Annotated in this window: 117 protein-coding genes, 5 tRNA genes and 1 pseudogene (1 of these 123 running past the window's edge); 61 read left to right on the plus strand and 62 right to left on the minus strand. The window is 38.8% G+C overall.

What is annotated here, in order from left to right; all coding sequences use genetic code 11:
- Both L0951_RS09440 and L0951_RS09445 read right to left on the minus strand, forming a co-directional pair.
- Nucleotides 1-3506 (minus strand): hypothetical protein (locus L0951_RS09440; protein ID WP_234110990.1); only part of this gene is annotated, 3506 nt, incomplete at its 3' end.
- A gap of 221 nt (nt 3507-3727) precedes the next feature.
- On the minus strand, nt 3728-4924 hold the full coding sequence (locus tag L0951_RS09445; protein ID WP_234110991.1) for an exo-beta-N-acetylmuramidase NamZ domain-containing protein: 1197 nt from the start codon (nt 4922-4924) through the stop codon (nt 3728-3730).
- Between the two features lie 4 nt (nt 4925-4928).
- Between L0951_RS09445 and L0951_RS09450 the strand changes: the two genes are divergently transcribed.
- Complete coding sequence (locus L0951_RS09450) at nt 4929-6158, plus strand: ABC transporter permease (RefSeq protein ID WP_234110992.1); 1230 nt, start codon at nt 4929-4931, stop codon at nt 6156-6158.
- Between the two features lie 58 nt (nt 6159-6216).
- Nucleotides 6217-7197 carry a PLP-dependent cysteine synthase family protein gene (locus L0951_RS09455; protein WP_234110993.1) on the plus strand — a complete coding sequence of 327 codons (981 nt, stop codon included), beginning with the start codon at nt 6217-6219 and terminating at the stop codon, nt 7195-7197.
- Between the two features lie 7 nt (nt 7198-7204).
- Here L0951_RS09455 and L0951_RS09460 read toward each other — a convergent pair whose 3' ends face one another.
- The 5 genes from L0951_RS09460 to L0951_RS09480 all read right to left on the minus strand — a co-directional run bounded on the left by L0951_RS09460 (nt 7205) and on the right by L0951_RS09480 (nt 13295).
- Nucleotides 7205-8518 (minus strand): glycosyl transferase family 1, encoded by a 1314-nt coding sequence (locus L0951_RS09460; protein ID WP_234110994.1) that lies wholly within the window; start codon nt 8516-8518, stop codon nt 7205-7207.
- A 75-nt stretch (nt 8519-8593) separates the two neighbouring features.
- Entirely contained in the window at nt 8594-11167 is a 2574-nt protein-coding gene (locus tag L0951_RS09465) for a YfhO family protein (RefSeq protein ID WP_234110995.1), read from the minus strand.
- 128 nt (nt 11168-11295) lie between these two features.
- Nucleotides 11296-11514, minus strand: a complete 219-nt coding sequence (locus L0951_RS09470; protein ID WP_234110996.1) for a hypothetical protein — start codon at nt 11512-11514, stop codon at nt 11296-11298.
- 27 nt (nt 11515-11541) lie between these two features.
- Nucleotides 11542-12597, minus strand: a complete 1056-nt coding sequence (locus tag L0951_RS09475; protein ID WP_234110997.1) for a DUF6263 family protein — start codon at nt 12595-12597, stop codon at nt 11542-11544.
- 179 nt (nt 12598-12776) lie between these two features.
- On the minus strand, nt 12777-13295 hold the full coding sequence (locus tag L0951_RS09480; protein ID WP_234110998.1) for an SRPBCC family protein: 519 nt from the start codon (nt 13293-13295) through the stop codon (nt 12777-12779).
- 152 nt (nt 13296-13447) lie between these two features.
- Between L0951_RS09480 and L0951_RS09485 the strand changes: the two genes are divergently transcribed.
- Nucleotides 13448-15487: a M3 family metallopeptidase gene (locus tag L0951_RS09485; protein ID WP_234110999.1), complete on the plus strand. Its 2040-nt coding sequence runs from the start codon at nt 13448-13450 to the stop codon at nt 15485-15487.
- 59 nt (nt 15488-15546) lie between these two features.
- Here L0951_RS09485 and L0951_RS09490 read toward each other — a convergent pair whose 3' ends face one another.
- The 7 genes from L0951_RS09490 to mutY form a co-directional block, all read right to left on the minus strand.
- Nucleotides 15547-16533 carry an NAD(P)H-dependent flavin oxidoreductase gene (locus L0951_RS09490; RefSeq protein WP_234111000.1) on the minus strand — a complete coding sequence of 329 codons (987 nt, stop codon included), beginning with the start codon at nt 16531-16533 and terminating at the stop codon, nt 15547-15549.
- A gap of 139 nt (nt 16534-16672) precedes the next feature.
- On the minus strand, nt 16673-18037 hold the full coding sequence (locus tag L0951_RS09495; protein ID WP_234111001.1) for a peptidylprolyl isomerase: 1365 nt from the start codon (nt 18035-18037) through the stop codon (nt 16673-16675).
- A 66-nt stretch (nt 18038-18103) separates the two neighbouring features.
- Nucleotides 18104-19933, minus strand: coding sequence for a peptidylprolyl isomerase (locus L0951_RS09500; protein WP_234111002.1), 1830 nt, complete (start codon nt 19931-19933; stop codon nt 18104-18106).
- A gap of 46 nt (nt 19934-19979) precedes the next feature.
- Nucleotides 19980-20900, minus strand: coding sequence for a PfkB family carbohydrate kinase (locus tag L0951_RS09505; protein ID WP_234111003.1), 921 nt, complete (start codon nt 20898-20900; stop codon nt 19980-19982).
- Between the two features lie 48 nt (nt 20901-20948).
- A complete protein-coding gene (locus tag L0951_RS09510) occupies nt 20949-21389 on the minus strand; it encodes a lipocalin family protein (protein WP_234111004.1) in 441 nt (146 codons plus the stop codon).
- 72 nt (nt 21390-21461) lie between these two features.
- Entirely contained in the window at nt 21462-22016 is a 555-nt protein-coding gene (gene gldD, locus L0951_RS09515) for a gliding motility lipoprotein GldD (RefSeq protein ID WP_234111005.1), read from the minus strand.
- 282 nt (nt 22017-22298) lie between these two features.
- A complete protein-coding gene (gene mutY, locus L0951_RS09520; protein ID WP_234111006.1) occupies nt 22299-23330 on the minus strand; it encodes an A/G-specific adenine glycosylase in 1032 nt (343 codons plus the stop codon).
- Nucleotides 23331-23363: 33 nt separating this feature from the next.
- Between mutY and L0951_RS09525 the strand changes: the two genes are divergently transcribed.
- The 3 genes from L0951_RS09525 (at nt 23364) to L0951_RS09535 (ending at nt 26586) form a co-directional block, all read left to right on the plus strand.
- Nucleotides 23364-24164: a hypothetical protein gene (locus L0951_RS09525; RefSeq protein WP_234111007.1), complete on the plus strand. Its 801-nt coding sequence runs from the start codon at nt 23364-23366 to the stop codon at nt 24162-24164.
- A 191-nt stretch (nt 24165-24355) separates the two neighbouring features.
- Nucleotides 24356-24646, plus strand: coding sequence for an HU family DNA-binding protein (locus L0951_RS09530; protein ID WP_039346147.1), 291 nt, complete (start codon nt 24356-24358; stop codon nt 24644-24646).
- A gap of 383 nt (nt 24647-25029) precedes the next feature.
- Nucleotides 25030-26586, plus strand: a complete 1557-nt coding sequence (locus L0951_RS09535) for a ribonuclease E/G (protein ID WP_234111008.1) — start codon at nt 25030-25032, stop codon at nt 26584-26586.
- A 148-nt stretch (nt 26587-26734) separates the two neighbouring features.
- Here the strand turns inward: L0951_RS09535 and L0951_RS09540 are convergent.
- The 3 genes from L0951_RS09540 to trxB form a co-directional block, all read right to left on the minus strand.
- A tRNA-Ser gene (locus L0951_RS09540) sits at nt 26735-26819 on the minus strand.
- Nucleotides 26820-26927: 108 nt separating this feature from the next.
- Entirely contained in the window at nt 26928-27293 is a 366-nt protein-coding gene (crcB, locus tag L0951_RS09545; RefSeq protein WP_234111138.1) for a fluoride efflux transporter CrcB, read from the minus strand.
- A 47-nt stretch (nt 27294-27340) separates the two neighbouring features.
- The gene (trxB, locus tag L0951_RS09550; RefSeq protein ID WP_234111009.1) at nt 27341-28282 is read right to left on the minus strand and encodes a thioredoxin-disulfide reductase; all 942 of its coding nucleotides are present in this window, start codon (nt 28280-28282) and stop codon (nt 27341-27343) included.
- A 225-nt stretch (nt 28283-28507) separates the two neighbouring features.
- Between trxB and L0951_RS09555 the strand changes: the two genes are divergently transcribed.
- The 11 genes from L0951_RS09555 to tpiA all read left to right on the plus strand — a co-directional run bounded on the left by L0951_RS09555 (nt 28508) and on the right by tpiA (nt 38836).
- Entirely contained in the window at nt 28508-29938 is a 1431-nt protein-coding gene (locus tag L0951_RS09555; protein WP_410686443.1) for a TonB-dependent receptor, read from the plus strand.
- Between the two features lie 33 nt (nt 29939-29971).
- Nucleotides 29972-30421, plus strand: a complete 450-nt coding sequence (locus L0951_RS09560) for a GAF domain-containing protein (protein WP_234111010.1) — start codon at nt 29972-29974, stop codon at nt 30419-30421.
- 104 nt (nt 30422-30525) lie between these two features.
- On the plus strand, nt 30526-31263 hold the full coding sequence (locus L0951_RS09565; protein WP_234111011.1) for a shikimate dehydrogenase family protein: 738 nt from the start codon (nt 30526-30528) through the stop codon (nt 31261-31263).
- A 295-nt stretch (nt 31264-31558) separates the two neighbouring features.
- Complete coding sequence (locus tag L0951_RS09570; protein ID WP_234111141.1) at nt 31559-33421, plus strand: DUF349 domain-containing protein; 1863 nt, start codon at nt 31559-31561, stop codon at nt 33419-33421.
- 68 nt (nt 33422-33489) lie between these two features.
- Nucleotides 33490-34086, plus strand: a complete 597-nt coding sequence (locus L0951_RS09575; protein ID WP_234111012.1) for a hypothetical protein — start codon at nt 33490-33492, stop codon at nt 34084-34086.
- Nucleotides 34087-34149: 63 nt separating this feature from the next.
- Nucleotides 34150-35184, plus strand: a complete 1035-nt coding sequence (gene ribD / locus L0951_RS09580; RefSeq protein WP_262908488.1) for a bifunctional diaminohydroxyphosphoribosylaminopyrimidine deaminase/5-amino-6-(5-phosphoribosylamino)uracil reductase RibD — start codon at nt 34150-34152, stop codon at nt 35182-35184.
- 52 nt (nt 35185-35236) lie between these two features.
- Nucleotides 35237-35839, plus strand: a complete 603-nt coding sequence (locus tag L0951_RS09585) for an IMPACT family protein (protein ID WP_234111013.1) — start codon at nt 35237-35239, stop codon at nt 35837-35839.
- 80 nt (nt 35840-35919) lie between these two features.
- Nucleotides 35920-36483, plus strand: a complete 564-nt coding sequence (locus L0951_RS09590; RefSeq protein WP_234111014.1) for a DUF1599 domain-containing protein — start codon at nt 35920-35922, stop codon at nt 36481-36483.
- Between the two features lie 45 nt (nt 36484-36528).
- Nucleotides 36529-37611, plus strand: a complete 1083-nt coding sequence (locus L0951_RS09595) for a BT_3928 family protein (protein ID WP_234111015.1) — start codon at nt 36529-36531, stop codon at nt 37609-37611.
- Between the two features lie 28 nt (nt 37612-37639).
- On the plus strand, nt 37640-37990 hold the full coding sequence (locus L0951_RS09600) for a TerB family tellurite resistance protein (RefSeq protein WP_234111016.1): 351 nt from the start codon (nt 37640-37642) through the stop codon (nt 37988-37990).
- 84 nt (nt 37991-38074) lie between these two features.
- Nucleotides 38075-38836: a triose-phosphate isomerase gene (gene tpiA, locus L0951_RS09605; protein WP_234111017.1), complete on the plus strand. Its 762-nt coding sequence runs from the start codon at nt 38075-38077 to the stop codon at nt 38834-38836.
- Between the two features lie 101 nt (nt 38837-38937).
- Here tpiA and clpP read toward each other — a convergent pair whose 3' ends face one another.
- From clpP to L0951_RS09620, 3 genes are all read right to left on the minus strand, one after another.
- Entirely contained in the window at nt 38938-39615 is a 678-nt protein-coding gene (gene clpP / locus L0951_RS09610; protein ID WP_234111018.1) for an ATP-dependent Clp endopeptidase proteolytic subunit ClpP, read from the minus strand.
- A gap of 128 nt (nt 39616-39743) precedes the next feature.
- The gene (gene dnaG / locus L0951_RS09615; protein WP_234111019.1) at nt 39744-41669 is read right to left on the minus strand and encodes a DNA primase; all 1926 of its coding nucleotides are present in this window, start codon (nt 41667-41669) and stop codon (nt 39744-39746) included.
- Nucleotides 41670-41774: 105 nt separating this feature from the next.
- Nucleotides 41775-42503, minus strand: a complete 729-nt coding sequence (locus L0951_RS09620; RefSeq protein WP_234111020.1) for a T9SS type A sorting domain-containing protein — start codon at nt 42501-42503, stop codon at nt 41775-41777.
- Between the two features lie 283 nt (nt 42504-42786).
- On the opposite strand from L0951_RS09620, the gene L0951_RS09625 reads away from it, so the two are divergent.
- The 6 genes from L0951_RS09625 (at nt 42787) to L0951_RS09650 (ending at nt 48278) form a co-directional block, all read left to right on the plus strand.
- Complete coding sequence (locus L0951_RS09625) at nt 42787-43788, plus strand: isoaspartyl peptidase/L-asparaginase family protein (RefSeq protein WP_234111021.1); 1002 nt, start codon at nt 42787-42789, stop codon at nt 43786-43788.
- A gap of 129 nt (nt 43789-43917) precedes the next feature.
- The gene (tsaE, locus tag L0951_RS09630; protein ID WP_234111022.1) at nt 43918-44325 is read left to right on the plus strand and encodes a tRNA (adenosine(37)-N6)-threonylcarbamoyltransferase complex ATPase subunit type 1 TsaE; all 408 of its coding nucleotides are present in this window, start codon (nt 43918-43920) and stop codon (nt 44323-44325) included.
- An 89-nt stretch (nt 44326-44414) separates the two neighbouring features.
- On the plus strand, nt 44415-45608 hold the full coding sequence (locus L0951_RS09635; RefSeq protein ID WP_234111023.1) for an alanine dehydrogenase: 1194 nt from the start codon (nt 44415-44417) through the stop codon (nt 45606-45608).
- A complete protein-coding gene (locus L0951_RS09640; protein ID WP_234111024.1) occupies nt 45609-45980 on the plus strand; it encodes a hypothetical protein in 372 nt (123 codons plus the stop codon).
- A 48-nt stretch (nt 45981-46028) separates the two neighbouring features.
- Entirely contained in the window at nt 46029-46871 is an 843-nt protein-coding gene (locus L0951_RS09645; RefSeq protein WP_234111025.1) for a prephenate dehydrogenase, read from the plus strand.
- A gap of 60 nt (nt 46872-46931) precedes the next feature.
- The gene (locus L0951_RS09650) at nt 46932-48278 is read left to right on the plus strand and encodes a phage tail sheath family protein (RefSeq protein WP_234111026.1); all 1347 of its coding nucleotides are present in this window, start codon (nt 46932-46934) and stop codon (nt 48276-48278) included.
- Nucleotides 48279-48297: 19 nt separating this feature from the next.
- On the opposite strand, the gene L0951_RS09655 is transcribed toward L0951_RS09650, so the two are convergent.
- From L0951_RS09655 to L0951_RS09665, 3 genes are all read right to left on the minus strand, one after another.
- A complete protein-coding gene (locus L0951_RS09655; protein WP_234111027.1) occupies nt 48298-49716 on the minus strand; it encodes an L-serine ammonia-lyase in 1419 nt (472 codons plus the stop codon).
- A gap of 110 nt (nt 49717-49826) precedes the next feature.
- Nucleotides 49827-50474, minus strand: a complete 648-nt coding sequence (locus L0951_RS09660; protein WP_234111028.1) for an alpha/beta hydrolase — start codon at nt 50472-50474, stop codon at nt 49827-49829.
- Nucleotides 50475-50533: 59 nt separating this feature from the next.
- Nucleotides 50534-51109 carry a YceI family protein gene (locus L0951_RS09665; protein WP_234111029.1) on the minus strand — a complete coding sequence of 192 codons (576 nt, stop codon included), beginning with the start codon at nt 51107-51109 and terminating at the stop codon, nt 50534-50536.
- Between the two features lie 172 nt (nt 51110-51281).
- Between L0951_RS09665 and fsa the strand changes: the two genes are divergently transcribed.
- Nucleotides 51282-51938 carry a fructose-6-phosphate aldolase gene (fsa, locus tag L0951_RS09670; protein WP_234111030.1) on the plus strand — a complete coding sequence of 219 codons (657 nt, stop codon included), beginning with the start codon at nt 51282-51284 and terminating at the stop codon, nt 51936-51938.
- 731 nt (nt 51939-52669) lie between these two features.
- On the opposite strand, the gene L0951_RS09675 is transcribed toward fsa, so the two are convergent.
- The 5 genes from L0951_RS09675 to L0951_RS09695 form a co-directional block, all read right to left on the minus strand.
- On the minus strand, nt 52670-53137 hold the full coding sequence (locus tag L0951_RS09675; protein ID WP_234111031.1) for a hypothetical protein: 468 nt from the start codon (nt 53135-53137) through the stop codon (nt 52670-52672).
- 366 nt (nt 53138-53503) lie between these two features.
- On the minus strand, nt 53504-54388 hold the full coding sequence (locus L0951_RS09680) for a hypothetical protein (RefSeq protein WP_234111032.1): 885 nt from the start codon (nt 54386-54388) through the stop codon (nt 53504-53506).
- 1 nt (nt 54389) lies between these two features.
- Entirely contained in the window at nt 54390-54794 is a 405-nt protein-coding gene (locus L0951_RS09685) for a hypothetical protein (RefSeq protein ID WP_234111033.1), read from the minus strand.
- A gap of 141 nt (nt 54795-54935) precedes the next feature.
- On the minus strand, nt 54936-55394 hold the full coding sequence (locus tag L0951_RS09690; protein WP_234111034.1) for a hypothetical protein: 459 nt from the start codon (nt 55392-55394) through the stop codon (nt 54936-54938).
- Nucleotides 55395-55966: 572 nt separating this feature from the next.
- Nucleotides 55967-56275: a hypothetical protein gene (locus L0951_RS09695; protein WP_234111035.1), complete on the minus strand. Its 309-nt coding sequence runs from the start codon at nt 56273-56275 to the stop codon at nt 55967-55969.
- Nucleotides 56276-56697: 422 nt separating this feature from the next.
- On the opposite strand from L0951_RS09695, the gene L0951_RS09700 reads away from it, so the two are divergent.
- The gene (locus L0951_RS09700; RefSeq protein ID WP_234111036.1) at nt 56698-56901 is read left to right on the plus strand and encodes a hypothetical protein; all 204 of its coding nucleotides are present in this window, start codon (nt 56698-56700) and stop codon (nt 56899-56901) included.
- A gap of 90 nt (nt 56902-56991) precedes the next feature.
- Here the strand turns inward: L0951_RS09700 and L0951_RS09705 are convergent.
- From L0951_RS09705 to rpsU, 7 genes are all read right to left on the minus strand, one after another.
- A tRNA-Thr gene (locus L0951_RS09705) sits at nt 56992-57063 on the minus strand.
- Nucleotides 57064-57111: 48 nt separating this feature from the next.
- Nucleotides 57112-57184, minus strand: a tRNA-Gly gene (locus tag L0951_RS09710).
- 83 nt (nt 57185-57267) lie between these two features.
- Nucleotides 57268-57350 (minus strand) — tRNA-Tyr (locus L0951_RS09715).
- 16 nt (nt 57351-57366) lie between these two features.
- A tRNA-Thr gene (locus tag L0951_RS09720) sits at nt 57367-57440 on the minus strand.
- A gap of 104 nt (nt 57441-57544) precedes the next feature.
- Complete coding sequence (locus tag L0951_RS09725) at nt 57545-57835, minus strand: HPF/RaiA family ribosome-associated protein (RefSeq protein WP_234111037.1); 291 nt, start codon at nt 57833-57835, stop codon at nt 57545-57547.
- A gap of 3 nt (nt 57836-57838) precedes the next feature.
- On the minus strand, nt 57839-58720 hold the full coding sequence (locus L0951_RS09730) for a tyrosine-type recombinase/integrase (protein WP_234111038.1): 882 nt from the start codon (nt 58718-58720) through the stop codon (nt 57839-57841).
- Between the two features lie 154 nt (nt 58721-58874).
- Nucleotides 58875-59072, minus strand: a complete 198-nt coding sequence (rpsU, locus tag L0951_RS09735) for a 30S ribosomal protein S21 (RefSeq protein ID WP_234111039.1) — start codon at nt 59070-59072, stop codon at nt 58875-58877.
- Nucleotides 59073-59159: 87 nt separating this feature from the next.
- On the opposite strand from rpsU, the gene L0951_RS09740 reads away from it, so the two are divergent.
- The gene (locus L0951_RS09740) at nt 59160-62318 is read left to right on the plus strand and encodes a UvrD-helicase domain-containing protein (protein WP_234111040.1); all 3159 of its coding nucleotides are present in this window, start codon (nt 59160-59162) and stop codon (nt 62316-62318) included.
- Nucleotides 62319-62357: 39 nt separating this feature from the next.
- Here L0951_RS09740 and lepB read toward each other — a convergent pair whose 3' ends face one another.
- The 17 genes from lepB to L0951_RS09825 form a co-directional block, all read right to left on the minus strand.
- The gene (gene lepB / locus L0951_RS09745) at nt 62358-64007 is read right to left on the minus strand and encodes a signal peptidase I (RefSeq protein ID WP_234111041.1); all 1650 of its coding nucleotides are present in this window, start codon (nt 64005-64007) and stop codon (nt 62358-62360) included.
- A gap of 141 nt (nt 64008-64148) precedes the next feature.
- Nucleotides 64149-64850 carry a 4-hydroxy-tetrahydrodipicolinate reductase gene (gene dapB / locus L0951_RS09750; RefSeq protein WP_234111042.1) on the minus strand — a complete coding sequence of 234 codons (702 nt, stop codon included), beginning with the start codon at nt 64848-64850 and terminating at the stop codon, nt 64149-64151.
- Between the two features lie 215 nt (nt 64851-65065).
- The gene (locus L0951_RS09755) at nt 65066-65695 is read right to left on the minus strand and encodes a DUF5683 domain-containing protein (RefSeq protein WP_234111043.1); all 630 of its coding nucleotides are present in this window, start codon (nt 65693-65695) and stop codon (nt 65066-65068) included.
- Entirely contained in the window at nt 65695-66582 is an 888-nt protein-coding gene (locus L0951_RS09760) for a ParB/RepB/Spo0J family partition protein (protein ID WP_234111044.1), read from the minus strand. Before L0951_RS09760 ends, L0951_RS09755 begins: the two co-directional genes overlap by 1 nt.
- Nucleotides 66583-66643: 61 nt before the next feature.
- Entirely contained in the window at nt 66644-67417 is a 774-nt protein-coding gene (locus L0951_RS09765; protein ID WP_234111045.1) for a ParA family protein, read from the minus strand.
- A gap of 170 nt (nt 67418-67587) precedes the next feature.
- A complete protein-coding gene (locus L0951_RS09770) occupies nt 67588-68406 on the minus strand; it encodes an energy transducer TonB (RefSeq protein WP_234111046.1) in 819 nt (272 codons plus the stop codon).
- 246 nt (nt 68407-68652) lie between these two features.
- A complete protein-coding gene (locus L0951_RS09775; RefSeq protein WP_234111047.1) occupies nt 68653-69306 on the minus strand; it encodes a J domain-containing protein in 654 nt (217 codons plus the stop codon).
- 231 nt (nt 69307-69537) lie between these two features.
- Nucleotides 69538-69879, minus strand: coding sequence for a hypothetical protein (locus tag L0951_RS09780; RefSeq protein WP_234111048.1), 342 nt, complete (start codon nt 69877-69879; stop codon nt 69538-69540).
- Nucleotides 69880-69883: 4 nt separating this feature from the next.
- Nucleotides 69884-70459 (minus strand): RNA polymerase sigma factor, encoded by a 576-nt coding sequence (locus L0951_RS09785; protein WP_234111049.1) that lies wholly within the window; start codon nt 70457-70459, stop codon nt 69884-69886.
- A 209-nt stretch (nt 70460-70668) separates the two neighbouring features.
- Entirely contained in the window at nt 70669-71109 is a 441-nt protein-coding gene (locus tag L0951_RS09790; RefSeq protein ID WP_234111050.1) for an SRPBCC family protein, read from the minus strand.
- A gap of 42 nt (nt 71110-71151) precedes the next feature.
- Nucleotides 71152-71562, minus strand: coding sequence for an SRPBCC family protein (locus L0951_RS09795; protein WP_234111051.1), 411 nt, complete (start codon nt 71560-71562; stop codon nt 71152-71154).
- 117 nt (nt 71563-71679) lie between these two features.
- Entirely contained in the window at nt 71680-72546 is an 867-nt protein-coding gene (locus L0951_RS09800) for a VOC family protein (protein WP_234111052.1), read from the minus strand.
- A 260-nt stretch (nt 72547-72806) separates the two neighbouring features.
- The gene (locus L0951_RS09805; RefSeq protein ID WP_234111053.1) at nt 72807-73223 is read right to left on the minus strand and encodes an SRPBCC domain-containing protein; all 417 of its coding nucleotides are present in this window, start codon (nt 73221-73223) and stop codon (nt 72807-72809) included.
- 51 nt (nt 73224-73274) lie between these two features.
- Nucleotides 73275-73688 (minus strand): SRPBCC family protein, encoded by a 414-nt coding sequence (locus L0951_RS09810; RefSeq protein ID WP_234111054.1) that lies wholly within the window; start codon nt 73686-73688, stop codon nt 73275-73277.
- Between the two features lie 205 nt (nt 73689-73893).
- Entirely contained in the window at nt 73894-74334 is a 441-nt protein-coding gene (locus L0951_RS09815; protein WP_234111055.1) for a VOC family protein, read from the minus strand.
- Between the two features lie 321 nt (nt 74335-74655).
- On the minus strand, nt 74656-75165 hold the full coding sequence (gene tpx, locus L0951_RS09820) for a thiol peroxidase (RefSeq protein ID WP_234111056.1): 510 nt from the start codon (nt 75163-75165) through the stop codon (nt 74656-74658).
- A gap of 162 nt (nt 75166-75327) precedes the next feature.
- Nucleotides 75328-75963 (minus strand): hypothetical protein, encoded by a 636-nt coding sequence (locus tag L0951_RS09825; RefSeq protein ID WP_234111057.1) that lies wholly within the window; start codon nt 75961-75963, stop codon nt 75328-75330.
- Nucleotides 75964-76510: 547 nt separating this feature from the next.
- On the opposite strand from L0951_RS09825, the gene L0951_RS09830 reads away from it, so the two are divergent.
- The 16 genes from L0951_RS09830 (at nt 76511) to L0951_RS09905 (ending at nt 85107) form a co-directional block, all read left to right on the plus strand.
- Nucleotides 76511-76960: a hypothetical protein gene (locus L0951_RS09830; RefSeq protein WP_234111058.1), complete on the plus strand. Its 450-nt coding sequence runs from the start codon at nt 76511-76513 to the stop codon at nt 76958-76960.
- A 296-nt stretch (nt 76961-77256) separates the two neighbouring features.
- Nucleotides 77257-77703, plus strand: coding sequence for a hypothetical protein (locus L0951_RS09835; RefSeq protein ID WP_234111059.1), 447 nt, complete (start codon nt 77257-77259; stop codon nt 77701-77703).
- A gap of 77 nt (nt 77704-77780) precedes the next feature.
- A complete protein-coding gene (locus L0951_RS09840) occupies nt 77781-78014 on the plus strand; it encodes a hypothetical protein (RefSeq protein ID WP_234111060.1) in 234 nt (77 codons plus the stop codon).
- A 286-nt stretch (nt 78015-78300) separates the two neighbouring features.
- The gene (locus L0951_RS09845) at nt 78301-78645 is read left to right on the plus strand and encodes a hypothetical protein (protein WP_234111061.1); all 345 of its coding nucleotides are present in this window, start codon (nt 78301-78303) and stop codon (nt 78643-78645) included.
- Between the two features lie 127 nt (nt 78646-78772).
- Nucleotides 78773-79006: a hypothetical protein gene (locus L0951_RS09850; protein ID WP_234111062.1), complete on the plus strand. Its 234-nt coding sequence runs from the start codon at nt 78773-78775 to the stop codon at nt 79004-79006.
- Between the two features lie 250 nt (nt 79007-79256).
- The gene (locus L0951_RS09855) at nt 79257-79556 is read left to right on the plus strand and encodes a type II toxin-antitoxin system RelE/ParE family toxin (protein ID WP_234111063.1); all 300 of its coding nucleotides are present in this window, start codon (nt 79257-79259) and stop codon (nt 79554-79556) included.
- Nucleotides 79557-79560: 4 nt separating this feature from the next.
- Nucleotides 79561-79845, plus strand: coding sequence for an addiction module antidote protein (locus tag L0951_RS09860; protein ID WP_234111064.1), 285 nt, complete (start codon nt 79561-79563; stop codon nt 79843-79845).
- A gap of 284 nt (nt 79846-80129) precedes the next feature.
- A complete protein-coding gene (locus L0951_RS09865) occupies nt 80130-80267 on the plus strand; it encodes a type II toxin-antitoxin system RelE/ParE family toxin (protein ID WP_234111143.1) in 138 nt (45 codons plus the stop codon).
- Nucleotides 80268-80390: 123 nt separating this feature from the next.
- On the plus strand, nt 80391-80609 hold the full coding sequence (locus L0951_RS09870) for a helix-turn-helix domain-containing protein (RefSeq protein ID WP_234111065.1): 219 nt from the start codon (nt 80391-80393) through the stop codon (nt 80607-80609).
- 228 nt (nt 80610-80837) lie between these two features.
- Complete coding sequence (locus tag L0951_RS09875; RefSeq protein WP_234111066.1) at nt 80838-81119, plus strand: type II toxin-antitoxin system RelE/ParE family toxin; 282 nt, start codon at nt 80838-80840, stop codon at nt 81117-81119.
- A 10-nt stretch (nt 81120-81129) separates the two neighbouring features.
- Nucleotides 81130-81441, plus strand: a complete 312-nt coding sequence (locus L0951_RS09880) for a HigA family addiction module antitoxin (protein WP_234111067.1) — start codon at nt 81130-81132, stop codon at nt 81439-81441.
- 643 nt (nt 81442-82084) lie between these two features.
- Nucleotides 82085-82366 (plus strand): type II toxin-antitoxin system RelE/ParE family toxin, encoded by a 282-nt coding sequence (locus tag L0951_RS09885; RefSeq protein ID WP_234111068.1) that lies wholly within the window; start codon nt 82085-82087, stop codon nt 82364-82366.
- A 10-nt stretch (nt 82367-82376) separates the two neighbouring features.
- Nucleotides 82377-82688, plus strand: coding sequence for a HigA family addiction module antitoxin (locus L0951_RS09890; protein WP_234111069.1), 312 nt, complete (start codon nt 82377-82379; stop codon nt 82686-82688).
- Between the two features lie 599 nt (nt 82689-83287).
- A complete protein-coding gene (locus tag L0951_RS09895; RefSeq protein WP_234111070.1) occupies nt 83288-84067 on the plus strand; it encodes a hypothetical protein in 780 nt (259 codons plus the stop codon).
- 403 nt (nt 84068-84470) lie between these two features.
- Nucleotides 84471-84827, plus strand: a complete 357-nt coding sequence (locus L0951_RS09900) for a type II toxin-antitoxin system RelE/ParE family toxin (protein WP_234111071.1) — start codon at nt 84471-84473, stop codon at nt 84825-84827.
- Nucleotides 84817-85107, plus strand: coding sequence for a helix-turn-helix domain-containing protein (locus tag L0951_RS09905; RefSeq protein WP_234111072.1), 291 nt, complete (start codon nt 84817-84819; stop codon nt 85105-85107). Before L0951_RS09900 ends, L0951_RS09905 begins: the two co-directional genes overlap by 11 nt.
- A gap of 161 nt (nt 85108-85268) precedes the next feature.
- Here L0951_RS09905 and L0951_RS09910 read toward each other — a convergent pair whose 3' ends face one another.
- The gene (locus L0951_RS09910; protein WP_234111073.1) at nt 85269-85526 is read right to left on the minus strand and encodes a hypothetical protein; all 258 of its coding nucleotides are present in this window, start codon (nt 85524-85526) and stop codon (nt 85269-85271) included.
- A gap of 24 nt (nt 85527-85550) precedes the next feature.
- On the opposite strand from L0951_RS09910, the gene L0951_RS09915 reads away from it, so the two are divergent.
- From L0951_RS09915 to L0951_RS09925, 3 genes and pseudogenes are all read left to right on the plus strand, one after another.
- Nucleotides 85551-86480, plus strand: coding sequence for a hypothetical protein (locus tag L0951_RS09915; RefSeq protein WP_234111074.1), 930 nt, complete (start codon nt 85551-85553; stop codon nt 86478-86480).
- Nucleotides 86481-86500: 20 nt separating this feature from the next.
- Nucleotides 86501-87064, plus strand: a complete 564-nt coding sequence (locus L0951_RS09920) for a hypothetical protein (protein WP_234111075.1) — start codon at nt 86501-86503, stop codon at nt 87062-87064.
- Between the two features lie 101 nt (nt 87065-87165).
- Nucleotides 87166-88044 (plus strand): annotated as a pseudogene (locus tag L0951_RS09925) (IS982 family transposase).
- A gap of 324 nt (nt 88045-88368) precedes the next feature.
- Here L0951_RS09925 and L0951_RS09930 read toward each other — a convergent pair.
- From L0951_RS09930 to L0951_RS09945, 4 genes are all read right to left on the minus strand, one after another.
- Nucleotides 88369-89040 (minus strand): hypothetical protein, encoded by a 672-nt coding sequence (locus tag L0951_RS09930; RefSeq protein WP_234111076.1) that lies wholly within the window; start codon nt 89038-89040, stop codon nt 88369-88371.
- A 758-nt stretch (nt 89041-89798) separates the two neighbouring features.
- Complete coding sequence (locus L0951_RS09935; RefSeq protein ID WP_234111077.1) at nt 89799-90914, minus strand: RHS repeat domain-containing protein; 1116 nt, start codon at nt 90912-90914, stop codon at nt 89799-89801.
- A gap of 71 nt (nt 90915-90985) precedes the next feature.
- On the minus strand, nt 90986-91438 hold the full coding sequence (locus L0951_RS09940) for a hypothetical protein (RefSeq protein ID WP_234111078.1): 453 nt from the start codon (nt 91436-91438) through the stop codon (nt 90986-90988).
- Nucleotides 91439-91449: 11 nt separating this feature from the next.
- The gene (locus L0951_RS09945; RefSeq protein WP_234111079.1) at nt 91450-92547 is read right to left on the minus strand and encodes an RHS repeat domain-containing protein; all 1098 of its coding nucleotides are present in this window, start codon (nt 92545-92547) and stop codon (nt 91450-91452) included.
- A 1393-nt stretch (nt 92548-93940) separates the two neighbouring features.
- Here L0951_RS09945 and L0951_RS09950 point away from each other — a divergent pair.
- A complete protein-coding gene (locus L0951_RS09950; protein ID WP_234111080.1) occupies nt 93941-94099 on the plus strand; it encodes a hypothetical protein in 159 nt (52 codons plus the stop codon).
- 203 nt (nt 94100-94302) lie between these two features.
- A complete protein-coding gene (locus tag L0951_RS09955; protein ID WP_234111081.1) occupies nt 94303-94623 on the plus strand; it encodes a hypothetical protein in 321 nt (106 codons plus the stop codon).
- Nucleotides 94624-94676: 53 nt separating this feature from the next.
- Here the strand turns inward: L0951_RS09955 and L0951_RS09960 are convergent, their stop codons facing one another.
- From L0951_RS09960 to L0951_RS09975, 4 genes are all read right to left on the minus strand, one after another.
- The gene (locus tag L0951_RS09960; RefSeq protein ID WP_234111082.1) at nt 94677-96020 is read right to left on the minus strand and encodes a RagB/SusD family nutrient uptake outer membrane protein; all 1344 of its coding nucleotides are present in this window, start codon (nt 96018-96020) and stop codon (nt 94677-94679) included.
- Between the two features lie 11 nt (nt 96021-96031).
- The gene (locus tag L0951_RS09965) at nt 96032-99235 is read right to left on the minus strand and encodes a SusC/RagA family TonB-linked outer membrane protein (protein WP_234111083.1); all 3204 of its coding nucleotides are present in this window, start codon (nt 99233-99235) and stop codon (nt 96032-96034) included.
- Between the two features lie 5 nt (nt 99236-99240).
- Entirely contained in the window at nt 99241-100575 is a 1335-nt protein-coding gene (locus L0951_RS09970) for a TlpA family protein disulfide reductase (protein WP_234111084.1), read from the minus strand.
- Nucleotides 100576-100941: 366 nt separating this feature from the next.
- On the minus strand, nt 100942-101094 hold the full coding sequence (locus L0951_RS09975) for a hypothetical protein (protein WP_234111085.1): 153 nt from the start codon (nt 101092-101094) through the stop codon (nt 100942-100944).
- Between the two features lie 2017 nt (nt 101095-103111).
- On the opposite strand from L0951_RS09975, the gene L0951_RS09980 reads away from it, so the two are divergent.
- From L0951_RS09980 to L0951_RS10030, 11 genes are all read left to right on the plus strand, one after another.
- Nucleotides 103112-103633 carry a helix-turn-helix domain-containing protein gene (locus tag L0951_RS09980; RefSeq protein ID WP_234111086.1) on the plus strand — a complete coding sequence of 174 codons (522 nt, stop codon included), beginning with the start codon at nt 103112-103114 and terminating at the stop codon, nt 103631-103633.
- Nucleotides 103634-103896: 263 nt separating this feature from the next.
- Nucleotides 103897-104775, plus strand: coding sequence for a DUF4007 family protein (locus tag L0951_RS09985; RefSeq protein ID WP_234111087.1), 879 nt, complete (start codon nt 103897-103899; stop codon nt 104773-104775).
- On the plus strand, nt 104765-105439 hold the full coding sequence (locus tag L0951_RS09990) for a hypothetical protein (protein WP_234111088.1): 675 nt from the start codon (nt 104765-104767) through the stop codon (nt 105437-105439). The genes L0951_RS09985 and L0951_RS09990 overlap by 11 nt, the downstream gene beginning before the upstream one ends.
- An 8-nt stretch (nt 105440-105447) precedes the next feature.
- Nucleotides 105448-105981, plus strand: a complete 534-nt coding sequence (locus tag L0951_RS09995) for an ATP-binding protein (protein ID WP_234111089.1) — start codon at nt 105448-105450, stop codon at nt 105979-105981.
- Between the two features lie 12 nt (nt 105982-105993).
- Nucleotides 105994-107049, plus strand: a complete 1056-nt coding sequence (locus L0951_RS10000) for a hypothetical protein (protein ID WP_234111090.1) — start codon at nt 105994-105996, stop codon at nt 107047-107049.
- Nucleotides 107050-107052: 3 nt separating this feature from the next.
- Complete coding sequence (locus L0951_RS10005) at nt 107053-108555, plus strand: hypothetical protein (RefSeq protein ID WP_234111091.1); 1503 nt, start codon at nt 107053-107055, stop codon at nt 108553-108555.
- Nucleotides 108533-108919 carry a hypothetical protein gene (locus tag L0951_RS10010; RefSeq protein WP_234111092.1) on the plus strand — a complete coding sequence of 129 codons (387 nt, stop codon included), beginning with the start codon at nt 108533-108535 and terminating at the stop codon, nt 108917-108919. The genes L0951_RS10005 and L0951_RS10010 overlap by 23 nt, the downstream gene beginning before the upstream one ends.
- A 7-nt stretch (nt 108920-108926) precedes the next feature.
- Nucleotides 108927-110036 (plus strand): HNH endonuclease domain-containing protein, encoded by a 1110-nt coding sequence (locus L0951_RS10015; RefSeq protein ID WP_234111093.1) that lies wholly within the window; start codon nt 108927-108929, stop codon nt 110034-110036.
- Entirely contained in the window at nt 110024-110890 is an 867-nt protein-coding gene (locus L0951_RS10020; protein ID WP_234111094.1) for an HIT family protein, read from the plus strand. Before L0951_RS10015 ends, L0951_RS10020 begins: the two co-directional genes overlap by 13 nt.
- 2 nt (nt 110891-110892) lie before the next feature.
- The gene (locus L0951_RS10025; protein ID WP_234111095.1) at nt 110893-111141 is read left to right on the plus strand and encodes a hypothetical protein; all 249 of its coding nucleotides are present in this window, start codon (nt 110893-110895) and stop codon (nt 111139-111141) included.
- 6 nt (nt 111142-111147) lie between these two features.
- Nucleotides 111148-111384: a hypothetical protein gene (locus L0951_RS10030; protein WP_234111096.1), complete on the plus strand. Its 237-nt coding sequence runs from the start codon at nt 111148-111150 to the stop codon at nt 111382-111384.
- Here the strand turns inward: L0951_RS10030 and L0951_RS10035 are convergent.
- Nucleotides 111368-111673: a hypothetical protein gene (locus tag L0951_RS10035; protein ID WP_234111097.1), complete on the minus strand. Its 306-nt coding sequence runs from the start codon at nt 111671-111673 to the stop codon at nt 111368-111370. The two genes, L0951_RS10030 and L0951_RS10035, sit on opposite strands and share 17 nt — an antisense overlap.
- Before the next feature lie 71 nt (nt 111674-111744).
- Here L0951_RS10035 and L0951_RS10040 point away from each other — a divergent pair, with 71 nt between their 5' ends.
- The 3 genes in view from L0951_RS10040 to L0951_RS10050 are tightly spaced (at most 10 nt apart) and all read left to right on the plus strand, a layout consistent with a single transcriptional unit that may run on beyond the window.
- Nucleotides 111745-113874 (plus strand): DEAD/DEAH box helicase family protein, encoded by a 2130-nt coding sequence (locus tag L0951_RS10040; RefSeq protein WP_234111098.1) that lies wholly within the window; start codon nt 111745-111747, stop codon nt 113872-113874.
- 10 nt (nt 113875-113884) lie between these two features.
- A complete protein-coding gene (locus L0951_RS10045; RefSeq protein ID WP_234111099.1) occupies nt 113885-114115 on the plus strand; it encodes a hypothetical protein in 231 nt (76 codons plus the stop codon).
- Nucleotides 114112-115343, plus strand: the 5' portion of a protein-coding gene (locus tag L0951_RS10050; protein ID WP_234111100.1) for an AAA family ATPase. Its footprint extends 919 nt past the window's final position; 1232 of the gene's 2151 nt are visible here — the first part of the coding sequence; it begins with the start codon at nt 114112-114114; its stop codon lies beyond the right edge, outside the window. The genes L0951_RS10045 and L0951_RS10050 overlap by 4 nt, the downstream gene beginning before the upstream one ends.

The raw sequence follows: 115343 nt of genomic DNA on the forward strand, positions 1-115343 counted from the left end.
CCCGAGTTTGCATTCAAAGTTTTCGCTGCCACTTTTTGGCCGGAAACACTATAAACTTCCACTGAATCAATCCTTGATGAATTGTTGATATTCACAAAATCAACTACTGGATTCGGATAAACCCTAATGGCGTCTTTCATGTTATCGGTCACTGCAAGTGTAGAAGTGAATTCATCAGCACCCATATCTGGAGCCGTTGTGCTTCTAAGATCTCCATCGATATCGATCGTAACTTCAGCAAGTGGAGTTCCTTTGTTTTCCAAAGCGTTATTTGCATTGGTATCCAAGTGAAGATCGGTAGGAGAAACAAATACCGGCGATACGTTTAGTGAATTTGCATCTTTACCGGTTGCGGTTTGCCATGCTGCCAAAGTAGCTCTTGCGGAACCTAAGTAACCAAGATTGGTGCCGGTTGAGTAATAATCATTGTAATCAATATTGCTAAAAACCGTAGCAGGTGCCGAAGAGTAAATGGCGTATCTGTTTGCGGTCGTGGTCTGCGAATTCACGAAGATATTGTTTCGCAAATCGATTGCTCCAGCGGCAGAAATTGAGCTTGTAACGTTGATTGCCGCAGTCATACCAGTTGTTACAGTTTGGTTAGTGTTCATGTTGATCGTATTATTATAAATCTTATAACCTGTACTTGCACCGTTGAAGGTGATACCAACTCCATTATCCAAATAAGTACTGTCATTCCATCCATAACCTGCCACATCTGAGATGAAGTTGTTAATAACTTTCATGCCTCCATTGGCAGCAGTAGAAAAACCATTAAGGAAAATCCCAATTGCCGCATAACCTAGGGTACTAGAATTCTTCACATTAGTGATTTTATTCCTGCTAATGGTCACGCCGCTGGTAGGAGCAGTAGATGTTCCAAAAATTTGGATGCCTGATGTAGTGGTGCTGGAAGAAGACGCAATATTAGAAATATTATTGTTATCAATTACAATTCCTGAATTGGCAGAAACCCCTGTGTTTCCACTGGAAACAAAGATACCGACCGAACTAATTGCACTGGTGGCACCTGTAAAGGTGATGTTGGAGATGGTATTGCCACTAATATTACTGTTCACGGCTCCAGTTGCCAACCAAACCCCTCTCTTCGAGTAGGCAGCAGTTGGAAGGAAATTGCCAATTGTGTTGTTTTGGATAACAGCACCATCAACTCCTTGCGCATATACACCTGCGAGAGTAATAGCGTCGGTCCCAGAGGCTGACAAATCATTATTGGAAATGTTAATGGTTCCATTTCCAGCCAAAATTGCAGCAGCTGCATAGACCCCCATGTACGCCTTCTTGATCGCATTATTCTGAATGGTAACATTATTAAAATAACCACCAGCTGTAGCTAAGGCATTATCATGAATTACCACTGCGGTTGATGTATTGACACCGTTTGTAATAATGGTATTTTTAAGGGTAAGATTAGTCATTGGTGTGGTACCAATACTACCAAATCTTACTACTTGAGGCCCTGTAGCGGATAGGTTAGTAATCGATAGGCTCCTATCGGTTCCACCGGAAAGTGAACCATCGATGGTCACATTACTTGCTCCAGCTGTTCTGAGCAAGGCATTTGATGCCATGGTTCCAGAAATAGCGCGTGCAGCTCCACTAGGTTTGATGGTTAGCGAATATCCGCCTGCTATTGCATTGATCGGATTTGTACCGGTCTCAGCAGTCAAGTCTTCAATGATGTTAAAGGTTACATTTCCTAACGCACCAGTTGTATTCAAATATTCAAATGCACCCGCCGAATTGGTAAGTGAAGCAAAATCTCCTGTTGAACCCACTGTGTAAGTCCCATTCAAAGAGGCCTTAAATTCATGCGCACCCATATCTGGTTTTGTGGTGCTTCTCACAGTTCCATCGATATCAGTAGTCACATCTGCAAGAACGGTTCCCTTGTTGTCTAGAAATGCATTCGCAGAAGTCATGTGCAAGTCAGTAGTCGAAACAAAAACCGGTGCAATATTTAATGAATTAGCATCTTTGCCGGTAGCAGCTTGCCAAGCGGCCAAGTCTGCGCGGGCTGAACCAAGATACCCAATGCTGGTACCTGTGGAGAAATAATCATTATAGTTAATGTTTGAAAAAACGGTATTGGCCGCTCCAGAATAAATGGCGTATCGCGCACCAGTTTGTGTTTGGTTGTTGACCAGGATGTTATTTCTAATATCCAACGTGCCTGCCGTTACTGAAGAAAGAATATTCAGAGCAGATGGTCTTCCCCCTGCATTTTGGTTGGCAGTCAGTGCAACCGAATTATGATATATTTTCACTCCTGTAGCCAGCCCGCCAATAACGATACCATTTCCGTTATCAGTTTCTGAACCTCCAGAAGCGTATCCATAACTGTGAACATTGGTCACAAAGTTATTAGCCAACAAAATATCGGCTGATCCCGTTCCTGCATTAAGCCAAATCCCGTTTGAACCCCAACCGACGGTGCTCGTATTACTCACTTCGTTAATCTTATTGGCAGTTACCGTAATGTTATTCACTGACGCACCTAAAAGCATACCACTGGCGGTACTAGAACTGTTAATGGTGACTCCATCAATTTTATTTCCACTGATCAGCACATTTTTCGCATTCTGAACAGCAAGTCCTCTGAACCCGAATCCTTCAGTAAGAGTGGCAGAACCAATAGTATTATTCTTAATCACCGCACCATCATCCTGGTTTGTTGCCAAACCAACCGCAAAAATTGCGTTTTGACCACGGTTGAAAGTATTGTTTTCAATAGTGAGGAAGTTATTTGGAACTGTTCCTGGCGAACCTAAAGTTGGTCCTGAAACCAAAATATGCCCCACCGTTGTCGCAGGAGTATTTCCTAAAAACTTAAGGTTTTTGAAAGTAACGTGATCAGCACCAGCACTTGAGGTACTGGAAACCCAAACAATCGAAGTAGTTCCTGTCGCCGCAGTACTGTTCAGCGTAAGGTTCTGTGAAGTGGAACCATTATTACTTCCATCAAAAATCACATAATCGGCGGCATTGATTTGGAACAAAATAGCAGCATTACCGGAAATAATGGCATCCACCCCTGTGGCAGGTTTGATCGTTAAAGTATTGGTCGCACTTGATCCGGCATTTTCCTCAATCTTGATGGGGAAAGTTTCCGAAGGGTAAGTGGCATCAGTAAGGTTGAAAGTCACAGGGCCTGTAATCGCTGCAGAGTTGAAATCGGCAACTGCTGCAGATAGTGTGGCGTAATCTCCACCGGTTCCAACAGTATAGGTTCCACTCAAAGCAACCGCTTTCTTAGAAACGGCCGCCGGAAAAGTATTTCCGTAAATTTTTGATGCCGCCGCATTGATCTGCACATCATAGCTGATCTTCGCCGGAGCGTTTGGATCAGTATTTCCTCTCACATTTTGGGCATATGAAAAGCTCATTGCCGCTCCAAGTAATAAGAGTGAAAACCCTTTTGTTACCTGGCTTCTGAAATTCGATTTCTTAATCGCATTTTCAGGATCATTGTAAAGTTCATTCATAAGTTTAATTGTTTTTATGACAAATTATGACAAACTTAACATTTTGATATCAATTGCGCAAGAAAAATTTTTAATTATAGTGAAAAAATAAAATAAACATCAAAATCACTGATGAACACACAATCCTATTCCGTAACGTCATTGCCAAGAAAAAAAATATGATGGCAAAAACCCCTAAATCACAATAGAAAAGACAGCCTAAAATTTGCCTTGGTAAACATTCAGTTCTCATAAACCAAATATTTTGCTCTAATTTTCTGGAATTTTTCTAAATCTCCTTTCCACGATTCCCTAATTTCTTCCGAAGTTTTACCCGCTATAATCTGTTTCCTCAACTCATCGGTGCCTGCCAATTTATCAAAAAAGAGATTTTTCAGGAAAAAATCCTGTTGCGGATTTTTATAGTTCGCATAAGCATTAAGGAGCCAATCCAAATTGAGCTCACGCAAATCCCGGCGTTCACCGGAGAGATTTTCGCCAAAACAGAGTTTCCCGTTTAAAAATGGATCTTTGGCTCCCGGTGTGGGTTTCGGTGTAAATTGGTAGGGAAGATTTTTTGTCCATGGCGATCCGTAAATCTGAAAAGGCAGGTCAGTTCCGCGACCCACCGAAACCTGGGTTCCTTCAAAAAAACACAAACTGGGATAAAGGTTGATCGCCCGGTCATTCGGCAGGTTCGGTGAAGGCCTGTCTGAAAGCTCATATCGCTGATTTTTATGATACCCAAGCATGGGAATCAGGGTATATTTTGCCTGAACTCCGTTTTTCAACCATTTTTCACCATTCACCATTTCACCGTACTCGCCAATGGTTAATCCATAAACCACGGGAACATGGTGCATTCCCACGAAACTTTTCCATGGATCTTTTAAAACCGGACCGTCAATATAGCCATCATGCGGATTTGGACGATCCAGAACAACAATTTCAACATTATTTTCCGCGCCGGCTTCCATCACATAAGTCAAAGTGGAAATATACGTATAGAACCGAACTCCCACATCCTGAATATCAAACAGGACCAAATCGATCCCCTTCAATTGTTCCGGAGTGGGCTTTTTGTTGCTTCCATAGAGGGAAACTACAGGAATTCCGGTTTTGGAATCCACGCCGTTTTTCACATGTTCTCCGGCATCCGCATCACCCCGGAAACCATGTTCCGGTGCAAAAATCGTCTTGATCTTAATCTGGTTTTTAACCAAAAAATCGACCAGAAAAGTCTTATCCTTCAGCAAGCCCGTTTGATTGGTGACCACCGCAATGGTTTTATGCTGCAGCAAAGGCAGATAGAGTTCCGGGCGGTCTGCTCCCGTCTTAAAACACCGGTGCTCATTTTCCTGCGCAAAGTGCTGCTGGCAAAAGCCAAAATAAATGAGCGCAATCAGAAATAAATTTTTAATTTTGAGCCTTAAATCCATCCGCTTGAAGTTTCCGTTATATTTTTCTAAAAAAATAGCTTTTTCCAAAGATAACAAAAATAATCTTTCACGGATTATTGTCTTTATTGGTCGGCTTTCCATGGCTTTGGGAGTGATTGTTTCCCTCATTACGGTTTCCACCGGACTGGGATCCAAAACGGCAATTAAGGAAAGAATGGCAGATTTCTCCGGGCACATTTCCATCAGGTCAAAGCAATCCAATAATTCCTACAATTCTTCGCCACTGAGTAATGATGGACTTCAGGTGCAAAAAATCAGGGAATTACCAGATGTGGCAAAAACTCAGGAATATGTGACCGCAAGCGGAATCCTGAGAAATGAACATAATTTTGCCGGAATTATTTTTAAAGGAATCGGTTCCGATTTCGACCATGAGCGATTTAAGAAATTCCTGGTCGCAGGCGATACACCACAGGTAAAAGAAGGGGTATTCAACAATGGCATCACGATTTCCCAAAAATTGGCATCGGACCTCCACCTCAAAATCAAAGACAGCATTGTTGCGATATTTTCCAAACAAGATGACAAACCGCTTTACCGCAAATTTGAAGTGGTGGGAATCTACAAGACCGACATCAAAATGATCGATGAGCTCTACGTGATCGGTGGAATCAACCATGCACGGAAAATTCAGGGATTGAAGAACGATCAAATAGGCGGGATCGATGTGTTCCTGAAAAATATCAACGACATCGATGAAGACGCCCCGAAAATCGATAAGTGGGTCGGATACAAAAATTACGTAGTGAAGGCAACCGACCAATATCCGCAGATCATGGACTTTATCGCGATTTTTGACACCAATATCGCACTGATCATCATCATCATGTTGGTGGTAGTGATCATCAATATTGTGATGGTACTCTTGATCCTGATCATCGAAAGAACCAACTCCATCGGAATGCTTAAAACCCTGGGTGCAAGCAACGGGCAAATCCGCACGATATTTATCAACTATACTTTAATGATCATGATTCCGGGACTGGTTTTCGGAAATTTAATCGGATATAGTTTCTTGCTGATTCAAAAGTATTTTGGAATTATTAAACTCAATCCCGAGAACTATTATATCGGCGTTGTACCCGTGGATTTAAACCCGGTTTACATCATGGCTATTTCTTTGGGAATTCTGCTGGTTTCAGCAATCGCACTCATTCTTCCCAGTTACCTGATCAGCAAAATCTCTCCGGTGAAAGCCATAAAATACACTTAAACTTAAAAAAACTACCTTTGCAACCCTGATTTAGGGACAATAACATCAGAGACTTTTTATGAAATACGCAGAAAACATACTGGAAACCATTGGAAATACGCCCCTTGTAAAGTTGAACAAAGTTTTGGGAGATGATTTCCCGGCATTGGTTTTGGCAAAAGTGGAAACCTTCAATCCCGGAAACTCGGTGAAAGACAGAATGGCGCTGAAAATGATTGAAGACGCAGAAAAAGACGGCCGGCTGAAACCTGGCGGAACCATTATAGAAGGAACTTCCGGGAATACGGGAATGGGTCTTGCTTTGGCTGCAATTGTGAAAGGCTATAAATGTATTTTTGTGACCAACTCCAAACAATCGAAAGAAAAATGCGATATCTTGAGAGCGGTGGGTGCAGAAGTAATCGTTTGCCCCACAGACGTGAAACCAACCGATCCCCGCTCCTACTACTCTGTTTCAAAGCGATTGGCAACAGAGACAGAAAATGGATGGTATGTGAACCAATACGATAATTTATCAAACAGAACCGCGCACTACGAACAGACCGCCCCGGAAATCTGGGAACAAACGGAAGGTAAACTCACCCATTTTGTGGCAGGAGCCGGAACAGGCGGAACCGTGACCGGTTGTGGAATGTTTTTTAAGGAAAAAAATCAAAACATCAAAGTCATCGGAGTGGACACTTTCGGGTCGATCTTAAAAGAATATCACGAAACAGGCGAAATTCATTATGAACACGCATATACGTATATTACAGAAGGAATTGGCGAAGACATCATTCCCGAAAATTACGATATGTCAGTAATCGATCATTTCGAAAAAGTGACCGACAAAGATGGAGCTATCTATGCCAGAAAATTAGCAAAAGAAGAAGGGATTTTTTGTGGATATTCGGCGGGAAGCGCCATTTCTGCATTAGTCCAGATGAAAGACCGGTTCACAAAGGATGATGTAATTGTGGTTTTGCTCCATGATCACGGATCCCGATATGTGGGGAAAATCTATAATGATGACTGGATGAAGGAACAGGGCTGGCTGTAATCAGCCATCAGCCGATCAAACTATTTAGAATCTCAGCCAATTTTTGGGTGAGATTTTTTCGTGAAAACCGCCCGGTGTTTCTGGTTTTTTCCGCAAGGTTTCCTTTTTTCCAATCATTGAATTTTTCCAGGATAAAGGATTTCAAAGCGGTAAAATCATCGTAGAAAAAATGTTTTCCGGCATGGGTTTCATCCAGGATTTTCTTCACGTCGGCATCTTTCGGTCCGAAAGAAAGGATTTGGTTTCCGGTGGCGAGATACTCAAATATTTTTCCCGGGATAATCCCCTTTGAAGTTTCATCCGGAAAATTGGTGATCAGCAGCAAATCAGAATTTCGCATCTCTGCATTCGCTTCGGAATGTGAGAGATAACCGAGGTTCTTCACCGAATTCTCAAGGGCTGAATTTTCGATTTTTTCTAAAATCCTGGCATCAATTCTTCCGACGAACTTCAGTTGAAAATTCTTTTTAAACTCCTCATTCTCACCAATAATTTCATCCAGAACTTTCCACAATAGCTCCGGATTCCTCAATTGTTCCAGAACACCAATATAACTTAACGTGAATTTTGATAGGGTTTCGTCCTCACCATCGCGCCCACTCTCCCGCTCTCCCATTTCCAAGTCAAATCCATTCGTTACACAGAAAGCATTCGCTCCTTTCTTCCTGAAATTCTCGGCATCAGTAAAACTGGTCGCTAAAGTGAGATCGGCATTTTCAAATACTTTCTGCTCCAGATCACGGTGTTTTTTATCCGAAGATCTGCTCAGTTTCAAATGCTTGTAATAAGAAATTTCCGTCCATGGATCCCGGAAATCAGCCAGCCATTTCAAATCTGGAAATTCCTTTTTGAGCTCCAAACCAATTAAATGCACAGAATGAGGAGGTCCTGTGGTGACAAAAGCATCGAACCGGTTTTCTTTTAAATACTTCTTAAGGAATTTTACCGAAGGCTTTACCCAGAAAACTCTTGCATCGGGGATAAAGAAATTGCCGCGCACCCAAATGGAAATTTTGGATTTCCACGACTGGTTTTTCCCCACATCAAATTGTCCGGCTTTGAATTTCTTATTGTCTTTGCCAAAAAATTCGGCAATCTGATAAGGTTCCCAGATTTTGGTCTTAATGATTTCCAGATCCGCCGAAACTTCCCTCGCCAATGTTTTGTCAATGATGGGATAACTTGGATTTTCGGGAATAAATACGGTAGGTTTCCACCCGAAATCCGGAAGATATTTCACAAACTTCAACCAACGCTGAACTCCCGGTCCACCAGAAGGCGGCCAATAATAGGTGATGATTAAAATTTTCTTTTGTTTCAAGTTTCAGGTCTGTCTGTGGACAGGTAGATTTCAAGTTTCAAAAAAAAAGCGGGTTCATATCAAGGTTAATTACTTTTATTTTGCTTCTTCGCCGTGGACAGGTCTCCGCTTGTCCCTACGGAAATACAGCCCATAAATCCCACCCAAACTCAGCAGCAAAAATACTCCGAAAGCCAACAGGGAAATCAATTTTCCTTTCGCAATTACCGCAGGCTCAAAAACCATTTTTAACACATGATTTCCCGCCGGAACATGAACCGCTCTCAATAAATAATTGGCTTTAATATACGGAACTTCATTGCCGTCAATCAGCATTTTCCAGCCTTTCGGATAGTAAATCTCAGAAAAGACCGCTAATTGTGGAGTTTTTGATTGAGATTTGAATTCCAGCTCGTTCGGTTGGTATTTCGTCAGATTGATGATGGCGGTTGAATCCGGCTGCATCGCTTTTCCTTCGAAATATTTTTGATCGTCTTTAGCAATTACCGCGATTCTTTTGGAATCAATTTCACCAATTTGTTGGATCTCCTCATTGGGATTCGCCACAAATTTTACTTCCGGAACAAACCATGCGTTTCCGTTCGCATTAGGATTCAAGACCGCATCAGGTTTTTCCTGATCACCAAAAATCATGTATTTGGTGTTGAGCATATTCAGGATTCTGGGAACCTTTGCGGTGTCCATTTTACTGAAATACTCATTGATCAGATCATCATATCTTCTCAATTTCACAGCATGATACCCCCCAATTGAAGATTTAAAATAGGAAGTGTTCGTCTCACTGAAGGTGCCCAAAACCTGATTGTAAATTCTATAATGGGTTTTGTCTTTTTCAGAAATAGCTTCTAAAGTCTGGTTGACTTTGGCCTGATCCAGCAGTGATGCAAGATTTGGATTTTCGCCCACTTTCTGCATCAACAAATCAGAATTTTCAGTCTGGAAAGGGTTTTCAGCAAAAGCTTTATCCACGAAATTATCATTGTTCAGATAACGCTTGTTCACACTCCACAAGTCGAAAATACTTACCAAACCGATGGCGACAATCACCACATTCTGATTCAGCTTTTTCTTTAAACCTAAGAATAAAAGTGCTGCGGTAATTCCTACATAAATGATGGCCTTAATGGCATCCACACGGAACATCTTAAATCTTTCGTCCACCAGGAAATCAAGCAGATATGGCGGAAGATATGTTTTTTCGGTTCCCGTATAAAAACCTAAAATTGATTTACCAAAAACCAAAAGCAGAAACGTGAAACCTAAAACTCCGGCAGAAACGTAGGTTAAAATCTTCTTCTTGTACTCGTCCGTTAAGATATTTTTCTCAGAGGTTTCAGTTGTTGAACTGGAGTTAAAGAATCGGTATAATCCGACTATTGCAATCAGCGGAAACAATAATTCCACCACCACCAAAATAGAACTCGGCGCACGGAATTTACTGTAAAAAGGCACAAAATCGATAAAGAAATCAGACAATGCCATGAAATTGCTTCCCCAAGCCAAGAAAATCGTGAGGATGGATGCCCCCAGAATCCAATAACGATATTTTTTCCAGGCTAGAAAAAATCCAATAATTGCGAGGAAAATCACCACAGCACCTTGATAAGCCGGCCCGGAAGTTCCGGGTTGTTCTCCCCAATAAGTCAGGGAGGAGAATCCTTTGGATATCCGATCCATTTCCGACTGCGAAGTCACATTCTGCTGAACCATTTCCTGAATCTGAGCCATCATTTTATCTGAACCTTCCTCATTGCTTGCACCGCCCATCAATCTCGGAATGAAAAGATTGAGCGTTTCCATTTTGCCATAACTCCACATCAACATCGATTCTTTGTCCATCCCCGATTTTTCAGAGGAATGTCGGTCATTATTGAGGATTTGTTTTCCGCGGACGGTTTCCGTGATGTATTCAGAATTCGCCATCATTCGTTGGGAATTCATGCCTATTCCTAGAATCATTGCCAAAGCAAGGATGCCATTGGAAATACCAAAATGTTTCCAGGAAACCTTCCCTTTAATGGCTCTGAAAAGTTCTGACAAAAACAAAAATCCTAGCGCAATGAAAAGATAATACGTCATTTGCGGATGGTTCGCCGAAACCTGGAGTCCCATAAACAAAGCGGTGACAATAAATCCAGGAATATATTTTTTTCGGATATAGACCAAAAGAATTCCCGCCAAAAGTGGCGCAAAATAAGCAACCGTATGGATTTTACCGTTATGTCCTGCAGCAAGTGCGATATAGAAATACGTTGAAAGCCCGAAAAAAGTAGCACCCAAAAGTGCATATTTCCAGTTTCTAACCGCAACCAATCCAAGCAGGAAAAATCCGGAAAAAAGCAGGAAAATATAGTTCGCCGGTTTCGGTAAAAAGTTTAAAAACCCATCGATATTCTTGATGACATCACCGCGAAACTGCGCCCCCATTTGGTAAGTCGGCATTCCGCCAAACATGGAATCACTCCAATAGGTTTCCTCGCCGTTTTGGGCACGGTAATCGAGCAATTCCTTCGCGCCGCCTTTGTATTGCACAATATCATGCTGAAAGAGCTGTTTCCCGGTCAACACAGGATTGGCGTAAACCAAAGCCAAAACCACGAACAGAATCAAACTCCCGACGATGAACATTAGTTTCTTATTTTTTGCCATAGTAAATTAGATAATTGAAGAAAGAGCAAAGATAATAGACTTAAAATTGCTGACCACAATTGTTTGATGGAAAATGAGGTTAATTTATTTCGGAAAACCCTTTCAGCACTGAAACGCCAAAAAGGGTGTTATTCTTTCCCGTCTTCTTTCACTTCCTCGTAATCTACCGTTTCGGCATCCCAATTCAGTTTGGAATCCAGATTTTTTTTTGTTTTTTTCGAGGCGGTTTCATCTTCTTTTCTATGCTGTGGAAACCGGTAAAATGAATTGAAAAATAATCTTTTCAGCATATTCCAGAGAAAGAATATGATGATGACCGTGAGAATTAATTCAAATATATACTTCATTTTTGATGAACGTAAGCAATGAGATGATTAAGGATTAACAGTAACCGTGGAATTGGAAACACTTTTCATGGTTTGGGTTTGTTTCCCGTCTGAGAGGGTTTCGGTTTGCGAGGTTTTCACATGCATGGTCTGATTCTTGATCCATCCGGAACTCTGATCCAATAAGATTTTCCCGTTTTGTGCCAGTTCAGAACTCATCGTTCTGGTCATTTGTTGCTGGGTTTGCTTGTCGGATTTTTTAGGAATCCCTCCAGAAACTGCGATTTCCGCAACGCCGTTTTGCACACCTTTAAAAACATAAGTAGTGGTGAGTTTCACTTTTCCGTCTGGAGTTGCATTTTCATGTTCGCTCCAGCTTTCGCCCACTTTCACGCCTTTCGCAGGAAAAAGAACCAGGTTTTTAGTAAACTGCTCTTTCAGGACTTTCTCATTAAAACTGGCCTTAAAGCTTTTCACAAACTCTTCCTTATCTTTTGCATCCTTGACCAATGCATTAACCGATGCGGAAATTTTACCATAAATCGGTTCGAATCCCGTGATGGATTTCACATTTCCTTTGGAATCCATCTTCATATTAAGGGTGTTGCCGACTAACGCTTTATTTACTTTCCACATCATTTTGAACTGCTCTTCTTTCGGTTCTGCAGCTTTGGTATCGATAGAGACTGATTTTCCACCGGAAGACTGAGTATTCTTTTTTCCCAGCAAATTGATGGTGATGTCATAAACTCCCTTGTCAAAACCATTCACCAGGAAAGACATTTCATCAGTGGTTTCACTGGTTCCGCTTTGGGATTGTCCGTTTGGTGCGGTTAAAGTCTGCACATCTTTCTGAATCGTAATCAAAGGATAAGATTTCCCCTTTTCCAGAACAAAGGTTTGATGAAAAACCCCCGCAGAATCGTTGATGGCCATAACAGGCGCAGCGGAAACTGATGAATTTTCTGATTTTATAGAGTCCGTGGAAACTTCCACTGTGGTTGTTTTTCCGGTTTGAGGATCAACTTTTGTGATGGTCTTGGTTTCTTTTTTACAGGAAACCAATGCTATTGAAAGCAGCGCGATTGCGGTGAGTTTTTTCATTAAATTCAAAATTTTGATAAGGAAATCCGGCATTTTCGGAATTCCGCACAAATTTAAGGTAATTATTCCACCTCTTTTCCAAATGCTGATTTTTTTAACTTTTTTTAATGTTTGCCGAAAGAAAAACCCTTCCAACGATATCGCTGAAAGGATTTGGCATTTAACATTCAAAAAGAATACTATTTTTCAGAAATCTCTTTTAATGATTTTAATCCGCTGCCATAAGATTTTTCCATTTGGCTGTCCATCATCAGTTTCATGAGATTCATCGGGTAATCCAGCTCACAATCCATGGTCCAGGTTACTTTGGTGCCATTGCCTTCCGGAGTTAAAATCAGATCTGAAGTCGCATCACTTTCAAAAGGTTCCTTGAAAACCATTTTGGTGGATTGTTTTTGGTTAGGAACAAGCGCTGTAATTTCATGGCAGCCTTTTCCCACTTTGTCGTTTCCGGACCAGCAATATTTGTCGCCCACTTCACCGGAAGTTCCGGAATAATCCAATTTCAAATTTGGGTCCAGATTCATCCATGGATTCCACTCATTGAAAGATTTCATGGAATTCATGTGTTGGTACACTTTTTCGGCAGGAGCATTGATTACGGTGGAAGTCTCAAAATGGTACTTTTTACCCACGGCAAACATGACGATTACCAGCAAAACCACGATTGCCAATAAGATTTTAAGAATTTTCTTCATAATAGTTTAATTTTAAAAACAAAGGTAAAATTAAATTTTGAGTAAATTTGTTGGCGTACAAATAATTTTTTTTACCGGGTTCGTGGAGGATATTTTCAAGCATAAATTCTCAAAGAAAATCGGTAATACAAAAAGAACATTAAAAAAAATCAATGAAAAACCCACTTTTAGAAAACTTTCAAACCCCTTTTAAAACAGCGCCTTTTAACGAAATCAAAGAGGAAGATTTTCTGCCTGCTTTTCAGGAATTGATCAAAGATTCTGAAAAAGAGATCAACGACATTGTTGCAAATCCAGCTGAACCCACCTTTGAAAATGTGATCGAGGCACTCGCTTTTTCAGGTGAAAAACTGGATGTGGTTTCCAATATCTTCTTCAATCTGAATTCCGCCGAAACCAACGACGAAATCCAGAAAATCGCACAGGAAGTTTCGCCACTGCTCACTGAATTTTCCGCAAAGGTTTCTCAAAATCAAAAGCTTTTCGGGAAGATTAAAAAAGTTTTTGACGAAAAGGAAAAATATCATCTCAACGAAGAGCAGGAAATGCTTTTGAATGAAACTTATAAAGGTTTTGTGCGAAGTGGCGCACTATTGAATGATGAAGATAAAGAGAAATTCAAAAACATCTCCATTGAACTTTCCAAAAAATCGCTCCAGTTTGGGCAAAATGTTTTGGCAGAAACCAACAGTTATTTCAAACAGCTCACCGACGAAAAAGATTTGGCGGGAATTCCGGAAGCAATTCTTCAGCAGTATCGTGAAGAAGCGAAAGAAAGAGGTCTTGAAGGATTTGTGGTGACGCTGCAGTATCCAAGCTACCTCCCTTTCATGACCTACGCCGAAAACCGCGGATTGAGAAAAGAACTCGCTTTGGCCAACGGAAAAAAAGGATTCCAAAATAATGAATTTGACAATCAGAATTTAATTAAAGAAATCATTTCATTAAAGCAGGAAAAAGCGCAATTACTCGGCTACAAGTCCTATGCAGACTATGTTTTGGAGGAAAGGATGGCAAAATCACCTGAAAAAGTGCATGATTTTCTGCATGAACTTTTGATCAAAGCAAAACCTTTCGCTGAAAAGGAAATCGCCGAACTGAAATCTTTGGCAAAAGCCGATGGAATTGAAGATATTCAAAGTTATGATCATGCTTTTTATGCCGAAAAATTACGAAAACAGAAATTCGATCTGAATGATGAAGAACTGAAACCTTACTTTCAGCTGGAGAAAGTGCAGGAAGCGGTTTTCGGATTGGCGCATACTCTTTTTGGGTTAGAATTTGTGGAAGTGCAGGATATTCAAAAATACCATCCCGAAGTGAAAACCTATCTGGTAAAAGAGGAATCCGGCTCCGGTAAAGAGAAAGGCAGCTTGAAAGCAATTCTATATGTAGATTATTTTCCGCGAAAAGGAAAAAGAGCCGGAGCTTGGATGACGAGCTTCAAAAGCCAGTTCAAGAAAAATGGCGAAAATTCCAGACCCCATATTTCGGTAGTCTGCAACTTTTCAAAACCTACAGCTGATACACCGAGTCTGCTCACGTTTCAGGAAGTGACTACTCTTTTCCACGAATTCGGGCATGCTTTACACGGAATTTTGGCAGATACCACTTATCCGAATCTTTCGGGAACCTCAGTAAAATGGGATTTTGTGGAACTTCCGTCTCAGTTTTTGGAAAATTATTGCTATGAACCGGAATTTTTGAAAACCTTCGCGAAACATTATCAAACCGGAGAAGTTTTGCCGGATGAGAAAATCCACAAAATTTCTGATTCCAAAAACTTTATGGAAGGTTACCAGACTTTGAGACAGCTGGGTTTTGGGATTTTGGATATGGCCTATCATTCCCATCCTGAAAAAGTGGACGACATCAAAACCTTTGAAGCAAATGAAACCAAAGCCACAAACCTTTATCCATCTAATCCGGAAACCGTGATGAGCACCAGTTTTTCACATATTTTCCAGGGTGGATATTCTGCGGGATATTATTCCTATAAGTGGGCGGAAGTTTTGGATGCGGATGCTTTTCAATACTTCAGGGAAAATGGAATTTTCAATCCGGAAATCGCCGCGAAATATAAAACTCTGCTCTCTTCAGGCGGAACAAAAGATCCGATGGAACTCTACAAAGCCTTCCGGGGAAGCGAACCGAAAGTGGAAAGCCTGCTGAAACGCGCTTTTTCCATCTAAGTAAGAAACAGCCACAAATTCACCAATAAAACTGTGAATTTGTGGCTTTATTTCTTCATTTAAAATCCGAAACTTTTCGGAGTCTGGTCAAATTCCTTCAACAATTTTTCAAAGACTTTTTCCACCGGAAGAATTTCGTCAATCAAGGCAGAAACCTGCCCGATTTCCAGTTCGCCTTCGTCCAGATCACCTTCAAACATGCCGTGTTTGGCTCTGGCTCTGCCTAAAGTTTCTTTTAAAGTTGCTACATTTCGTCCGGAATCATATAGTTTTTCGATATCGTGATAAAATTTATTTTTCACCAAACGAACGGGAGCAAGCTCCTTCAAAGTGACCTGAGTATCGCCTTCATTCAGAGAAATAATCTTATTTTTAAAATTTTCGTGAGAACTTGCCTCCACGGTTGCTGCGAATCTGGAACCGATCTGAACGCCGTCTGCACCTAGAATCATGGCGGCCTTCATTTGCGAACCCAAACCAATTCCACCTGCCGCAATCAGGGGTTTCGAAATATGTCTTTTCACATTCGGAATCAGGCAAAACGTGGTGGTTTCATCTCTTCCGTTGTGTCCTCCTGCTTCAAAACCTTCCGCTACGATCGCATCTACTCCGGCTTCTTCGCATTTCATCGCAAACTTTGTGGAAGAGACCACATGTGCGACTTTCAAACCTTCTTTCTGTAAAGTCTCTGTATAGGTTTTCGGATTACCTGCGGAAGTGAAAACGATCTTCACCCCTTCTTGCAAAATGATTTCTATGATTTCATCCAAATTGGGGTAAAGCATCGGGACATTCACCCCGAAAGGTTTTTCGGTCGCCTGTTTGCATTTTTGAATATTTTCACGCAAAATATCGGGATACATACTTCCGGCACCGATTAAACCCAATCCGCCACAATTCGAGACCGCCGAAGCCAGCCGCCATCCGGAATGCCAAATCATACCGCCTTGAATGATCGGATATCTGATTTCAAACAGATTGCAGATTTTGTTCTGATTCTCGTTGTAGATCTTTTCAGCAATGCCGAAATGAATAAAGTTGCTCATGAAGTAAAAATAAAAAAATACGGGGAACTGGGCAATAGCTTCAGTTGCGCAGAAAACTGCAGCGGATGGCTTATTTTTCCCATTCCTGGAAACTTGAGGACTACAAAAAAATCTCTGCTTTCACAGAGATTTTTTGGTTCTATTTACCGGTATCTGCTTTACGCCAGTCGGTTTTGAATGTACAGTCTTTGTATCGGTCATTGATGGAGACAAAAACGTGCGGCAATTTTTCCTTCACATATTTTTCCACCATTTCGTTTTTCCGCTTATTGAGTGCCATCTGCTTGATCCGGCTATAATCGGTGGTGATATCCAATTGGTGTGCATCAATGATATCGTCCAATTTTACGATGGCAACCATTTTTCGATCCTGCACGGTTTCTTCAAATACGTTAGTAATTTCTCCTTTGTGGTGACCCGCAATTTGGTAAGCAATGGTGGGAGGTAAATTCAGTTTCTCTATTTTGTCGGAACCATCATCACCAGCAATTACACCGGCGTTGAATTTCGTTTGCTTGTCGTCAGAAAATCTGAATGCCGCTTCTTTAAATGTCATTCTTCCATTAACAATCAAGCTTCTGATGCTGTCTAACTCCTTTTTTGCTGTTGCAATTTCTGAAGCATTTGGCACAGCTTTCAACAGGATATGTCTTGCATCATACATTTTTCCGCTTTTCTTCACGAGTTGGATCAAGTGGTATCCGAATTCCGATTCTACCGGGTCGGAAATTTCACCTTCCTGAAGATTGAGTGCCGCTGCTTCAAACGGTTTCACCATTTTTCCGCGGGCAATGTTTTTGTAAAGTCCGCCATTTGCGGCTGAACCTGGATCTTCGGAATAAATCCTTGCCTGACTTTCAAATGATTCCCCTTTCTGGATATCTTCTTTAATTTTTTTCAGACGGGCGATGATTTCATCTTTATGAGCATCGGTGAGTTTCGGGTACATCACAATCTGAGAGAGGCTTACTTCATCCTTCACCTGCGGAAGCTGAAATCTGTAGGTGTTGAAAAAATCGGTTACTTCGTTTGGAGTCACGTCGGCTTTATCGGTGATTCTTCCGTATTTCATCTGGCCGTAATAATTGTCTGTGTCGATTTTTTCAATGGCAGTTTTCATTTCAGATGGAGTTCGGAACTTATAGGCATCGAGCATCGTTTTCTCATTCGGAAACTGACCCAAAATCTGGTTGTATTTTGCAGTGGCATTCTCTTTGATTGCTGCTGAACGGTTTTCAATCAATGTATCACGTTTCGCTTCATAGATCAAAAGTTTATTGCTGATGATTCCCTCCATAAACTCACATTTATTGGAAACATCGGCACCTTGCTGTTTTGCATAATTAGCCTGATCCTGTACATCAGATTCCAAAACTATTTCATCTCCTACTACCGCGGCGATTCCATCTACCAAATCTCCCGGTTTTAACTGGGCATTGGTCTTAATTCCAAAAAAACCAAGCACAAAAGTTAAAACTAAGATGAATTTTATCTGTCTCTTCATATTCATTTTTTAAACGAATTGCAAAATTATCATTCTAAACCAAATAACCTGCAATTTTTTTGATAATTATTTCTTAAAATTCTGCTCGAGACCTTTCATGAAACCAGGTTCGATCACGATTTTGGTTTTCGCTTTTTGCGCGGCGATGGTCTCCTTCATTTTCTGATCCAGCACAGCATCTCTTAATAGTTCTGCAGCTTCTTCCTGGCTCATCTGTGTAGGTGGCAAAATCTTGTCAATTGCGATTACCAGGAATCTGTCGCCCATTTTGGTTTGGTGGATTCCAGGTTTGAAGGGCACTTTGTATTTCGTAAAGACTTCAGCATCTTCAGACATTTCTCCTTTTTCGAAGTTGACCAGAATCTGCTTCTTATCATTGAGTTTTCCGTAATATTTGGTTTTAAGCGCTTCCCAACCTTTTTCATCCTTAATATTCCTGGAAATTTCACTCACCAGTTTTTCATCAGAAATAATCGCCACCCGTCCTTCTGCACGGTTTCCCCACATGTATCTGGATTTATTCTGGTTGTAGTAATCCGTGAGCAGTTGCGGATTTTTATCGATTTCGCCATTCAGATATTTTGAAAAAATATACTCGGAAAAAAGTCCTTTTTTAAACTCATTCAATTCCTTCTGAATGGAAGGTTGACTGGTGAAATCCTCACTGTAAAACTTGATCAGATCCTGGTTATTCACTGCGGAAACAGATTCTGCCCAGATCGCCGGTGAGAGTTTTTCGACCTCACTTTTTTTGTCCCCAATCAACTTCTTGATGTCACCCACCGTGGTCTTATGTTGATGATATTGATAGAGCACCGAATTATCTTTGGCCAAATTAAAGTTCTGGTAAGATTTTTTCACGTTTTGTAATTCGGGAAACTCTTTATATGTGGGATCAGATTTTAGGTATGCGACCATTTTATCCTGCAAAAGCTCTCCATAGAGAGAACTGTTCAATTCGCGGATATAGAAATCCCTGTTTTTGTCAGTTAAAACATAAGGTTCTACATTATAAATATAGAAGACGAAATATTTATCACCAAAAAGAATCGGCTCTGGAACATAGAATCCAGACTTTTTCCCTTGAAACTGCGTATAGATCTCATCCGGAAGAGTTGGTGAACCCATCACTACTCCACCGTTATTTCTTTCGTGATCGGTAGCTCCGTAAAGTTTTGCGACTTCCTGAAAAGTTTTTCCTGCTTTTAAATCGCCGTAAATCTTGGCCTTTATGGATTCCGAATTGTCATCTTTAGGATAAGAAATAGTTCCGAAAACCATATATCCCAAACTCGGACGAGATTCGTAAACTTTTGCAAAACCCACATATCTAGGCGTATCCTGAAGTTTGGTCAAAGCATGATCAGGCAAATTTTTCAATTCCGAGTAAAGGGAGTTATCTATGCTACCAGGTTTGATATAGAAAGGCACTGCGCTGGATTTGGTGTATTGGGAAACTGCCTCTTCCATGGTGATTTTCCCGGATTTCACATCATTGTAGATTTGCTGGTAATTATTGGGGTCAGCCTCGGTTTTTTGAACGATGAAAAGAAGTACTTTTTTCTCCGTCTGCAGATCCTTCATGTAGTCATTCAGCACAGGATCGAGCACTTGTTTTGGGAAGAAGAATTTACTGCGAAGTTCGCCCTCTTTGTCCATCATTTTTTCACGGAAAGCAGCAGTGGTGTCCACTTTTTTGTCGGAGGCAAATTGCTGCAGCAAATGGAAATCTTCCGCAGAAGCAATCGTTTTTTCAATACCATTGTTTTCCAGACCATATTTGTACTCGGTTTTAAATTGATCGAGCGAGATGCTGTCTTTGCCAATGATTAAATACTGCGCCTGCAGAAAAGTGCCGAATCCCATTACCAGCACAAAACCAAATAGTTTTCTCATTTTTATATTCTCCTGATTTTCGAAGATTTTTCTATATTTAATATTTCTAAACTTCCACTTCAAAAGTGGTCAGTTCCTTAAAGTTTTTGATTCTGGCAATCATTTCACCTTCAGTGACTTCCTGCAATTTTTCTGTACCGAATTTTTCCACGGTGAAAGACGCCATCGCAGATCCATAGATCAAGGCAGATTTCATGGTTTCAAAACCAAAATCCTCCTTTTTGGCCAGATAAGATGCAAAACCGCCGGCAAAAGTATCTCCCGCCCCAGTTGGATCAAAAACATCCTCCAAAGGAAGCGCCGGAATGGCAAAAATTCTTCCCTCGTTGAAAAGCAGAGCTCCGTGTTCGCCTTTTTTGATGATGACGAAATCCGGTCCCATTTCCTGGATTTTTTTCGCAGCCTTCACCAGTGAATATTCTCCGGAAAGCTGACGGGCCTCTTCGTCATTAATCGTGATTACATCAGTTCTTGCGATCATCTGCATCAAAGTGTCCCATGCAGTATCCATCCAGAAATTCATGGTGTCCAAAATAACCAGATCCGGACGTTTGTTCATTTTTTCCAAAACGGAAAGTTGAACTCCGGGATGAAGATTTCCCAACAACAGGATTTGCGCATCCTGCATGGAGTCTGGAATTTTTGGGTCAAAGTTTTCCAACACATTGACTTCGGTCACCAAAGTATCACGGGTGTTCAGGTCATTTCGGTATTTACCGCTCCAGAAAAATGTTTTTCCCTCTGAAATCACTTCAATCCCCTCTATGTTGATCCCTCTATTCTGAAGCATTTCCAAATCAGACTGGGGAAAATCTCCACCAACAACAGAAACGATTCCCGAAGGAATTTTCAACACGGACGAAGCGAGTGTGATATAGGTTGCAGCACCGCCCAAAATCTTGTCCGTTTTTCCAAATGGGGTTTCAATCGCATCGAAAGCAACTGAACCAACGACTAATAGTTTCATTTATATATGTAGTTTAAATTTCTAAGTTTACTTATCCGTGCCACTTGATTACCTGATGAAAAAATATTTCACGAAATCATTGATGCCGTCATTATTTGAATCATAATTATCCGCGGCATAAACGACAAGTTTATGATCACTCAGCTCCAAAACATCAGCAGTAGAGGCTCCAATGATCAATTTTTTTTCATTTTTCTTGTACTGGTATTGGGAATTCATTACAGAATTGACACAGTTGGAATTTATGGTATTGTATGTATTTGCGACATATTTGCCATCCGCGGCAAATTCAAATGTGCTTTTATTTTTGCAATCATCAGGAATATATTCATGGAGAATCGTCGAATGGTCTGCCCCGGAAACGACCAGATCTTTCTCTAATTTCCAAACACCAATTACGGTGGGTTCTATCACGGCATCATTACCTCTGTCTGAGTTACAGGAAGCGATGGTAGCCATCAAAAAAAGACCCAATAACATTTTCTCCATCTTAATTAATCCTTATATTTTTGTTTCTGTTTATTTTCACTTTTTATATTCCAATTTATTCAGCCTTCCATCCTACTTCCATTTGAAGGTATCAATCAAATGCAGCAAATCCTTTTTGATATAATCCACAGCCGGACCGATGGAATCTGGTTTCGGCCTTGAGTTGAAATAGAGATTCGCAGTCACATAATGTCTGGTAGAATCTGTCACAAAAAATTGCAGATTCGAAGCAGAGGGACCCTTCAGTTCATAGAAATTTCCAAATACTTTTTTTTCCGGGTAGCTGAAAGATTTTGTGTCAATGGAAGTGGCTTTGATGGTGTGCTCATAAACCATTTTCTCGGATTCTTTCACGTGGAGTGCGAAGTCATTCTTGATAGGGAAATAAGTCAAAAACACTTTTGCCTTCATTTTCGGATAGTTGATATAGTACCAGCACTTTTCTTTGGCCTGGTCAATTTTCGCGAAATCGGAATATTCAAAAGTGAAATTGCATGGCGAGGAAAAACTCACATATTTCGGCTGCGGATATTCGAGACGGAGTTCGCCCGATGGTTTCGGTTTTGCCTCTTTCCCGCAAGAAACGATCATGATGGTTAAAAAGATGAATATGAGTTTTTTAAACATTGGGCAAAAATAGTTTTTTTTGTCCGAAGTTGGAAGTGCAAAGTTGGAAGATTTGTCATAAAGGTCAATGCAAATGTCAATAATCGGATGAAATACTTCAATGGCTGAAAAGAAAAAGATCTAGGAACCTTCGAATTTCTTGCATTATCAATCATTTAATTCCACGCAGGTTCCCAAATCCCTGTAAAACAAATTTCCATTAGAATTGGAATTCTGTTTTTTAGATGAAGAAACCGAAACAAGGTTAAAGGAAGTCTTGAATTTTTGTTGCAAAACAAAGTTTCAGGTCAACAAACTCAGATAATTCTCCAATGGTTTTGGAAAGGATTTCTGATGAGATTCCTCCGCATTGGAAATCGTGAAATCATGTTCATTTGAAAACTTCTCGAACGCTTCTTTTGATTTCATCTTCAACTTATATATATGTATCGTCAGATTTTTATGGGTGAGTCTGTGTGAAACCGTTTTTTGACCCGTGATGAATTTTTCAAAATTTTCAGGTATTTCAGTTGGGAATTCATACAGTTTTTTCCAGATGAAATCGTCGTTTCTTTGACGGATTAAAAATGATTTTCCGTATTCCACAAAATAGTATTCCAGTTCCAGATCGGTGGTTCTCACTTTTTTCGACTTCACCGGAAAATCCTGAACCTTTCCGGATTGAAAGGCGAGACAATCCGAATTTAAAGGACAGATTTCACATTTTGGATTTTTAGGTTTACAGAGGTCCGAACCCAAATCCATCATCGCCTCGTTGAAATGTCCGGGATTCTTTTCCGGCATCATCATTAAAGCCAGTTCTGAAAAATATGAAAACGCTTTGGAATGCGATACATCGAAATCATCTGCAAAAACCCTGGATAAAACCCGATAGAAATTTCCGTCAACCGCAGGAATTTTCTCCAAAAAGCAGATGCTTGAAATCGCTGCCGCCGTGTACTTCCCGACTCCTTTTAATTGTAAGATTTCCTCATATTTTTCAGGGAATTTTCCATTAAAATCATTAATGATTTGCCTGGATGCAAAATGCAGATTTAAGGCTCGAGAATAATACCCAAGTCCTTTCCAAAAAAGCAAAACTTCGTCAGTATCTGCATTGGCCAGGGTTTGAACATCTGGAAATCTTTGGATAAAGTTTTTATAATGATTTAGACCCTGTTCAATTCTGGTTTGCTGGAAAATGATTTCGCAAATCCAGATCTTATATGGGTCGTTGGTTTTCCGGAAAGGCAGGTCTCTTCCATGAATTTTGTACCAGGTCAAAAGTTTCTCACCAATGTGAAGAAAATCAGCGGTTTGTTTATTTGCTTTCAAAAAAAATTATTAATATTGGTTCAAATTTATGGAATGTCATTCAAACTAAGCTCGAATCAAGCAAATATCAGTATTCGTATTCTTATTGCAGCTTTTGCAATTATTCTGCCGACTTCATGCCGAAAAGACGATCAGAACACTTCTACCAAACCACTTCCAAAGCTTGAGAAAATACAGCTAAAAATGGATCCAGGTTTACCGGGCGATCCTGTTACCTATTACTTCATTTACGATAATGAAAAATTGAAAAAAATCGATGTGGAAAAAAATCAGAGATTTACCGCGCTGGAATATTTTTATGACAACAGCGGAAAACTCACGCAGATTAAAGAATACCTTGAAGAATTCCCCGATATACCTGCAATCACAACCGTTGAATATGCAGACAACAAAGTCTCAAAAGCAAGCGGTGGATGGGGAAATTTTTCGAGGACTTTTACTTATGATCCGAATGGAAATATAGTGGTTAAAGAAAATTGGGGATATGTCAATATGATCATTAATCCGAGTGGTAATTATGAAAACATACAACTTTCGCCATCACTTACTACTCCATTTTTCGATTGGGTAAAAACGGTACATAATGGCAATATAAATTTTGCATCCCAACTTTTTGAAAGCAGCGTCCTCCTATCGACAAAAAGCATGCATTATTACCTTCTGGGAGCATGTCCCGTTTATGCTCCTTCATTGATTTCTAAGAACAATATCAGCACATCTTCCCAAGAAATTTACACCACAGTTGACCTTAGTTACGAACTTTATCCAAACCGACTACCTAAGTACGTCCACAACACCTACTCCCACCAAACGCTTACCTATTTCTACAAGTAACTGCAACACCTCCTTTATAGGAAAAAAAATTCAATTTATTGTTTAAAAAGTGGATTTCTGTTGCTGAAACAATTAGGATTTCGGCGCACCATGAAATTTCTCACCAATGTGAAGAAAATCAGCGGTTTGTTTTTTTGTTTTCAAAAAATGTTCATATATTTGCACACCAAAAATATAAATAAATACAGGAAATGACAAAGGCAGAATTGGTAAATACCATCTCAAACAAGTTGGGAACGGAAAAGAATGAAACTCAGAAAGTTATCGAGGCGTTCATGCAGGAAATCAGAACTTCAATGTACAATGGTGACAATGTTTATCTGAGAGGTTTCGGATCTTTTATCATCAAAACAAGAGCGGCTAAAACCGGAAGAAATATCTCCAAGAACACCGCCATCGAAATTCCAGCACACAATATCCCGGCTTTCAAACCTTCCAAAACTTTTGTGGAGAAAGTAAAAACCAAAGTTGCAGTAAAATAATTAATCTATTAATAAAATCTTTAAATTATGCCAAGCGGAAAGAAAAGAAAAAGACACAAGGTAGCGACCCACAAGAGAAAGAAAAGAAGGAGAGCAAACAGACACAAGAAAAAATAATCGCTCCGCGGTTTTCAATATACAATATAGTTGGTGTTTTTAATTTTTTAAAATTTCGCCGACTATATTTTTGTTTTTAAGGGGGATTGATCAATAACAGATCTGATTTTACCCAAAAAACAAAAACACATCATAAGAAACTGAATACCTGACCTTTATTTACAGATTTCACTTTCTTATTCACCTCACATAAATGAATACAATTAAGCCTTCATCAGCAAAAGCTGGAAATTTTCACGGAAGGCAATTAATTTTTAACATAAGCAATGAAGAAAGAACTGATCATATCACATGAAGATGAGCAATCCAAAATTGCCCTGCTTGAAGATGGAAGGCTTTTTGAACTCCACGAACAGGAGGATAAAAGCGATTTCGTGGTAGGCGACCTATTCATCGGCAAGGTTAGAAAACTGGCACCAAACCTGAACGCTTCCTTCGTAAACATCGGATACGAAAAAGATGCATTTCTGCATTATCAGGATTTGGGTCCGCAGTTTCTGACTTATAAAAAATTCCTTCACGACACTACTTCCAAGAAGCAAAACTCTACTTCACTGAAGAACTTCGAGATTCAGAAAGAAATCCCCAAAAACGGAACCATAGACAAAGTTCTGGCAAAAGACGAAAGCGTACTTCTTCAAATCACCAAAGAACCGATTTCCACGAAAGGACCCAGAATTTCAACCCAGATCTCATTGACAGGACGGTTTTTGGTTTTGATTCCTTTTGACAAAAGCGTCTCCATTTCCAAAAAAATCGCAAGCAGCGAGGAAAGAGAAAGGCTGAAAACATTGATTGAAAGCATCAAACCTGAAGGATTCGGGGTGATCATCAGAACCGTGGCAGAAGGAAAAAAGGTGGCGGAACTCCATAATGACATGAACCAGCTGGTTCAGAAATGGGAAACCGCCTTCAAGAATATCCAGAAAAATAAAGTTCCGAGCAAGATTTTGAGCGAAGAAGATAAAGCCTCTGAAATCCTTCGAGACAAGTTTAATTCTGATTTTGTTTCCATTATCTGCGATGATGAAAACATGGTTCAGGAAATGCGGAACTACCTGGAAGTGATTGCTCCCGAAAAGAAAAACATCGTACACTTCTACGACAAGCCAACTCCACTGATGGAATATTACAATGTGGAGAAACAAATGAAGCAGAGCTTCGGAAAACATGTCAATATTCCGAGTTCGAAGGGGGCTTATCTGGTTATCGAACACACAGAAGCGCTTCATGTAGTGGATGTAAATTCCGGACCGAATATCAATTCGGCACCATCCAACAAAGACCACGCTTTGAATGTGAATAAAATGGCGGCAACGGAAATTGCAAGACAACTTCGGTTGAGAGATATGGGTGGAATTATCGTCATCGACTTTATCGACATGACCAATCCGGATCACCGAAAAGAACTTTACGAGCATCTTAAAGAAGAAATGAAACGGGACAAGGCAAGACACAAAATCCTGCCTCCAAGCAAATTCGGGCTCATCCAAATTACGCGACAAAGAACACGGCCGGAAAAACAAATCGAAACCGCGGAAGTAAATCCCAATGCGGAAGGGGAAATCCTCCCTCCTATCGTGGTGGTGGAAAGAATGGAGGAAAGAATCCGGAATATCATTCAGCAGCATAAAGGGAAAATCTTCCTGCACGTGCATCCGTTCGTAGAAGCATACCTCACGAAGGGAATTGTAAGCATTCAAACAAAATGGTATCTGAAGTACAAAAAATGGGTAACCATCATTCCGAGAGACTCGTTCAAGTATTTAGAGTATAAAATCATCAACTCCAAGAAGGAAGAACTGGCGAGTTATTCCAATTGACACCGGAACACCAAAACCGAATGATAAAAGACATTTGGTACTGAAAACAAAAAATCCTGAAATTTTATATGTCAGGATTTTTTTTGTTAAATAAGATCCTCCTTGAAAAAACAAAATCCCTATAAACACTTGTTTATAGGGATTTTTGCGGAGGAACAGGGATTCGAACCCCGGGACCTGTTACAGTCAACAGTTTTCAAGACTGCCGCAATCGACCACTCTGCCATTCCTCCAGAAAAATGATTTCTCATTTTCAGTGGTGCAAATATAAAACTGTTTTATATTCTGACCAAATTAATTTTTATAAAAAGGGATAAAGTCCTATTTATCAAAAGAAAAAGTTAATTTTTTGAAAAATTCAGCCCTAAATATACGGCCAGGAATCCTAAAATAATGCTTAATAAAATATACAAAACCAAAATTCCATAATTCCCGCTCTGCCAAAGCGAAACATTTTCTGACGAAAATGTAGAAAATGTGGTGAACCCTCCACAGAATCCGCCAATCAAAAGGAACTTCAAATGATTATCAAATTTCATAAAATACGAGGTGAAAACACCAATGAGAAAACATCCCATGATGTTCACCAGAAAAGTCCCCATCGGAAACGAACTGATATTCCAAAGCTTTTGGGTATAATTCGAAATCAGGAAACGAAGTACACTTCCGAATCCACCGCCTAGAAATATGTATAGAATCGCTTTTATTCTTTATTTTTTGATGTGTTTTATCTCACTGAACCATTCGCTTGTCGCTATGCCAGTTCAGCCAGGTATTTTTCGGCATCCATTGCGGACATACAGCCGCTTCCAGCCGCGGTAATCGCTTGACGGTAAATGTGGTCCTGAACGTCGCCTGCAGCAAAAACTCCCGGTAGATTGGTTCTGCTTGAACCGGGAACCGTTTTAATGTACCCATTTTCATCAAGGTCGATTTGGCCTTTGAAAATGTGGGTATTTGGTTGATGACCGATCGCAATGAAGATTCCGTGGACCTCTATTTTAGAGGTTTCCTGAGTTTGATTATTGAATACCATTCCTCTTTCTACCATTGCGTTTTCGCCTTCAATTCCGATGAGCTCATGGTTGAATTTCACTTCTATATTCGGAGTATTTTGTACCCGGTGAATCATCGCTTTTGAGGCGCGGAAATGGTCTTTGCGAACGAGCATCGTCACTTTTGAACAAAGCTTGGCGAGATACGTTGCTTCTTCAGCAGCGGTATCTCCTGCTCCCACCACGATGACTTCTTTGCCTTTGTAGAAAAACCCATCACAGGTTGCACACGCCGAAACTCCTCCTCCCGCATATTTCTTCTCATCATCCAAACCCAGATATTTTGCAGTAGCACCGGTGGAGATAATCACGGATTTTGCCAGAATTTCTTTGTTTCCTGCCCAAAGTTTGTGGATTCCTCCCACTTCGGCAGAAAATTCTGCTTTGGTAATCATTTCGTAATGAACTTTTGTGTCAAATCTTTCGGCCTGTTTTTGCAAGTCCATCATCATCTGAGGACCGGTAACACCGTCCGGATATCCCGGAAAATTATCTACTTCCGTAGTGGTGGTGAGCTGTCCTCCCGGTTCCAGACCTGTATAAAGTTCCGGCTTCAAATCGGCTCTCGCCGCATAAATAGCCGCCGTAAATCCCGAAGGACCAGATCCGATGATGACGCAATCTAAAATATTTTGTTCCATTAATATGAGTTGATTTTAAAAATGATATTAAGATGGACAAAAATCGGGATTTTATTTTGGTTGTGGAATTATTTCATGATGAATTTCATCAATGATCGGCATCCCATCAAATTATGGCGCTCAGAAATATTCAAAATATAACATTTATCAATAAGCTACCCCTAAAATGCTGCCTGAAAATTCCCTAAATATTCGTATTTTTGCACAAAAGAAGTTATTCAAGTGATTAATCAAAAATTAACTCCGAAGCAGAAAGCTTTAGCGATCAATTTAGATTCAAATATATACGGAACTTTTGCCGAAATTGGAGCCGGACAGGAAACCGTGCGCCATTTTTTCCGAGCAGGCGGCGCATCAAAAACCATCGCGAAAGCAATGTCGGCTTATGATAAAGATTTCAGTGATGCGATCTACGGAAAGGAACCCAGAAACAGATACGTCACCCAAAACCGTTTGCGCAAAATGTTGCGATATGAAGTGGCTCTGATTGAGGAAAGACTTTGCAGAGACAATTTCCCCGGTAGAAAATTTTTTTCCTACGCAAACACGGTCACTACCATCAATTTTGACAAGACCTTGAAAGGTCACGGCTGGGTTGGCTTAAGATTTCAACTGGATGAAAATCAAGATTATAACGAAATTGTTCTCCATGTAAAATTTAATGAGAACGATGCGACCCTTCAGCAGGAAACCCTCGGAAGTTTGGGGGTGAATCTGATTTACGGCGCATTCAATTTTTCAGACAATCCGAGAAAACTGATCGAATCACTTTATGACGATATATCCACGGACAATGTGGAAATCGACATGATTGATTTCAGCGGTCCGGATTTCGCTTATGTTGACAATCGCCTGATGAGCCTTCAACTGGTGAAAAACGGAATGACCGACGCAGTGATTTTCAATTCTCAGGGAAACAATATGCTTCCGGCAGATGTGCTTTACAAGAAAAATATTTTTGCGATTCGCGGCAGTTTCAGACCTGTAACTTTGGTCAATACCGATATGTTTGTGAAAGGGCTTGAAATGTTCAAAAAAGATTGGGGTTTTGCAGACGATTCAGAAACTGAAGTTTTATTCGAAATCACAATCTCCAATCTGCGAGCTTCCGGAGCAATCGATGAAAGAGATTTCCTGGACAGAGTGGATGTTTTGGCGAAATTAGGCTACACCGTAATCATCTCCAATTTCTCAGAATATTACCGATTAATTGATTATTTTGCCAATTACACTGCAGGAAAGATCGGGGTTTCAATGGGTGTGAACAACCTGCTGGACGTTTTCGATGAGAACTATTACAAAAATCTTTCCGGCGGAATCTTAGAGGCATTTGGGAAATTTTTCCGACAGGATATGAGGGTTTACCTTTATCCTTACAAAGATCCGGAAACCCATGAGCTGCTCACTTCAAATAATCTGAAAGTGAACGATAATCTGAAGGAACTTTACAAATATTTCAAACTCAACAACAGAATTGTAGACATTAAAAACTACAACCCTGATTATTCAGAAATATACTCCAGGGAAATTCTCTCCAAAATCGCAAATCACGAGGAAGGATGGGAATTACAGCTTCCTTTTGGAGTGGCAGAAATGATCAAGGAACGGGGAATGTTCGGATACAAGGAGGAACTCAAATTGAAAGAGTTCTCCTAAAAAAATCCCTGTCAAAACTTTAAATATTTTAAAATGTCAGAAATAAAAAAGAGACTTTTGTCCATCATTGAAAGTCCAAACCATCATACAGACACCAAACTTCTGAAAATTTGTCAGCTTTTGGACCAGGAAATTCCCTATTTCAACTGGACCGGATTTTATTTTAAGAACGGTGACAAAGAGGAACTGATCCTTGGACCCTATGTGGGAGCGGAAACAGACCATAAAATTATTCCGTTCGGAAAAGGAATTTGCGGACAGGTTGCCGTTTCCAATGAAACTTTCGTAGTTCCAGATGTACACGAGCAAGAAAATTATCTGAGCTGCTCGATCGATACCAAAGCAGAAATAGTGGTTCCCATCATTAAGAACGGTGAAAATATCGGACAGATCGACATAGACTCCCATTCTTTGAATCCATTCACAAAGGAGGACCGCGAAATGTTGGAATGGCTTTGCGAAGAAATAGCGCATATTCTGTAAGCATTTTCTTTGATATGAATTCGAAAAAAATTAAAATCAGAATTCATTACATAAATCATCTCAAGAGATCGGAAAATCACCGGTCTTTTTTCTATTTTTGAACTATGGAAACACCAATAAAATTAGGAATCATCGGGAAAAACATTTCCTATTCTTTTTCCAAAAAATATTTCGAGAACAAGTTTCAGAATTTGATGCTGAAAAATTATACTTACGAAATTTTTGACCTAGACGACATTTCCGAAGTGGAAAACATTTTCAAAATTCCAAATCTCGTGGGTTTAAATGTGACGATTCCCTACAAGGAAAAAGTGATTCCGTACTTGGATGAACTCAGCGACGAAGCGCAAAAAATGGGTGCAGTGAACTGCATCGTCATTAAAAATAACATCAAAAAAGGATTCAATACGGACGCGGTTGGTTTCGAGAAAACCCTGCTTTTACACCGGAAAGATTTCCACCACTCCGCATTGATTTTAGGAAATGGTGGCGCTGCAAAAGCGGTAAAATATGTGTTGGAAAAACATCAGATTCCCTACAGAACTGTGGCAAGAAAGCATGAGCTCAATTTTGAAAACCTTACCAAAGAAATCGTTGCCGCTCACGAACTGATTATTCAATGCACACCGGTAGGAACTTTCCCCAATGTGAATGACTGCCTCGATTTTCCTTTCGATGCACTCACTGAAAAACATCTGATCATCGACTTGATTTACAACCCAAATTATACCGCCTTCATTAAAAATGCATCAAAAAAAGGAGCAAAAACTGCCAATGGATTCTATATGCTGGAACAGCAGGCTGAAAAAAATTGGGAAATTTGGAATTTTCCAAAAAAATAGGTTAAATTAGTGCACTTTTTATGGGCAAAAAACAACAAGAACCGTTTGCCTTTTAATTAAAAAAATGTATGCCATGATTACAGAAGATTCAATCTCTGACCACAATGAAAAAAAACCAATTTCAGAAGAGGTTTCAAATGAAAATAATCCCATCATTAGTGAATTTCCGCACTCCGAAAACCAAGAAGTGACCGAAATTGATGAAATCCCCGAAAAGCAACCCGCCGAGCAATCGGCAGCGGATTATGAAGCGGATGGTGAATCCCCGAATTCCAAAATGATTCCGGAGGAGAACATGCTTCCTGAAATAGAAACAAGCAAGGCAAGCGAAGAAAATCCAGAACCGGACGAAGACCAAGCCAAACATAAAGCTTTGGACAGCGAAAAATCAGATTTGACTGTAGAAGAGCAGGTAACTTTGGAAACAGACCTTGAAAAAACTGAAGATGCAGAATCACACGAAGGACATGATGAAGAATTGAATAAAGTAGCCTTACTTACCTTGCCCGAAATTTTGCAGGAAATGGAATCCATCATCAACAAAGAAAATGCAGGAGCCCAATACCGAAAATTCAATCAGTTGAAAGATCAGGCAAACCGACATATTCTTGAGGAGACAGACGAAAAGAAAGCTGAGTTTGTAGGATCTGGAAATCCTGAAGAAACTTTCAACTTCGAGCATCCATCGGCATCAAGACTTCACGGATTGATCAATATTTTTCGTGAAAAAAATGACCAATACAACAAAAAGCAGGAAGAAAATCACGGAAAAAACCTGGAAGAAAGACAAAACATCATCGAGAAGCTGAAAAATCTCTATACCAATACTGAAGTGGGAACGAATCTTTTCAGAGCAATCCGTGAGATTAAAGAGGAATGGAAAAATGCAGGCCAGGTTGCAAAATCAGAATTTAAACTGCTGAACAACAACTACTTCCACCATCTGAACCAGTTCTATCAAATGCTCGATATGAACAAGGAATATTTGGAACAGGAATACACGCACAACCTGGAAAAAAGGCAGCACATCATCGAGCGGGCAAAAGAACTGGAAAAGGAATCCTCTGTGCAAAAAGCCCTGAACGAACTACAATATCTGCATAAACTTTGGCGAGAAGAAGCTGAACCGGTAGCGGAAGAATTCCGGGAAAAAACATGGGAAGAGTTCAAGGAGATTTCCAACAGAATCCATGAAAGAAAAGGCGAACTTTCTGAACAGATGGAAAAGGAACAAGCCGAAAACCTGGAAAAGAAAAACAAAATCATCCAGGAAATCCAAAGCATCACTTCGCCGGAAAAAGCACCCAACCATAATTATTGGCAAAATGCCATCAAAAAAATCGAGGAACTGAGAACCGAATTCCTGAAATTAGGATCTGTTCCCAGAAAAGTATCCAACCAAAACTGGAATGAGTTCAAGACCCATTTAAGAAATTTCAACTCCGCGAAAAATGAGTTTTACAAAGGGCTGAAAAACGCCCAGCAAACCAATTTGGACGAAAAGCTGAAACTCATTCAAACCGCAAAAGACAACATGCTTTCCGAAGACTGGGAAACCATAGTTCCACTATTCAAAAAACTACAGGAAGACTGGAAAAAAATCGGGCATGTTCCTAGAAGCATGACCAACAAAGTTTGGGATGATTTCCGGGAAGCCTGCAATACTTTCTTCAACAATTACCGGGAAAAAAACAATGCGGTCAACGACAATTGGAAGGAAAATTACAAACATAAAAAGCAACTTCTGGATGAATTGAAGGAAATCGGTGACGAAGAAGGAAGTGTAGAGAAAATTGAAGAAATCAAGAACAAATGGAATGCGATTGGTAAAGTGCCAAGAGAAAAAATCTCCATCAATTCAGAGTTTAATAAAGCATTAAAGGAAAAACTCAGACTCAATAAGATCAGTGAATACGACCTGAAAGAGGAAGGACTTTCTGAAAACCAGCTTACTGACAAGGCCCGAAAAATCAAAAATCAAATTTCAGATCTCGAAGCCGAAATCAGCAAACTGGAAAACAACCTTGCTTTCTTCAGCAATTCCACCAGAGATAACCCTCTATTGAAAGATACTTTTGATAAAATCGACGAGAAAAAATCTCACCTCGAAAATATGAAGCAGAGTCTGCACCAGATTCTTGCCGGTGAAAATCAATAATCTTAACCCTCCAGAAAGTCGCAAAAGAACTAACTTTTGTGGCTTTTTGTTTATAATCCGAAATAATTATGTTAAAAAAAATCTTCCTTTTAGTTATTTTTAGCACATTGAGCTTATTCAATGCCCAGGAAAAAGATTTGCTGAACGTTCCAAATCCAATTGATTTTAATGGAACTGAATTTTATCTGATCCGGGCTGAACAACGGTCCAAAACCCTCTTCCAACAACAATATCTTCCGAAAGATGAAGAGATGGAGAAATTCAATCAGATCTTTGAATACACCTTTTTGAACAAAGAAATTGACATTGAACTTGCAGTCCGCCAAAAAGTGGAAATGGTTCAGGCCAAGCAAAAGGAGGATAAATATGCCAAGGTAAACGTAACGGAAAGTCCCGATGGATCAGAATTTATCGTTGATTATTACATTTCCGAAGCCCCTGCAAACGGAGAGCCATTCGTGGAATATGATATTTTCAGGTTCAAGAAATATGACAATGGAACCCAGAAAAGCTTCCTCATTCTAAATTATGGAAAAAGAATTTATGGCGATATGAAATCTGCGCTGAAAATCCTTTCCAAACAAAGGGATCCTTTGATGACCTCAATGATTGAATATAAAATACCGGAAATTAAAATACAGACTGCGGCAAACGGAACCAAATAGATGGGTTTTGCAGCTGATTTTTTGCAAGATCACGCGAATTTCTTAAACTTTTAAAATATCATTTTGTCAACCGACGAATTCTACATGCAGCGCTGCATTGAGCTTGCGCAGAAAGCACTGGGAAAAACCTATCCAAATCCTTTGGTGGGAAGTGTGATTGTTCATGACGGCAAAATTATTGGTGAAGGTTATCACCAAAAAGCCGGTGAAAACCACGCCGAAATCAATGCCATCAATTCAGTGAAAAAGACTGAAATGCTGAGAGATTCCACGATTTATGTTTCGCTGGAACCCTGCTCGCATTATGGAAAAACACCGCCATGCGCAAAAAAAATCGTGGATGTGGGTTTCAAAAAAGTGGTGATTGGAGCATTGGATCCGCATGAAAAAGTAAACGGAAACGGAAAAAGAATCATCGAAAACGCAGGAATTCAAGTTGTTTCGGGAATTTTGGAAAAAAAATGTATCGAATTGAACAAAAGGTTTTTCACCTTTCATCAGAAAAAACGTCCGTTCATCCTCCTGAAATGGGCACAATCTGCAGATGGTTTTATGGATAAAGATTTCAAACCTTATCAAATCGGAAATCCTTTGAGCAAGCAGTTCGTACATCAGTTACGAAGTGAGGAACATTCGATTTTAGTTGGAACCAGAACTGCACTTGGCGATAACCCAAGTTTGACGACCCGCGAAATAATAGGCAGAAATCCGGTAAGAATCCTGATTGATCCTGATTTTATCGTTCCACGGGATTTCCGCATCTATAATGATGAGGCCGAAACCATCATCCTCAATTCAAAGAAGGATTCGGTGGAAGGAAATCTGAAATTCGTTAAAATCGAGCGGGAGCATTTTTTGGAAGAAGCGATGCAAAAACTTCATGAACATCAGATTCAATCGGTTTTGGTGGAAGGTGGAAGTTACACTTTAAAACAGTTCATCGATTTGGATTTCTGGGATGAAGCCCAAATAACCGTCAATGAGAATTTGGTTCTGAAAAATGGAACCAAAGCACCTACTTTACCATTTGATCCTGTTGATTGTAAACAATTCAGAGACAACAAAATTTTCAATTTCAGAAACAGATTTTTTCAATAGTTTCTTTTGAGGAGGTCTCAGAAAATATCCCTTTTAATGTTACCGATATCCAATGCAGTTCGAATTTCAAACCATTAAATCTCCCATTGAAAACATCCTTCTGAAAGAAAAAGGAAGCAAATTCATCGGCTACGCATTTCCTGTACATGACGAAGATGAGCTGAAGAAATCTTTGGAAAAAATCCGCGAAAAACATCCAAAAGCGACTCATCACTGTTATGCATTTCGACTGGGAATTAATGGCGAAAATTACCGTGCAAATGATGATGGCGAACCCAACGGAAGTGCAGGATTGCCCATTTACAACCAACTTCTTGCCAATAATCTCACCAACATTTTACTGGTCGTGGTGAGATATTACGGCGGCACAAAACTAGGAGTTTCGGGATTGGTAAAAGCATACAAAGAATCGGCAAAACTCACCCTGGATGAAGCCGAAATCGTCACCAAAGAACTGGAAACACAGATTGAAATCAAATTCCATTTTGAACAACAAAACGTTATTTTTACTTTGCTGAATAAATTCGGCGCAAAAATTATGGATTTCGTTTCCGATGAAGACTGCAGAATTTATGCGAACATCAGGTTGGCCGAAAAAGAGCAAATTGCCGCGCAATTATCAGAGATGCAGCATGTTACTTTCAATTTCACATAAGACACAGAAAGCAGGAGTTTTCAATTTTGCATACTGCTTTTTTCAGCCCAAATCCTTATCTTTGAAACATTAAGAAAATTATGAACAGAACGTCATTACAGTTTGATGAAGTCATTTTAAAATGCCGTGCGCTTTTTGAAAAAAAGTTCTACGACTATGGATCTTCCTTTAGAATTTTACGCACCTCATCAGTTACGGATCAAATCTATATCAAAGTAAAACGCCTGGTCACCTTGCAGACTTCCGAAGTGCAAAAAGTGGATGATGAGAATGAAGAAGACTGCTTCATTGCGATTGTAAACTATTCTATCATCGGGTTAATCCAGCTGGAAAAGGGAACATCTGAAAGTCTGGAGGAAAACCCGGATTCCACAATGCAGCTATACGACCATTTTGCCAAGGAGGCCAAAGAACTGATGATGCGCAAAAACCACGATTACGGTGAAGCATGGCGGATCATGCGGGTAACTTCCATCACCGATTTAATTTACCAGAAGGTTTTGCGTGTGAAAAACATCGAAGACAGACAGGGAAAACTCCTGGTTTCCGAGGGTTTGGACGCCAATTATTATGACATCCTGAACTATGCCGTTTTCTCCTTAATCAAGATTGGGGAAGAGCATGTGGAATTGGAGGGAAATTGATCTGAAATTAAATTTGAAAGACAGAATAATTTTTTTGAAACCATTATGAAACATTTTTTAAGAGTTGTTATTGCCCTGATTTTCATCGCTTCCGGTTTTGTGAAAGCTGTAGATGCAGTGGGATTTTCCTTTAAATTGGAAGAATATTTTTCGCCTTCAGTTTTTAATATGTCTTTTTTTGAAAAACAGGCACTTCCGATTGCAATCATCGTGGTGGCGTTTGAACTTATTTTTGGATTCATGCTTCTGCTGAAAATCCGTTTAAGACTCACACTTTCAGTTTTGATCACCTTATGCGTTTTTTTCGCGTTTCTCACATTTTATTCCGCCTACTTCAATGTGGTAACCGATTGTGGATGTTTTGGAGATGCCCTGAAATTCACTCCATGGCAAAGCTTCTGGAAAGATATCGCACTTCTTTTGGGACTTTTAATTTTATGGAGACTTTATCGTAAAAATTTCAATGATGAAAGTAAAGGAAGAGCGAAAAACATTGCATTGCTTTTATTTATGATCGCATTGGGAATGGTCACTGCGCATGGGATCAAACACGAGCCGCTCATCGATTTCAGAGATTATAAGATTGGAACCGACTTAATTTCCGAAAAGGAGAAAATTGAAAAAAATCCCTCAGAATACAAAACATTCTATTCGCTGAAAAATGAAAAAACCGGCGAGATGATCGACGTGAATCAGGATGATTATGTGAACAACGAAGAATACTGGAAGGAAGGTTCACCGTGGAAAATCCAGGAAGGAAAAACCAGTTCAAAGATCGTGAAGCAAGGCTATTCGTCCGAAATTATGAAATTTAAACCGGAAAGCTTAGAGGGAATCGATTTGACCCATGATATTTTGGCGGCTCCAAAAGCAGTTCTCCTTTTTTCTTACGATCCGAAAAATGCGGACAGGAACACTTTAGAAAAAACCGAAAAACTGCTCCAGGCAAAAAAAGACATCTTTGTTTTGGGAGTGTCAAATGATCCCACTACCTTCACACGCATTCCGAAAGCCATGATGGATGGAACTGCCATCAAAACCATTGCCAGAAGCAATCCGTTCGTGCTTATATTGGAAAGAGGAAAAATCACCGATAAAATACCGGCAGCAGATTATCTGAACAAATAAATTTTCAAAAATCAAAAAATACCGCTTTATGCAAAAATCAAATAAATCAATCGCAGGCTATCACCTTTTAATGATCTTATCTTCTGTGGACGGGGAATTTGCGCCGGAAGAAGGAATGAAAATCCAGGAATATCTGAGGGAAGAATTCCCGTTCAAAATCAACCTGGACAATGAACTGGAAATGATTGCGCTGCTGCAGCCGGAAGATTGGAAAGACCACTTTGAGTTCCACGCAAGATGTTTCCACGAAGATTCCACTGAAAAGGAGCGTCTGGACTTCATCCAGTTCGCCAAATCATTAATCAAAGCTGATGAAGAAGTCACCGACAGGGAACACCAGTTCTATAAACTGCTGAAAAATATTTGGGGCCTCTCTTGAGCAATGAAATTTTGAGGAAAGCAGCAAAAAATTGACGTAAAATCCTACAACTTAAATAATTTGAAAATCTAATAAGGAAGTTTTATGAGAAAAAATATCGTGGCAGGAAACTGGAAAATGAACAAGGACGTGATCGATGCTCAGCAACTCATGTTTCAGATCTTGGAATACAAAAAAAATAATCCCACAAACTGTGAAGTCTGGATTGCACCACCATCCCTCTACTTGATGATGGCAAAAGATCTTTATGAAAATGATGAAGTGGGCGTTTTCTCTCAGGACATCAGCGAACATGAAAGCGGTGCATACACCGGTGAAATTTCCGCATCCATGCTGGAATCCATCGACGCGACCGGTTCCATCATCGGACATTCCGAAAGAAGACAGTACCACGGAGAAACGGATTCACATTGTAACAGAAAAATCAAAATTGCACTGGATAAAGGATTGATCCCGATCTACTGCAACGGTGAAACTTTGGAGCAAAGAAAATCCGGCCAACATTTGGAGGTGGTGAAAAACCAGACCGAAGTTGCCCTGTTCACACTTTCTGCTGATGAAATTAAGAAAGTAGTGATTGCTTACGAACCGGTGTGGGCAATCGGAACCGGCGAAACTGCCACTCAGGAACAAGCGCAGGAAATCCACGCACACATCAGAAACCTCATCGCAGACAAATACGGAAAAGAGGTCGCAGACGAAATCTCCATTCTATACGGCGGTTCTGTGAAACCAGACAATGCCAAAGAAATCTTTTCGCAACCGGATATTGATGGCGGTTTGATTGGAGGTGCCGCCCTGAAAATTGAAGATTTTTCGAAGATCATCGAAGGCTTTAATTCTTGATCATGAGCAATTGAACATAAAAATGCGCCTCCAGTCGGGGCGCATTTTATCATAATACGGGTCTCTTTTTCTTTGGCCTACAGATTCCGGAGCTCTATTTTTCAGTTTTTTCTCTCCAAAACTTCGTCCACCATTCCAAAATCTTTGGCTTCAGACGAAGTCATCCAATAATCACGGTCTGAACTCTTTTCAACCCATTCATAGGTTTGTCCGGAATGATGCGCAATGATGTCATATAATTCCTGTTTCAATTTCAACATTTCCCGCAGGTTAATCTCCATATCAGAAGCTACTCCCTGTGCACCGCCGGAAGGTTGGTGAATCATCACTCTGGAGTGCTTCAGTGCCGAACGTTTTCCCTTTTCACCGGCCACCAAAAGAACAGCACCCATTGAAGCGGCCATTCCTGTACAAATTGTGGCAACATCTGGTTTGATGATCTGCATGGTGTCATAGATTCCCAATCCGGCATAAACGCTTCCGCCAGGTGAATTAATATAGATCTGAATATCTTTCGACGAATCTGAACTTTCCAGGAAAAGCAACTGCGCAGTCACAATATTCGCAACCTGATCATCAATTCCTGTTCCCAGGAAAATGATTCTGTCCATCATCAACCGGGAAAAGACGTCCATTTGAGCCACATTCAAACGTCTTTCTTCCATAATATACGGCGTAAGATTGGTCGGGTTAAACATTCCCATATACTGATCGGTGACCAACCCACTATTTCCTAAATGTTTTACAGAGAAATCTCTGAAATCTTTTTTTATGTCCATTGCTTATTTTTTTTAAATTCTAAAATTCGTAATTGTTTCCTATCTTTTCCCGATGTCTTCGGACTTTCTTCTCCCTTTCTTCCACCTTCACTCAAACAATATTCCATAACCAAAAATCCGACAATCTGTCACAAAATCCGGTACAGTCTTTCGTCCAACTGCTTCCTGAGCTGGTTCAGCAAAATGATTTTCCGATAGGTTTCATCGTTATTTTCTGTCTCAGATAATCCGGCCTTCATATCATTGACGATTTTCAGGATATATTCCCTTTTATGCCGGAAAATCACATCCTGCACAATTTTCGGGAGCACCTCTTCTTCCTTGCTGAAAAAAATTTGATGTTTCGCCCAATCACTGGTTTCATAAGGCTCCACTAAAGCATCTGCAACTTTTCCGGTAATGTCTTCATCCATCAAAGTTTTGAAGAAATCTCCGGACCGAAGCTGGTTTTCGGAAATCCCGGATTTTATCTCTTCAATTATTTTTTGGTTTAATGGTGATTGTATTTCATAAGAATCCTCTTCCAAATGTGCGATAATTTCCTCAATCACCGTGATTTGAAAGGCTTGGTCTTCTTCATCTTTCCGGTCCAGAACGCGGTCTCCGTATTTCAGCATCAGTTCCACCAACTTCTCCTCCAGAATCAACAATGGATTTAAGGTTTCGAAAACATCGGCAACTTTTTCCAATCTCACTTCATTCGCTGCTGTTTGCCTTTGCTGCGGGGAAACCTGCTGGTTTTTGATCTGTTTCTGAACATTCAGCTCATTAAAAAGAGACTGCTCCGAAAGTCCAAAACGGTTGGAAATTTCCTTTAAATAGACCTCCTGTTTCAGGGCATTGGTTACAAACGCAACCGATTTCACGATATCCCGGATTGCTTCTGCCTTTTTGATCGGGTCTTCTGCCGCTTCTTTCAATAAGACTTCAGCTTTAAAGTCGATGAAATCACGAGCTTCGGTTTTGATGAAATTTTCCACAAACTCCTGAGTATGTTTCCTGGAAAAAGAATCTGGATCATCACCATCAGGAAAAAGCAGAATCCTGATGTTCATAGATTCCGAAAGCAACATATCAATGCTTCTGAAACTCGCCTTGATTCCTGCTGAATCTCCATCAAAAAGAATGGTGACATTTTCCGTGAGTCGCTTGATCAACTTGATTTGTTCCACCGTCAAAGCTGTACCGGAGCTGGAAACCACGTTTTCAATTCCGGCTTGGTGAAGCGCGATCACATCCATATAACCTTCGACCAAAAGACAGAGGTTGTTTTTGGAGATGGACTGCTTGCTCTGGTTTAATCCATAAAGAACATTGGATTTATGATAGATTTCGGTTTCCGGAGAATTGAGGTATTTTGCAGTTTTAATGTTGTTTTTAAGAATTCGTGCGCCAAATCCCAAAACCCGGCCCGAAAAACTGTGAATAGGGAAAATCACCCTTTCTCTAAAACGATCAACTCCCTGCGGAGCATGCTCAGGAAAAATTGACAGTCCCGATTTTTCCAAAATATCCCTGGAATATCCTTTCTCCAAAGCAAATTCCGTAAATGCATTTTTCTGTTCCGGCGAGTAACCCAGCTGAAATTTCCTGATGATTTCGTCACGCAGTTCTCTTTCCTTGAAATAGGAATAACCGATTGTCCTTCCCTCCTCTGTTTCAAAAAGCTGGTTCTGAAAAAAATCATTGGCGATTTCATGGATTTTATAGAGCAGTTCTTTATCTGTTTGCTGCTGCTTTTCTTCTTCGGTATATTCGCGCTTATCTTCTTCAATTTCGATTCCGTACTTTTTTGCAGCATGCCGAAGTGCTTCCGGATAGGTGAAATTCTCGATTTCCATTAAAAAAGAAATCGCCGTCCCGCCTTTTCCAGAAGAGAAATCCTTCCATATCTGCTTACTGGGAGAAACGATGAAACTCGGCGTTTTCTCATCATGAAAAGGACTCAAACCTTTGAAATTAGAGCCGGCTCTTTTGAGCTGCACATATTCACCAACGATTTCTTCCACACGGATCGTGGAAAAAATTTTGTCGATGGTCGCTTTAGAAATCATGCTGTAAAAATAGGAAATAAGTTTTTTAAAATCGCTTCAGGATTGATTTTAAAAACGAAAAACCCTCCAAAACCTGAAGGGCCTATTTATGTTTTCATCAAGCGCTTAAGACTTGATAAATTTCTTCGTTGCCGTGACTCCCGCTCTGTCTGTGTATTCAATGATATAACTTCCAGGCTTCAGGTTTTCTACCGAAATTCTGTTGCCGGAAACCTCCATTTTCTGGAGAATTTTTCCGCTCATATCATAAATTGCTGTAGAAATTACAGGGCTTTCAGACTTGAAGTTCAGCTCTTTCAGCACAGGATTCGGATAAATCGCAGAACCACTCACTTTCACTGAATTTTCGGTTGCCAGATTGATTGCGGTTACATTTAAAGTATAGGGAACCGTTTGCGGACTTGGCCAGGAGGAAATATAAATATAATATTTCTGTCCATAAGTCACTGGGAAATTGTCGATGGTCAATGTTTTGGAAGTGGGACTTGTTGCACAGGCTGCATAATTAACTCCGATATTCGCACAGTCCGTATAAACGAACATTCCTGTCCAAGCCACTGCATTGGGAATTTCGATCTTGATAGAACCATCAGAAGGAGCGGTCCAGGAATAGATTACATCATTTCCTCCGTGATAATAATTTCCAAAAGTGGTGGAGACACATGCAGGACTTGTGGAAGTGGGCGGATCGTAATTATCCGCATAATTTGCAGTATTGTCCGTGGTGGTAAACGGCAAAGTGGTGATCACAATAGGATTGGTACATAAACTACCGGTTTGCGAGAAACCATAAGCGCCAAGCAGCAAACTGGCAAAAAGATAAAATTTTTTCATTGACTTTTGATTTTAAGGTTCATTAACAAAAGTATTAAATAATTCAATTACTTTCAATAATCTGACCCTTTTTTTATAAGATATAATTTCATAATAAGCATTTCTTTGGATTAACCCACTTTAAAAATTCCCAATTAAACAATGCTATGATGATTTCAATGAAGTTTGTTGTCCAAATATCTGAATGGTGATTTTAGGGACTTCCTCTGGAAAATGGAATGCTTTACACCCAATAAATTCAGTCTGTCACAGAATAATGACTAATTTTGAAAAAAATTCAGCAATGAAAAAAATCATTCTTACCTTTTCCGTTTTGGTTGCCACACTGGTTTACGCACAAAAGAAATATGTGATGGTCATTCACGGCGGCGCGGGAACGATCACCAAAGAAAACATGACTCCAGACAAGGAAAAAGCCTATCGCGAAAAATTAACGGAAGCACTGAAAACGGGATATTCGGAAATCCAAAAGGGAAAACCCTCGATTGATGCGGTCGTTTCTGCAATCGTGGTGATGGAAGATTCGCCACTTTTCAATGCAGGAAAAGGAGCAGTTTTCACAGCAGACGGAAAAAACGAAATGGATGCATCCATCATGTTTGGGAAGGACAAATCCGCAGGTGCAGTGGCAGGAGTTCACACCATTAAGAACCCGATTAAAGCAGCAATTGCAGTGATGCAAAAATCGGAACATGTAATGCTTGCCGGAACCGGGGCGGAACTTTTCGCGAAAGAGCAGGGACTGGAAATCGTGGACCCAAAATATTTCTGGACTAAAGACAGATGGGATGGATTGCAAAGAGCAAAACAGAAGGAAATAGAGAAAAACAAGAAAACCTCCCAAAATAGCTTGCCCGATTCCTACTCCATCGACCAGAAATTTGGGACCGTCGGTGCGGTGGCATTAGACAAAAACGGGAACATCACTGCCGGAACTTCTACGGGTGGAATGACCAACAAAAAATTTGGCAGAATCGGTGATTCCCCCATTATAGGAGCGGGAACTTACGCCAATTCGCAGGTTGGGATTTCGGGAACCGGATGGGGAGAATATTTCATCCGCTCCACCGCTGCCAGAACCGTAGCCGCCAAAATGGAATATCAAAATAAAGACGTAAAAACCGCAGCACAGGAGGCGATTGACGAGATAGAAAAAATGGGTGGTGACGGTGGTTTAATTGCTTTAGATAAAGACGGAAATATGGCAATGTCCTTCAATACCGCGGGAATGTATCGCGGAGCGGTTACCGAAAACGGTGAGATCGAAATTGAAATTTACAGGTAGAAAGATGGAAGACAGAGACTTTGAGACTCGAATTTCAAACAAAAGAAATACATTGCCCAATTTTTCTAAAGAATATTTCATTTCCAGACCATTGACTTTTTAATTTCCGAAAATCATTAATTTTGCCCAATGCAATTTAAAATCAACAAAATAGAGGAATGGCAAAACGTGATCGAAGAAATCCTGCCGCAACTTCAGCATAACATCCTCTTATTAAAGGGAAATCTCGGTGCGGGAAAGACTACTTTCACTCAATTTTTGCTTAAAAATCTGGGCAGTGAAGATGAAGTTTCCTCTCCTACTTATGCGATTGTGAACGAATACCATTCGCCGAAAGGAAATATTTTCCATTTCGATTTGTACCGGATGAAGAACATCAATGAGGTTTATGACATCGGGATGGAAGAATATTTAGATAATGCGTTTCTCTGCATTATTGAGTGGCCCGAAATTTACGAGCAGGAACTGGCTGATTTACCCCACCACGAAATGACCATCGAGACTTCCGGAAACGAACGAACAGTAGATTTCAGTTAGTTGGCTCTTTGTCAATAAACAAATCATTGTATCTTTGTGAAACCAAAATCGATGATTGTTTCCCGGAGCAATCATCATTATATTTAAAAATGAGTCATACACAAATATTCACGCCATTTTCAGAGGAAGAATTAATTCCCAAGGAAGAAAAACTGGAAGTGGTGAAGAAAGGAAAGCAGTTCGGAATTGGAATTCCGAAAGAAACCTGCCTTCACGAAAGAAGAACTTGCCTCACTCCTGACGCAGTGCAGGTTTTGGTTGCAAACGGACATCAAATTGTGGTGGAATCCGGCGCCGGGGAAGGTTCATTTTTTACTGATCTGCAGTACTCCGAATCGGGTGCAAAAATCACAAACGATCCCAGAGAAGCGTTTGAGCAAGATTTGGTCTTAAAGATCAATCCTCCAACGACCGAAGAAATAGAATACCTAAAACCAAATACCTACCTGGTTTCTGCATTACAAATCAATTTGCGTGACCAGGAATATTTCAAGAAACTTTCCGAGAAAAAGATCAATGCGATTGCCTTCGAATTTATCGCCGATGACTACAAACAACTTTCATTGGTTCGTTTAATCGGAGAAATTGCGGGAAATATCTCGATCCTCTATGCCGCAGAACTTTTAGCGTTATCCAATGGTTTGATGCTGGGTGGTATTACCGGGGTTCGTCCCACTGAAGTGGTCATTCTTGGTGCAGGAATCGTGGGTGAATTTGCCACAAAAGCTGCTTTAGGACTAGGAGCCAGTGTAAAAGTCTTTGACAATTCACTTTCCAAACTCCGCAGACTCCACATGATGGTGGATGGCAGAGTTCCCACCTCCATCGTGGATCCCAAAGAATTGGCGAAAAGCCTGAAAAGAGCAGACGTGGTTATTGGTGCCTATTCAAAACTGAGTGCTTTCCCAATCATCACTGAAGAAATGGTTGCCCAAATGAAAAAAGGAAGTGTCATCATTGACGTGACCATTGACAATGGAAATGTCATCGAAACTTCGGAACTCACCAGCATGGAAAATCCATATATCATCAAGCACGGAGTCATTCACAGCGGCTTGCCCAACCTCACTTCCAAAATGCCGAGAACGACTACCAAAGCGATTTCCAACTTTTTCTTAAGTTATCTCCTGAACTACGATGAGGAAGGCGGCTTCGAAAATATGCTGGTCCACAAAAACGAAATGAAGCAATCACTGTATATGTACAAAGGCCGTCACACCAAAAAAATCCTTTGCGACCGGTTCGACCTTACTTACCACGATATTAACCTCCTAATCTTTTAAATGAGAAAACTCAGATTTTTCTTAATCGGATTGGTTCCGGGACTACTTTTAACGTTTTTTATCCTTAATAAAAAAGGCGCCAGCTGCAGCGGCTATTTACCGAATTCCAGAGTCATTGCAGAAACTTTGTCTAAAGATTTCCAGTATTCTGAAAGTTTCAAAACAGAAATGGATGCGCACCAAATGAATGAAAAATTTCTCAGAGACAGCATCATCACAAAAGGTGAGATTGATTTCGAAAAGAGTCATGCCCAGAAAAAGCCCTGTCCGGATTACGTTTTAATTTACCCGAAAAAAAATCCAAGGTTTGAAATTTCATATGAGAAATGTGAAAAAGCAACCATTTTTAATACATTCAAAAAGCTTCGATGATCCACCTTTTCCTTATTATTTCTTAATTATTAATTCCTCATTCAAAAAGTGAAAATCACGGTAATTGGCATCGGATTAATTGGCGGCTCCATGGCGCTGAAACTTCGGGAAAGACATTTTGCAGATTATGTTTTCGGGGTAGATTTCAATGAAAAACATTTGGAAGATGCCAAAAAGATAGGAATCATCGATGAAATTTCTTCGCTGGAAAACGCAGTGAAAAATTCTGAACTCATCATCATCGCAATACCGGTTGATGCAACCCGGGAAGTCTTGCCAATAGTTTTAAACTGGGTCAATGACCATCAAACCGTGATGGATGTGGGTTCCACGAAATCCGGAATCGTGGAAGCCGTGAAAAACCACCCGCAAAGAAAACGTTTCGTACCCTTTCACCCTATGTGGGGAACCGAAAATTCCGGCCCGAAATCCGCAACCGCACTGAGTTTTGAAGGAAAGGCAGCGGTCATCTGTAACCCAAATGATTCCGCAGAAAACGCATTAAAATTAGCAAAAGAAGTCGCAAAAAACTTAGATCTGCATCTGCTCTACATGAGCGCGGAAGACCACGACATCCACACTGCATATATTTCACACATCTCACACATCACGTCATATGCTTTGGCCAATACCGTTCTAGAAAAGGAACGCGAAGAAGACACCATTTTTCAGCTCGCAAGTACCGGCTTTTCCAGTACGGTGCGTTTGGCTAAATCACATCCGGAAATGTGGGTGCCGATTTTCAAACAGAATAAGGAAAATGTCTTAGACGTCTTAAATGAACATATTTCCCAGCTCAGAAAATTCAAATCCGCACTGGAAAAAGAAAATTTTGACCTGCTGGAAGAGTTGATCAGAAATGCCAACAGAATCCGGGGCATTTTGAAATAGATCCCAATAAGTTGATTTTGATTAGTTTAAATATTGTATTTTTACTCAAAACTAATCCTCATGGCAAAATGGAATTTTCCCGGTGTTTACATTGACGAAGTAAAAAACAATTTGATTCCCACTGTAAGATCTTTAGAAAATACAGCTGTACTCTTAGGTTATACCGAAAAAAGCCAAAACATTCAGAATATTCCCACTGAAATTCATTCCCTTTTAGAATTTGAAAATTTTTTTGGCAAGGCACAAGCTGAAAAAAACCTGGTCATCCATGATTATTCCGCTTCAGGTATGGATGGTTTAAAGGTGAGTTTCTGTGGCAAAAAGTCAAATCACAACTTATATTATTCTGTGAAACTGTTCTTTGAAAATGGAGGAAACTCTTGCAAGATCGTTTCAGTGGGACTATTCAAAGAAATTGGCGAACCGCTCTCAGCGAACGATTTCAAGATCGGTCTTGACGCTTTGGAAAACGAAAACGGAAACCTTTTGATCGCCGTTCCAGAAAGTCAAAATCTATCGGAAACTGACTTTTATCTCTTACAGCGAAAATTACTTGAATTTTGTGAAAATCATCGCGGATTCGCAATTTTGGATCTTCCGAAAGCCACCGTGCATGATTATCAAAACATCCTCTCTGATTATAGGTTGAAACTTGATTCAAATTCCTTGAAATACGGAGCTTCATTTTTTCCTAACCTCGAAACTGCCTTCAGCTACTGCTATGACGATTCCGAAGTGGAAATCAATAAGAATGGATTTTTTCATCCTTTGAGTTCTTTCACCGATTCCCTGGTTTCCAGGTACAAGTCGGCAATTGATGATTTTTCCGTCAATTTGCCCGCCAGCAGCGCAGTAATGGGAGCAATTATAAAAAATGACGTGGACAGAGGGATTTGGAAAAACCCTGCAAGTGTTGCTTTAAATCAAGTGATAAGGCCAGAAATACCTTTAACTGATAATGAGCAGCAATTATTTATCTTTGACCCATCGGAAAAACCCATCAACTGCATCCGTAATTTTACCGGAAGAGGAAACCTGATCTGGGGAGGCAGAACATTGGCTGGAAATGACAATGAATGGAGATACCTTTCTGTTCGCCGGCTTGCAAACAAAATCGAAAAAGAAATCCAGAATTCCCTCTCTCAATTCTGTATGGAAGAAAATAAAAGCAGTACCTGGTCTAAAATAAAATTAATGACCAGCGATTACCTTTATGGTTTATGGAAATCAGGAGCCTTTATGGGAGTAAAACCAGAATTTGGCTATTTTGTTTCATGCGGCTTAAATGAAACGATGACTGCAACTGATATTGCTGCAGGCCGCCTGATCCTGCAAATTGGAATTGCTCCGCTAAAACCTGCAGAATTCATTATTCTAAATTGCTCCTTATCGACCCCAAAAGCCTAAGATTCTTCGCCCTGACTTATCAGCATTCCGGCACGTTCACGGCAATCGCCAAACCACCTTCAGAGGTTTCCTTGAAACGGTCACTCATGCTTTGCGCAGTATCCCACATGGATTGGATGACTTCGTCTAAAGTTACTCTCGCTTTGGCAGGATCACTTTCCAGTGCGATATTTGCCGCGGTGATTGCCTTCATGGCTCCCATTGAATTTCTTTCGATGCAAGGAATTTGAACCAAACCCCCGATTGGGTCACAGGTCATCCCAAGATGGTGTTCCATGGCAATTTCTGCCGCCATCAGAACCTGGCCGGGAGTTCCGCCCATGATTTCGGTCAAACCTGCTGCAGCCATTGCAGACGATACTCCGATTTCAGCCTGACAACCGCCCATCGCTGCGGAAATAGTCGCATTTTTTTTGAATAAAGTCCCAATTTCTCCCGCCACCAAAATAAACCTGATGATATCATCTTTGGATTGGAATTCGGTAAAAGCCTGGGAATACATTAAAACCGCCGGAATCACGCCACTCGCACCATTGGTCGGCGCAGTGATAATCCTCCCGAAACTTGCGTTTTCCTCATTGACCGCCAATGCAAAAGTGGAAACCCATTTGGTGATATTCGTAAAGGATTCTTCGGCGTCCACCACAAGCCGGAACCATTCGTCAAGGTTTCCATACACTTTATCACCGAGTAATTTTCTGTTCAGACCTGCTGCACGCCGGATCACATTCAAACCACCCGGAAGAATTCCTTCTTTGTTGATTCCCTTGTAGATGCATTCTTTAATTTGATCCCAAATATAGAGCGCTTCCGCTTCGGTTTCTTCCCTGGTTCGCCAGGATTCTTCATTCAGGAAAATCAAATCTGAGATTTTATCCAGACCCAATTTCTGCATATTTCTCAAAACATCGGCACCATTGTGGCACGGATAAAGGGTGCGAATGCAATGATTCTCCATAGAGTTTTCATTCTGCGTGGCAATAAACCCGCCTCCAACAGAGTAATAATCCTGTGAAAGTTCATGACCATCTTTAAAAACAGCCTTGAAAATCATCCCATTCGGATGGTAGTCGAGAGACTTCGATTTATTTAAAATCAAATGCTTTCCATAAACGAAAGGAATCATTTTTTCGCCGCCCAAATGAATTTGGTTTGACGATTTTATTTTTTCAATTTTTTCTTGAATCGTCGTGGTGTCGATCGTTTTGAAATTTTCGCCAGAAAGTCCAAGCATTCCCGCGATATCCGTTCCATGACCAATTCCAGTTTTTGCAAGTGATCCGAAAAACTCCACGAAAACCTCCTTGACATCCTGCAGCTGATTATCGGTCCGGATTTGTTTCAAAAAACTTTCCGCCGCATTCCACGGTCCCATCGTGTGGGAACTTGATGGACCTATTCCTACTTTGATGATTTCAAAAACGCTTATGGATTCCATTGATGTAAAACTGATGCTAATGTTTTCACAAAGATAAACCTAAATAAATTATTGGGTGATGTTTTCGGAAAAATGACCGCCGATTTCGGAAACAATGACGTATCGCACATTTACGAACTGAAAACCTCGGCTAAAATCCGTGAAACCTCTTTGTGTTTGGTCACGGGAAAAAGATGCGTGGCATTTTTTACGATGTATTCCGGTTTTGAATACTTTGCCGGGAAAACGATATCGTGATCCGCCAGAACCTGAATGACTTTTGGATTAATCTCGGTGGATTTCCAGTCAGACATCTGATTGACACACCATTTCAAATAATAGGGATTTCTGATGGTGAAATACTCCATTATTTTTGGATTTTTCGGATCCACCAGTTTTCGGAAAAATGAATAGGATACCGCAGATTTTTCGTTAAAAAGAAATTCAGGCAGATAGCGGGAAATCTTGGTCATTTCACCGAATTTAATCAAGCCCGACATTTCGTTTTTAGATTTAATACTTCCCAGAATCACGATCTTTTCGGCAGGTTTGATCCGGTCGATTTCCTGCACAATCACTCCGCCAAAAGAATATCCCAACAAATAAAACGGTTCGGAATCATCAATTCTGTCTGCCATTTTTTGGACGTAATGATCCAGACTTTCTCCATATTCCGGAATCAACCAATCCAGGAACACCACTTCCAGATTTTCAGGAAAACGGAGCTTTTCCAAAACTTTAAAATCCGCTCCCATTCCACTTATAACATATACTTTCATCTTTAAAAACAAATAAAAGAAATTTTTTCTGCTCCCATATTTGAATGGTTAATCCGGCATTATTGCGCCATGATTTTCACGTTCATCTCCACCTCGTCGGAAATCAGCATATCTTCGAAAATATTGTATTTCAATCCGAAATGCTTTCGGTTAAAGGTGAATTGTGCAGAAGTGATGATGATAGCGCCGTTGCTTTCCACCACCGTTGCCGGGAATAAAATATTTTTGGAAATCCCTTTGATATTAAGGATTCCACCTATCTGGAAACGATTGTTTTTATCCGGAATCTTCTTCACTGATTTGATCTGAAAAACCGCAACCGGAAATTTTTCGGTGTCGAAAAAATCATCACTTTTTAAATGATTTTCCAGAAATTTCTTTTGTTTGGGATTTCCGTTCATGTCTTCTGCATCAACCGTATTCATATCGATGACAAAACTGCCACCGGTCAATTCATTCCCATTAAAAGTAAGATTTCCTGATTTTAATTTCACCGTCCCGAAATGCGACATGGATTCGGTTTTCAATGTTTTATAAGCTTTCCACCGAATTTCCGCGGAAGTGATTTTTCGGGATTGGCTAAAAAGCAAAACCGAAAAGCAGAACAGCGAAACCAGTAAAAATATTTTTCTCATCGGAATAAATTTCAGCAAAGATACCGCTTCATTTCATTTTACAGTTCACTTCCTGGAATTACGTTCCGCTTAAAACATCAGAAAACCTTTGTTTCAAAAATTAAAACTGACCTCCAATTAATTCCGAATTGGAATCCAAAACCTTACCTTTGCACTAAATATTAAGAAGAATATGAAATTTTTTATTGACACGGCCAACCTTGACCAAATCAGAGAAGCACAGGAACTGGGAATTCTGGATGGCGTAACCACCAATCCATCACTGATGGCAAAAGAAGGAATCAGCGGAAAAGAAGCAATTCTGAACCATTACAGAACCATCTGCGAAATCGTGGAAGATGGCGATATTTCTGCGGAAGTTTTAGGGACTACTTATGACGAGATGATTAAGGAAGGCGAAGAGCTCGCTGCAATCCACCCGAATATCGTGGTGAAAATCCCGATGATCAAAGACGGGGTGAAAGCACTGAAATACTTTGCAGATAAAGGAATCAGAACGAACTGTACTTTGATTTTTTCTGCCGGACAGGCTTTGATCGCTGCAAAAGCCGGAGCCAATTACGTGTCTCCTTTCCTCGGAAGATTAGATGACATTTCTGTGGACGGAATGAACCTTATCGAGGAAATCCGGGTGATCTTCGACAACTATATGTTTGATACCGAAATTCTCGCAGCATCCATCCGTTCGCCAATGCACATCATCAACTGTGCGAAAATCGGCGCAGACGTGGTGACTTCACCGCTGGCTTCGATCCTGAACCTATTGAGCCATCCATTGACCGACAAAGGTTTGGCCCAGTTTGTAGCGGATGCCAAAAAAATGGCTTAAAAAACTTAATTGCAGACCGTTTTTTTTATCACCATTGTTTAGAAGGTTATGCCTTTGATGATGGAACAGATTGAATAATTCATGACAAATCGTGCTTATCTAAGCACTATCCAGCATATTTTTTACCATCAGTATTTTCAGATTTCGGTTGTACGATTTTGTCGTACAACTGACTTCTTTCTTTAGTCCGCTTCCTTTTCAGTTTAGACCAATATCTTTTGGGAACACTGCTTCCTGTTAAGATTTTAATGACCTCAAAAACAGATAAATACTGTTTTCCCTATTTCCCGTCCCAGTGTGTTCGAACCTGTTTTTGTTCAAATATTTTCATGTCATTTTATGTGCTGATCTAATCCAGGTCGGAGTAGGAAGGTACCCAAATTAAATTTTGATTGTACCACATTCCAACAAAGTTTTCCGAAACCAACAAGACGAATATTACCAAAATACTCTACTTTTGAGTGTTACCAAGAATGGGAAGGTTATGGGCCAAAAAAAAAAGCAGTCCTTCTGAAAAACTGCTTTGTAACTCTAAATCCTAAAAATGAAATCCTCATAAGAGGATTATTCTTTTGTTGAAAAGCTACCGGAAGTTCCGTTCAACGGGCTTTACCTCTTCTTTTTTATTTCTTTCTTTGGAATCGGTGATGAGTAATTCATTTGCCTACGGCGAACCTTCAGTTTCGTGTACTTCGGATAAGGCGAAAGCTTAGTTATTAGACGATTTCTTTTTAGGGATTATCTTTTAAGTAATTAATCGGATTTAACTTCTCGGAGTTTACATTCCAAATTTCAAATCCTAAATAATTTTCAGAATTAATTGTCATGATTTTTCCTAAGATTTGATTTTCGGATATTTTTTCGTTTTCAATAATTTGGAGATTAGTCAAGTTTTTATATACAAAAACTAGTTCATTTGATTTTACCAAAATTGACTTAGAATTGTCGTTATCATGATTAATTATCTTAGCGACAATTCCTGCTTTATATGCTAATACATTTGACTGATTTTCATAACCATAAATTCGTAATTCATTTTCTATAGGGTCAATTAAACCTATCAACATGTTACATCGATTTATGCAACAATTTTCATATCCCTTAAATTTATCAACTGGAATTCTCAAAAATTCAGCATTACTATTTTGTGCTTTTGGCAATATGGAAAAAAGTAATGTTAGTATTAAATAAATTTTCACAAAATGATATTTTTTTGAGATTCTGACTTACGCTTCCAATTAATATTGATAATCAGATTGTTCTAAAATTAAAATGCTCATTAGTCAAACCAAATTTAGTGAATTGTTTTTGAATTCATTTTACCATTCCCATCTTTCTTTTTTCGTCAAGGAAAAGATAAGGCAACGTAACGCCACAAAAAAAGCAGTCCTTCTGAAAAACTGCTTGGTAGCTCTAAATGCTAAAAATGAAATCCTCATAAGAGGATTATTCTTTTGTTGAAAAGCTACCGGAGCTGTAGTTTTTCCTGCGGCGCTTGAAGGGTTCAATGGGCTTTCATCTTATGTCCTGCGACGAGACGAAAGCTTAATTATTGTAGGCAGTGATTATTTCAGTTTCATTAATTGTTCCAATAATGGCGGTAATTTTGTTTCGGGGTTTATTTGGTCATTGTTCCAAAAACTCATTACACAACTGACATTTTTGTTTCTGACATTTTCAGTGATATAATAAACTGTCAAAGATTTTCCTCCCGACATTCCTGCTAAAGCAGAAGTAACTCCCGAAAATTCATAGATAACTTTCTTGGCTTTTGTCGGAACTCCTTCAAAATCTACATTTACAAATTCCTCGCTTGTAACCTTTCCGCTTTTTCGTGATTTTGTTACAATTAGTTGATTTTCAACACATTCTTGAGCATCTCGCAAGGTTTTATGAATTGACCAATTCATTTCTCCGAAATAAGGGCATTGAACGGTGTTTAAGAATGTCCAATAACAACTATTTCCGAGTTCTATTTTTCGACCTGCAAAATCTATTGAATTAATTTTTAGTGGAACAAAGTTTTCTTCAGGAATGTTGTTTTCCAAAATTTTGTTAACCAATTCTTCTTCAGTCTCTTTATCGGTTTTTCCGTTTTTTATGAACCAAATTACAGTTGTTGTTTTATTTGGATTCTCTACAAAATAATAGTTGTTGGTTTGGTAAATATCTCCAACAATTTTTTGCTGTTTAGACACGAATAAATTATTGAAATTTATTTTATTGTCTTTGATTTTTACATCAGCTTCAGAAATATTATGTTTTTTCAAAACTTTTTTTAATCCTTTTTCGTCAAAAGAATTATTAAAAATTTCGCTTGTCACACTGTAACCATCAATGTTATACCAAATTTTGTTATTGTTGTTCAAAGCGGTTAATCTATCAAAAATACTTTCTTGCGAAAAGCAGATTGAAGAAGTCAAGATTAATAAAATTGTTAAATATTTCATTCTATTTATTAATCGTAAAGGTGTAAATCTGGTATTTGTCCATGGTGCTTTTTTTCCAATTCTCAGCGTTTTTCGGGTCATTAAACTCAATTCCGTCAGTTGGAAATGTTTCAAAAGAAGAGAACCATGATTGAGGTTTTTCACTATCTTTTTTGAAAATTGTTTGTCTTACAATCATGCTGTCTTTTGCTTTAAAAGTAAAAGAGTTTTTATATTCTTGGCAACCAAATGAGGTTGAACATTTTATAACTCCAATAGTTGCATTGATTGGTTTTTCAGAAGTATTTTTAATAATAAATGCGGTATTCGCTTCGCCTGGAAGTGCAATACAACCTAAAAAAAGTAAGAAAATTGGAAGAAGTAATATTAATCTTTTCATTTGTTTATACGGTTTTTGTGGCATCATTGCCGATAACGTTTGGGTATTTCTGTTGGCGGGGATTATGATAACTGGTTTTTGTAAATATAACAAAAAGAACAATTAGCGAAAATCTTTATGATGTAAACTTCAACCCCGCTAATAGAAATACCGTGTTGCGGCGTTTTACTATTCAACTTTACTGTATTCATAGACCATTTTTTGATTTGTTATACCACCATATTGAATAAGTATGATTTTATTTTTCTCTAGTTTAATTTTATAAGTTTCAATGAATTTACACCTGTCTTGGTCTGCTCCAATTTTGTCTATGAATAAACTCCCCCTTTTTGAATAAATAATTCCTTGCTGATTTTTATTGTTGAAAGACCATAAATCTGCAATTATAAAACCATTAGGTTGAAATTTTATTACAATGTTGCTCGGTGTCCAAGGTTCATTTATGACTTTACTTAAGTTGCGCGTCGATTCATAAGCCTTTGTTTGGCGGTATTCAGAACTTACGTCAATTCTTTGCAACACTTCAGGAGTAAAGTATGTAATATTTTTGAATTCAAGATTTGAGGGAAAACAAACACCACAAGAAATTGCGGTAATTAGTAAAAATATGAATAGAGTAAATTTCATTTTTTGACAACATTTGTTTCGAGGCCGAATTTTTATAAAATGACGCACAACTCTCAAATATATGCATATTATCAGTACCTCCGAATATTTTTCTTAAAATTTTAATGACTTTTGCAAATAACTGAAAATCAATAATATTCCGGCAAATTCCCTGAAAGCTGTTTCAGCAATACTTAACAGAAAAAATCTTCTTTGACTTTTTTTAACCTATCCGAAAAAAGGACAAAAAGTATGGATTTCTCTGATAAAAGATTCTGTTTTCAGCCTGGCAAATACAATTACAAAAGCAGCGGGAAATCTACACCCCTTCTTACAGGAAAATACCTAGAACTTGCCTGTCGGCAGACAGGAACCATTTCCAAAGGCTACCAAACGTGACAAAAAAAGCCGTCCTTCTGAAAAACTGCCTTGTAACTCTAAATGCTAAAAATGAAATCCCCTTAAGAGGATTATTATGCTGTTGAAAAGCTACCGGAACTTTAGTTTTTCCCACGGCGAATGAAGGGTTCTACTGGCTTTCATCTTATGTCCTGCGACGAGACGAAGGCTTAGTTATGATCTGCAGGCAAAATTTATTCTAATTTTTCTGGTATTTGTCCATCTCTCCATTGTTCAGCTTGTTCTAAAGCTCCTTCAAACGCTTTTGCCTCAAAGCTAATGACGTCCAAAAATGCAAACATTAAAATATGATAATTCTTATTATTAAGTTTTTTTGCAATTTCGTCGTTCTCCTGCACTTTACTTAATATTCCTAAAATTTTTAGTTGAGAATTCTTTTTTATTAATTCAGCTTTTAATAATGAAGCAACCCATATTTGCTGTCCTTCCGGAAATTCTATTAGAAAATAGGGTCTATTTTCATATGTCTTTTTTATTTCCAAAACTTTAGCATTAAACGCGTAGAATTTTCCCTCAACTTCGCTTAATCTGTTGATTTTATTTAAAGAGTCAAATTAATGTACAATTTCACCATCAATATTTGTTGGATAAACTTCATTTTTCGACTGCGAATAACAAAATGAATTAATTAGTAAAATGAGAATTATTAAAGTTTTATTCACTTTTTTTTGCTTTTAAACGGTTTGTGGGAATTGTTTGCAGATAACGGTTGGGTTTTTATGTTGGCGGGGATTATGATCCCTACTTTTTATAAAAAAAAACGAAAAGAACAATTAGCGAAAATCTTGATGCTGTAAACTTCAACCCCGCTAATCGAAATACACTGTTGAACTAAACCTCCGGAAGGTTATCCCCTCGCCGTTTTATTAACTTTATTTTTAAAAACCTTTTAAAAACCCATAAAATGGCTACAAGAAAATCTACTGAAGAGCAAAAAATGAACAAATTTCTGAATCGTGCTTCGGGCGAAGTTAACGGTTTTGCCGAACTCCTGCAATGCTTCGAAAGAAATATTTCCATCACGGGCAGGAGCAAGACAACAAGAAAGCTTTTTCCAAGGCGAACATCAAAAGTCCGCTGGATCTGCTGTGAACAGGCATGTTGCTGATCCAGGTTTTGTCCATGATCCGAGCATCCCAAAACCACCCATGTTTAAAAACAAAAAAAATCCCCCAATCAATTGAGAGATTTAAAGTTGAGCCAACTATGAGATTTGAACTCACGACCTCTTCCTTACCAAGGAAGCGCTCTACCCCTGAGCTAAGTCGGCAATGTTTTAAAAAAAAATCACAATCCGCTTCTGGTTGTGATTTCTTAGAGCGGAAGACGAGGGTCGAACTCGCGACATTCAGCTTGGAAGGCTGACGCTCTACCAACTGAGCTACTTCCGCATTTTGTTTACAAAATTTGTTGGTAAACGGTTTGCAAATTTAAAACTAATTATTAAAACCTGCAATGTTTTTTTTATAAAATGTGGGGAGAGCAGGATTCGAACCTGCGAAGTCGTAAGACAGCAGAGTTACAGTCTGATCCATTTGGCCACTCTGGAATCTCCCCAATTTTACAAAAAATGAGCCTCCTGAGGGATTCGAACCCACGACCCCGAGATTACAAATCACGTGCTCTGGCCAACTGAGCTAAGGAGGCAAAATAGATTTCAAAAGATCTTCTTATCTGTTTTTGCGAGTGCAAATATAAGGTTGTTTTTTTGAAATCTACAAATAATATTTAAAAAATTTTAAGATTATTTTTCAGGCAAGTTCTTTTTTCTTGATTAGCAGCTTTTTAGCTGTATCTGCGCATAAATCGATACTCTCTTCAAAAGAGGCGGAAGTCTTTTTTACCACGATATCGTCTCCTGGAACTTCCAGTTTTATTTCAGCCGTTTTATTTTCTTTATCGGTAGAATTCTCAACTTTTAAAAAAACCTGGATTCCATGGATCTTATCGTAAAATGTTTCGAGCTTGCTTAATTTTTTTTCCAAATATTCTTCCAGTGGCGCATGTGGGGTCAATCCAATTGACTGAACTTTAATTTTCATAATCTAAATTTTTTTTGCTCTCGGATGAGCACTGTTAAACACTTTTTTTAATTGCTCAATGTTGGCATTCGTGTAAACCTGCGTTGAGGCAAGCGATGAATGCCCCATCAATTCCTTCACTTTAGAAATTTCTGCCCCATTTTCCAAAACATGGGTTGCAAAACTATGCCTCAAAATGTGGGGACTTTTTTTCTCCTTCGAAGTTACAAGACTAAGATAGGAATTAACTGCAGAATACACAAATTTATCATAGAGTTTATTGCCCTTTTTTGTCACAAAAAAATACATTTCGCTCTCCTTCAGCGGATTTCTTTCAAGAAGATATTTTTGAAATTTATCAGACAGATGCTTGGAAAACGGAATAATCCGCTGTTTATTTCCTTTCCCGATTACCTTGATTTCTTCCCGTTCAAAATCCACGTTTTCCAAGAGTAGATTGCAGAGTTCCATTCTCCGCATTCCTGTTTGATAGAGTGTTTCGATGATCAGCTCTTTTAAAAAATCTCTACCTTCCATTTTCCGCTCCGCCCATTCCAAATCGTTCATTTCTTCTTTAGAAAAGGGTATTTGTTTCTCCGGGTAAAACTTAAGGGATTTTATGTTTTCTAAAGGCGAAGTCTGTATTTCGCCTAATTTCATCAAAAAAAGGAAGAAACTGCGAAGTGATGAAAGCTTTCGGTTGATGCTTCGCTTTGAGATTTTTTGCTCCGTCAATTCCACCATGAAATTACGGATGATCTTCTTATCAACTTTGCAAAAGTCCAGATGGGATTCGGTTTCCAAAAGAAATCCGGAAAAATCAGCTAAATCCTTCTGGTAACTGATTACCGTGTTCGGAGCGTAACGTCTTTCAACGCTAATGTATTCTAAGAATCGTTCAATCATTTTCTAAAATATCGGAGGTAGAAAACAGAGAAAAGACTTACTTTATTTTCGCAGATCAATCTTCAAAAAATTTATTTATAGAAACAAAAAAAATCACTCTTCAAATATAACTATTCGAAAAGTGATTTCAGTATGTTCTGAAGAAAACTTTGACTTAAGCCTGCTCCTCTTTGCTCAGATTTCTCTGTTTGTGAGCCGCTTTCAAGTTCGCCTGTCTTTTAATTACAGAAGGCTTATTGAATTGCTGTCTGCTTCTCAAAGCTCTGACAACTCCTGTCTTGTCAAATTTTCTTTTGTATTTTTTTAGTGCTCTGTCGATAGCTTCGCCATCTTTTACTGGGATAATTAACATATTTTACATCTCATTTTGGATTGCAAAAATAAGGTTTTTTTCGGAAATGGCAAATTTTTCATTATTTTTAAAGTCTATAAAAGAACCATGATAAAAAACTACACCGTCATCAACGCTTCTGCAGGTTCGGGAAAAACCTATAACCTGGTTTTAAATCTCCTTGCGATTTGTCTCAAATACCCGGCGCAACCCGATAAAATAAGAAATATTTTGGCATTAACCTTTACCAATAAGGCGGCGAACGAAATGAAACACCGGATTATTGAATGGTTAAAAAATTTCATCAAGGATGATTTTGAAACAAACCGGGATTTAGCTCATATTCAAGAAAAACTTGCCAAACAAAATGTAAAAGTCAGTCTGCAAGAACTTCATGAAAGGTCAAAAAGTCTTCTGGATTACATTCTGCACCACTACTCCACATTGAATATCGGAACCATTGACAAGTTCAATTCCAGATTGGTAAGAAGTTTCACACATGAGCTGGGTTTAGCGCAGAATTTCAACCTGGAAATCAATCCGGAACCATTTCTGATGGAAGCAGTGGATAAGATGCTGGAAGAAATTGGAACAGACCACAAAATTTCTGAGACTTTCATGGATTTCATGAACTATAATTTAGATAATGAAGAACGCATAAGCCTCAATAAAACGCTGTATAAATCAGCGAAAGAATATGTTCAGGACAAGCATTTTTTCGAACTGGCGAAAAACAAGGACTTTGATTGGGAAGTCTATGAAAAATCGAAGAAAACACTTCGCGAAGAAATACAAAATTTGAAGGAAGATTCCATAAAAACAGCAAAGGAAACTCTGGACATGCTGAGGAAAAAAAATCTACAGGCCGATGATTTTTCAAGGGCAAGTGGCGGAACCCTCGGTAAATTCTTTGAAAACGTCCTGGACCATTATCTCCGTAAAGCGAAATTCCCATTTCCCGATGATGAAACTACTGCACAGGAAAATTACCGAAAAGGTGCCGCATCAAAATCCAAAAACAGACAGCCGGAAATTCTGGAAATCCTTGAAAACCTCATTGACCACCGTCAAAAAATCATCGGAAATTATATCCGTCAAAAGAAGAAAGAGAAAATCCTCGGTGCGATTTTGCCTTTGAAGGTCAATAAAGATATTCAGGACAAACTCGCTGAAATTGAAGAAGAAAACGACTTGGTTTTGCTTTCAAAATTCAATGTTTTGATTCATGAGAATCTACGCGAAGAACCCTCATCATTCATTTACGAAAAAGTGGGAACCAAATTCTCCCATTATTTTTTCGATGAATTTCAGGATACCTCCTCCATTCAGTGGCAAAACTTTCTCCCATTGAGAGACCACGCTATTTCACAGGAAAATATGAGTTTTACTTTGGTTGGCGATCCGAAACAGAGCATCTACCGATTCCGAGGCGGCGATTCCCAACTGATGCTCGACATCATCAATAAAAATGAGAAAACTCAGACCTTCGCAGAACTAGAGCATTTGAAATACAATTATCGCAGTGCGAAAAATATCGTAGATTTTAACAATCATCTTTACCGGTTCATGGCCGGATTTACGATGCCGGAACATGAACAAATCTTCGGTGAAGGTTCTTTTCAAAATGCCCAATCCAAATTTGAAGGCAGAGTTCGCGTGAATTTGGTGGAAAATGCAAACAAGCAAACTTACTACACAGAAGTGTCAGAGAAAATGCAGCAAGACATTCAACATTGTCTGGACAATGGGTTCAGGTTTTCTGACATCGCGATTCTTTGCCGCGGAAATTTTGATATTTTCAGTTTTTCAAAACTTTTGGGAAATTTGAAAGTGCTCTATAACGGTGAGGAAACCCACGTGAAAACGATTTCGGAATCAGGTTTAACCTTGAATTTATCCTCCACATTATTGGCTTTGACGGAATTTCTCCGATGGGAAGATAATCCGAAAAACCATCAGTTCCTGGTAAAAATGCTGTATCACCTCAAAGTTTTGGGCAGGATCACCACCGGAGATTTTTCGGCCGAAATGCTGGAATTGCTGAAATTAGGCAGCAAATCCGAAATGGAGCATTTTATGAGGGAGAAATATGCACTGAACCTGAACACCCAAAATTTGCTGCAGCTCAATCTGTATAATTTCATCGAACATTTTCTGTCCGAATTCATGGTGAAAGATAAAGAAACCGATTTCCTGCTCAACTATCTGGAAATGGTTTTTGTCTATTCTCAAAATGCCGGTTCCACCCTCAAAAACTTCCTTCAATATTGGGATGAGGAAGCAAATGAAACCACAATTCAAGCTTCAGACAATGTGGATGCCATTCAGATCATGACCATCCACAAAGCAAAAGGTCTGGAATTTCCGGTGGTTTTCTTGCCGATGGAAAACGAGAATAAAGACGGAAATTTCACCAGTTGGCTTCCTGTAGATTCTGAAATCGGCTTGAACTCTGTGAACATCAACGGTTTTGAAAAAGCACTGGAAAACTACGACCAGGAAATGGCAAGTTTCAATCAGAAAAACAGCTATCAGAACAGGATTGACCGATTCTGTCTGCAATATGTGGCGACAACCAGAGCGGTGGAACAGCTTTTCCTTTATATTGAAAAACCAAACAAGACAAAAAATAATCTGGAAATCTTCGAATTCCTGGAACAGAAAATTCCCAGAAATGAATCGGGTGAAGAAGTTTCGTCCTTTGATCTCTACGAGGTTTCTGAGGAGATTCTGCAAAAACAATCCACGGAAAAAAAGTCAAAACCTGAAACAGAATCCATTGATTATCAACCGCACCGAAATTCCAATCCTGAATCTATAAAGATCGCAACTCCGTCAAAAAGCTATCAAAACCGCGTGGAAAAAGTAAGAATCGGAATTTTTACCCATGAAATTTTGTCCAAAATCAATTCGGGAAAAGATGTGGAAAGGGTTTTGAAATCCTATCTTTTAGAGGGAAGCATTACTACAGAAGAAAAAGATGAGATTTCGGAAAGAATTTTCAGCATCATTCATGATCAAAAATATTCAAAATACTTTCTTGAAAATCAAACCATTATCAACGAAAAAGACATTATGATTTCAGAGCATGGCGAATCGAAAACCGTCCGTCCAGACCGAATGATTGAAACCGAAAACGGATACATTATCCTGGATTTCAAGACGGGAGCCGAAAAGGAAAAACACCAAACCCAAATCGATGGGTATAAATCGGTTCTGGAAAAATTGGGCAAAACCGTTTTGGAAACTGAAATTATCTATATTTAAAAATAAAAAAAGGGACCAGTCAACCGGTCCCTTTAATTTCTATTCCTGCTCCTCCTTTTTCCTGAATAAATTGACAAAGAATTCCCAACCGAAAAACAGCACCAAAACGCCTACTGCAACCCACCAATAAGAGGTTTTGTGGGCTTCTCCGGTATTGGTTGCTTTGAACATTCTGTCCCACCTCACCTTGAACGGCGCCTGATAAGTAGAACCCGAATCTGTAAATACTCCCTGTAAACTCATCCAAGTAAACATCGGTTTTCCAACGATATTCTCTTCCGGCACGAAACCGAAAAATCTCGCATCCAAAGACGCATCGCGGTTGTCACCAATCATCATGTAATAATCCTGTTTGATGGTGTACTGATTGGTTTCCTGACCATTGACGAAGATTTTTCCGTTCCTGTTTTCCAGTTTGTTGTGTTCATATTCCGATATGATCCACTGATATTCCGGCAAAGTTTCCTGATTCAAAGTCACCACATCGCCTTTTTTCGGAATTTTCAGCGGACCATACCAATCCTGATTCCATTTTCTATTGATCGGGAAAATTGATTGTGCGCTATCAATATTTTTGGTGTAACCGTCTCTCGCCGCATTAAGTTTATAACCAATCGCCGCAGAATCTTTTGGCCAAATGTGTTCCTTCATGTCAATAATCTGTGGAAGTGCTTTGATTTCTTTCGCCGTCTGATCCGTTAAACCCTGGAAATCATAGACAAATCCTTCATTGGTTTGATATTCCTGAAGCGGCAAAAATCCGTATTTGTTATACAATGCAGGAACATCCAGCTGACTTCCGGCGTGCGCGATGAATTTGTGCTGTTCCTGCTGGTCTCCCAAAATTGTTTCAGGTTTACCATTGACAAAAAGTCTTCCTGCCCTCATTTCAATGACGTCACCCGCCACTGCAACGCAACGTTTTACATAAGGATCTTTTCTGTCAATTGCCGTGTGCACCGAATCTTGGGGATAATTAAAAACCACGATATCATTTTTCTGTGGTTTGTTGAATTGCAATAACCTCCAATAAGGAAGTTTCACTGCATCCACATAGGATTTGGGATCATCTTTAGGGTTTCCTTTTTGTCCGGTATCCATGATCGTCCCCTGCAAAAACGGAATAGCTAAAGGCCGCATCGGCATTCGGTAACCATAACTCCACTTATTCACGAAGAGGAAATCGCCCACCAAAAGTGTCCGCTCCATGGAACCTGTCGGAATACCAAACGGTTGCGTCACGAAGATGTGGACAATAGTCGCAAAAACAACCGCGAACGTAATAGAACCGGCGAAAGTGTCTTTCTTTCTGGCATTTTTTTCCTCTTCACTCAGATAAAGATCTTCTTCACTTTCCACTTCAGCATCTTTGGAATAATTCACCGTTGCCATATAAATAAACGGAAGAATCACCGTCAATAAAACCTGTGTGAATTTGGATTTCCCAAAATGCTTCATCAGGAAAAGGTGAAAAACCGTCATCATGATCGGTCCGATAATCGGCAAATACGCCAATGCAACCCACCATTTCGGGTGCTTGGTTTCCTTCTGAATAATGAGATAATTGTAAAACGGCACCAATGCCAATAACGGATGGTAACCCATCTTTTTGAACAATTTCCAGGTGGAAACTCCCATCAAAAGGGAAAGGATGACAATGTAAAAGGTATAGGTAAGAATATAGTCCATAATTTTGGGTTTTGGCAGCCTGCTCCTGGAGACCGGCTTTTTGAGATTAGTTTATTCTTCTAAGTTTTTGTTACAGTTTGACAAGCTATCAGCAAAGTGCAAGGGTTGGAAATACAAGATCTGTTACTCATCAGTCATTACTCATGAAAAAAGCACGTCCTTCATCGAGAAATTCCCTTTTTTCCCCTTAATCCATTCTGCGGCGATTACCGCGCCCAAAGCGAATCCGTTTCGGTTGAAGGCAGTATGTTTGATTTCGATTTCATCCACCTCACTCCGGTAAAAAATGCTGTGTGTTCCGGGAACCTCATCTTCACGGATGGCGAAAATTCCAAGTTCATTTCCTTTGGTTTCATCGAGTTTCCAGCCGGTGAATCTTTTATCGTTTCTGATGATTCCTTCCGCCAAAGATATTGCGGTGCCACTTGGTGCGTCCTTTTTGTGGGTGTGGTGGATTTCCTCCAACTGAACATGATATTCGCTGAAGTTTTTCATCAGATCTGCCAATTTCTCATTCAGGGCAAAAAACAGATTCACACCCAAACTGAAGTTGGAACCATATAAAAACGCGGCATTGTTTTCGGTGGCAATATTTTCGATTTCGGGTTTTCTTTCCAGCCAGCCTGTTGTTCCGCAAATTACCGGAATCTTATTTTCAAGGCAGAATTTAATATTTTCAAACGCCACTTCCGGATTTGAAAACTCAATGACCACATCAGGATTGTTCAGGTTTCCGGCGGTGGGAGTTTCGTTGAGTTTCGCCACAATTTCATGACCTCTGCTGCCGGCAATTTCACCGATGATTTTCCCCATTTTTCCGTATCCCACTATTGCGATTTTCATGTTCTATATTTTAAATATGCTGCTGTTTCCTTTCACTTCAATGACATTAATTGAAGACTGGCAACTGGTCCGGTGACCTTTAAGTTTGGATTCATCTAAACTTAAGGATGATGATTCAACCTGAAGAAGCCCATCCTTCACCTTTCCGATTCCAGTATTTACTCAATCTTCAAATCTGAATTTTTTATTAAATTTTAAAACCGGAATTTCATGTTCTAAAATCTGTAATTCAGACTCAACCCCGCTTTCGCGGTCTGATTACTGAACTCATCAAAAATCACCGCCGGTTTAAAAGCCAGATCCGGATCTTTTCTACCTTCATATAAATGTGCATCCACCACCGCATCCACGATATTCAGCACATAAATCAGTCCTGTGATGGCGATGGCATAATCACGCTGTCTTTTTTGCCGGTCCTGAACACGACCTAAAGCTTCTGCCGTAATTCCCGGGATGTCTGAAAATTCATGCGGTTGTCCGTTCAGTTGGGCGATGAACGCATTTCTGTAACGCGTATATTGGTTTTGGTTCCAGATGGCGATTCCCACGCCGGTTCCGATTGCTCCCCAGACGATGGGGATTTTCCAGTATTTTTTGTTGTAATATTGACCGAGTCCCGGCAGAACCGCTGAATACAAACCGGCTTTCGTCGGGTTAAAATTCATGGTTTTCGCAGGTGCATTGGATTTCTGAATATCGGTCAGCACCGCAATTTCAGATTTCGGTTGTACCGCTGAAAGGGAGTCTTTTGGATGATTTTCAACGCGAATGCTGTCGTTTGGATTGACTTGTGCGGTAATCTTAAAAGAAAATATCAGAAAGAAAATGACCGTGAATTTCCTCATTATTTAAAGTGTGAGAGAATGTTTTCCAATTCCTGCTCGTTTTTGAAATCGAGAACGATTTTTCCCTTTTTACCGTTGGCGGAAGCTTTAATTTCTACGTTCACTTCCAAAATATCAGCAAGATTTTTTTCCGCTTTTTTGTAATGATTGGGAATCGGTTTTTTGCTTTTCGGTGCAGATTGTTTTGGATTTTTCAACAGGTTGGCTTCCAGTTCAGCCTGTCGGACACTCCAATTATTTTTGATTATCTTCTCAAAAAGAATTTTTTGACTTTCAGGATCTTCCAAACTGAGAATGGCTCTGCCGTGCCCTGCGGAAATCTCGCCGCTCCGGATCGCGTTCTGTACATCGGGATTCAATCTGAGCAAACGGATGGAATTGGTAATTGTACTTCTTTCCTTCCCTACTCTTTGGCTCAAGTTTTCCTGGGTCATTCCGATTTCTTCGAGCAATCTCTGGTAAGTGAGTGCAATTTCAATGGCGTCTAAATCTTCACGCTGGATGTTTTCCACCAAAGCCATTTCGAGCAATTCCTGGTCATTGACCAAACGGATATAGGCCGGAACCGTTTCCAAGCCGGCTATTTTACTTGCCCGGAAACGCCTCTCACCCGAAATGATTTCAAATTTGTCTCCATCTTTTCTTAAAGTAATCGGCTGTATCACTCCCAGATTTTTAATGGATTGCGCCAAATCGTTCAACGCTTTCTCATCGAAATAAGTTCTTGGCTGCGAAGCGTTGGGATAGATATCTTCCAAGGATACCTCCACTATGTTTCCCACGAACTTATCAGCACCTTCATCTGTGGCAGAATTCACAGTAGCTTTTGATTCGGCACTCAGGATTGCTCCCAAACCGCGTCCCATTGCCCTTTTTTTGTCTTTCATAATGCTGTCTTCCTCCTTGAATGCTCTGCCAAAGGGCGGAAATTTTTCAAAGGAATTTATTTTAGTTCTTTACTAAATTTTCATTTTTCAGTACCACTTCTTCGGCCAACTGAAGGTATTGGATGGCTCCTTTGCTTTCCGCATCGTAGTTCAGGATACTTTCACCAAAACTTGGCGCCTCGCTCAATCTCACATTTCTGCTGATAATGGTTTCGAAAACCATTTCGGGGAAATGGGCGCTTACCTCTTCCACCACCTGATTGGAAAGCCGAAGTCTGGAATCAAACATGGTCAGCAGCAAACCTTCAATATCCAAATCTTTGTTGTGGATTTTCTGCACGTTTTTGATGGTGTTCAACAGTTTACCGAGACCTTCCAAAGCAAAATATTCGCACTGAATAGGAATAATCACAGAATCAGCGGCAGTTAAAGCATTCACGGTGATCAGACCCAAACTCGGCGCACAGTCGATGATGATGTAGTCATACTCATCCCGCACCGATTTTAGGGCTTCTTTTAGCATGTACTCGCGGTTTTCACGATCAACCAGTTCAATTTCTGCGGCCACCAAATCGATGTGTGAAGGAATGATATCCAAATTTGGTGAAGCTGTTTTCTGCACACATTCTTTCGCTTCTGCACTCTGCTCCAAAAGGTTGTAGGTGGAAAATTCCGACTGCTCAATTCCCAATCCGGAAGTAGCATTTGCTTGCGGATCTGCGTCAATGATCAGGATTTTCTTCTCCAGAACACCCAATGCTGCGGCAAGATTTACCGCAGTGGTGGTTTTCCCCACTCCGCCTTTCTGATTGGCAATACCAATGATTTTAGCCATTCTTTAAATTTTAATCATCAAAAATACACTTTTTTCCGAGTTTCAAATAGTTGACGCATCCTGAAATTTGGTTAAAATACTGTTAATTAACCATTTACTACAAAAAAAAATTATCCACAAAAAATCGTTTTCTGTGGATAACTGCCTATATGAAGGATTGGCTGTGTAAATTACTGAAACTGCATGGTAACCGGGAATTTAAAGTAACTCCTCACGTTTTCACCGCCAAGTTTTGCCGGAATCCATTTTCCACGAACCGAACGTATGGTTTTTTCCGCTTCGCGATTAAAAGTCGCATTGGGTCCGCTGGCTTTCACATCACTGATCGTGCCGTCTTTTTCTACGATAAAGGTCACCGTGGTTTTCACCACTTCGCCAGTTCCATCCATCGCTGAAGTATCAAAACTGCTGACCACTTTATTTCTGAAGGCGTTGATCCCGCCAATGAATTCCGCAGAAACGTCAACAGCGGTTTTGGGAGTGTTGTCAACCGGTTTCTCAGTTTTAACATCCGGAGTTTGATTTGCCGGAAGGTCAATAACCGGAGGAACATATTGAGTTAAGGGTGGATCACCTACCACATCCTGAATTCCTGCAACGGAATGATCATAATCGGCCTGTTTCGGCATCACCTTATCAAATTTTGCATCCCGGGTCGGGTCAGGAACCCGCGAATCAAGGGTATTCACTTTTGCCTGTGGCGGAACCACCGGCTGCACTACTGGCGGAGTATCTTCTGGCTGATCTACAATATCCAGTACAAAAGGACCTGCTGAAGTATCAATAGGTGTTACAGGTGAATCTGCGAAATAATGCGCCACAAGGGGAGTCAGTGCAAAAAGCGCAAACACTCCAATTCCAATCAACATCGATTTGGTAAGGATGCTGTCGGCTTCATTTCGCAAGACATAAGCTCCGTAATCTTTGTTTCTGCCCTGGAACAGGACTTCATCAAATTTATTTTCCTGGTTTTGAAATAGATGTTTCATCTCATTAATCATTTTAAGGGTTGGGTATTCACTTAACGAGAAATATCATTTTAGCAATGAATTTTTACACGCAATTAAACATTATCAAAATCAAGACCAAAATTTTGATTTTTCCCCATTAAAATTATTTTATTCATAACAATACGGAAATAACCCCAACAAAGTTGGGTTCAGATCAATCGCCAGATGTTTTGTAAAAATACTGCGGTAAAGCGTGCGAAATTTTGAAAAGCCGAAGCAAACGATTCAGTTTCCGGAAAATGTTTTCACCAAGATCAAAATGGCAATCACGAAGAAGAGAATCGCCAGGATCACCCTCATTCCTCTGGATTGCCCTCCAGGATTGATTCGGGTTGGCTTCTGTGGTTTAAATATTTCTTCCAGATCACTCCTGAACTGTTCCCGTTCATTATCGAAGGTTTCGGTAATGGTGATTCCCTGCACCACGGTTTTATTCAAAAGCGTGTTTGTGGCATGAAGGAGAAGCTGGAATTCTCCCTCCTTGAATTCGGTGATTTTAAAGACCCTTTCTCCGTAGCCTTTTTCCAATCCGAAAGGTAAGATCTTCACCACATCGGCGTTATTCGTATGCCAGTTGATGATGACTTCCTCCCCTTTTTTCACCCGGATCTTATTGGCCGAGAAAGTTCTGATGGATGGCGGCAAGGTCGGCCGGTAACTTCTTTGCAGATGCGCCAGATTTTCGTCGTAAATCCTGCGTCTTTCGGGCTCGCTCAACATTTCATACGCTTCCTGGATTTCCCGGAACCGGTCAGAAAAAAAATCGTCATTGGGATTTTTATCGGGGTGGTATTTTAAGGACAACTTCCGGTATGCTTTCTTGATGTCTTCATCGGAAGCATTGGATTTTATACCCAGAAAATAATAATAATCTTTCATCTTAGAATTGCGGGACGTGAGACGCGACGTGCAAAAATAGGGTTTTATAAAATAATTTTAACGCAACGCAGAAAAGAATCAGTTCATTGACACGGCATCCTCCTAAAAATTGGTGCAGCTCCATGAACTTTTAATTACGTCCACCGAGTCACAAAAATCGCTGAAAACGGGGTAATCTGCAAAAGAAAAGCGGCAGCAATACAACAAAAAAGCGAACAAAAGTGTCTGCCCTTATTCGCTTTTTCCAAAAAACCCAGTAGTTTCACAGCGTTTTTTCCACAATTCTTTCAGCCGTTGTTTTTCTTCCTCACTCATTCCGCAATGTTCTTCCTTCATCTGCCTGAATTTTTCTTTTGCCCTCCATCCTTTTCCGTGCTTTCCTCCGAAACCGCCAAACAGGATCTTACTCAGCACCAAAATCCCCATTGCCTGCCAAAAAGTGACGGCCTTCACCCCTGTAATTTCCGGCAGCAGCAGATTCCAAAGCCACATTACTATCGCGGTCACCGCAAAGAACATCGCGATTCCACCAATCACGAAAAGCGCTATTTTTCCTTTAAAATTATTGCTCATTTCCTTAATCTTTCAAATCTTTATACAAACCCAGCATCCGTTTCCGCAGATGTTTCACCGCATAATTTTTTCTACTGATGATGGTTTTGATGTTTTCTCCCTGCTCATCGGCGATTTCCTTCAATTTTCTGCCTTCCATTTCGGTCTCCACGAAAACCAGCCGCTGATTCTCGGGTAATTCGTCCAAAGCCGCAAAAAGCTGTTTCCAGACCTCCTCGCGAAACGCCAACAGTTCAGGATTTTCAGAGTCATCCAGCAACAAAATATCTTTCACCGAAAAACTTCCGTCTTCGTCCACATACACGAAATCCTCCAAATTATCGGTCGTCTTTTTCCGGTATTTATCAATGATTTTATTATTCGATACCCGGTACAGCCAACCGCCGACATTCACAATTTCGCCGATATTGGTCAGATTGCTGAACTGGTACCAAACCTCCTGCAAAATATCTTCCGCATCCTCTGTATTGCGCACTTTCGGCCGGATAAAAGACATCAGTTTCCCGCCGTAATTTTTTACGGTTTGAGCAATCAGACTATCTTTTTCGGTTTGCGACATCGAGGCCAATTCCAGTTCCATACCGGGAAAGACGACCGGAATTTCATTTTACTTTAAGGGGTGGATATTTTTTTGAGCAGCCGAATTTCCGACTTCTTCCAAGAGCCGTCCCGCTTTCGCTGTCAGCCGATGTGTTGGGCTGCATGGAGACAGGCAAGGCTATGTCTTTTTTGAGATTCCGATTTCGCTCAATCCCTAAAAAAGGATGCCACTGCAACCGGGATTTAAAATCAGCTTTCCGCCAGATTTTTCAAAAATGCGAAACCTTTGTTAAAACCGTTGTCCATGTATTCCTTATATTCCTGCATGGTATGCGTGATGGCGCGAAGTTCGGTGGTTGTTTCATCAATCGCGCGCAGAAAGTATTTTTCTTCGGTACCGCTCCATTCCATCACTTCGCGGCTTTTGGTATCTTCCACTCCATTCTGAAAAGTTCCCAAATGGCGGAAAATCACTTCATTCGGCTCATTTAAACTCATGATGGTGGAGACCATTCCGTTTCCGGTTTTGTCCAGAAAGTAGGTTTTTCCGCCCACTTGCCAGTCGGATTTCAGGGTAGAACCCTCATCGAAAAACCTGGTCCATTGAGAATAAGATTCCTGATTCCACAGCAAGTTCCACACTTTTTGGATGGGCGCATTGATGATGATGCTATAGTCTAAGGTTTCCATGACGGTATTTGAGATTAAGATTAAAGTTGAGATTGAGGATTTCTAATTTTCTGACAATTCTTTGATTTTTGTAAAAATATTGGGAATATAATCATTATAAAACTCCACAAACTCATCCAAGGCATTGATTTCAGTTTTCAGGAGGGTTCCATTTTCGGTCGGCTCGAAAAAGTAAGTGACTTCAGAATCCGTCCAGTTTTGCGGATCCAATTTTCCTGCCATAATCCAGCCGAGATGCTTCATTTTGAGTTCACGATTCGGAATATTGGTTTCCACACGGTTATACATTCCGTTGTTGTCTTTGTCAAAAAACTTCATTTCGGAACCGGTTTCCCAATTTCCTTCATAGCGGTGACCGGGAGTCCATTTTCCATAGGTCTCTGCACTCCACATGGTTTCCCAGACTTTCTCAGGAGTGGCATTGATCGCAGTTTCAAATTCCAGTTGTTTCATTTCACTGTTTATATTTCACGCAGTTCAAAAGAATACACGATGAGTCACCTAAAGTATTAATTCAAAACAGCAAAAATCCCTGTAATTCCATTATAATTCCAAAGATGCTGCTCAATTTCAGGAGTTGTAAGCAGTTTCCAAATCGGCAATTACAATCTTCTTCATATTCAGCATCGCCTGGAAAACCTTTTGCGACCGGTCAGTTCCATCGAAATTATTCATCAGTTCCAGCAATCTTTTCGGGGTAATCTGCCAACTGACCCCGAACTTATCTTTCAACCAGCCACATCTGCTTTCCTCACCTCCATCGGCAATCAAGGAATTCCAGAGGTGGTCGGTCTGGGTTTGGTTGTCGGTCATCACCACGATCGAAATCCCTTCAGAAAAATCAAACTGATGGTCATAGGAGTTGTCCATGCAGAAGAAATGGTAATGGTCAATCACGAAATGCGCGTGCTGCACATTCTCCGGAACTTCATGGGTTTCATTTCCCACACCCTCTCCATACTTCAAAACACCAACTATTTTGGAATTGGGGAAGATTCTGGTGTAATGCTGCATGGCTTCCATGGCTTTTCCGTTATTCTGGTGAATGAACATGAGGGTGGGAACAATCTTCTGGTCGCCCTGATTTTCACCCATATAAACCTGCCAAGTTACGCCAAATTGATCGCGGACCCATCCGTATCTTTTGCTCCAAGGATATTCACCGAGATCCATCAGGACAATTCCTCCTTCGGACAGCGGTTTCCAATATTTCTCTACCTCTTCTTCAGTATCACATAAAACCATGAAGGAAATCGAAGCATTCTTTTGGTACGCCGGACCCCCATTCAGCAGCATGAATCTCTGACCAAAAAGATCCAGATTCAGTACCATCGGTGAATCCACCGTGATCTTGCCATCAAAAACACTGCAGTAGAAATCAGCGGCCTGTCTGGCGTCGCCATCATACCATAGGCATGGGAAAATATCATTGTTCATCGTATTTTTTATTTCGGTTTTCAAGCCTGTCTGCCGACAGTGGGATTTCAATTTTCAAATTTGAGTTTTCCCGGGCTAAAGTCTTTGCACCTACCAATCCTCAGGAAATTTCTGATTTCAAGTAAGCCGGATCAAGCCTTTTCACTTTTAAAATTTCTAATATGGCTGTTTCGATTCTCCGTTTCCACATTTTATGGTATGGAATCAAAGAGGAAATCTAATTCAGGAACTTTTTCAGCGGTGCTGACTGCAGGCTGCAGTTAATTGTTTTCCACATACTTGTGGAAGCGGTCCAAAATCGCATACCACCCGACCCGCTGCATTTCCCGACTGTTCTGGATTTCGGGCTCGAAGATTTCAATGATTTCGGTGGTATTCCCGTCTATTTTATTGAAGTACACCTCCACTTTTCGACCGTCATCGAGATGGCTTTTCACGAATTCCAAGACTTTAATCTCGTCGATATGTCCCGCAAAATTATATCCGAAGCTTTTATCCTTGTATTCCAAACGGTAGTCGAAACGCCCACCTTCGTAGAACTGGCTGCTTGCTTTTGGGCAATGCCAGTTGGTGGTGGGGAAATTCCATTTTACAATATGTTTTGGGTTGTAGAAATAATCCCAAACTTTGTGAACAGGCTGCAGAATTGTAATCTTGATGGTAATCGGATCTTTCATTTCTTTTTAATTTCCCTAAAATTAAGGAATATTTTCGATACGTGGAATTAATCAGCTATTCATCACATATCTGTGGAAATTCTGAAGAATCGCATTCCAACCCTCACGCTGCATTTCGATGGGGTTCAAGGTTTCGGGATCGAAAATTTCTGTGACTTTCGTGGTATCTTGATCTATTTCGTCAAACCTGATTTCCACCTTTCTTCCATCTTCCATATGGTATCTGATTAATTTTGACGGAATGATTTCATCATAAGTCCCTTCAAAATCAAAACCAAAACTTCCGTCTTTGGCTTCCATTCTGGTTTTAAGTTTTCCGCCGACCTGCAAGTCGTTTTCTGCTTTCGGGCAATGCCAGGATTCGTGGGCAAAGTTCCAGTGGACGATATGTTCCGGCAGATTGAAATAATCCCACACTTTTTGGACGGGCTTGCTGATGGTCTTGCTTATAGTGATTGGCGTCATAGGCGATGAGTGCATATTAATGAGATGATGTTTAATTTTCGGAAGGAGGCGTGACTTCTGCGGCAGGGATGGAAGTGGAAATCCTTTTTTTTGCATATGGAAAAGCCGGGGCCAAAAAAAAGATTGTAGCGGACAGCCCGGTTCCGAATTTTCTCTTGGGCATCAGGTGATGGGGAAAATCCGGAAGCCGCCCAAATGATCAAATCTATGAAGCGTCCTCATTGTAGTTGATCATCCAGCTGGTCCCGAACCGGTCCCGGAAACTCCCGAAATAATCGCCCCAAAACTGGTCCTGCATCGGCATTTCTACCTCCCCACCCGCAGAAAGTTCGTTGAAAAGCCGATCTGCTTCTTCGCGGGAATCCGGATGAATACTGACATAATTATTATCGCCGATCTGAAATGGCCTGTTTCCAAAACCCGGCATGATGTCGCTGCCCATCAAGGTCTGATTGCCGAGATTGATTCCCACGTGCATGACCCGGTGGTGAAACTCTTCGGGAATAGGCGGCATTTCTTCACTGGCGGGCACATCGCCAAAGCGCATGATTCCAAATTGGTTGAACCCGGTTTGGAACACTTTGCTGTAAAAATTGAAGGCTTCTTCGCAGGTGCCGTCAAAGTTGAGATAAGGATTCAGTTTCATAGGTTTTCTTTTAGATTTCAAAAACTAAAAATAAAAATTTCCGGGAGGATATGTTGTTAAAAATCCGGCAATTAAGAGAAATTTAACATTTGAACCCATTGTGGAAATTCCCGGACGCTGCCTTTGCGAACAGGTTTGCGAGTGAATGACTGCCTTGAGCCTAAAATTGAACAGAGCAGATCGCCAAACCATTGAGGGTTTGCTCATCCGCCTGCAAAAAAACAACCTTCAGGAATAATCGCCCTTATCAGACTTTGAAAAAAAACCCAAAGAAATCCTTGTAATTGCAGGGAGTTGGAATCCGCGGAATTATGTAATTAATCAGGTGGAAAGGAATTTGGCGGCATTCAGTGCGGCTTCGTAATTCGGTTCCTGGGCAATTTCGGGAACCTGTTCCGTGTACACCACTTTTCCATTTTCATCGGTTACGATGACCGCTCTGGAAAGAAGTCCCTTCATGGGTCCATCTGCAATGGTTACGCCGTAATCATCGCCAAAAGTTCCGCGGAAATCCGAAAGAGTCTCCACGTTATTCAAACCTTCTGCGGCACAGAATCTGCCCAGAGCAAAAGGTAAATCCTTGGAAATATTAATCACCACGGTATTTTCCAAACCGGCAGCGGCTTCGTTGAATTTTCTTGCAGAGGCGGCACATACGCCAGTGTCTATACTGGGGAAAATGGATATGATTTTCTTCATGCCGTCATAATCATCCAGTGTTTTCACTTCCAGTTTTTCATTGACCAGTGCGAATTCCCTTATGGATAAACCGATTTGCGGCAGATCGCCTATTGTGGACACGGGGTTTCCGTGTAATGTAATATTTGCCATAATCCAATAATTTTAAATGTTTCCCAAATATAGCAAAAAGGATGTAAAAGTCTTTTAATGAATGGTTAAATTTGTCTTAAAAGAGTGCCCGCTGCAAAATTACAGGATCAAATGCAGCAATTCTTAATGCAGATCAAACCCCGATTCCCTGATTCAGGCGTTTTAAAGCACCATGCCCTGGAAAGTGCGGTCCCCAAAAACGAAGAGAAAATGGGAGTAGTCCTTCTTCCTGCGGAATTTTCTTTTCCAGCAGAGCTCACCGGTTTCGGAAGATTCTGCAGGTGCAGTTTCTCTGCGGAACTGTCCGTTTTTGAAATTGATCTGTAACTCGATGATTTGGAAGGGCAGCTCAGCAGGTCTTGCTCCGATGAGCGCTATTCCACCATTTTCTGTTGCAGAAAACAGTATTTCCTCTGAATACTTTTTATTTTTTCTGAACCGGAATCTTTGAAAAAGTTCCGCACCCTGCGTGGTGTTCAACCCTCCTTTAAGCGTTTTTTCGCCATCCGTTGCCGGATTAAGGTTTTTGATGCGAAGCAACAGCTGATTGATGCGCTGGTAAAGAAACGCATCCCCCAGTGTTTCCATTTCATGCTGAAGTGCGCGGCGGAGGAATTTCCCTGCCGCGGACGCTTTTCCGAATTCTGTGTTTTGCTTACCGGCCTGGATCCGGGCGGCGCTTTTGGCACCTTTTTTCTTTTTCTGAACCCGCCTTACCACCGGTTTTCCATTCAAGGTATAAAACACGTAATCGCCTACTTTTCCGCTGATGCCTAAAAAAGAATCGAAGGAGCCCATATTTTCATTATCTTTGTAATGATTTGGTTGCCAGGATCATTCTATGAGATCCAATTTACCAAAGTTACGTTTTTTTACTCATTAAATCTTCATCAGCTACTTTAAAATAAAGGGAATCCTGAGGTTGACCCGTAGTTGCGCCGTGGTTCGACCGCGGTGTACTCGGGCACTGTTCGGGGAAGTTCCCGGGATGGGGTATGTTTGGGGTAAGAAAGCTGGAGGTGGTTTTTCAGATCACAAAAAAACATCCCTTCAATAAAGGAATGCAAAGATTTTTTTACTGTTTTGGAATTTTGTAGGTGGATAGTGATCAAATATGCAGCAAACAAACTCAGCAATAAACCAGGAAAAAGGTTTGGATTTTCATCGGGCTTCACTTGGGTATTCTGCATATCCCGGACATGAAATTCGGTTTGTGTTTTTTGTATCACCACAATTTTATAAAAAATATCTTATTGATAATCAGGGGATCAAAAAGTTTGAAAAAGTTTGTGGGATTGTTTTGATTGCGTATATTTGAGTGTTGTCCACAATTTCAAACTACTGTATGGAAATAAAAAACAAAGTCACTGAAACTTTTGATGAAATTTTTTTGAAACTAAATCAAAGGAAGCTTTATGAAAATCAAAATTTTAAAGTGAATGCAAAATTCGCAAACGAATTTTCTACACTTTTCGATTCAGTAGAAAAAGAAAATCGAATTAATATATCATTTTGGATTGGGGAAAATAATTCAGTTGAGTTCTATATTGACCGGACAAACGAATTACCGACGTTTAGTGAAAAAATGATAGAAAGCAATCCAAGTGAATTTTACAATTTTATTTTCGATTTATTCAGTTCTAAATTACTTGTGCAATATAGAGGAAATAAGACCATTATTCATTTTTTGAACATACGTGGCGATAAATTTAGAAAACTTACATTCCAGGACAATAAAAAAAACGTTGTAGAAAAATTAGAAGAAAATCTATATGATGGTTTCTTCCATTGTTGAATAAAGAAACTGCGTAATAAAGTATTTCTACAAGCGGGTATGAAGTTTCCATCGAAGATTTTAGCAATTAATTAAGATTTTAGCAAGTAGAAAGTTTTCGTATTTTTAGCCCGCCAACAGAAATACCCGGCCGTTATCTGTAATTCCCCTACTCGAAAACGGAGTTGTTTTTAGCCGCTAACGAAGAAATTTTTACTATTTTGGATAATCAAATAGTCAAAAAATGAAAATATATAACTATTTGATTATCAATGTTTAAATTTAACGTTAGTCAGAATTTATAAAGATTGTGTTAAATGAAGACTTTACTAATTATATTTACCATTTTATCAATTACCAGATGTGACAATCCATCGCGGAAAGTTGAATCTATTAAATCAGGATTTATTACTGAAAGTGGTACGTATTATTGGGGAAGAAACCAGAATATTATAATGAAAAACATTGGCGACGACGAAAAGATATTTGCCATCACTACGGAAAATGGAAAAATATTGTATCAACAACCAATTAATATTACTTTTAGTGACTATCACAAATGGACACTTTATGTTGATGAAAAACAAAATGCTTATTTTTATAATGGAGATTATCAAGAAACCAAGGCGTTAATCTGGAATAAAACCGAAAATAAGTTTAATGAAATCAACTTTTGTCAAAAAAGCATTTCACTTCCGGCCGATTTCAAAAAAAAGTTACTTGACCCAAATTTAAATTTTACAAGCTGTAAGTCCCTTGAATAAAATAAACTGCTGGTAATAACTAAGCTTTCGTCTTGTCCGCAGGACAAGAGATGAAAGCCCGTTGAACGGAAACTCCGGTGGCTTTTCTCCAATATTGGTTCTTCTATGGAGTTATTGTTTTTAGAATTCAGAGCTACAAAGCAGTTTTTCAGAAGGACTGCTTTTTTTTGTGGCGTTTGGTGGCCTTTGGAAGGGGTTCCTGTCTGCCGACAGGCAGGTTCTGCGGATTGATTATCAAAGGTTCGTTTGCTTCTGCCGCGAATGGAAATATTTCTTTCGAAGCGTTGCAGGAGTTCGGCAAAAAACTTTAACTTCGCTTGAAGTACGATTCAGAAATTTCTTCGTCCTTAAATCCTCCGGAGATTTTTTTTGTAGCCATTTTATGGGTTTTTTAGGGTTTAATAAAAACAAAGTTAATGAAACGGCGAATGGGAAAAGCTACCGGAGGTTTAGTTCAACAAGCAGTTTTGCAAAATTGAGACGCTGATGCCATGCTGGGTCCAGTCGCAACTTCGCAAAGTTGCAGGACCTTAGCAGTAATTTTTTGAGAACCCTTAAAACTCAACAACTTAATAAACAAATTAATAATTTAAGAAAATGAAAGATAAGTATATTGGAATTGCTTTCTCATTATTTTCTTTATTTGTTTTTATAATCGTAATAAATTATTATTTACAATCTAAAAAGGAATTAAAAAATGAAATTAATTTTATTATAACTAAAATTGAAGTCTCACCAACTAAGTCATTAATCTTATATAGCAATAATAGAGAAGTTAAATTATGGAATTACGACATAAGAGATTATGAAGATGTAAAAGTTGGTGATTTAGTAAGAAAAAATAAATTTGCCAAAGAATTATTGGTTTTGCGAAAAAACAAAAAAACAGGTAAATATAATGTAACAATAACATTAATGCCTTCTGGAATAATATCAGAATGAAAAGTTTGTTTAAATTTAAGATATAAGAATTTGGAATGTAATAAAATTATAAAAACTACTGCTAAATAACTAAGCTTTCGTTGGGCTTGAAAAGCCAACAATGAAAGCCCGTTGAACGGAAACTCCGGTGGCTTTTCTCCAATATTGGTTCTTCTATGGAGTTATTGTTTTTAGAATTCAGAGCTACAAAGCAGTTTTTCAGAAGGACTGCTTTTTTTTGTGGCGTTGGGTAGCCTTTGGAAGGGGTTCCTGCCTGCCGACAGGCAGGTTCTGCGGGTTGATTATCGAAAGTTCGTTTGCTTCTGCGCAGGATGGAAATATTTCTTTCGAAGCGTTGCAGGAGTTCGGCAAAAAACTTTAACTTCGCTTGAAGTACGATTCAGAAATTTCTTCGTCCTTAAATCCTCCGGAGATTTTTTTTGTAGCCATTTTATGGGTTTTTAAAAGGTTAATAAAAACAAAATTAATGAAACGGTGGATGGGAAAAGCTACCGGAGGTTTAGTTCGACAAGGGCTTTGCGATATGTTAAAAGGAAATCACATAAAAAGTAACATTTTAAAATTCCAAATAATTTCATAACTTTGTATCCGAATGAATACAAATTTTGAAAATGTACTTTATAGAAAAAACGGCAGAATTTGACAAATGGCTTCGGAAACTAAAGGATTTGAGAGCAAAGGCGAAAATTTTATTTCGGATTCAGAAACTTGAATTGGATGAACACTTTGGCGAGTGGAAACCTGTCGGAGACGGAATTAACGAACTGAAAATCAACTACGCAAAAGGTTATAGAATCTATTTCAAAGAAACTGACGGAAAAATTATCATTCTGCTAATTGGCGGCGAAAAATCAACTCAACAAAAAGACATTGACAAAGCAAAAGAGATTTGGAAAAATTTAAGTAAATAAAAAGATGGAAACCACAAAATTTGATATAGCAGACTATTTAGACAGCAAAGAAATGATTGCTGAATATCTTAATGCAGTTTTAGAAGAGGGAAACGATGCGCAAATTGTGACCGCAATCGGAAATATTGCAAAAGCAATTGGAATGACCAAAATTGCGGAGGAAACCGGATTGAGCCGACCAAGCTTATACAAGGCTTTATCTGACGGTGCAAAACCTCAATTTGGAACGATAATGAAAGTATTGAGAGCAGTAGGCGGGCAAATTCAAATAAACCCATCGACAGCCTAAAAAAAACACTTCGCACAATAACTAAGCTTTCGTTTTGTCCGCAGGACAAGAGATGAAAGCCCGTTGAACAGATGTTCCGGTGGCTTTTCAGCAGCATAATTGTCCTCTTATGGAGATTTCGTTTTTAGAATTCAGAGCTACAAAGCAGTTTTTTTTAACTTTTTACAAAGACTATTTTCAAACCTTTTTTGACAAGCAAAACAAGAAAATGTAAGCGAAAATAGTTTGGACATTTTGACTTAGAAGAAGATTTAGAAAGAGCTTCAGAAACATATCTCAAACACATAGAGAACACAGACGGACTTTATGAAATTCGAGTACAATTAGGAAGTGATATATTTCGCATTTTCTCTTTTTTTGTCAAAGGTCAGTTAGTTGTTTTGGCTAACGGCTTTCAGAAGAAAACTCAAAAAACACCGTAAAAAGAAATTGAAATGGTAATTAAAATAAAAGCAGAGTATGAAAACGAAAAACAAGAACTTAATGACGCTTGAAGATTTTAAAGAAAAAACTACGGCAAACGCAGAACGAAAAAACGTGATGAATTGGAAGCCGGTTACGAAAACTTTAAAATCGCAGTAATGCTTCAACAAGCAAGACTTGAAAAAGGTCTAACACAAGAAGAACTTGCCGACAGAGTTCGTACGACCAAGTCGAATATTTCAAAAATTGAGAACAATATAAAAGAAGCTTGGATTTCGACACTTCAAAAAATAGTTGAATTCGGTTTTGGAGGGTATTTGGATTTATCAATAAGACTATAATGAAAAGAAAACCTGCCCATAACAAACAAATTGGCAATAGAGCCAGTGAAGTGCTTCTATTGAACTTTTGTGCAGGGTTGAAGAATAGTAATTCTATTCAACATTTGTGCTAAAAGTCGGCGCCATAACCAATTTGCAAAGAGTTAGGCGACATTTTAAAAAAAAATCCGCATTAAAATCAAAATTTGAACTATTTTACTTATCTTTGACGTTAGTAACGTTAAAAGTATGGTTGTAAATTTTGGAAATAAAGAGACCGAAAAAATATGGAACGGAATTGTTTCCAAAAAACTTCCAAGAGAAATTCAGGAAGTTGCAAGACGAAAATTAAGAATGATAAATAATTCAGTTGATGTAAATGATTTAAGAATTCCGCCAGCAAATCGACTTGAAAAGTTGAAAGGTGATTTAAAGGAATTCTATAGTATCAGAATTAACAATCAATGGAGAATTATTTTTAGATGGGAAAATGGCAATGCTTTTGAGGTTAAAATTATGGATTATCATTAAAATGAAAAAAATGGAAAAATTAAGAAATATAACACCTGGAGAAATTTTATTAGAAGAATTTTTAATTCCTCTTGAAATTTCACAGTATAGATTGTCGAAAGATTTAGATATTCCGCAGACAAGAGTTTCGGAAATTATTAAAGGCAACAGGAGAATATCAGCAGATACAGCCGTAAGATTAAGTGCTTATTTTGGAAATTCTGCAAAATTTTGGCTTGGACTTCAAGATGATTATGACATTGAAAATGAAATGTCTGAAAAATCAAGTGAAATAAAAAGAATTACTAGAATCAGAAAAGACAAAGAAAAAAACTTCGCCTAATAACCAAGCTTTCGTCTTGTCCGCAGGACACAAGCTGAAAGCCCGTTAAACGAAAGCTCCGGTGGCTTTTCAACAGTATTATGATCCTATTATGGGGATTTCGTTTTTAGCATTCAGAGCTACAAAGCAGTTTTTTAGAAGTACTGCTTTTTTTTGTGGCGTTTGATAGCCTTTGGAAGGGGGTCCTGTCTGCCGACAGGCAGGTTCTGCGGATTGATTATCAAAGGTTCGTTTGTTTCTGCCCAGGATGGAAATATTTCCTTCAAAGCGTTGCAGGAGTTCGGCAAAACCGTTAACTTCGCTAGAGGCACGGTTGAGAAATTTGTTTGATCTTAAATCCTCAGTAGATTTTTTTTTGTAGCCATTTTATGGGTTTTTAAAAGGTTAATGAAAACAAAGTTAATGAAACGGCGAATGGGAAAAGCTACCGGAGGTTTGGTTCAACATATTCTATTAGCGGGGTTGAAGTTTACATCCTAAAGATTTTCGCTAGTTACTCATTTGGTTATATTTACAAAAACCAGTTATAATAATCCCCGCCAACAGAAATACCCGGCCGTTAGGCGACATTTTAAAAAAAATCCGGATTAAAATCAAAATTTGAACTATTTTACTTATCTTTGACGTTAGTAACGTTAAAAGTATGGTTGTAAATTTTGGAAATAAAGAGACCGAAAAAATATGGAACGGAATTGTTTCCAAAAAACTTCCAAGAGAAATTCAGGAAATTGCAAGACGAAAATTAAGAATGATAAATAATTCAGTTGATGTAAATGATTTAAGAATTCCGCCAGCAAATCGACTTGAAAAGTTGAAAGGTGATTTAAAGGAATTCTATAGTATCAGAATTAACAATCAATGGAGAATTATTTTTAGATGGGAAAATGGCAATGCCTTTGAGGTTAAAATTATGGATTATCATTAAAATGAAAAAAATGGAAAAATTAAGAAATATAACACCTGGAGAAATTTTATTAGAAGAATTTTTAATTCCTCTTGAAATTTCACAGTATAGATTGTCGAAAGATTTAGATATTCCGCAGACAAGAGTTTCGGAAATTATTAAAGGCAACAGGAGAATATCAGCAGATACAGCCGTAAGATTAAGTGCTTATTTTGGAAATTCTGCAAAATTTTGGCTTGGACTTCAAGATGATTATGACATTGAAAATGAAATGTCTGAAAAATCAAGTGAAGTAAAAAGAATTACTAGAATCAGAAAAGACAAAGAAAAAAACTTCGCCTAATAACCAAGCTTTCGTCTGGTCCGCAGGACAAGAGATGAAAGCCCGTTGAACAGATGTTCCGGTGGCTTTTCAACAGCATTATGGTCCTATTATGGGGTTTTCGTTTTTAGCATTCAGAGCTACAAAGCAGTTTTTCAGAAGGACTGCTTTTTTTTGTGGCGTTTGGTGGCCTTTGGAAGGGGTTCCTGTCTGCCGACAGGCAGGTTCTGCGGATTGATTATCAAAGGTTCGTTTGCTTCTGCCGCGAATGGAAATATTTCTTTCGAAGCGTTGCAGGAGTTCGGCAAAACCGTTAACTTCGCTCGAGGCACGGTTGAGGAATTTGTTTGATCTTAAATCCTCAATAGATTTTTTTTTGTAGCCATAGTAATGTTTTGATTGTTAAAAAAAACAAAATTACTAAAACGGCGAATGGGAAAAGCTGACGGAGGTTTAGTTCAACAAAGTATTTCTACAAGCGGGTATGAAGTTTTCATCGAAGATTTTCTCGATTAATTAAGTTTTTAGCAAGTAGAAAGATTTCGTATTTTTATCCCGCCAACAGAAATACCCAAGCGCTGGTGGCAATGCTATAGAAACAATCGTTAACAAAAAACTGTATGACAAAAATTAAACTTTCTTTACTTGTTTTGACACTTGCAATTTTGACAAGTTGCGACTTTATCAAAGACACTTTTACTTTCAAAGACAAAACCGAAGCATTTGTTGAATCTCTAATGAAAAAAGATTATGACAAATGTATTTCTCAAATGGCATTAGAAAGTGAAATGGGAAAAAATACTAATATTGACACTTTAAAGTCAGGTTTAGACCAATTTAGAAGTTTAGTTGAACGAAATTTCGGAAAAAATAAATTTGAATATTCACTTATGAAATCTGAAAAAAAACGTTCAACAGTCGAAAGTGAAAACACGCCACCAAATACAACACTTGCACTAATCGAGTTTTCTAACGATAAGGAATTTGGAGTTTTTCAAGTTTTGTTTGACGACAATTCAAAGAAAATATTGAATATAAATACCCTTGACGTAAAAGCTCCTAAACCTAATATGTTATTATTTTGGTTATTCGGACTTTTGCCTTTGACAGTTTTAATTTTCAATATTTTTGTAATTAGAAAAATCAAGAAAAGTACATTGACAAAAAAATGGTTGAAATATTTAGCGGTAATTCTTCTCAATGTACCCGCAATTTCCTACGCAGCAGTTGACGGACTTTCTTTCAATCTTCTAAATTTTCAAATTCTATTTGGAGTAAGTTTTAGCGCAATGGGCTATCTTGGTTCTATGTGGACATTTGGAATTCCTTTGGGTGGAATTTATTGGTTGTGGAAACTGAACCAACGGCAAACAGCTGCGATTTCTCCTGCCAAAATTTGATACGTTGCAATAAGCACTGCCACCAATAACCAAGCTTTCGTCTTGTTCGCAGGACACAAGCTGAAAGCCCGTTGAACAGATGTTCCGGTGGCTTTTCAACAGCATTTTGGTCCTATTATGGAGATTCCGTTTTTAGAATTTAGACCTACAAAGCAGTTTTTCAGAAGGACTGCTTTTTTTTGTGGCGTTTGGTAGTCTTTGGAAGGGGGTCCTGTCTGCCGACAGTCAGGTTCTGCGGATTGATTATCGTAGGTGCGTAAGACTTAAATCAACACTTTCTGTAATATTTTATTTAACCTTTTCGCTTATTTCTGTAATCTTTGGAGGTTTCTTTTCACTCAAATTATTTCATTCACTAGTAAGAAAATGATTTGGAGAAATGTAACTTTTATATTACTTTTGTTTGATGAAAGTAAGAGAAGTTATATCGTTTAAAAAATATTTTGAAAATTTTCTTTCTGAACAACCTCAAAAAGTTCAGGATAAAATATTCAAGATTATTGAAGCGATTGAAACTCTTGAGCGTGTTCCTTCAAACTATTTAAAACATATTGTTGGAACTGATGGATTGTACGAAGCAAGAATTCAATTAGGTTCAAATATTTGGAGGGTTTTTTGCTTTTTTGACGGTGAAAAATTGATTGTTTTGATGAATGGATTCCAAAAGAAAACACAAAAAACACCAAAAAATGAAATTATTAAAGCCTTAAAAATAATGGCGGAATACTACGAACAAAAATCAAAAGAAAATGGAAACTAAAAGTTGGAAAGAAATAAAAGACAGTGTTTACGGAAAAAAAGGAACTGAAAGAAGAGATGAACTCGATAGAGATTTCGAATCTTTTAAAATTGGCTTATTGTTGCGTAAAGCTCGTGAAGAAAAACATTTAACTCAATCTGAATTAGCAGATTTGGTTGATAAAAAACGTGAATATATTTCTAAAATTGAAAATAATGGAAGTAATTTAACGCTTAAAACATTGTTTGATATTGTAGAAAAAGGACTTGGCGGAAAAGTTAAAATTTCGATTGATCTTTAACAAGCACATCGCCTAATAACTAAGCTTTCGTTTTGTCTGAAAGACAAGAAACCGAAGGTTCGCCGTAGGCAAATCAAAACCCGTTGAACGGAAGCTCCGGTGGCTTTTCTTCAATATTGGTTCTTCTATGGAATGGTAAAAAAGAACTCAAAAACAAATCACTAAATTTGGATTGACTGAGAGGGATATGGAAATTTCACACCACCAATGGGACCTCCACCTCCTCCTGTTGGTCCACCACCTCCTGGCGGACAATCTGGACATGGATTAGGGTCGCATGGACCAGCAGCACCTTTATAATATTCAACAATAGCAAGATGAAAAAAAGCCAAAAAAGAGAGAATTTTTTCTAATAATAATTTGTTTTTAGTTAATAATATGCTTGTCGACTCATTTTTTAACAGATTTTTGTACAACATTCTGACTAAAGTTAAATTTTTTTATTGATAATCAACATTTGTGGAGGTCCCATTGGTGGTGGTGGACCAACAGGAGGAGGTCCAACTGATGGAGGCATGCCAACAGCATGTGTTGGTTGTACTCCAAGCAATCCAGGCCCCCGTCCAAGTGATCCACCTGCTGGTCAATCTAGTGATGATGGCAGATGGATATTCCACTGTTATGATGACGGTAATGGGTTAAAGTGTTATTGGTTCTGGGTTAAATTCGCTAATAGACTAGTCAATCCTTGTGGTGGTGGAAATGTGGTAGCTCCTCCTCAAAAGACACCTTGCCAAAAAACAAAAGAAATGTTAGAAAATCCCAAAACCAAACCCGCAATTTCATTTTTAAAGGCAAATTCTTCGGCAGGCAGGGAAAAAGGCGTAATGTTTAAGGCAGACGGAACTCCTTCGGCAATAATACAGGGTGGAGAACACAGCGTAAATTTTGGTGATAAGTCAGGTTATCAAGGTGGTTATCACAATCATACCCCAACAGGAACACCAATGTTTTCTCCAGGAGATTTTGACCAATTGCTGAACTTTGCATTAGGTCAAGGAAATTTGACTGTTACTAATGCATATCTTGGCATGGTTGCGCGTAATGGTATGCATTATATTATACGCTTTAACGGAAGTTACAATGATGCATTAGTTACTTTTTCTGATACAGACCTGAAAAAATATCGAAGAGATTACAGAGAAATCAAAAAAAATTTGATGGATCCCGAAAAAAATGGCTCAAATTATATAAATGCTGATGGATCAATAAACAATAAAGGAGTAGAAAAATTATTTTTTGAAATAACGCAAAATATGAATTTATCTAATAAAATTTCTTTACAAAGAATCGAAAATAATGGGAATGTTCAAAGCGTTCAAAGTATAAATTTAGATGCTAATAACCAACCAATTCCTGTACCTTGTTCATAAATATTTTAAATATAAAAAAAATGAAAACAATAATTTATAATTCAATAGCAGTATTTGGTCTTTTTATTTGTTTTATTTCTTGTAAAGCACAAACACTACCTTTGAATACAGCTTTAAATAATATTCCAAATAATGCTTATGTTAAAGATTTTGATAATCAGCTAGCTCCTTTTATTGGCACTTATAAAGCCAATTCTCAAGGAAAGGAAATTATTTTGATTATCACAAAAATAGATAACAAGTTAGAAATACGCTCTAAAAAACAATTTTTCAGAGATGCACTCATTGTAAAATATATTATAAAAAATTCTTTAGGACAAATTTTGCAAGATACAACGAACGATGATTCGGTAGAATTTTATAGCATTGATTTTTCTGCTGGTCAAAATAAGGTAGGATTTTATTATGGCGGTACAAATTGTGGTGTTGGTTGGGGAGATGTGGATTTAAAAAAAATAAATTCTACCCAATTATCATGGGCTTATTATCCTGATGACACAATAATTGATAGTAACAAATGCCCATCTGGAATAGATATTAATATTTATCTTCCTCAAGAAAATTTGATATTTACAAAACAATAATCTATAAAAACCTGTTGTGCATTTAGGAATTAAGAAAGAAAAAAGATTGTCCATTTGATTAAAAAATCGTATATTTAATTGATTACCAAGTCATTAAATACATGAACAATCTCATTCAAAACTACAAAATTATTTTAAAAGAATTGACAAAAACCTGTAAACATATTAGTACAAATAAACAAATCAGGCGTCCGAAAATGTCCGGCTTGTAACTTGTGGCACTCAATATTACAGCAGAATACATGTTGATTAATTCTGAACTTCAGCTATTTAGGTGCATTTCAGGAACTGATTTGGACGGAGAAATTGAAAGAAGTGTCTACAACAAAAGAAGGAGGAAACTTTTTCCGTACATTGAAAAAATCAGTGAAACTTTGAGCGGCAAGTTTTCGGATTTCACCGATGTCTTCATTGTGGATTCCACGCCTATTGAAATCTGTAAAATGAGTCGGGCAAATCGTTCCGCAATCTGTTCGACAGATGAAATAAAACCTGCGTTTGGATATTGCGTGGCACAGAAGGCACGGTATTTCGGCTTCAAGCTTCACGCCGTTTGTGACAAAAATGGAATCTTTCACTCCTTTGATTTTTCGCCCGCAAATGTTCACGATGTGAACTACCTTCACGACATAAAAGAAAATTTTCAAAACTGTTTGCTAATCGGAGACAGAGGATATATTAGCAAAGAGCTCCAAGTGGATTTATTCAACTATTCCAAGATTAATCTATCAGTCCCGATGCGTAAAAATCAGCATAACTTTGTCGGGTTTTCAAGAACGAAATCAAAAATCAGAAAGAGGATTGAAACGAATATCTCGCAACTATGCGGACAGTTCACAATAAACATCAACTTTGCAAAGACCTTTCAGGGTTTGGCGACAAGAATAGTATCGAAAATAACTTCCTTTACGATGATTCAATATTTGAATTTTTTCGTATTCAAGAGAAGTTTGAACAAGTTAAAAGTTAATTTGTGCTAAATGCACAACAGGTTTTATGTAAAATCCATCAATCTTGTATAGAACACCATTTTTGGGAGAGTATAGTTTTTTATATTTAATCGCGTTTTCTGGAATTAATCTAATACTATTTAATTCTTCTTCAGATAATCCAGTAAATATAACTTCATCCCGCCGCGGAAAGTCTCCTGACTTTGAGCCCTCAATAAAATAATGTTTTTCACAATCTCGAGAAGCCGGCGTTTTCCAATACTAGAAAATCTCATTTGTACTGTTGATAAAAAAAATGAGGTTTAAAGTTTATTTGTTGGATCGCGCAAAGTCTCCTGACTTTGCAGCAGGAGTTCATTCCGAAAGGATAGAATTCGTTTTCCATTCTTCACCATAATTTACATCTTCATTGTACGTAATATCATTACTCAATAAATTACCTTCAAATAATTTATAATTTGACAATCTCTTTAGTTGCCTCTTAGTAAGTTCTCTATATAGAAGTTTATTAATACAGATTTGCACTTTTAAATTATATTCAACTTGCTTCATTGTTTCAAAATACCAATAAGAAATGCCATTTGGACTATCATAAAACTCATGAGGATTGAAATATACTTGAAAAGTATATTTTTCATAAGGTTTTAGAAAAATAAGATGTGAATAGAAACTCCTTTTTTTAGATTTTTCATAATTGACATTATTTCCAATATGATGAAACCAGCTTTCAACTTCTAAAGATTTTCCTTCTTTTGCGAGAACAATCATTGGTAATGCACTATATAAACTTAATTCGTTTACCATTTTATCAGTACAGGATTCATTTTCAAGAAATGGTGTTATTCCTCCATTATTTAAAGGAAAAGCAATATTACTATTGCTGAAATTTGTGATGGATATGGTTAGAGTATTTTTTTTTGAGATTTCTTTTGTAACTTCTATGTTTTTATTCAACTCAATCTCCAATTTTAATTGTGCCTGTATTATTGTACAAAATAGAAATGATAATAAAAATAAAATTCTCATTTTTAAGGTTTTATATTGTTAAATCTTGAATTAAGCATATTTAATTTTGAAATAGGTAAATTAAGTGCTTGGGTACCAGAAATAGACGTTGTTGCTTAATCAAAAGTTCTTGCATAAATGTCCATTCCATGTTCATACATCCACTTATATGCCCGATACTCGCCAAAAAAAACGTCTTGCTTCAAGCCCTAAGGGACCTCGACCTAATACATCTAGCATTGAAGATGCATTAAATATAGTATCAAAATGGTGCATTCCCTGGTGTCCCAAATTAAATGCGTAATTCAGTAAGCTTGTTAATTGTTTTGAATCTACAGTTATTTGTTTAGTAATAATATCAAACTGGCTCAGGTTTCTTCCTGTCAGCTGGGTTTTGGAACCCGTCTACATATTATGCTAGGTAGAATTGACCACTAAAGCATCTGTTTAAATTTAAAACCCAACTGGTAATAATATCCGGTACAATTCATAATTTTTGTGTCTTTTTCTATATAGAAAAATGGTGTCCGAATTTGCTTTTTTTAATATCCTATCATTTTTCCTTATATCTAGTGATTTATATACATTATAATTCCATAATTCCAACCTAATATTATTTTTATCATAAAAAATATAGTTATTAGTGGGGGTTAATTCAATTCGATTGATAGTAAAATCAATACCTTTTCTCCTCTCCCGTATTTTATTGAAAAGAGTATTGATTAGAATTATACTCCCTAAAATGAAGATTAAAAGAATAAATAAATATGACTTTTTCATTATTTAAATTGAGATTTAATTACAGGATATGAATAACTAATTCCCCCAGTGATTCCACCTCCAATTGATGCTCCACCACCAATGGCTCCTGAAACCCATGTGGGTTTACTAATAAGAGGACTACCGCTAAATCCTACCGAACCAGTAATACTTCCACCTGCAACAAATCCCACAGAAGCAGTCCCGTAGGCACTCCATCCCAATAAGGCATCTCTAGCTTGACCTTTTGGAAGGTTGCGCATGTCCGATATTAAATATGTGCCTGCACCGATATTAACTAGTGCATCTGCGGACGCTCTACCACCCCCATGTCCACCAGCCGTAAAAATAGCATAAGGAATGATTTGTGAATCATTACCTCTAGTAATCCAATTCAATGATATGTCGGTCGTTTCTCCAATATACACGGTAAGTGATTGTGAATGTGATAAGGTAATTTTATCTGGCACAATTCCCCTAGCAAAATTACTATTCCAGAGATTTGATATAGAATTTCCAATATTACTAAAAGAAAAATTTGTCCCACTATTGGATGATGCTGCTGCTCCTTCATTCTTCTTTCCAGTAACCACCACTTCATCAATATCAATAGGTTTTCCCTTGTTGATAAACTCGGGGCAGTTTGGCGGACATCCCCTCCCATTTGCAGGTCCCTCAAATCCGCCAAATCCTCCTGCGTCCTCTTGGCCGCCACTCCCTGTCTCCACAGAATCATTATTCGCCGCCTCACCCTCCATCCCCGTCGGGTCTGCAAACTTCATGGGGTTGTTGTAGGCATATGCATACGGCTGCATGGTCTTTTCGCTCATCGGGTCGTGTGTTCCAAATATCGCAATATCGCTTATATAAAACCTCGCTCCAAAATCATAGAACCCCGTCTCCTGCAACTCTTTACCGCCGAACTTGTAGTTCTTATAAGAACTTGCCCCAAAAAACGATTCCTGGTCGGGGTTCAGGTGGTTCATCCCAAACGGATAATAATCGTTAGTATCAAGAACATCTGTGCCGCCGCTTTGGTTTTTGGTAAAGCTAACTCTTACATTTCCCAGGTGGTCTTTATATTGGTAAATATATCTATTTTCTGTGAAACTGTAAAATCCCTCCGCAGTGGGCACGAACTGAATTGCAGACCGCTAATACTTCTGGAACATTACCAAAATTCTTAATAGATCGGTCTGAAAAAAAATTATTTTGTATTGATAACTATTTTTTTTCCAACTTTTTTGTATTCCCAAAATGTATCAAATACGATTTTCGTATTGTGAAACTCACTTTTTTTAATTAAATCAATATTTATAAGATTATTTATAACCATATAATTATTGGCTTTTTTTGAAATTTGAATAAGGAAAGGAACAGAGTTGATTCTAATAAATTCTTTTTTTCCTCCCTCTGACAATCCTATTGACTTTAGACTACGATTAATTATTAGTATATTCTTGGACTCAATATTATTAAAAATTAATATTAGTTCTTCACAATTTTCTTTTTTTCTAATATAAATACTTGCATCCACATTTTCACCCGTTTCGTTTGTGACAGAGTAACGGTGTGTCATAGGCAATATTCGACAAAACATAATAGAGTAGATTAATATTAAAATGAAAAGTGTGATCAAGATAAAAAATGCTTTTTTCATATCATAATATTTTAAGGGTATTGCTTATAGACATGATTTTGATTGGTATTGATATTAGAAGCATTTCCAACATATGTTCTATATACATATTGTGATCCAACATGTAAGTGACTTGGATTCGAACCAAAATCTGTTTCACGTACAATGGTGGCATTAGCTCCAACAGAATGAGTACTTGAAATCATTATTGCAACATGTCCTGTCGCTCCATTAGAATAATTATGAGCTGCTGCCACTACATCTCCAGCTTTGGGCGATGTAGTAATTTCCCAACCAGGAATGTGATAATTAGGATCAGCCCATTGACCAGCGGTTGGTGGAGACCCCCTTCCAATCATTCTATTAATGATATTACCATTAGGAGTTCCTGGGTCAGCTCCAGATTTTTTTAAAATATCGTAGACAAATTTGTTACATTTATCCGAAGTATCATCAAAATTATCTTTTCTCTTATTATATGCATAACTAGTATCTTTTTTATCTGCGTGTGACTTAGCATTTTTTGCAATTTTGTGCTTTGTTTTTTCAGGATCGCCGGTTTCACTTGTAGCTCCACCATCTCCAAAATGACTCACATTAATCGCTGCAGTTCCAGCAGAAATTGGAATATTTCCGATAATTCTCACGACCTCATTTCCTCCTGCGTCCCTGTCGATGCCATCTCCTGTCCCGGTCTCCGTCCCATTGTTTGAAGTGGATGCTGCCTGTTCCTCCATACCATCGGGGTCTATAAAACGCAGTGGGTTGTTGTAGGCATATCTGTATGGCGACCATCTTCGGGACTTTTTGGACAAGGGGTCTATCGTGCCGAACCTACCCAGATCCGGCATATAGAAGCGTGCGTCAAAGTCGTAGAACCCGGTCTCCTGCAGCTCCTTAGCCCCGAACTTGTAGTTCTTGTAGGAGCTTGTTCCAAAAAACGACTCCCCGTCGTTTTTCAGGTGGTTCATCCCGAAGGGGTAGTAGTCGTTGGTGTCCACCGACTTTGCCACTCCACCCTCCGCCGCAAAGCTCACCCGCACATTTCCTAAATGGTCTTTGTATTGGTAAATATACCTATTTTCCGTGAAACTGTTAAATCCCTCTGCCGTAGGAACGAACTGCAGCACGGCGTTCTCGGTATTTCCGCCGGCGGGCGGAGTCGATGCCAGTCACTCCTCACCTACCTCATTCCTATAAAGAGATACAGAAGTCTGAATTAAACACTCTAAGATGTTCATTTCCAAAGATGATACATTAAAACAGATCACTTTTAAGATTGAAGCTAATATTCTTTCCAGCGACTATACAATAAACTATCATTTTTCTTATAAAAAAATTTATATTCATTATGTGGAAAAACCGAGTTATATGTATCGATTATTTCGAGACTATTAGTGTCAATTCTATCTGGTCTGCCCCATCTTTTTCTATTCTCAATTAAGGGCATTCCTATGTCGCTATCATAAAACTTTTTATTTAGAAAAGAACAATATACTATCCCGGACGTAAAAGAAATCGGACATAGTACAATTACAATTAATATTAAATAGTTTTTTTTCATGTTATTTCTTAAAATTATTTTGATCAAACGGATTCCCAAATGGCGCTTTCGGGTTTGGACGATACCAATGATCATCTGTTTTGGTTTTGGGTTGATACCCCAATTTGCTAACAAATCCTGTTAATCCTATTATTTCATTTTTATAACTAACATAACCTTTATAGTAGTCCGTTACAGTAACACTTCTTCCATTTCCAATTTTAAACCAATATTGACCATCATTAAAATTTTTTATGTAAAATCCATCAATCTTGTATAGAACACCATTTTTGGGAGAGTATAGTTTTTTATATTTAATCGCGTTTTCTGGAATTAATCTAATACTATTTAATTCTTCTTCAGATAATCCAGTAAATATAACTTCATCCCGCTGCGGAAAGTCTCCTAACTTTGAGCCCGCAATAAAATAATGTTTTTCACAATCTCGAGAAGCCGCTGTTTTCCAAAACTAGAAAATCTCATTTGTACTGTTGATAAAAAAAATGAGGTTTAAAGTTTATTTTTTGGATCGGGCAAAGTCAGGAGAATTTGCCAGCAGTGATGTTGCGATCGTTTTTCCTAATCCCTGATGACGTATCCGGCTTATCTGGTTGTGTTTTATCAAAGTTAATCATTTTTTAGAAGGCACAAAAGTCAGGAGAATGCGCAGCGGGGATTTTGACCGGGAATACAGCCCCAACTTCGTTATAAATATCACATTTTTAATGCCCTGCTGCTAATAATCATTCAAAAACAGCGCAATAATATTAGCGAATTCACAACGACATCCGGGCAATCTCGAAGCAGGCCGACTCCTCATCCTCCAAACCCGGAAAACCAATAGCAGAGCACATTGAAGGAAATTTTTTGTTGTCACGATTCATGAATTGTGACGTCACGATTCATGAATCGTGACAGCTAATTCTTGCATGAGTGTCCCCCGTCACTTTACTTTTGTTTTCAAATCCTGTCCGGCCGGAATGACCAACCCTCTTCAACCTGAGATCATGAAAAAACCAAACGGGAATCCTTTGAAGACATTGCACTCGGGGGCATTTCCCTCCCCGTTTGCAGGGCGCAGAAAAACCACCTCCACTTCCGGTGGAAGACGGGAATCGCAGCATGAAGACGATTGCTAACTGTAAAAAAAAAATTGAATTTGTACAACTTCATCTGGGAATGTACATTCCATGCAGGTTATCAGTGAAAAAGCTGATCCAACTTTAATCCATCAGGAACAGATTAAAGTTTCTGTCCAACAAAAACGCTTGTTGGAATACCCATACCTAACTCATTAAAGTTTTTACGGTAATCTTTTTTGATGAATAAAAAGACCAGGATTATGAAAATCAAATCTTTTTTTAGCGGAGCTGTTTTCGCGGCTCTAGGTTTATTCGCCGCCGCGGCGACCACTTCATTTGCCTCCAGGGAAAAGGGGGAAATGACTGACACTACTTATTTCTATGTATCTTCGGATAGAGATGAGGGCGCATTTAAAGACGTTTCGCATTGGAATGTAACCAACAGCAATGGAAGTTGCGGGTCATTAGTCCCCAACAGGCCCTGCAGCGTCAGTGTGCCTGCAGGAAGCACTTTGAACACCGTGCTCAATGAGATGAGCAATGAAGAAATCCTTGCGATTTCCAGTGGTTATAAAAATTAACCCTCCGGTTTCAATTGTAAAAGGGGGTGGGCAGAGAGCCCACCCCCGATTTTTCATCTTGGATTTTGCGGCATTCCCGTCATTTGAATAATGTCCTCAGGGAGCGCCACGGCATATCTTAAATCGTTGGGAGGTAAAACAAATGCGGTTCCGTTCACCGTTCTGCTTAAAGTGATCCCTGCCCCTTCCCGATTATAGCGTTTCAGGTCAGCCCACCGCACCCCCCGGAAAAGCATTTCTTTTCGCCTTTCCTTCCGAATGATTTGCAGTGCGCTCTGAGCATCTGTTGCCATGAAAGGAATGAAAGTGCCGGTCTTCCATCTTTTCACCAACAGTGCATTGAGCAATTCCATGGCTTCGGTATAGTTTCCCGATGCCGCGTGTCCCTCGGCGGCGGTGAGGTACAGTTCGTCCGTAGCCAGACTTGCCGATCTGGCTGTACCGCCGGAAAAGTTCCCTTTGAATAAAACGTTTTGCGAGGCATCCAACCGGAAGTACATTTGTTTTCGCAAATCGTTATTCTCATAGCTGTCATAGAGACTTTGGGGGATTTTCGCTTTTGTAGCCGCCAGAAATGGAGAATTTACCCGGGATAAAGGGAAAATAATTTCAGTATGAATGGGCAGGAAAGGATTGGGAGAGGTGGGGCTTAAAACATTGAAATTCAGCAGTTCGTTTTTTATGGCTAACGCCGCGGATGCATATTGCGCCGCTTTCTGATATTCGCCCATGAAAAGGTAGGTTCTCGCAAGCAGTCCCAAAGCGGTTCTTTTTGAGGGGCGCGATACCGCAATCTGATCATTGGGCAAGAGTGCCGCTGCGGTGTGCAGGTCAGTCAGAATCTGCTGATACGTTTGCTCTACCGATGCACGAAAAGAGGGAATATTCATATCGGGATCCAGACGGATCGGCAACCCCAAATCTTTCGCAGCCGTTGCAGGGTTATAGGCCAGACACCATATCTGTGCTGCTTCCAAATAGGCTGCAGCCCTTAATACCAAAGCCTGTCCACGCACATTTTCGGCTTGAGGAATCTGGTAATGGTCCAGGTTGAACAGCACATTATTGTAAATATTGATCTTGCTGTAGGTCGTCTGCCAGTCATTGCTGATTGCAAGCGACACATAATCGGGCTTCCAGATGTACAGTCTTTTTTCTGACTCGTTGGGAAAGGTATTGAAATCCGCATCCGATACCCAGATGTCGTCCGCTGATATTTCGGCACTGTTCGGGTACTGTCCCAACAGGAAATACCGATCCACAATGGCCTGATTGTCTTCCAGTTTATCGGGTATGGCTAACCTGGAATTGGATTTTTCACTTAAGAAATCACGGCAACCCATCAAAGGGATTACCATGAGTGCCGCGAAGGCTGTTGCTGTAATGTATTTTTTCATTTTGATAAGGTTTAAAAGTTTGCACGGAATCCCACACTGTAGGTAGTAACCGGTTTTAAAGATTCATTTCCGAATGAATAATCGGGATCAAGGTTTGCAGTATTTGCCTTCCAGAGCAGTCCAAGATTATTGACCGATCCATACAGTTCGATTTTTTTCACAGCCAGGTTTTTCAGAAAATCGGGACTGAGCTGCCAGTTGAGCGTTACGAACTGCATCCGCACATGATCGGCCTTTTCTACCAGCACTTCGGAACCTGCAAAAAATCTGTCGCGTGTTGCGTTTGAAGTCAATATTTCAGAAGGAATATCGGTGTGATTTTCATCCCCGGGATTTTGCCACCGGATGGCGTAATCACTGTGCCCGATCCCGGAATTCACCAGGTCGTTGTAATTGATGGATCCCCTTCTGAACCAATACCCCAATTTGTAGGTGATGCCCACTTCCAGAGAGAAACCTTTATACGAGAAGGTGTTCATCAGGGACCCAAATACGGTGGGAATGGCAGACCCAAAATATTTGAGGTCTTCAATCCCTTTGTCCGAGTTTAATATGGCCGCATAATTGGTGCTCACCTCACCATTGAGGTATCCACGAGGGTCACCGGTTTGAGGATCAAGGCCTGCCCAACGATAGGCAAAAATCGCATAGACCGGCAATCCGGCGGTTCCGGAAATGCCTGCCCCTGAATTGGAAGCCGGAACATAGCTTGATGCCAAAGTATTTTTCAGGTAGTAATCGGTGATCTGATCTTTGTATGTGCTTAGGTTCAAGTGGGTGTCCCACTGAAAGCTTTTGGATATGATGTTGCGTGTTTTTAGCTCTATATCTATCCCTGCTCCCTTCATCCCGGCAACATTCATGAGCATGTTGTTGATCCCGGTGGTGTAATCCAGCTGGGCAGTCCCGAAAAGGTTGGTTCCGGTTTTGGTGAACCATTCCAGCGTTCCTGCAATCCTTTCGTTTTGGGTGGCAAAATCAATTCCCAGATTGATGATGCGTGAGGTTTCCCAGCGGAGGTTGGGGTTGTAAAAATTATCTATCCGTGCCGTTGGAGTGCCGGTGTAGGGCGACATCATGGTGTCGTAAATGATGGTGGTCAAAGCCACCATTGACGGATCGATATTTCCATTGAATCCGTATGAAGAACGAAGCTTCAGAGTCGACAGCCAGTTTACTGGAAAGAATTTTTCGTTATTGATATTCCATGCGGCCCCCACTGACCAAAATGGATTCCACTGGTCGTTGGTCTTTAAGCCGAAAAGGTTACTGGCATCCCTCCGGATACTGGCAGAAACGGTGTATTTTTTGTCGAATGTGTAAGCACCGTTCGCATAGAGCGAGGCAAACCGGATGTTTTTCATCTGCATCGCCTGGTTTGTGGTGATGTATTCCAGACTGCCGGTAATCAAATTAGGATAAAGGGTGGTGGGATCTACATTCGCCGAGGCCTGGGTATCTTCATTATAACCATAGTACCTGTTGCTGTGGCCGGAGATTTTGGTCTCCCTTGTTTCCGCCCCCGCTATTGCCGTCACTGCATGCTGATTCCAGACTCTGTTAAAATTGATTTGTCCACGGATGTTATTGATTTCAGTGCGGGAAGCATAGGTGTCCAGAATACCGCCTTTGGGGACAATGAATATCAATTCTCCGGAATTATCCCACTGCGCAAAACTATTGATGTAGTTTCTTGCGTAATAGCTGTTTTTATGGTACAGCTGTTCCGAATCGCCTGTGGAGTTCTGATACTGGTATTTCATTTCTGCATCCAGTCCCGGGATTATTTTGTATTGCAGCCCCGCATTTAGAATGACCTCCTGAGCATCGCTGGTCTGGGTGTTGTTTTGCCAGTCGGTCAACGGAAAGTAACGCCAGTCCAGGAGTCCCTTCCCGTTCAGGGTTTCCAGATAATTGGGGTCGTAATTAAAAGGAATCGCCAGCGGTTGGCCATTGCCGTCTGCAAAAGAAAGGTAAGGCACCCGCGCGTTGCCCCGATAGGTAATGCTTCCATAACCTACACGGCCGCTCTTTTCCTTTGTCCGGGTAAAGATGGCGCCGAGGTTCAGATTCACTTTGTTGGCTAATTTCCAGGTATTCTGGAGCTGGATGTTGAAGCGCCGGTAGGTTTGCCCTAAATTTCCGACGTTTTCGTCATAACCCAATCCGGAAGACCAGGACATTAAAGGATTCCCACCCGATAGATTAAGGGAATACTGCCTGTTTTCAATCATCTGATACATGTATTTGGAGTACTGGTCCCGGGTATCTGTTTTTCTTAATTCACCGATCATTTGCGAAGCCTGTTCTTCGGAGAGGAGTCCTTTTCTTTTCTTGTTCAGTATATCCACCACCGGCGTCATTGCCGGGTGCATGGGAGAATCAATCTCACTGTCATAAAATCCGGCATCAAACAACCGCTGCTCCACATTGATGTAATCCGAAGCGGACATCTGGCGGATGTAACTTAAATCCGGTTTTCCGCCCAGGGTGGTGTTTGCGTTGAAGGAAATGTTGATCGGCTGGTTGGCTTTCCCTTTCTTGGTGACGATCACGATTACGCCATTGGCTGCCCGGGCGCCCCAGATGCTTGCTGCGGCGGCGTCTTTCAAAATGGTGATGCTTTCCACCATATTGGGGTTGATGTTGCTTAAGTTTCCTTCATAAGGAAAATCGTCTAAAACAATCAGAGGCTGACGGGGCCCTTTGATCGTGCTGATTCCCCTGACGGTGAGTTGCGGCTGGTCTGATGTTCCGCTATCCCATGTCACAGAATTGGCGATTGCCGCCAGGCGGTCTGCCACATTGGGGGTAACGAGTTTATTCAGCTCCGCCTCAGTTACGAAAGAAAAAGAACCCGTGGCCCTTTCTTTTGGGATTTTTTGGTAACCTGTGGTTAAGGTCACTTCTTCAATATGGGTCGTTTTTGGCCGCAACTTGATCAGCAGCGGCACGGCCAACGGGATTTTTATTTTTTCGGAAAAAGAATAGAATCCCGGCTTGGCAATTTGCAGGTGCACTTCACTGCCCGTGGTGTTCAGCGTGAACGTGCCGTCCTGATCGGAAATGGTGAGTGATGCGTTCTGACTGTTGGAGACAGTTGCCCCAACAACAGGCTTCCCTGATTCCGCATCGGTGATTGTACCCTTAATGGCCTGTTGCGCATGCGCTCCAATGCTCATTACAAAAAATAGGGCTGCGAGGTTTTTTCTCATAGTATTTAATTTAATTGGTTTGGTGGATTGACCTGATTTGTGGATTGCGTTTTATCCTCAATGATCATCATCGGAAGGTGGCACTCTGTTTCCACTAAGGAGAGGTTATATTCTGAAAGTGGCTTGTTCAAAGCATTCCAATCTGAATAAGCAGAAAAATCGATCCGGAGGTTTTGCTCAGTGCCCGATTGGTCGATGACCGGTAGAGGAGTCACCCGGCTATTGGCGTTCAGGTTTCTCAGTAAATCGGTGGTGGTGAATTTTTTGCCGGCGGCGGAACTGTTGGGCATATTCTTTACAGGTCCGCTGTTTTTCAGCGCAGTGCTGTTTCCCGACGGAATTTTTTGCAATACGAGGCATTTTACTGCTTCTGTTCTGATGCTCGCGACATACGGGGTCGCCTTATTCAGCGCTTTCAGCATATCTTCATATAGGGTGCCCACTTCTGAAACCGGACTGATAAAGTCGAAGCTGTAGAGCTTTTCGTTGGCGATCTCGGTTTCTTTTTCTGTATTGAAACTGATGGCATCAGGATTTTTCAGAAGGTTCACGATTCTTTTGCTGTTGAAGTTATCGTTGCTCTTCCTGAATAATTCAATGCCGATTACCCGGTAAATGTTCATGAGCAGCATATTTGAAAACAGCCTTCCTGTGATCGTCCCGTCTTTTGAGCGATAGACCATTCCCGGCGGTGATGCCCGCACCCTGCCGTGGGTAATCATGCTGTAGCTTTCAAGGACCGCCTCTTTTTCGAGTCCGAAATTTTCGGACAGCATGAAAGGGCGGCTCCGGTCCATCGGGATCACGGTCTGCAGACTGGATTTTTGGCCTTCCAGAATTTCGGTAAGCGACTGTTCGGTGACCTGCTCGCCGTCTGTGGTGTTGATTACCTTGCCGTCCTGGATCCAGATCACGTAAGGTATGGCGTTGTGCGGGAAGAGCTGCTTTATTTTTTTATCCGCGATGACGGATCTGATATGGCTGTATTTCTGCCCGTTTTTCGAAGTGAAGAATTTCTGAACGGTTTCGCGATCCTGATCGGTCACCGGCAGGATCCTGATTTTTCCGTCCATTTTTTGTTGGAGTTCTTCCATCTTTGGGAAATTGGTAAGACAGGAGGAACACCAGGTTGCCCAGAAGTCGATAAGGATCAGCCTGTCTTTATCGGGTGCAAGCGTGATGGTTTTTTGGGGATGGTTGACTGCTTCCAGGGGTGTGGTCCAGAGGCTTTCCGGAATGGGCTCCCCTATTTTCAGGGATTTGTTCTGACTCCATGCCGCATTGGCTGCCACGAGGGTAAAAACAAGGGACAGAAATCCCCTGTTCAACTTATTTTTCATAGTTTTGTTAAGATTTTTTGGTTACTTACTAATTAAATCCATGCTCTTTCCTTCTTCGTCGTCAAACTGGAGGGGAAAGGGCTTTTTATTTTTAGCTTTTAACAGCCGTCTATTCGCGTTATTTATTATTACTCATTACTTATTGCTCATTTCTTAGGTCCGTCATTCGGATCGCCCAGGGGAAAGCGGTGTAGAAACCTGTGAAGAGGGGCGCTTTCCCACTGAAGCAAATCCTTTTATGATGGATGTGGGGTGCTGGATGGTGGATGCACGAGCGGTAATAAATCCACGTCTTTGCCATACCGTTCTCATCAAAAAACCCGTCCTTGTTCCGGCATTGCTTACTATTAATTGCTCATTTTTTCATTACTCATGATTGATATTCTCATAAAACCGCTCTGCACACAGATCAAGCAGCACTTCTGTTTCCTTTAGCTCTTTCCTGAGCTCCACCACCCAAACCACCAATAAAAGAATCAGTATGGAAGCGATGATGTTGTACATTTTCAGTGTTTTCATAGTTTGTGATCTACTTACTTAACAGATCAAATTATTTATCGGTTAACTTATATCCTAATTTCAATCAATCAATCACTTGCCGACTGTCAAACCCCCGACCTAGGAGTTATTTGCGTGAAGAAAAATTGAGATTTCTTCCGGAACGGATTTTCTAAATGATTACCTCATAAAAATCCCCACTGTTTGAGTGGCGGCAATGAATTAAATACAAAGGAACCCATTATCTTTCCGCCCTAGTTTTGGGGATTTTCTTAGAAGAAATCTCAATTTTTCAGCAAATAAATCCAAGTCTCAATTTTTTTGTTTCTTTTTTCATCAAGGAAATCACTGAAAGTGATTCGCTGATTCCTTTAAAAAAATATAAAAGAATGAAGCAAAAAAGAATGAAAATCTACCCCTCATCTTCTCTTTTATGGTGGAAATTCTCAAATACTTTTTATGAACTAACCATGCTTTATCCATGCTTTATCCATGAAGCATCTATGGAGCATCTATGGAGCATCTATGGAGCATCCCTGTTTTCTGTCAGGTCATGCTTTTGCCCATGGCTCTTTTGGCTATTCTATGTTTTTGGATTCGGCTGCGCTCAGCCACCGGTATCATCACTGATTGCTCATTACTCATTACGCATTACTGATGGAACACCTTTGCATTGCCTTAGGGGAGGCTTCGACAGGCTCAGCCACCGCAGGGGGTGTAGAAGCCTGTGAAGAGTGGGCGCTCTTCCGCTACGAACAGATCCCTTATCTCTCATGAAGAGTTATCATATTCCTGGTTTATAGTATTCATAATAACAATTTCATTAAATTATCTACTTTCAATTCTTATCAAACCCCGACCTGGGAGATTTTTGCGTGAAGAAACCCGCCAAAGGCGAGGTTCGCCGATTCCAATAAAACTATAACCAAGATGAGGCAAAAAGATCCAGTCTTGAATTTTTCAGTTCATTTTACTCATTCCTTATCTATTTATCTAATGCATTCGTAATATGCTTCGCAATTGCATCAATGCAAAAGAACTAAATCCCTCGGATTGCCCTAGGGGAAAGCAGCATCAATTAAAAACGCTTTCCCGCTAAGAACAAATCCTTCTGAAGAGAAATTGATATGAATGTTTCGCTCTCTTATGAGGTATCGGTAAAGGAGATCAAACCTGTTTTCATTGTTTTGGGTGATATCAGTTGAATGTGGATGCCGGCTGGTCCGTCAGTGACGGTTTGATCACCGGATCATTTCATCAGTAAGCCATGAAGGCCGCAATGGCTGCGCAACCATTGTAGGTGTCATTCTGAACAGCATTGCTGTCGTTCCGGCGAAGACCATTGCTATTCCGAGCCTGCGGAGAATTTTTTTTGCGGAGCAAAATCTCCAACCTCAACCTTAAAAAGACTAACACTCCCGCACTTCACCCATCTTTCATCTTCATTTGTATAATTGGAATAAACAACCTATTTTTAACGTACCAGTTTTAAAATGTTCTTAATCCCATTCTCCTGTTCTTTCAAAGGGCTTTGGTGTGCTTAAGGGCGATTGAATATTAGAGATTCTGTGTAGCATTGGGCTGCACAAAACCTTACCCTCTCACGGCAGTGAGGAGCGTTGGCGTTCTTTTATCTCCTGATGGGTATCGGGAGACTGGTGGTGAGAACCTTCAGGTTCTTCTGATTTTAAGGAGGAAACGTGGTAAATGTCGTTCTCATACTGATGTGTTTTGGGGTTATGGAACGAGTCTATGAAGCAAAAAGGGCAGTCCCCTATCTTCAACTTATATCGAGGTACGGCTAAGAACCTTTGACGAAGTTTCCAACAGGGAGACCACCCCATAGATTGCAAATATACAAAATACGAGGTAGCGACTCTCCCTATGGTCTTGCGTCATCTAAAATTAGCCGTTTTCGATAACAAGACTCATTGATTTAAGTCGCATTTATATCTAATAAATGTTATGAAGCAAATATAAAGAATATAAATGTTATATGCAAATATGTAATTAATTAATTTGAAAAAACATGTAGGTAATGGCTGAAAATAAGCGACAAAGTAGATTAGATAACCCTGAGTTCAGAACTATATTAGGGAAGAAATTAAGAGAAAAAAGGTTAGAGCTTAATTATTCCGTCAGCGACATCTCTTATATGACCACTATACCTCAAAATACAGTATTGAGTGTAGAAAATGGAAAGACAGCCAATATTGATTATTATATTGAATATGCGAAGGCAGTAAATTATCCTATTGGAAAATTGACAGAATTTGGAATAAGTCTTATACCTCGAATTCCCTTAAGCGCTGAAAGAAAAGAAGCTTCAAAGTTAACCGCTAAAATAAGGGAATATATTATTGCAGGAGAATTTTTGAGCAATGGCAAAACAGTAGCGCAAATCCATGATAAACTTATTAAATTAAAGCTAATAAGTCCGACCCAAGTAAGTTCAACAGCTATCGCGGGTGTGATGAGAAATCTTGCAAATGATAATCTTGTTAAGGTTGATGGTAAGGATGGGAGGAAGAATTTGTATGTGAGGGGGAATAAAGATTAGAGTTAAATTTTTAGGAGTTCTTACTGGAAACCTTAAGGTTATAAAAAACAATATAGTGTATATTTCATTATTATTTGAAATCTAAGATAAATTAAATATTCTCTGGATCAAATAACTATTTTAAAAATTGATATAAGAGTTGATAACTTTTTGGATCAAATAACAAATACAGATAAATTTGAATTATACAAATAATTCATAAACGACAATAAATTGCTTACTTTGTAGCTTATAATAATGGATTTTCATAAGAAAAGATGATATTGGAAAATACAGAAATAACAAAATATACTTTCTCTGGGCACGACTCCTTTCAATGCCGACAACTTTGGCTGAAAAAGGGGTACGATTATGTTCAAGAAGGCAAGAATTTTAATGACGAAGATGCGGTTGTACAACTTGGCGTTGGAAAAAATATGGTTTCATCCATTCGTTTTTGGCTGAAAGCTTTCAATATTATTAACAATAAAGACATTCCAACTGAATTTGGCAAACGACTATTTGATGATGAAACAGGTTATGACCCCTTTTTGGAAGATGAAGCTAGTCTTTGGCTTTTGCATTATCAATTAGTGAAAAATGGTTATGCTTCTATTTACTCCATCATTTTTAATGAATTCAGAAAAGAGAAACTGTTTTTTAACAAAGAAACCTTTGTGAATTATGTAAAGAGAATTGGTGAGAGTAATACCGATTTGAATTTCAATGAAAATACGGTTGCTAAAGATTTTATCGTTTTTGCCAATCTATATAAAAACGACCCTGAAAATAAAGATGTCGAAGACAGCTTTTCGGGAATTCTGTCTGAAATTGAGCTTTTAAAAACAACAGGGAAAGGCAAAGAAGAACAATTTTACATTGAAAATACTGAAAGAGATAATCTCCCCGTAGCGGTTGTATTGTTCACAATACTTGATAATTCAAACTACGGTAACTCTATAAGTCTGAATTCCTTGGAGTTTGACTTGAATAGTCCGGGTTCAATTTTCGCTTTAAATCGCTCAGGCTTGCTGAATAAAATTTCTGAAATCGGTAGTGAGTTAAAAGATATCACTTTTACTGACCAAGCAGGGATTAAAGAGTTGCAATTCAAGAATAAATCAGACGCTTACAAAATATTAGACACATACTATGGCAAATAATTTCACAACATCGGTAAATATTATCAGGGACACTGATAGGGATTTCAACTATATCCCAACGCCCAATGCTAAACAAGTTGTTAGCCAAATAGTTAATGACTTTAAAAAAGGTATTCGTTCATTTAATGTGGTTGGTACTTATGGAACTGGGAAATCCTCTTTCCTTTTAGCATTTGAGCAGAGCATCAAAGGAACAAAACGATATTTTGAACCGAATTTCACATTAAACCCTAAATACGATTTTGTAAAAATTGTTGGCTCATACGCTTCCATAGTAGAACAGTTTGCTGATGTTTTTGAAGTTCAAACCAACAAGAACCAACAAGAAAATATTTTTTCAGAAATATTCAATCGTTATCATTCCATTGGCAAGGAGAACAAGGTGTTATTTATTCTAATTGACGAGTTTGGGAAGTTTTTAGAGTATGCAAGTAAGCACAATCCTGAAAAAGAATTATACTTTGTACAGCAACTTGCAGAATTCTGCAATAACCCAAAGCACAATATTGTTTTGATTACTACGGTTCATCAAAGTTTAGAATCTTATGCATATGGACTAAGCAAAACGCAACAACAAGAATGGACGAAAGTAAAAGGGCGTTTCCGTGAAATTACCTTTAACGAGCCTGTTGAACAACTTTTGTTTTTGATAAATCTAAATTAACTGATTTAATGCTTAATAATGTTGTTTTCATAGGAGGTATTCACGGAGTTGGTAAAAGTACAATTTGCCAACACGTTTGCCGTGAACTGAATATAGAATATTTATCGGCAAGTGAAGTTTTAAAATGGGAAGATATAAATGAAGATGTAAAGAATAAAAAAGTTGAAGATGTTCCCCTTACACAAAACAGGCTTATCACAGGCTTAAAAAATGCACTCCAAGAAGATAAGAATTACTTATTAGACGGTCATTATTGCTTGCTTAACAAAAACAATGAAGTTGAAAAAATCTCATTAGATACGTTTAATCAAATTAAACCGATAGCACTTGTTCTGATTTTGGGAGATGTAAAAGAAATTAAAAAACGACTTGAGACAAGGGATAATAAGCCATACGAATACGAACTTTTGGAGCGTTTGCAAAATAGCGAGTTAGCTTATGCAAAAGTTTTATCACAGGTTTTGAATATCCCTTTACATATTGGGAAGAATGATGATTATTCAAATATTTTGGTTTCACTTCGGGAAATGATAAAAAACTAATTAGCATTGATAATGGAAAACTCTTTTTTCATATTTACAGATAAAAATAATCCCGTTCAATTAGAGCGGTTTCATATTTGTACGTGGGAGTTTAATAATAACAGCTCATTAGTTGAGTTTGGTTTTGAAATATCTAAAGACTCGATAAAAGACAATAGTCTAACTATTTCTCTTTTTATCCCTTGGGTTTCAAAAGCTTGTGAAACAAAAGATTTATATGAAAAATTGAGTATTACTGAAAATAGTCGTTTTATTTTTAATGATTCCGTTATCAACACGGTTTCATTAGACGGAGGAAGAAATAAATCAGGTGTTATTCATAAATTTAGTGGAAGAAATGAACTTTGTATTTTACCTGCAACGGTTGAAATCAAGGAGAATAATTTAGTTTCAGCTACTTTAAATCTTCAACCTTATCAAGAATATGAACAAAAATCAAAGCCAAACATATATTTTCGATTCTGGATTAAGCCATCTGCACCTTATATCTCAATGAGAAAAAAAGGAATAAATAAATCCACGATCATTTATGATATTAAGGTTAACGAACGCAGAAACATTCCCGATGACAAAGTTTCATATTTCATTGATAAACAATTGTGTGAAATAAAAACTTGTTTTTCGTTCAACATCGTACCTAATAAATATGATATTGTATTCTTTGATAACTTTTCCTTGAAGAATGTAAGGACTTTAGAGTATGATTCGTTCAATAAATTTTTAGGAGACAAACGAGTTAAAAAAGATGAACTAATTGTAGTTTTTAATAAAAAGCAAAATGCGGAGTCATTCTCATTTTTTTCTATTTATTCAATGGAAAGAATTGGAACAGGTCAGTTTGCATTAGCAATTCTCATAAATATCATTTGTGGTATTTTACTTTTTATACCAGCATATAGAAAATCATTCAACCCCGAACTATTGTTTTCACAGGTTTGGTCGAATTTACCGATTGAAATATTTTTTGCATTTGGATTGGCTACTCTAACATTCATATATTTCATTTTTCCATCGCTTCAAAGCAACTGGAAAAAAACAATAGATTGGATGAAAAACAAATTGAGATAAACTATGAAAGCATTACTCGACACAAATATCATCATTCATAGAGAAGCATCAAGGGTTATCAACCAAGATGTTGGTATTTTATACCGCTGGTTGGAGCGAGCAAAATACATAAAGTGTGTTCACTCTTTAACTATCTCTGAAATTGAGAAATACAAAAATCAGCAAGCAGTTGAAACTTTTCAGATAAAATTAGACAGTTACGAACAAATTGAAATTCCTTCTCCTTTACAAGCAGAGGTTAAAGCTGTTTCAGAAAAAATAGATGTTAATGAAAATGATAAAAACGATACACAGCTATTAAATGAGGTCTTTGTTGGTCGGGTAGATATTTTGATTACCGAGGATAAAAAGATACGAAAGAAAGCCAAAGAATTAGGGATAGATGACAAGGTTTTTACAATAGATTCTTTCCTTGAAAAGACCTTTGCTGAACACCCTGATTTAGTAAATTATAAGGTTCTTAATGTCCAGAAGTTGAAATTTGGCAGGATAAATCTTGAAGATGATTTTTTTACAAGTCTCAAAGAAGATTATATCGGTTTTGACAAATGGTTTATTAAGAAGTATGATGAGGAAGCCTATATTACAATAAACTCAAATAATGGTTTGCTATTGTCATTTCTATATCTTAAGGTCGAAGATCAGGATGAAAAGTATTTAGATATAAGCCCTTCTTTTAACCCAAAAAGAAGATTGAAAGTTGGAACATTTAAGGTCATCAACAATGGATTTCGCTTAGGAGAGCGATTTATGAAAATCATTTTTGATAACGCACTAAAAAACAAGGTTGAAGAAATATATGTAACGATATATGACAAGAGGGATGAACAGCGAAGATTAATTGACTTATTGGAACAATGGGGCTTTGTTTTGTGGGGTAATAAAAATGAGGAACTTGTTTATGTTAGAGATTTCAGTTTGAAATTTGACAAGAATAATTTGAAACAAACCTATCCTTTTGTCTCTAAAAACGAGGAGTGCTTTATTGTGCCAATATACCCAGATTATCATACTGAGTTATTGCCTGATTCTATTTTGAATAATGAATCTCCACAGGAATTTACTGAAGATTTTCCACACAGGAATGGAATAAACAAGGTGTATGTTTCTTGGGCTTTTGAACCTCACCCAAAAATGGGAGATGTTTTAGTCTTTTATAGAACTGGCGGGTATTACAAAAGCGTTGTTTCTACTATCGGAGTTGTGCAAGAAGTGAAATACGACTTTGACAATGAAGATGATTTCATTTTATATTGCAGAAAAAGCAGCGTTTTTCCAGAAGACCAACTTCGAGAAATGTGGCGTTACAAAAAATCTAAGCCTTTTGTAGTTAGATTCTTGTATGTTTATTCTTTTCCACACAGAATAAATATGAAAGAGCTTATAGACTTAAAAGTCTTGGCAGGAGTAAATGACCCTCCAAGAGGTTTTAAAAAAATAACAAAAGAACAATTTAATAACATTTTAAAAGCAACAAAAAGTGATGAAAGTTTTATTATCGATTAAACCAGAGTTTGCTTTCAAAATATTTGATGGCGAAAAAAAATATGAGTTTCGAAAAGTTATATTTAAAAATCCAGATATAAGAACTGTAGTTGTTTATGCATCGTCTCCAGTTCAACAAGTTATTGGTGAATTTGAGATAGATGATATACTTAGCTCGTCTCCAGATGAGATCTGGGAATTAACAAAGAAATACTCTGGAATTTCAGAAATGTATTTTCACGAGTATTTTGAAAATAGGTTAGTAGCTCACGCCATAAAAATTAAAAATACAAAGAGATATAAGAAGCCTATGTCTTTAAAAGAGGATTTTAATGTGCTTCCTCCTCAGTCGTATTTATATCTTAATGAAGAAGTAGTTTATTGAAAAGCGAATGAACAACGAAGTCTTTTATAATATCAGCAAAATCATTGAAAGAGATAGCAAAACAACAACTTACAAGTTTGCACTCTTACGTGGTGTAATTGATATTATTCAAGATAATTCACCATATATATCATTTTTAGAAAACCGTGTTCAAATACCGACTGGACTTCTTATTGAAAAATGGTTGATGTACTATTATCCGATTTTGCAATCTCAGACCTCAATCCCGCAAATAAATGGTGAAACTAATCTAGCTTTTAGCAATCAGTTAAGTAAACTAATTTTTGATTATGAAGCTCGTGGTGGGTTTTCTGCATTTTACAACGATTTAAAAAATAAAGGAATACCTGAAGATTTGCAAAGTGATTTTTTTGAACTAGCAAAAAAACTTAGAGATACGATTACTAAAATGCCAATGAAGTATATCGGGCGTTCTATATCTAACGAATTTTACTCCATATTCAATTATGAAAGTCAAACAATCAGAAGAAGTTCAACAATTGACATTGAAACTTTAATCAAAGACTTCGGAACATTCTCTATTCCTTTTGAATACTATGAAGCATTTAAAATATTGGGTAGTTTCATCAATGGGCAACATTCTATTCTGTTTAAATGGGCGGAATTTTCAGTGAATGCGTCTGGAAATAATCTTTCTGTTCATAAAGTCCTTAATGAAGTTTTAAAGAGCCCTATTACTTTGAGAGATATTAAGGAATCGAAAAAGCTTTATAAAGATATTCTTCAAAAAGAAGGTAATGTTTATTGTGTTTGGACAGGCAGAAAAATTGTAAACTACGATATTGACCATTTGATTCCTTTCTCTGTATGGAAAAACAACGACCTTTGGAACTTGCTTCCTTCAGACTCAAGAATTAACAACCAAAAGCGAGATAAAATACCAACACCAGAAATTATTGACAGGCAAAAAAATCTTATTCTTGATTATTGGGAAATCATATTTGAAAGTCAATCTAAACGATTTCAGAAGGAGATTCAAGTTGCACTTTTAGGTAATCATTCATTTGATTCTTGGAAAAATATCGGCATTTCGCAATTACAAAACAGTTGTAATTATTTAATTGAAAATAGAGGTTTTGAGGGATGGAAAATTTAAAATCAAATCCAAATAGCCACTTAACCGCAAAGGAAAGAGATACACTCTCTTTTCCTGCAAAAATATTGCTTAATAAAAATTTAATAGTTGGTGATGTTTTGGACTTTGGTTGCGGTTATGGAAGTGATGTTAAATTGCTAAAAGCACAAGGAATAAATATTGACGGCTACGACAAATTTCATTTTCCAGATTATCCGAGTAAAAAGTTTGACACAATAATTTGCTTTTACGTTTTGAATGTTCTTTTACCTGAAGAACAAGCAACTGTTTTAATGGAATTGTCACAACTCATCAAACCAACTGGAAAAGTATACATAGCAGTAAGAAGAGATTTGCAATTTGAGGGATTTAGAACCCATAAAATTCATCAAAAAAAAACTTATCAATGCAATGTGATTCTAAATTCAAAATCATTTTTCAGAAATGAAAATTGTGAGATTTACGAATATCAACACTACAACCAAACAAAAAGAACTGAAAAGGTAGATTGTCCTTTTTGCAATCCTGATTCAGAAAGGGAACTTATTGTTGAATCCGCAACTGCTTATGCTATTTACGATAAATTTCCAGTTAATCGTGGTCACGCCTTAGTTATTCCCAAAAAACATTGTTCCGATTATTTCGACTTATCATTCAAAGAACAAGCTGCTTGTATTTTTATGTTGAACAGAGTAAAAGAAATTGTTTCAGAAAAATTCAATCCAGATGGGTTTAACATTGGCATAAATATCGGTGAAAAAGCAGGTCAAACTGTTCATCACGTACATATTCATTTGATTCCAAGATATGATGGAGATGTTGAAGAACCGAGAGGTGGTGTGAGAGGTGTAATTCCTAAAAGGCAAAAATATTGATTATGAAAGATGTTTTCGGAAATAGAAAACCAGTTCAAATTGAAGTAAACGAATGGTGGTTTAATGGTAGGATAATCGTTAAACAAGAAGATTTTAGATTACCAAAATGGATTTCTTTTTTGGATTCTGAAAGTTCAGATATTACTAAAGTTCATATGAGCAAGGCAGATGCAGTGAAATTTGCCTTAAAAAATCCTTTTTTCAAACCTGACAATCAACCCATTGATTACATTGGTCTAGTCTTAACTTAAAATATTATGGAAAATACAAACACAATAATAATGTCTTTTGACAAATCAGATTTTAAAGATTTATTGATTTTAGAAATGGTAAATCAAATGAAATATTATTGGGATGATAATCAAGTAATTGATTTGTTCCTTGATTCGGATTTCAATTTTGTAGCATCAAACAAAACAAAAGCAGAGAGAATAAAAGAGCTTATTTCCCAACACAAATCAGCATTGAAAAATAATCTTATAAATCATCAATGAAATCAATATTCGATTGATATAGTTTTTCAGAAATCCTTCCTTCCATCAATTCAAGTTTCCATAAAGATTTTTTAAAATCAAACAATTCAGTTCTTCCGTAAAAGAGATTTTTGAATTTCATAAATAGCTTACCTGGACAATTTGAATATAAATATTCTGAATAGTCTTGTGGGTTAGGAATCCCATACTTCCAACCTTCTGGGTATTCCGAAAAATCCATTTCTTCCCATTTTCGGACACAGTCAATATAAACTTTCCAAGCTTCTGGAAATCTTTCTGAATTTGTCATATTGTGAATGCATTAGAGTCACAAATTTACAAAATAATTAATGTTCAGAAAACGAACCCCTGCAATTCTATTTGGACGGATTAGCCAATAGCAATGAGTTTAGTTTATTGTTAGGTTATTACAGTTCATCCGCTATCAACTTGCTTTCTGTTGGCTTTGCCACTTTTATCAGTAAAGGTGGGAAAATGAAAATGGTTATCAATCATTTGCTTTCGGCTAAGGATAAAGAAGCAATTTCCCGAGTAGAAGATAATCCCAATGAAATAAGAGTATTTGATTTAACGGATATTGTTTCGCTAGGAAGAGTACTTGATGAATACGATACACACTTTTTTGAATGTTTGGCATATTTAATAGCTGAAAAACGCATTGAAATAAAGGTTATCAAACCCAAAAACGGAAAAGGAATAGCCCATTACAAATCAGGCGTTTTTAGTGATGGTCAAGATGCAGTAGGCTATCAAGCATCTTGCAACTTTACCTATTATGGTCTTTCTGAAAATATAGAACAACTGGAAGCATTTTTGAGTTGGGAAAATGGCAGGTCAAACAAACTGATTAAAAAGCAACTTAAACTCATTGATGACTATTTCGCTGAAAAGGATGAAGATGTTGAATATATCCCTGTTAGTGACATTGAAGTCGTTCTAAAAGACAGATTTGGAAAGAAAGACATCAATGAATTACTTGTTCAGGAAGAACAACTTCTAAAAAAGAAACAGAGTTTGATTTCAAACCCTAAGCTCAAAAAAACAATTACCAAGCTTTTTAGTGAAATTGAGATTATTAGACGAACGCCAAAATTCCCCTATTCAGAAGGTCCGAGAGAATATCAGATTAATGCTTACAACAGTTGGGTAGCCAATAATTACAAAGGATTGTTTGCAATGGCAACAGGTACAGGTAAAACAATAACTTCCCTAAACTGCCTATTGAATGAATACAAGAAAACAGGAATTTATAGAGCTATTATAACCGTACCAACAACAGCCTTAGTTGAACAATGGAAAAAAGAGTGTGCCAAGTTTAATTTTAAAAACATCATCACAGTCAGTTCAAAAGAGAATTGGGATAATAATCTTGCGTTTTTCAATACCGCTTCAAAACTAATTGATACCTCATATATCGTCATTGTTACTTATGCTTCTTTACCAAGACCAAAGTTTCAAAGCTACTTTACCCAGCTTCCTAAAGACACGATTTTAATTGCTGATGAAACGCATAATTTAGGTTCTCAAGGACTTTTAAGATTGCTACCAAACATACATCTTGAAAAACGAATTGGATTGTCTGCAACTCCACATAGAAAATTTGACGAAGTAGGAAATCAAGCCATTCAAGAGTTTTTTAATGATGAGCCACCATACATTGTTTCCTATTCAATGGAGGAAGCCTTAAAAATTGGATGGCTTTGTAATTATACTTACTATCCGCATATTGTAAAGCTCACAGACCAAGAGATGGAGAAGTACAAGGAACTTTCTCTTCAACTATTGCGAATGGGATTGTTCGATAAAGAAACAGGTACTTTCAGAAGCACTCCTGAAATAGAGAAAAAACTGCTCGAAAGAAAACGAATCATACACAAGGCAGCCAATAAATTAGAAGCCTTCAAAGCCATTCTTAAAAATGAATTTGTCAAACGTAAAAATTTAAAATACACTTTGGTATATGTGCCAGAAGGCATAGAATCAATTTTTGACGAATCGGATTTTAGCGTTGAAACAGAGGATGAAAACAAGTTGATTAACGAATATACGAAAGCAGTAAGCCAAACAGATGATTCTGTAATGGTCAAACAATTTACTGCAAATTCTACTAACCGAGAGGAAATCTTAAAGAACTTTGAACAAAGTAATATTCACGTTTTAACCTCAATGAAATGTTTGGATGAAGGTGTGGATGTTCCACGTTCTGAACTTGCGATATTTTGTGCAAGTACTGGTAATCCAAGACAATTTATCCAAAGAAGAGGAAGAGTTTTGCGATTGCACAAAGATAAAATTCACGCAACCATTCACGATTTAGTAGTTGTGCCGGAAGTTTCAGATGAAAGCACTTTTGATATGGAAAAAGGGCTTGTAAAAAAAGAATTGGAGCGAGTAGTTGACTTTGCTAATCTGGCAATGAACAAAACGGACACCTACGAAACGCTGAAAAACATTTTGGACTACTACAACCTAAACCTTAACGATTTATAAAATTAATCTTATGGCAAGAAAAGACGATATACTTAAAAGTTTTTTAACCCACGAGCTACTTGAAAACAAGTATGAGCTTAAACAGGAAGTTCTGCCAAAAACCGTGAGAGAAGCATTAAACTCTGATAAACCTATTGTCAAAGCAATTGCATTGATAGTAGAAGGTTTGGACGGTACTTCCCAAGTTACAGATTCTGTGTTGCGAAATCAAGTTACTCAATTTTTAAATGAGGCTTTATGATAATCAGAAAAATACAAATTGATAATTACCTCTGTTATTACGATACCAATACTTTTGAATTATCGGAAGGTTTAAACATTATCCTTGGTGAAAACGGAGAGGGTAAAACAAAATTCTTTGAAGCGGTTGATTGGCTTTTCAATGGTGAGAATAGAGAATTAGATATGCTGGTTTCTGCAAAAAAACTAAATGAAACAGAAATCGGTGATAGTTTTCGTGTAAGGATTTCAATGACCGTAGAACAATATGGAGAGAAAAGTATCATCACAAAATCTTTTCTTGCAAAAAAGGAAAAAGCAAATGAATGTTCGACTTCAAGTTTTATGATTGAAGGCATTTCTGAAAATAGTGCTGGTGAAAGAACTCAAGTGGATGGTCAAGCTCTTTTGGACAGAATATTCCCTTTTCAAATCAGAAAGTATTCAATGTTCAAAGGTGAAGCGGAACTTAATATTTTTGAAAGTGATAGTGCATTAGCAAACCTTATAAATCTATTCTCAGAAGCGAAGCATTACGATAAATATTCTGAAAAGGGAGCTTTTTTACGAGAGAAAGCAGAAAAAGCAGTAGAAGATTCTTCAAAGCTTGATAAAAAGAATGAAGCACTTTATAAAAAGCTTGCAGGGGATATTATTTATTTGGAGAGAGAGAAAGCAAAGTATCTTGTTCATTTGAATTCCACGGAAGAAGAAATCAGAAAAATTGAAGGCAATTTACAATTAGCAGAAAGTCACGTTAGCAACGCAGATGCTTTAGAAACGCTTAACAAGCGAATTAAGGACATTGAAGAAAGAATTTCATATTTAGCAGGCAGAATAGATGAAAACTACACTACTTCCCTATTTGACGAAAATTGGATTTTAGTAAATTTTGAATCATTCCATAAGGAGTTTGCAGAAAAAGTATCCGCACATAGCAAAACAAGAAGAGAACTTCAATCGGCTTTTGACAAACAAAAAGGGATTATAGAGGGAGAGAAAAAAGCAAAAGCAGAATTATTAAATAATGCTATTCCGCTTCCTAATAACATTCCTTCAAAAGCAATTATGGAAGAAATGTTGAAAGATGAAATTTGTAAAGTGTGCAATCGTGAAGCTAAAAAGGGTTCTGATGCTTACGAGTTTATGATGAAAAGACTGAAAACCTATTTAGAAAGTCAAGTTACAGAAGAAAATGAACCCGATAAAGACGAACCTCTTTTTAAATATGATTATACAAATAGGCTTGA

The organism is Chryseobacterium sp. R2A-55 (assembly GCF_021401085.1).
Lineage (GTDB): Bacteria > Bacteroidota > Bacteroidia > Flavobacteriales > Weeksellaceae > Kaistella.

Coding starts and splice junctions, on each gene's coding strand:
- L0951_RS09445 (WP_234110991.1), bottom strand. CDS start 4,924: ATGGATTTAAGGCTCAAAATTAAAAATTTATTTCTGATTGCGCTCATT.
- L0951_RS09455 (WP_234110993.1), top strand. CDS start 6,217: ATGAAATACGCAGAAAACATACTGGAAACCATTGGAAATACGCCCCTT.
- L0951_RS09465 (WP_234110995.1), bottom strand. CDS start 11,167: ATGGCAAAAAATAAGAAACTAATGTTCATCGTCGGGAGTTTGATTCTG.
- L0951_RS09470 (WP_234110996.1), bottom strand. CDS start 11,514: ATGAAGTATATATTTGAATTAATTCTCACGGTCATCATCATATTCTTT.
- L0951_RS09475 (WP_234110997.1), bottom strand. CDS start 12,597: ATGAAAAAACTCACCGCAATCGCGCTGCTTTCAATAGCATTGGTTTCC.
- L0951_RS09480 (WP_234110998.1), bottom strand. CDS start 13,295: ATGAAGAAAATTCTTAAAATCTTATTGGCAATCGTGGTTTTGCTGGTA.
- L0951_RS09485 (WP_234110999.1), top strand. CDS start 13,448: ATGAAAAACCCACTTTTAGAAAACTTTCAAACCCCTTTTAAAACAGCG.
- L0951_RS09490 (WP_234111000.1), bottom strand. CDS start 16,533: ATGAGCAACTTTATTCATTTCGGCATTGCTGAAAAGATCTACAACGAG.
- L0951_RS09495 (WP_234111001.1), bottom strand. CDS start 18,037: ATGAAGAGACAGATAAAATTCATCTTAGTTTTAACTTTTGTGCTTGGT.
- L0951_RS09500 (WP_234111002.1), bottom strand. CDS start 19,933: ATGAGAAAACTATTTGGTTTTGTGCTGGTAATGGGATTCGGCACTTTT.
- L0951_RS09505 (WP_234111003.1), bottom strand. CDS start 20,900: ATGAAACTATTAGTCGTTGGTTCAGTTGCTTTCGATGCGATTGAAACC.
- L0951_RS09510 (WP_234111004.1), bottom strand. CDS start 21,389: ATGGAGAAAATGTTATTGGGTCTTTTTTTGATGGCTACCATCGCTTCC.
- gldD (WP_234111005.1), bottom strand. CDS start 22,016: ATGTTTAAAAAACTCATATTCATCTTTTTAACCATCATGATCGTTTCT.
- L0951_RS09525 (WP_234111007.1), top strand. CDS start 23,364: ATGTCATTCAAACTAAGCTCGAATCAAGCAAATATCAGTATTCGTATT.
- L0951_RS09530 (WP_039346147.1), top strand. CDS start 24,356: ATGACAAAGGCAGAATTGGTAAATACCATCTCAAACAAGTTGGGAACG.
- L0951_RS09535 (WP_234111008.1), top strand. CDS start 25,030: ATGAAGAAAGAACTGATCATATCACATGAAGATGAGCAATCCAAAATT.
- trxB (WP_234111009.1), bottom strand. CDS start 28,282: ATGGAACAAAATATTTTAGATTGCGTCATCATCGGATCTGGTCCTTCG.
- L0951_RS09560 (WP_234111010.1), top strand. CDS start 29,972: ATGTCAGAAATAAAAAAGAGACTTTTGTCCATCATTGAAAGTCCAAAC.
- L0951_RS09565 (WP_234111011.1), top strand. CDS start 30,526: ATGGAAACACCAATAAAATTAGGAATCATCGGGAAAAACATTTCCTAT.
- L0951_RS09570 (WP_234111141.1), top strand. CDS start 31,559: ATGCTTCCTGAAATAGAAACAAGCAAGGCAAGCGAAGAAAATCCAGAA.
- L0951_RS09575 (WP_234111012.1), top strand. CDS start 33,490: ATGTTAAAAAAAATCTTCCTTTTAGTTATTTTTAGCACATTGAGCTTA.
- L0951_RS09585 (WP_234111013.1), top strand. CDS start 35,237: ATGCAGTTCGAATTTCAAACCATTAAATCTCCCATTGAAAACATCCTT.
- L0951_RS09590 (WP_234111014.1), top strand. CDS start 35,920: ATGAACAGAACGTCATTACAGTTTGATGAAGTCATTTTAAAATGCCGT.
- L0951_RS09595 (WP_234111015.1), top strand. CDS start 36,529: ATGAAACATTTTTTAAGAGTTGTTATTGCCCTGATTTTCATCGCTTCC.
- L0951_RS09600 (WP_234111016.1), top strand. CDS start 37,640: ATGCAAAAATCAAATAAATCAATCGCAGGCTATCACCTTTTAATGATC.
- tpiA (WP_234111017.1), top strand. CDS start 38,075: ATGAGAAAAAATATCGTGGCAGGAAACTGGAAAATGAACAAGGACGTG.
- clpP (WP_234111018.1), bottom strand. CDS start 39,615: ATGGACATAAAAAAAGATTTCAGAGATTTCTCTGTAAAACATTTAGGA.
- dnaG (WP_234111019.1), bottom strand. CDS start 41,669: ATGATTTCTAAAGCGACCATCGACAAAATTTTTTCCACGATCCGTGTG.
- L0951_RS09620 (WP_234111020.1), bottom strand. CDS start 42,503: ATGAAAAAATTTTATCTTTTTGCCAGTTTGCTGCTTGGCGCTTATGGT.
- L0951_RS09625 (WP_234111021.1), top strand. CDS start 42,787: ATGAAAAAAATCATTCTTACCTTTTCCGTTTTGGTTGCCACACTGGTT.
- tsaE (WP_234111022.1), top strand. CDS start 43,918: ATGCAATTTAAAATCAACAAAATAGAGGAATGGCAAAACGTGATCGAA.
- L0951_RS09635 (WP_234111023.1), top strand. CDS start 44,415: ATGAGTCATACACAAATATTCACGCCATTTTCAGAGGAAGAATTAATT.
- L0951_RS09640 (WP_234111024.1), top strand. CDS start 45,609: ATGAGAAAACTCAGATTTTTCTTAATCGGATTGGTTCCGGGACTACTT.
- L0951_RS09650 (WP_234111026.1), top strand. CDS start 46,932: ATGGCAAAATGGAATTTTCCCGGTGTTTACATTGACGAAGTAAAAAAC.
- L0951_RS09655 (WP_234111027.1), bottom strand. CDS start 49,716: ATGGAATCCATAAGCGTTTTTGAAATCATCAAAGTAGGAATAGGTCCA.
- L0951_RS09660 (WP_234111028.1), bottom strand. CDS start 50,474: ATGAAAGTATATGTTATAAGTGGAATGGGAGCGGATTTTAAAGTTTTG.
- L0951_RS09665 (WP_234111029.1), bottom strand. CDS start 51,109: ATGAGAAAAATATTTTTACTGGTTTCGCTGTTCTGCTTTTCGGTTTTG.
- fsa (WP_234111030.1), top strand. CDS start 51,282: ATGAAATTTTTTATTGACACGGCCAACCTTGACCAAATCAGAGAAGCA.
- L0951_RS09680 (WP_234111032.1), bottom strand. CDS start 54,388: ATGAAATATTTAACAATTTTATTAATCTTGACTTCTTCAATCTGCTTT.
- L0951_RS09685 (WP_234111033.1), bottom strand. CDS start 54,794: ATGATGCCACAAAAACCGTATAAACAAATGAAAAGATTAATATTACTT.
- L0951_RS09690 (WP_234111034.1), bottom strand. CDS start 55,394: ATGAAATTTACTCTATTCATATTTTTACTAATTACCGCAATTTCTTGT.
- L0951_RS09700 (WP_234111036.1), top strand. CDS start 56,698: ATGGCTACAAGAAAATCTACTGAAGAGCAAAAAATGAACAAATTTCTG.
- L0951_RS09725 (WP_234111037.1), bottom strand. CDS start 57,835: ATGAAAATTAAAGTTCAGTCAATTGGATTGACCCCACATGCGCCACTG.
- L0951_RS09730 (WP_234111038.1), bottom strand. CDS start 58,720: ATGATTGAACGATTCTTAGAATACATTAGCGTTGAAAGACGTTACGCT.
- rpsU (WP_234111039.1), bottom strand. CDS start 59,072: ATGTTAATTATCCCAGTAAAAGATGGCGAAGCTATCGACAGAGCACTA.
- L0951_RS09740 (WP_234111040.1), top strand. CDS start 59,160: ATGATAAAAAACTACACCGTCATCAACGCTTCTGCAGGTTCGGGAAAA.
- lepB (WP_234111041.1), bottom strand. CDS start 64,007: ATGGACTATATTCTTACCTATACCTTTTACATTGTCATCCTTTCCCTT.
- dapB (WP_234111042.1), bottom strand. CDS start 64,850: ATGAAAATCGCAATAGTGGGATACGGAAAAATGGGGAAAATCATCGGT.
- L0951_RS09755 (WP_234111043.1), bottom strand. CDS start 65,695: ATGAGGAAATTCACGGTCATTTTCTTTCTGATATTTTCTTTTAAGATT.
- L0951_RS09760 (WP_234111044.1), bottom strand. CDS start 66,582: ATGAAAGACAAAAAAAGGGCAATGGGACGCGGTTTGGGAGCAATCCTG.
- L0951_RS09765 (WP_234111045.1), bottom strand. CDS start 67,417: ATGGCTAAAATCATTGGTATTGCCAATCAGAAAGGCGGAGTGGGGAAA.
- L0951_RS09770 (WP_234111046.1), bottom strand. CDS start 68,406: ATGAAACATCTATTTCAAAACCAGGAAAATAAATTTGATGAAGTCCTG.
- L0951_RS09775 (WP_234111047.1), bottom strand. CDS start 69,306: ATGAAAGATTATTATTATTTTCTGGGTATAAAATCCAATGCTTCCGAT.
- L0951_RS09780 (WP_234111048.1), bottom strand. CDS start 69,879: ATGAGCAATAATTTTAAAGGAAAAATAGCGCTTTTCGTGATTGGTGGA.
- L0951_RS09785 (WP_234111049.1), bottom strand. CDS start 70,459: ATGGAACTGGAATTGGCCTCGATGTCGCAAACCGAAAAAGATAGTCTG.
- L0951_RS09790 (WP_234111050.1), bottom strand. CDS start 71,109: ATGGAAACCTTAGACTATAGCATCATCATCAATGCGCCCATCCAAAAA.
- L0951_RS09795 (WP_234111051.1), bottom strand. CDS start 71,562: ATGAAACAACTGGAATTTGAAACTGCGATCAATGCCACTCCTGAGAAA.
- L0951_RS09800 (WP_234111052.1), bottom strand. CDS start 72,546: ATGAACAATGATATTTTCCCATGCCTATGGTATGATGGCGACGCCAGA.
- L0951_RS09805 (WP_234111053.1), bottom strand. CDS start 73,223: ATGAAAGATCCGATTACCATCAAGATTACAATTCTGCAGCCTGTTCAC.
- L0951_RS09810 (WP_234111054.1), bottom strand. CDS start 73,688: ATGACGCCAATCACTATAAGCAAGACCATCAGCAAGCCCGTCCAAAAA.
- L0951_RS09815 (WP_234111055.1), bottom strand. CDS start 74,334: ATGAAACTGAATCCTTATCTCAACTTTGACGGCACCTGCGAAGAAGCC.
- tpx (WP_234111056.1), bottom strand. CDS start 75,165: ATGGCAAATATTACATTACACGGAAACCCCGTGTCCACAATAGGCGAT.
- L0951_RS09825 (WP_234111057.1), bottom strand. CDS start 75,963: ATGGGCTCCTTCGATTCTTTTTTAGGCATCAGCGGAAAAGTAGGCGAT.
- L0951_RS09830 (WP_234111058.1), top strand. CDS start 76,511: ATGGAAATAAAAAACAAAGTCACTGAAACTTTTGATGAAATTTTTTTG.
- L0951_RS09835 (WP_234111059.1), top strand. CDS start 77,257: ATGAAGACTTTACTAATTATATTTACCATTTTATCAATTACCAGATGT.
- L0951_RS09845 (WP_234111061.1), top strand. CDS start 78,301: ATGAAAGATAAGTATATTGGAATTGCTTTCTCATTATTTTCTTTATTT.
- L0951_RS09855 (WP_234111063.1), top strand. CDS start 79,257: ATGTACTTTATAGAAAAAACGGCAGAATTTGACAAATGGCTTCGGAAA.
- L0951_RS09860 (WP_234111064.1), top strand. CDS start 79,561: ATGGAAACCACAAAATTTGATATAGCAGACTATTTAGACAGCAAAGAA.
- L0951_RS09875 (WP_234111066.1), top strand. CDS start 80,838: ATGGTTGTAAATTTTGGAAATAAAGAGACCGAAAAAATATGGAACGGA.
- L0951_RS09880 (WP_234111067.1), top strand. CDS start 81,130: ATGGAAAAATTAAGAAATATAACACCTGGAGAAATTTTATTAGAAGAA.
- L0951_RS09885 (WP_234111068.1), top strand. CDS start 82,085: ATGGTTGTAAATTTTGGAAATAAAGAGACCGAAAAAATATGGAACGGA.
- L0951_RS09890 (WP_234111069.1), top strand. CDS start 82,377: ATGGAAAAATTAAGAAATATAACACCTGGAGAAATTTTATTAGAAGAA.
- L0951_RS09895 (WP_234111070.1), top strand. CDS start 83,288: ATGACAAAAATTAAACTTTCTTTACTTGTTTTGACACTTGCAATTTTG.
- L0951_RS09905 (WP_234111072.1), top strand. CDS start 84,817: ATGGAAACTAAAAGTTGGAAAGAAATAAAAGACAGTGTTTACGGAAAA.
- L0951_RS09910 (WP_234111073.1), bottom strand. CDS start 85,526: ATGTTGTACAAAAATCTGTTAAAAAATGAGTCGACAAGCATATTATTA.
- L0951_RS09920 (WP_234111075.1), top strand. CDS start 86,501: ATGAAAACAATAATTTATAATTCAATAGCAGTATTTGGTCTTTTTATT.
- L0951_RS09930 (WP_234111076.1), bottom strand. CDS start 89,040: ATGAGAATTTTATTTTTATTATCATTTCTATTTTGTACAATAATACAG.
- L0951_RS09940 (WP_234111078.1), bottom strand. CDS start 91,438: ATGAAAAAAGCATTTTTTATCTTGATCACACTTTTCATTTTAATATTA.
- L0951_RS09950 (WP_234111080.1), top strand. CDS start 93,941: ATGACCAACCCTCTTCAACCTGAGATCATGAAAAAACCAAACGGGAAT.
- L0951_RS09955 (WP_234111081.1), top strand. CDS start 94,303: ATGAAAATCAAATCTTTTTTTAGCGGAGCTGTTTTCGCGGCTCTAGGT.
- L0951_RS09960 (WP_234111082.1), bottom strand. CDS start 96,020: ATGAAAAAATACATTACAGCAACAGCCTTCGCGGCACTCATGGTAATC.
- L0951_RS09965 (WP_234111083.1), bottom strand. CDS start 99,235: ATGAGAAAAAACCTCGCAGCCCTATTTTTTGTAATGAGCATTGGAGCG.
- L0951_RS09970 (WP_234111084.1), bottom strand. CDS start 100,575: ATGAAAAATAAGTTGAACAGGGGATTTCTGTCCCTTGTTTTTACCCTC.
- L0951_RS09975 (WP_234111085.1), bottom strand. CDS start 101,094: ATGAAAACACTGAAAATGTACAACATCATCGCTTCCATACTGATTCTT.
- L0951_RS09980 (WP_234111086.1), top strand. CDS start 103,112: ATGGCTGAAAATAAGCGACAAAGTAGATTAGATAACCCTGAGTTCAGA.
- L0951_RS09990 (WP_234111088.1), top strand. CDS start 104,765: ATGGCAAATAATTTCACAACATCGGTAAATATTATCAGGGACACTGAT.
- L0951_RS09995 (WP_234111089.1), top strand. CDS start 105,448: ATGCTTAATAATGTTGTTTTCATAGGAGGTATTCACGGAGTTGGTAAA.
- L0951_RS10000 (WP_234111090.1), top strand. CDS start 105,994: ATGGAAAACTCTTTTTTCATATTTACAGATAAAAATAATCCCGTTCAA.
- L0951_RS10005 (WP_234111091.1), top strand. CDS start 107,053: ATGAAAGCATTACTCGACACAAATATCATCATTCATAGAGAAGCATCA.
- L0951_RS10010 (WP_234111092.1), top strand. CDS start 108,533: ATGAAAGTTTTATTATCGATTAAACCAGAGTTTGCTTTCAAAATATTT.
- L0951_RS10015 (WP_234111093.1), top strand. CDS start 108,927: ATGAACAACGAAGTCTTTTATAATATCAGCAAAATCATTGAAAGAGAT.
- L0951_RS10020 (WP_234111094.1), top strand. CDS start 110,024: ATGGAAAATTTAAAATCAAATCCAAATAGCCACTTAACCGCAAAGGAA.
- L0951_RS10025 (WP_234111095.1), top strand. CDS start 110,893: ATGAAAGATGTTTTCGGAAATAGAAAACCAGTTCAAATTGAAGTAAAC.
- L0951_RS10030 (WP_234111096.1), top strand. CDS start 111,148: ATGGAAAATACAAACACAATAATAATGTCTTTTGACAAATCAGATTTT.
- L0951_RS10035 (WP_234111097.1), bottom strand. CDS start 111,673: ATGACAAATTCAGAAAGATTTCCAGAAGCTTGGAAAGTTTATATTGAC.
- L0951_RS10045 (WP_234111099.1), top strand. CDS start 113,885: ATGGCAAGAAAAGACGATATACTTAAAAGTTTTTTAACCCACGAGCTA.